Raw genomic sequence first — 114,523 nt, forward strand, 5'->3', positions numbered from 1 at the left:
AGGGTCAGGAGATTCGGCAAATCGGCGTACCCCGTACGGGACCCGCCGGCGATGCGGGCCCTCGAGCCCACGTGTCTCGGAAGTCTCAGGACTTGGGCAGTTTGACTGGGCGCTTCCAGCTGGTGATGCTCACCTGCCTGCCCCGCGATACCGTGAGCACGCCGGGCTCGGTGCTCTTGGTGACCGTGGAGCCGCCGCCCACCGTGCCACCCGCGCCAATGGTCACGGGCGCCACCAGCACGCAGTTGCTGCCGATGTGCACGTCGGCCTCGATCACCGTGCGGTGCTTGTTCACGCCGTCGTAGTTGGCCGTGATGGAGCCGGCGCCGTAGTTGACGCGCTCGCCCACCGTGGCATCGCCCAGGTAGGCCAGGTGGTTGGCCTTGGCGCCATCGGCCAGCACGGAGTTCTTGACCTCGACGAAGTTGCCGATGTGCACTTCGCGGCCCAGTTGCGCACCGGGGCGCAGGCGCGCAAACGGGCCGACCAGGGCGCCCTCGCCCACGCTGACGCCGGCCTTCTCGCCATCGACATGCGTGTACGGATGGAGGACGGCGCCCGCCGCAATCGTGGCGTTGGCAATGCTGCAATAGGCGCCGATGCGCGCACCTTCGCCAATCTCCACATGGCCGCTGAAGATGCAGCCCACGTCGATCTCCACATCCTGCCCGCAGGCCAGGCGTGCCGCGCGGCCCGTGCGCGGGTCGTCGCGCAGGTCAAAGCGCGCGGGGTCGGCCAGGCGCACGCCCTGCTCCATCAGCGCACGGGCCTGGGCGCCCTGGTGGGCGCGCTCCAGCTCGGCCAGTTGCAGCGGGCTGTTGACGCCCGCCACCTGCACCGGGTCGGCAATGCAGTGCGCGACCACGGGCACGCCGTCGGCCACGGCCATGGCGACCACGTCGGTCAGGTAGTACTCGCCCTGAGCGTTGTCATTGGTCAGGCGGGCCAGCCAGCCGGCCAGGTGGCGGGCCGGCACGGCCATGATGCCGCTGTAGATTTCCTGGATGGCGCGCTGGGCGTCATTGGCATCCTTTTGCTCGACGATGCGCTGCACCGTGCCGTCTTCACCGCGCACGATGCGGCCATATCCCGTGGGATCGGGCAGGCGCACGGTCAGCAGCGCCAGCCGCTGGCCATCGGCCGCATCGACCAGGGCGCGCAGCGTGTCGGCCTGCGTCAGCGGCACATCGCCCGAGAGCACGATGACCATGCCGTCGCCCGCCAGCGCGGGCACGGCCTGCTGCACCGCGTGGCCCGTGCCCAGCTGCGGCTCCTGGCGCACGAACTTCAGCGCCATGGAGCCGCCCTGGCAGGCCGCCGCCATGGCGGGCTCCACCTGGTCCGCGCCGTGGCCCGTGACCACCACGGCCGAGCGCGCATCCAGCTGCGCCGCCGTGGACAGCACATGGCCCAGCAACGGGCGCCCCGCCAGGCGCTGCAGGACTTTGGGAAGGCGGCTTTTCATGCGCGTGCCCTTGCCCGCGGCCATGATGACGAGATCCAGAGGTGCTGTCATAGGTGATTCATCCAAAACGCCAGAACCTGTGCCGGCAACGCCGCCGATTATCTGCCCGCCAAGGGCTGCGGCCGGTCACACGATTGACGTATGCTGGCGGCGCCATGCCCCATGCCACCACTGCACCCGTTCCCCTGCTGCGCACACGCGCCATCGGAGCCGGCCATCTGCGTGCCTTCTTGGCCGTGGCCCGGCACCTGAATTTCCGCGCGGCAGCCGACGAGCTGTCGCTGACGCAGTCGGCCGTGAGCCGCCAGATCCAGTCGCTGGAGGATGAAGTCGGCGTGCCGCTGTTCCTGCGCCACACGCGCGCAGTGGAGCTGACGGGGGCCGGCGCCCAGCTGCTGCGCTCGGTGGCGCCCGCGCTGGAGCAGATCGACGCCTCGGTGCGCCAGATCCGCCAGACCGTGGGCCGCAAGAGCGTGGCCATCACCACCTGGGCCAGCTTTGCCGCCATGTGGCTGATCCCGCGCCTGGAGTCCTTCCAGCGCGCCTGGCCCGATATCGACATCCGCATCGACACCAGCGACACCGTGATGGACCTGGACACCACCGACGTGGACCTGGCCCTGCGCTACGGCCGCGCGGGCGACGGCTGGCCCCAGGCGCAGCGCCTGTTCGGCGAACAGCTGGCCGTGGTGGCCAGCCCGCGCCTGCTGGCCGGCGGCCCGCCGCTCAGGACGCCGGCCGACGCGGCGCGCTACACGCTGATCGAGACCGGCGACGCCCACCGCATGCCCCAGCTGGAATGGCTGGGCTGGCAGCGCTGGTTCGGCGTGCAGGGCTGCGACCAGCTGCAGCCGCCGCGCTGGCTGTACTTCAACTACGCCCACCAGATCGTGCAGGCCGCACTGGCCGGACAGGGCCTGGCGATTGCGCGGCTGCCGCTGGTGGCCGATGCGCTGGCGGCTGGCGATCTGGTCGAGGTGCTGCCCGCACACCGGCTGGAATCGCCGCTGGCCTACTGGCTGATCGTGGGCCCGCGCAGCGCCGCGCGTCCCGAGGTGGCCGCCTTCTGCCGGTGGCTGCAGGAGCAGGCCGAGGTCACGCGCGAAACCGTCGAATCGCCCCCGGCTTGAAAAATGCCCCCCCACGCGCCCCTTGCTGTGCAAGGTCCGCTGCCCCCCCGAGGGGGCCGTTTTCATCTTGGGGCGGCCCGGCGATGAAAAAAGGACGCGGGCATGCCGGCGTCCTTCATTCCTGTGCAGCCGGGCGCATGGCCCGGCGCGGGCATCAGCCCAGCGTCACGCGCGCAAACTTGCGCTTGCCCACCTGCACCACATAGGTGCCGGCTTCGAGCTTGAGGCCCCGGTCGCTGATGGCCGTGCCGTCCACGCGCACGCCGCCGCCGTCGATCAGGCGGTTGGCCTCGCTGGTCGAGGGCGCCAGGTTGGCCTGCTTGAGCAGGGCACCGATGCCCAGCGGCGCGCCCGACAGGCTGACCTCGTCGATCTGATCGGGAATGCCGCCCTTGCTGCGGTTGTTGAAATCCTGCTCGGCCGCATCGGCCAGCGCCGCGCTGTGAAAGCGCGCCGTGATTTCCTTGGCCAGCAGCACCTTGGCGTCCTTGGGATTGCGCCCGCCTTCCACCTCGGCCTTGAGCGCGGCGATCTCGGCCAGGCTCTTGAACGACAGCAGGGTGTACCAGTTCCACATCAGCGTGTCCGAGATGCTCAGCACCTTGGCGAACATGGTGTTGGCGTCCTCGGTGATGCCGATGTAGTTGTTCTTGGACTTGGACATCTTGTGCTCGCCGTCCAGGCCCACCAGCAGCGGCATGGTGAGCACACACTGCGTGTCCTGCCCGTATTCCTGCTGCAGATGGCGGCCCATGAGCAGGTTGAACTTCTGGTCCGTGCCGCCCATCTCCAGGTCGGCGCGCAGCGCCACCGAGTCATAGCCCTGCAGCAGCGGGTAGAGGAACTCGTGCAGGCTGATGGAGCTGCCGTCGGTGAAGCGCTGGTGGAAGTCGTTGCGCTCCATCATGCGGGCCACGGTGTACTTGGCCGACAGCTCGATCATGCCGCGCGCGCCCAGCTTGTCGCACCACTCGCTGTTGTAGCGCACCTCGGTGCGGGCGGGGTCCAGCACCTTGGCGGCCTGGGTGTAGTAGGTCTCGGCGTTGACCTTGATCTGCTCGGCCGTCAGCGGCGGGCGCGTGCTGTTGCGGCCCGAAGGATCGCCGATCAGGGTGGTGAAGTCGCCGATCAGGAAGATCACCTGGTGGCCCAGGTCCTGCAGCTGGCGCATCTTGTTGAGCACCACGGTGTGGCCCAGATGGATGTCGGGCGCCGTCGGGTCCAGGCCCAGCTTGATGCGCAGCGGCACGCCGGTGGCCTCGGAACGGGCCAGCTTTTGCACCCAGTCCGCCTGGGGCAGCAGCTCATCCACGCCGCGCAGGGTGGTTTCAAGCGCTTGGCTTACACCGTCGGTGACCGGGTATGTTGTAACAGCAGATTGATTCATAAGGGTTTTTCGCCAGGCCGCGTAGGACTGCGTCGGTATACTCCGGGGATTTTCCCGCTGCGGCGAATTCTAGACGCCCGCCTATCCGCACCGCAGAGCGCGGACTTGTTGCCCGTCTGGAGAGCGTATCCCGCCGCTGCGATGCTGTCCGTCCCCCGCAGGGCCGGATGCGCGCAACCCAAGGATCTGATGTTGTGAAATATGGCTTGAACCATGCCAGCGGTGCTCTTGTTGCGCGGCTGACCTCCGTGATCCAGCAACACCCCAAGCGTGTCACCGCAGCACTGGCAGCCATCTTGCTCACGGGCGGCGGCGGTGCCTTCGCCGTGGCCAACCTGGGACCCGATCCGGCCGACCTGCCGGTGCGCATGCTGTCCACGCCCGTGGAATCGCTGGCCGAAGGCCAGACCCTGGCCGAGCTGACCGACAGCGTGCAGGGCATGTCCCTGTACCGTTCCGAATACACGCGCGGCAGCGACACGGCCGAAACCCTGCTCCAGCGCCTGGGCGTGGCCGATCCGGCCGCCGCCGCCTTCATGCGCGGCAACGACCAGGTTCGCCAGCATGTGCTGGGCCGCGCCGGCCGCCTGGTGACGGCCGAGACCACGCCCGACCACCAGCTGTCGCAGCTGACTGTGCGCTGGGCGCCCGACGAGGACGGCAGCTTCCGCCGCCTTGTGGTCGAGCGCAAGAACAATGAACTGAGCACCCGCATCGAGACGGGCAAGCTGACGGCCTCGCCCCGTCTGGCCGGCGGCATCATCCGCAGCTCGCTGTTCGCCGCCACCGACGCGGCCTCCATCCCCGATGCCGTGGCCATGCAGATGGCCGACATCTTCCAGGGCGACGTGGACTTCCGCCGCAGCCTGCGCAAGGGCGACCGCTTCTCCGTGGTCTACGAATCGCTGGAAGCCGATGGCGAGCCGCTGCGCGCCGGCCGCGTGCTCAGCGCCGAATTCCACAACAACGGCAAGGTCGTGCAGGCGCTGTGGTTCCAGGACGAAGGCAAGGCCAAGGGCGACTACTACACCATGGACGGCAAGAGCCGCCGCCAGGCCTACCTGACCTCTCCCGTGGAGTTCTCGCGCATCAGCAGCGGCTTTGCCATGCGCATGCACCCCATCCACAAGACCTGGCGTGCCCACCTGGGCACGGACTTCGCCGCTGCCACGGGCACCAAGGTGCGTACCGTGGGCGACGGCACCGTCTCCTTCGCGGGTGTGCAGAACGGCTACGGCAACGTGATCTTCGTGGACCACGCCAACAACCACACCACGGTCTACGCTCACCTGAGCCACATCGGCGTCACGCGCGGCCAGCGCGTGGAGCAGGGCGACATCATCGGCAACGTGGGCTCCACGGGCTGGGCCACCGGCCCGCACCTGCACTTCGAGTTCCGCGTCAACGGCGAGCACCGCGATCCCATGACCATCGTCCAGGCCACCGATGCCGCCCGCCCCGTCTCCAAGGCCGGCCGCGCCGCCTTCGACAAGATGGCCGCGCAGATGCGCATCGAGCTGCAGGCATCGAACGAAGCACTGGCCCTGGCCAGCGAACGCTGAGCCGCCGCGCTCCCATCCCGCAAAGGCTGCCCTGGCAGCCTTTGTGGTTTCAGGCGCATCCTTTTGTGATCGCGGGCCCCAGGCCGCAGGGCTACCATTGCCGGCATGAACCAGCCCATCCCCTCCCCCATCGCCCACCGCTACTGCATAGGCCTGATGTCCGGCACCTCGCTCGACGGGGTGGACGGCGTGCTTGTGGACTTTGCCGAAGGCACGCAGGTGCTGTGGCATGCCAGCCGGGGGTTCGACGCCGCGCTGCGCGCCGAGCTGCTGGCCCTCAATACCCCCGAGGGCCGCGACGAGCTCCACCGCGCGGCGCTGGCGGCCAATGCGCTGGCGCGCAGCTATGCCGAGGTGGTGCGGGAACTGCTGCAGGCCACGGGCCTGGCGCCCGCGCAGATCGCCGCCATCGGCGCCCACGGCCAGACCGTGCGCCACCGGCCGCAGATGTTCGACGGCACGGGCTACACGCTGCAGCTCAACAGCCCGGCCCTGCTGGCCGAGCTCAGCGGCGTTGCCGTGGTGGCCGACCTGCGCAGCCGCGACGTGGCCGCAGGCGGCCAGGGCGCGCCGCTGGTGCCCGCCTTCCACCAGGGCGTGTTCGGCCGGCCCGGCGAGACGGTGCTGGTGCTCAACATCGGCGGCATTGCCAATCTCAGCGTGCTGGCGGGCGATGGCACGGTGCTGGGCTTCGACTGCGGCCCCGGCAATGCGCTGATGGACGGCTGGTGCCAGGCGCACACGGGCCAGCCCTATGACGACGGCGGCCAATGGGCGGCCACGGGCCAGGTGCTGCCCGCCCTGCTCGACCGCCTGCTGGCCGAGCCTTTCCTGCAGCAGCCGCCGCCCAAGAGCACGGGGCGCGACCTGTTCCACGCGGACTGGCTGGCCGGCCATCTTTCCGCCAGTGCAACCAGCTCTGCCGATGCCCGCCCCGCCGACGTTCAGGCGACGCTCACCGAATTCACGGCCCGCGCCTGCGCCGGTGCCGTGCAGCGCTTCGGGCGTGGCGGCGGGGAGCTGCTGGTCTGCGGCGGAGGCGCCTTCAACACGCAACTGATGCAGCGCATCGCCGCCTTGCTGCCCGGCGTGGCCGTGGACACCACGGCCGCGCGCGGCCTGCCGCCGCAGCAGGTGGAGGCCGCCGCCTTCGCCTGGCTGGCGCGCCAGGCCCTGCTGGGTTTGCCGGGCAACCTGCCCGCCGTGACGGGCGCACGCGGCCCGCGCATCCTGGGCGCCATCCACCCCGCATAAAAAAACCATGCAAGGCATCCGCCAAGCATGGGTCCACCAAACATCTTGCCTGAGCCCAAAGCCTATGAAACTGGCGCGGCCCAAAAGCAGGGACGCCGAGCAAGAGCCGCCTCGCGGCGAGGGCGTCGTCCCCCTCCCGCGAAGCGAGAGAGGGCGCCGTGCATACGGGGGAAGGCGCGTAAGCGCCTCAGGGGGTGCTATCCGCCTATATAGACGAACTTGAAGAGGAAGACGCCGCCGATCAGCCACACCATCCAGTGCACTTCCTTGGCGCGCCCCGTGAACAGCTTGAGCACGGCATAGGTGATGAAGCCGAAGGCCAGGCCATTGGCCACCGAGTAGGTGAAGGGCATGAGCAGGGCCGTGACGGCAGCGGGAATGGCCTCGGTGGTCTCGCCCCATTCGATCTCGGTCAGCTCCTTGAGCATCAGGCAGGCCACGAAGAACAGCGCGGGCGCCGTGGCGTAGCCGGGCACCACGCCGGCCAGCGGCGACAGGAACAGGCAGCACAGGAAGAGCACGGCCACGGTCAGCGCCGTCAGGCCCGTGCGGCCGCCCGCTTGCACGCCGGCCGCGCTTTCCACGTAGGCCGTGGTGCTGGAGGTGCCCAGCAGCGAGCCCGCGAAGATGGCACCGCTGTCGGCCAGCAGCGAACGGTTGAAGCGGCCCATGCGGCTGGGCACCAGCAGGCCGGCGCGCTTGGCCACGCCCATCAGCGTGCCCGTGGCATCGAATAGCTCGACCAGGAAGAACACCAGCACCACGTTGAGGATGCCGCCCGTCAGCGCAGACTTGATGTCCAGCTGCAGGAAGGTGGGCGCAATGGAGGGCGGCGCAGAGAACACGCCGTGGAACTCGTTGCCTGCGAAGAAGAACGAGGCCACGGTGACGGCGACGATGCCGATCAGGATGGCGCCCGGCACCTTCAGGCGGTCCAGCACCACGATGATCAGAAAGCCCAGCGAGGCCAGGATGACTTCGGGCTTGTGCAGGTCGCCCAGCGTCACGAAGGTGGCCGGCGATGCGGCGACGATGCCCGCGCTCTTGAGCGCGATCAGCGCCAGGAACAGGCCGATGCCCACGGTGATCGCTATGCGTATGGACTGCGGTATGCCCTTGATGATCAGCTCCCGCAGGCCGAACAGCGTCACCAGCAGGAACAGGCAGCCCGAGACGAAGACCGCGCCCAGCGCGGCCTGCCAGGTGAAGCCCATGTGCAGCACCACCACGTAGGCGAAATAGGCGTTCAGGCCCATGCCCGGCGCCAGCGCGATGGGATAGTTGGCGTACAGCGCCATGATGGTCGTGCCCAGCGCCGCGATCAGGCAGGTGGCCACGAAGACGGCCCCCTTGGGCATCCCCGCATCCCCCAGGATTGAGGGATTGACGAAGATGATGTAGGCCATCGTCAGAAAGGTCGTCAGGCCCGCGACCAGCTCGGTTCTTACATTGGTGCCGTGCTCACTGAGCTTGAACACCCGTTCCATCCAGTTCATCGCATTGTCTCCGTGTTGTTTTCGCATGCGGGGCGCAACGGTTGTGAAAGCGCCCAGGGTTGAGCACCGGCTGTCCAGGCCGGCACAAGGCATGGCACCCTGCCGGGCGGCCATGGACCTGGTGGCGCGCATCGCTGCGCGCAGATTCAAGGAATGAGGGGGGCGGCGCCGGTCCGCTCAGCTCCCGGCGGCCTGCACGGCCTCGATGGCGCGCAGGATGGATTCAGGCGTGGCCGGCGATTGCAGCGGCGGGTTGCTGCGGTGCCCGCCCGCGGCCGAGACGGCGTCGCGGATGGCGAAGAACACCGAGAACGGCAGCAGCAGCGGCGGCTCGCCCACGGCCTTGCTGCGGTGGATGGAGTCCTCGAAGTTGTCGCCCTCGAACAGCCGCACGTTGAACACGGGCGGGCAGTCGTTGGCCGTCGGGATCTTGTAGGTGCTGGGCGCGTGCGTGGTGAGCTTGCCGCTTTGCGGGTGCCAGACCAGCTCTTCCGTGGTCAGCCAGCCCATGCCCTGGATGAAGGCGCCCTCGACCTGGCCCACGTCCACGGCCGGGTTCAGCGAGCGGCCCACGTCGTGCAGCACGTCGGCGCGCAGCAGCTTGAACTCGCCGGTCAGCGTGTCCACCACCACCTCGCTCACGGCGGCGCCGTAGGCGTAGTAGAAGAAGGGCCGGCCCTGCATGGTGTCCTTGTTCCACGACAGGCCGGGCGTGGCATAGAAGCCGTCGGACCACAGCTGCACGCGCTCGATGTAGGCCTCGCCCACCACGGCCTTGAAATCCAGTACCTTGCCGTTGACGTGGACCTGGTCGTTGGCAAAGCGCACGTCCTCCGCGCGGCCGCCATGGCGCTCGGCGGCGCAGGCGGCCAGGCGTTCGCGGATCTGGCGCGCCGCGTCCTGCGCGGCCTTGCCGTTGAGGTCGGCCCCCGTCGATGCCGCCGTGGCCGAGGTATTGGCCACCTTGGTGGTGTCTGTAGCCGTGACGCGCACGCGCCCGAAGCCCACGCCCAGCTCATGCGCCACGACCTGGGCCACCTTGGTGTTCAGGCCCTGGCCCATCTCGGTGCCGCCGTGGTTCACGAGGATGGAGCCGTCGTTGTAGACATGGACCAGGGCGCCGGCCTGGTTGAAGTGCTTGACGTTGAAGGAGATGCCGAACTTGAGCGGCGTCAGCGACAGGCCGCGCTTGAGCACGGGGCTGGCCGCGTTGAACTCGGCGATGGCATCGCGGCGCGCGCGGTAGTCGCTGCAGGTCTCCAGCTCGGCCACCAGCTCGTGGATCACGTTGTCGGTCACGACCTGGCTGTAGGGCGTGACATTGCGCTCGGTCTTGCCGTAGAAGTTGACGCGGCGCACATCGAGCGCATCGCGCCCCAGCTCGCGCGCCACCGTCTCCATGATGTTCTCGATGGCGATCGCGCCCTGCGGGCCGCCGAAGCCGCGGAACGCCGTGTTGCTCTGCGTATTGGTCTTGCCCGAGTAGCCGTGCATGGACACATCGGGCAGCCAGTACGTGTTGTCGAAGTGGCACAGCGCGCGCGTCATCACGGGGCCGGACAGGTCGGCCGAGTGACCGGCGCGCGAGACCATGGAGATCTCGGCACCCAGGATGCGGCCCTCGTCGTCGTAGCCCACCTCGTACTCGTACCAGAAGCAGTGGCGGCGGCCCGTGATCATGAAGTCGTCATCGCGGTCCAGGCGCAGCTTGACGGGCCGGCGCAGCCGCGTCGCGGCCACCGAGGCCACGCAGGCGAACAGGGCCGACTGCGACTCCTTGCCGCCGAAGCCGCCGCCCATGCGGCGGCACTCCACATGCACGGCGTGCGAGGCCACGCCCAGCGCATGCGCCACCAGGTGCTGCATCTCGCTGGGGTGCTGGGTGGAGCAGTACAGGTGGACGGCGCCGTCCTCCTTGGGAATGGCGTAGCTGATCTGGCCTTCCAGGTAGAACTGCTCCTGGCCGCCCACGTAGAACGATGACTTCAGGCGGTGCGGCGCCTCGTCCATGGCGCGGCGCGCGCCGCCTTCATTCGTGCTGCGCGCCAGGTGCATGGGCGGCAGCACGTACTGGCCCAGCTCATGCGCCTGCTGGGGCGTGAGCACGGGCGGCTCGGCCGTGATGTCGGCCGCCGCCTTGGCCTGGGCCGCAGCCAGGCGCGCGGCCTCGCGGCTTTCGGCGATCACGGCGAACAGCGGCTGGCCCAGGTAGCGGATCTCGCCGCTGCACAGGATGGGGTCGTCGTGGATGATGGAGCCGCAGTCGTTGACGCCGGGAATGTCCTCGCCCGTGAGCACGGCCACCACGCCGGGCATGGCGCGGATGGCATCCAGCCTGAGCGCATTGAGCCGGCCATTGGCCACGGGCGACAGGCCCAGCGCACAGTGCAGCGTGCCGTCCAGCTCGGGCAGGTCGTCGATGTAGGCGGCCTCGCCGGCCACATGCAGATGGGCCGACTCATGCGGGCGGCTGATGCCCACGCGCTGGCCCTGGGTGTGGGCACCGGCCTCGGCACGCTCGTCCACGCGGAAGGCGGTGTTCTTCAGGTAATGCGCAAAGGCCTCGGACGAATGCAGCAGGGAGGGATCGATGGGGCGGTTCATTTCAGGCTCCTTGGTGCACTGCGTGGGGCATCACGCTCCAGACGCTGGTGGCCTGCAGCGGCAGCGGCTGCTGCGGACGTGTCTCCAGCCACAGGCGCTGCAGCAGGTTCTGCGCCACCTTGAGCCGGTAGTCGGCGCTGGCGCGCATGTCGGACATGGGCTTGAAGTCCTGGGCCAGCGCGGCCTGGGCGGCCTTCACTGCGGCCTGGTCCCAGGGCTGGCCCACGATGGCCGCCTCGGCCAGGGCCGCACGCTTGACCACGGCGGCCATGCCGCCAAAGGCCAGGCGGGCGGACTTCACCACCTCGCCATCGAGCTCAATGGCCAGCCCCGCGCACAGCGCCGAGATGTCGCAGTCAAAGCGCTTGCTGATCTTGTAGGCCCGGGTCTGGCGCCGTGCAGCGTCCAGCGGCACGGCCAGGGCCTGCACGAACTCGCCCGGTTCCAGCTGGTTCTTCATGTAGTCCAGATAGAAGTCATGCAGCGGCATGCGGCGCACGCGTGCGCCCTTGCGCAGCTCGATCTGCGCGTCCAGCGCCATCAGCACGGGCGGGGAGTCGCCAATGGGCGAGCCATTGGCCACGTTGCCGCCCATGGTGCCCGCATGGCGGATGGGCACGGAGGCAAAGCGCAGCCACACGTCGGTCAGCCCCTCGAAGCGCTGCGACAGCGCCGACCAGGCCGATTCCAGCGAGGCACCGGCGCCGATGTACAGCTCGCCGCCGTCCAGGCTGCCCGCGCCGCGGCGCTCCTCGACGCGCTTCATCTCGGCCACGTCGCCCACATAGACGATGTCACCCAGGTCGCGGAACTGCTTGGTCACCCACAGCCCCACATCGGTGGAGCCTGCCAGCAGGCGCGCGCGGGGCTTGGCCTCGCACACGGCGGCCAGCTCGTCCAGCGTGCGCGGAGCGTGGAAGCTGTCCACACGGCCGCCCTGGGCGGCGTTGGGCGCGGCGTAGTCCAAGCCGGCATCCTGCGCGCGCAGGCCCTGCAGTGCCTGCACCACGGGTTCGGTGGCCATGCGCGTGGCGGGCAGGTCGAACATGCGCTGGCCTGCATCCAGGATGGGACGGTAGCCCGTGCAGCGGCACAGATTGCCCGACAGCTCGTCGGCCAGCTGCTGGCGCGAGGGGCGCGTGCCGGCCTGCTGGTGGTGCTCGTAGGCCGACCACAGCGACATCACGAAGCCCGGCGTGCAAAAGCCGCACTGCGAGCCGTGACAGTCCACCAGCGCCTGCTGCACGGGGTGCAGCTCGGCACCGCCTGCGGGCTTGCCGGTGGCACAGCCCTGCTTGCCGGCGCACTGGCCCTTGACGTCCTCCACCGTGAACAGCGCCTTGCCATGCAGCGTGGGCAGGAACTGGATGCAGGCATTGACCGTCTGCAGCTGCAGGCCGCCCACGGCGTCGGGCGCGCCGTCTTCGGCCAGCTCGGCGATGACCACGGTGCAGGCGCCGCAGTCACCTTCGTTGCAGCCCTCCTTGGTACCGGTGCAGCGCGCGTCGCCGCGCAGCCAGTCGAGCACCGAGCGCGTGGGATGCGGCCCCTGTACCTCGACGATCTGGCCGCGGTGATAGAAGCGGATGGGTTGGGAACTGGGGCTCTGGCTCATGCTCGTGGGGGCAACTGCTGGTGCGTGGACTGTTCGGATCACGACTTACGCAAATTCCGAGGAAGAAAGCCGCTGGCCCTGTGGCGATGGCGTGTTTGCGTTCTTGCTTGCGTAAGTCCTGCGGATGTACCCGAGATTAAGTCCAGCCCTGCCCAAACGCATAAGGCGGCCTCGATATTTCCTATGCGGGCTGCCATATATCCTTGCCAAAAACAAGGGTAAACCCGCAACAAAAGTGTGTATTGCAGCGGTTCAGGGTTCAAAAGCTATGCACAGCCCTCACTCGTGCTCGGCCGGCTCCAGAGGCTTGGGCCGCACATCCTCATCGTCGCCGAGCTGCGAGAAGATCATGGTCGAGGCCAGCGTCACCGCGCCCATGCAGACGAAGGTGGCGCGGAAGGCATTGAGGGTGTGCTGCGGCGTGTCGCCGCCGAACCATTCGCTGAAACCGGCCAGCACCGCACCTGCGGCGGCCACGCCCATGCCCATGGCCAGCATCTGCACCATGGACAGCAGGCTGTTGCCGCTGCTGGCGTTGCCGGCATCGAGGTCCTTGAGCGTGACGGTGTTCATGGCCGTGAACTGCATGGAGTTGGTGGCGCCGAAGATCAGCAGTTGGACGATGACCACCCACAGCGGCAGCGCCGTGGAGACCGTGCCGAAGCTGGCAATCATCAGCGACAGCACCAGGGTGTTGCCCATGAGCACGCGGCGGTAGCCGATGCGCTGGATGAGGGTGGTGGTCTGGCGCTTCATGGCCATGCTGGCCAGCACCGTGGGCAGCATCATCATGCCGGCCTGCAGCGGCGAAAAGCCCAGGCAGACCTGCAGCACCAGCGGGATCAGGAAGGGCATGCAGGAGCTGCCCAGGCGCGAGAACAGATTGCCCAGCAGGCCCACGCGCAGGCTGCGCACGGCGAACAGCTCGGGGGCGAACAGCGGGTCTGGCCGGCGCAGCGCGTGCAGCCAGTAGGCGGCCAGGCTGGCCAGGCCGAAGATCAGCAGCACGAAGACCATGGCGCCGTGGATGCCCTTGCCCGACATGCTGTCCAGCGCCAGCGACACGGCCACCATGCCGAAGGCCAGCAGCGCATAGCCCACGCCGTCGAAGCGCTTGACGGCAAAGCGGTCGCCCACCGGCATGAAGCGCAGCGTAGCGGCCAGGCCGATCAGGCCCACGGGCACGTTGACCAGGAAGATCCAGTGCCAGCTCACGTACTCCACCATCCAGCCGCCCAGCGTGGGTCCGATCAGTGGCCCGACCAGGCCGGGGATGGCCACGAAGCTCATGGCCTTGAGGAACTGCTCGCGCGGAAAGGCGCGCAGCACGGCCAGCCGCCCCACCGGCATGAGCAGCGCCCCGCCCATGCCCTGCAGCACGCGCGCAGCCACCATCAGCTGCAGATTGGGCGCAATCGCGCACAGCACCGAGCCCAGCACGAACAGCGCAATCGCCCACAGGTAGACGCGCCGCGTGCCGAAGCGGTCGGCCATCCAGCCCGAGGCCGGGATCAGCATGGCCATGGTCAGCGAGTAGGCGACGATGACCGACTGCATGCGCAGCGGGCTCTCGCCCAGGGCCTCGGCCATGGTGGGCAGCGCGGTGTTGACGATGGTGCCGTCCAGCGTCTGCATGAAAAAGCCGATGGCCACAAGCCATAGCAGCACCGAACGCGAGGAGGATGTGGAGGAGGCGGAAGCGCTTTTGTCTTCAGGAATCATGGCAAGGCAGGAAGGGCGCAGGCGTTAAAAAACCGCCTGCGCATTGCTGCGCGGCGGTTGGTGGCGTGTTGTGCGGCGGGCTGCTGCGGGCTTCACTGCAGCGCAGCCGACAAGGCTTACACCGAGAAGCTCGATCCGCAGCCGCAGGTGGTGGAGGCGTTGGGGTTCTTGATCACGAACTGCGCGCCCTGCAGGTCTTCCTTGTAGTCGATCTCGGCACCCACCAGGTACTGGTAGCTCATGGCGTCGATCAACAGCGACACGCCATTCTTGGTCATGGTCGTGTCGTCGTCGTTGGTGATCTCGTCGAAGGTGAAGCCGTACTGGAAGCCCGAGCAGCCGCCACCTTGCACGAACACGCGCAGCTTCAGGTCAGGGTTGCCTTCCTCGGCGATCAGATCGGCCACCTTGGCAGCTGCGCTGTCGGTGAAGACGATCGGGGTGGGCATTTCGGCGGTGGTGGTTTCGGTGATTTCTGCGACGGCGCTCATGGGGATACTCCGAAGTTCTCAATTGGCCCGAATGGTACAGCAAAGGGCTCGGGAATTCCCGGGGCCGCCGGCTTGACGACAGTGCAAGTGGGGGCATTGGCCTCCAACGGCGAAGGTGAATGCGAAGGGTTTGCATCGCCCAGAAAAAAACCGCCGGCAAAGGCGGTTTTTTTCTGGGGAAAGCCCCGGGGGACTTTCCTGCAGTGCCAGCGGATTAACGCTTGGAGAACTGCTTGGCGCGGCGTGCGGAGCGCAGGCCGACCTTCTTACGTTCGACTTCACGAGCGTCACGCGTCACGAAGCCGGCTTGGCTCAGGACGGGCTTGAGCGCTGCGTCATAGTCGATCAGGGCGCGGGTGATGCCGTGGCGGGTAGCGCCGGCCTGGCCGGATTCACCACCACCGTGGACGTTCACTTGAATGTCGAAAGCTTCCAGGTTGCTCGTCAGAGCCAGGGGCTGCTTTGCGATCATGATCGAGGTTTCGCGGCCGAAGTACTCCTGAATGTCCTTGCCATTCACGGTAATCTTGCCGGAGCCCTTCTTCAGGAACACGCGTGCGACGCTGGATTTGCGACGGCCGGTGCCATTGTTCCAATCACCAATCATCTAGGTCTCCTTAGATTTCCAGAGCCTTGGGCTGCTGGGCGGTGTGGGGATGCTCAGCACCGCCGTACACCTTGAGCTTCTTGATCATTGCGTAGCCCAGGGGACCCTTGGGCAGCATGCCCTTGACGGCCTTTTCCAGAGCGCGGCCGGGGAACTTGGCCTGCATGTCGCGGAAGTTGGTGGCAGTGATGCCGCCGGGGAAACCAGAGTGGCGGTAGTACACCTTGTCCAGGTTCTTGGTGCCGGTGACCTTGAGCTTGGAGGCGTTGATGATGACGATGAAGTCGCCGGTGTCAACGTGAGGTGTGTAAATGGCTTTGTGCTTGCCGCGCAGACGGAGTGCCACTTCGCTGGCGACACGTCCGAGCACCTTATCGGTGGCGTCAATCACAAACCACTCGTGTTGCACCTCAGCGGGCTTTGCGCTGAATGTAGACATGAGTTTTCTCTTTCAAGAAAGGTTTGGCGGGTCCTTTTCCGCGGTCGGCGCTTCTTCAAAAAGGAAGCCTCTTAGGCGGGGATGTAAACTTCGCCGCGGGACCCTAAAATCGCTGCGAAGCCCTCCATTATACAAAAACGGCAGGCCTTCGCCATCCCCCTTGCGCCGCACTGGCTTCAGCGCCGGCCCCCATCCTTCAGCCGCCACGGGCAACCACCCGGCAGCGCGGCTGGTTACCATACGCCTATGTTCAGTTACCGCCACGCCTTCCATGCAGGCAACCATGCCGATGTGCTCAAGCACACCGTGCTGATCGCCACCCTGCAATACCTCCTCCAGAAGGATGCCGCCCTCACGGTGCTGGACACGCACGCCGGCGCCGGCCTGTACCGACTGGACGGCGACTACGCCAACAAGAGCGGCGAGTCGGCCGACGGCATCATGCGCCTGGCCCAGGCCAAGGAGGCCGAGCTGGCCCCGGTGCTGCAGGCCTACCTGGCCACGGTGCGCTCCTTCAACCAGGGCGCGCAGCTGCGCAACTACCCGGGCTCGCCCTTCATCATCCAGTCCCTGCTGCGCGTGCAGGAGCGCGACAAGCTCAAGGTCTTCGAGCTGCATCCCACCGACATGCGCTCGCTGGCGGGCAACATTGCCCAGCTTGAAGCGGGCCGCCAGGTGGCCGTGCTGCACGAGGACGGCTTCGAGGGCATCAAGAAATTCCTGCCACCACCGTCGCGCCGCGCCCTGGTGCTGTGCGACCCCAGCTACGAGCTCAAGAGCGACTACGCCAAGGTGCTGGACATGGCGGCCGACAGCCTCAAGCGCTTTGCCACAGGCACGTATGCGGTCTGGTATCCGATCATCCCGCGCCCCGAGGCGCACGATCTGCCGCGCCGCCTGAAGACCATGACCACCAAGGCCGGCAAGAGCTGGCTGCATGTGGAGCTCACGGTCAAGAGCAACAAGACGTCGGAGCGCGGCGGCCTGCCGGCCAGCGGCATGTTCCTGATCAATCCGCCGTTCAATCTCAAGGAACAGCTCAAGCCGGCCATGCCGCAGCTGGTCAAGCTGCTCGGTCAGGACGAGAACGCGGCCTTCACGCTCGAATCCGGCGGCTGAGCACGTTTCAGCGCGAGCTCGACGCCGCAGAGGCCACTGCCGTGGCCGAGGCTGCGGCGGGCGCAGCGGCCTTCGCCACCGGCCTGGCGGCAGGGACGGCACGGCTGGCCACGGCCGTGCGTGCATTGGGCCTGGGTGCGGGCGCCTTGGCCTGCACACGCGGACGGACCGGGGCCTTTGCCTGAACCTGGGTCCGCGCCTGTGTTTGTGTCTGTCCCTTGGCCTGCTGCGTCTTCTTGAGCGACTCTGCCTTCCTGGCCGTGACCAGGGTTTCGGGGCATTCTTCCTCGCCTTCGTCGAGCTGCCACAGTTCCACGGGCTTGATGCCCAGGCCGACCATGCCCAGCTCCTGCGCCGCAGCCTGGCTCAGGTCGATCACGCGGCCGGGCGCAAACGGCCCCCGGTCATTGATGCGCACCACCACCGTCCTGCCTGTCGCGGCGCTGCGCACGCAGACACGGCTGCCGAAGGCGAAGCTGCGGTGCGCAGCCGTCAGCTCTTCCTTGTCGAAACGTTCGCCGCTGGCCGTCAGCCGGCCATGCAGGCCCGGGCCATACCAGGAGGCCAGGCCTTGCTGGTCGCTGTCGCGCGAGGGAACGAGGGCGAAATCGGGATTGGAGGGAGTGTCGGAACTCTCTTCGGGCGAAGCCGGTTCGGAGGGCCTGGCATCCGCGGATCTGCTGGCAGGCGGCGTGGCCCGCGAGGCGCGGCTGCTGCGCTTGCCTGCTGAGGGAACGGCCGCAGGCGTATGGCCTTCAGCCATGGCCTCGGCACCTGCTGCACCAGCAGAACCTGCCATCAGGGCGCCGGACTCGGCATCGGTTTCGGCCACGGGAGCCGGTGCGCAGCCAGCCAGGGTGGCGGTGATGGCACACATGGCCAGCCAGCGCCAATGCAGGCGTCGAAAATTACGATCCATGGGCAAAAACCTCCAGGGAACGCCTGACCGTTCCCAAGTTCTAGAGGGCCGCCCGGGGCCGGCGCAGTGGCTGCGCGCTCAAAGGCCCAATCGATCGCAGATTTCCAGCGTGGCGACGCTCTGGTTCATCGTATAGAAGTGCAGCCCGGGAGCGCCCTGGCTGCGCAACTGCTCGCATAGACGGGACACGACATCGAGGCCGAAGGCGCGAATGGACGCCGTGTCATCTCCGTAAGCCTGCAGACGCAGGCGGATCCAGCGCGGGATCTCGGCGCCGCAGGCGTCCGAGAAGCGCATCAGCTGCGTAGAGCTGGTGATGGGCATGATGCCGGGAACAACCGGTGCATCAAGCCCCATGCCGCGCGCCGCATCAACGAAACGGCAGTAGGCGTCGGCATTGTAGAAATATTGGGTGATCGCGGAATCCGCGCCAGCGCGCACTTTAGCCGCAAACGCTTCCAGATCGGAATGTGGGGATTTCGCCTGCGGGTGGACCTCGGGGTAGGCTGCCACCTCGATGTGGAACCAGTCGCCGAACTCGCGGCGGATGAATTCCACGAGGTCGCTGGCGTACTGGAATTCACCGCCCAGGCCGTAGCCGCTGGGCAGGTCGCCGCGCAGCGCAACGATGCGGCGCACGCCCATGGCCTTGAGCTCCTGCAGCTCGGCACGCACCTTGTCGTGCGTGGCGCCCACGCAGGAGAAATGCGATGCCGCGCTGACGCCTTCGCTCTGGATGTCACGCACCATGTTGAAGGTGCCGGCCTGCGTGGAGCCGCCCGCGCCATAGGTGACGGAGCAGAACTGGGGCTTGCGCGCATAGAGGTTCTTGCGCACCTGCACATGCTTGGCCGCCCCTTCGGGCGTCTTGGTCGGGAAGAATTCGAAGCTGATCGGAAAGCTCATGTAAGACTCACTGCTCAGTGTTTCATTCGTTGCGTTTGCGCAGCTTGGCGCGGCCCGGTCCGGGCACGCCGAACTCGGTGCTGGTGTCGATCACACGCTCGTTGCGCTGCTCGCGCAGCACGGTGCGGGACACGCGCTTAGGCGCGGCTTTCACGGCCGAACGGGGCTCGTCGTCGTCCTGCGTTTCAGGCTGTGCAGGCTCCTTCACCACGGCCGCCTGCTGGGCATGCACGAAGAATTCGCGGTTGCCGTCACCGCCTTCGATGGCCGACTCCATCCAGCCCTTGACCTCCAGGCCCAGCTCGCCCAGGCAGGTGCGGATGCGCTGCTCCACCTCGGTGAACAGGGCCGCATCGCGCACGATGCCGCCCTTGCCGACCTGGCCCGGCTGCAGTTCGAACTGCGGCTTGACCAGCATCAGCAGCTGGCCGTGCGGCTTGAGCAGGCGCGTGACGGCCGGCAGCACCAGGGTCAGCGAGATGAAGGACAGATCGCCCGTGACGAAGTCGAACTGCGGCGTGATGTCCACGTCGGCAAACTCGGCGCGGCGGCGGCGTTGCGTGGCCACCGTGCCTTCTTCCCGGGCCTTGCCCTTGGCCGCGCGCTCGGCCTTGAAGGCCTCGATCTCTTTTTCCTTGGCGTCGTCGCTGTCGTCGTAGTCTTCATCGACCAGACCGCCGTTGCGCATCCAGGCATAGGGCGCCACGGGCTGGGTGTCGTTGTCGTCGGGATCTTCTTCCCAGCGTTCGGACAGCACTTCCTCGCAGGACTCCTGCAGGCCCTCGGCCGTCACCGCGCGGGCATTGACACCCTCGACGCAGATCACACGCACATCCGAGCGCAGCCGGTCGTGCAGCTGGCCATGGCCCACATCCACGCCGATGACCTGGGCGGCGCCCGCCTGCAGCAGGCAGTCGGTGAAACCGCCCGTGCTCTGGCCCACGTCCAGGCAGCGCAGGCCCTGCACCGACAGCTTGGTGGCCGCCAGCGCGCCTTCCAGCTTCAGCCCGCCGCGCGAGATGAACCGGGCCTCGGCCCCGTCCAGCAGCTGCAGCTCGGCACCCGCAGGAATCTCGTCACCGTTCTTGGCAACCTTCTTCCAAGGCGTCAGCGGCGTCATGCGCCATTGCACGCCGCCTGCAATCAGCCGCTGCGCCTGCGAGCGCGTGGCCGCATGGCCGGCTTCCACCAAAAATACATCTGCGCGCATAGCGTCGTTCCCAGGAAATCTCTAAACCAATGACGCCAAGCGGCGCCGCACCCCACAACTGGCAGGGCCCAACTCAGGGACACCGAGCAAGGGCCGCCCCGCCGCGAGGGTGTCGTCCCCCTCCCTTGCGAAGCAAGTAGAGAGGGGGAAGCGGCGCAAGCCGCTCAGGGGGTGCTTAGTAGCGATAAGTTTCGGGCTTGTAGGGGCCCTGCTTGCTCACGCCGATATAGGCAGCCTGGCCGTCCGTCAGTTCGGTCAGCATGGCGCCGACCTTCTTCAGGTGCAGGCGGGCGACCTTCTCGTCCAGGATCTTGGGCAGCACGTAGACCTTGCCGACCTCGTAGGCATCGGGCTTGGTGAACAGCTCGATCTGGGCGATGGTCTGGTTGGCGAACGAGGCGCTCATCACGAAGCTGGGGTGGCCGGTGGCGCAACCCAGGTTCACCAGGCGGCCCTTGGCCAGCAGGATGATCTTCTTGCCGTCAGGGAAGGTGATGTGGTCCACCTGGGGCTTGATTTCTTCCCACTGGTACTGCTCGATGGAGGCGACGTCGATCTCGTTGTCGAAGTGGCCGATGTTGCAGACGATGGCTTCGTTCTTCATGGCCACCATGTGCTCGTGGCGGATGATGTCGCGGTTGCCGGTGGTTGTCACGAAGATGTCGGCCTTGTCTGCCGCCCATTCCATGGTCACGACCTTGTAGCCCTCCATGGCCGCCTGCAGGGCGTTGATGGGATCGATCTCGGTGACCCAGACCTGGGCCGACAGCGCGCGCAGCGCCTGGGCGCAACCCTTGCCCACGTCGCCGTAGCCGGCCACCACGGCAACCTTGCCGGCGATCATCACGTCGGTGGCGCGCTTGATGCCGTCCACCAGCGATTCGCGGCAGCCGTAGAGGTTGTCGAACTTGCTCTTGGTGACGGAGTCGTTGACGTTGATGGCACGGAACTTCAGCGTGCCCTTGGCCGACATCTCGTTGAGGCGGTGCACGCCGGTCGTGGTCTCTTCAGTCACGCCGATGATGTGGGCGCTCTTGCGCGTGTACCAGGTGGGGTCCTGGGCCAGCTTGGCGCGGATGGCGGCGAAGGCGATCTTCTCTTCTTCGGAGGCGGGGTTGTCCAGCACGGACAGGTCCTTTTCGGCGCGCATGCCCAGGTGCAGCAGCATGGTGGCGTCGCCGCCGTCGTCCAGGATCATGTTCGGGCCTTCGCCTTCGGTGCCGGCAGCGCCGAATTCAAAGATGCGGTGGGTGTAGTCCCAGTAGTCGGCCAGCGATTCGCCCTTGATGGCGAACACGGGCGTGCCGGTTTCAGCGATGGCGGCAGCAGCGTGGTCCTGCGTCGAGAAGATGTTGCACGACGCCCAGCGCACTTCGGCGCCCAGGGCCTTGAGCGTCTCGATCAGCACGGCCGTCTGGATGGTCATGTGCAGCGAGCCGGTGATGCGCGCGCCCTTGAGGGGCTGGGCAGCGGCGAATTCCTCGCGCGTGGCCATCAGGCCGGGCATTTCGGTTTCGGCGATCAGGATTTCCTTGCGGCCCCAGGCAGCGAGGGAAATGTCAGCGATGGCCGTGTCGGCGGAAACGGGACGAACAGCAGCGTTCATGGTTTTCTCCAAAAGATGAATGAAAAACCACGTTCTGCGGGAGACGAAAAAAAGCTCACCGCACAGAAAGCGTGGGCGAGCGTCGTTGCAGGTATGACTCCGAGCCTCGCGACCACGCCTGATGTGTGGGGGCCGCTGCAACGCTCCTCGGAGAGGCGCTGATTATACCGATCCCGTGGATGCCTCACCGCCCAGCCCCACAAGCCGGTAGCCCACCTGCAGTTCGGTCACCAGGTGGCGCGGCTGGGCCGGCTCGCCCTCGATCTTCTGGCGCAGATTGGCCATGTGCACGCGCAGGTAGTGGGCGCGGCTCAGGTACTCGGGGCCCCAGACCTGCAGCAGCAGCTGGCGGTGGGTCATCACACGGCCCTGGGCGGCGATCAGCGCCGCCAGCAGGCGGAATTCGATGGGCGTGAGGTGCACCGGCTGCCCCGCGCGCCGCACCTCATGCGTGGCCAGGTCCACCTGCACCGGGCCGAAGTGCACCTTGCTGGACGCGGCGGTGCCGCCCGCCCCACCGGCGGCGCCCAGCTGCTGGCGGCGGCGCAGCATCACGCGCAGCCGGGCCAGCAGCTCGGGCACGCCGAAGGGCTTGACCAGGTAGTCGTCGGCGCCGGCATCCAATGCGGCCACCTTCTCGTCCTCACGCTCGCGCGCGGAGAGCACGAGCACGGGCACGGAGGACCACCCGCGCAGCTCGGTCAGGACCTGCTTGCCATCGGCGTCCGGCAGGCCCAGGTCGAGGATGACCAGGTCCGGCTGGCGGCTCGCCGCCTCTATCAGGCCGCGGCGCGCGCTGTCGGCCTCGAAGACCTGCCAGCCTTCGTCTTCCAGCACCAGGCGCACGAAGCGGCGGATGCCGGGGTCGTCCTCGATCATCAGGATGCGGTTGGCGGGCGTGCTCATGGGGTGCTTTCGTGCATGGCGGGACTCTAATCCAGCGCAGGCTGCTCGGGCACGGGAAAGCGCAGCGTGAAGATGGTGCCCGGGCCGGGCCGTGCGGCGGCAGCCTCGATGCGCCCGCCATGCGCCTCGACAATGCTGCGCACCAGCGCCAGGCCCAGGCCGATGCCCGAGACGGTGGACTCGGCCGTGCCGCGCGTGAAGGGTTCGAACAGCGTCTCCACCGGCAGGTGGGATGGCAGGCCCGGCCCGCCATCGCGCACGGACAGCAGCAGTTCGCCATCCTGCACACACGCACTGATGGCCAGCGGCGTGCCGGCCGGCGTGTACTTGGCGGCGTTGTCCAGCAGGTTGACCAGCACGCGCTCCATGAGCAGGGCATCGAGCTGCAGCAGCGGCAGGCTGGCGGGCACGTCGGTGCTCACGAGATGCTGGCCCAGGCGCGCGCGCATCTGGCGCAGCGCGCTGCCCACCACTTCGTCCAGCGGCAGCCATTCGCGCTGCAGGTGCACGCCGCCTTGCTGCAGGCGCGCCATGTCCAGCAGGTTCTCCACCAGGCGCTGCATGGCCTGCGCCTGGATGCGGACCTGCTCCAGCATGTCGGCCGCGCCGCCCGGCGGCACATGGCGCTGCGCGGCCTCGGCCGCGCCCAGGATGGTGGTCAACGGGGTGCGCAGGTCGTGCGAGACGGCCGACAGCAAGGTGTTGCGCATGCGCTCGCCCTCCATGGCGATCTGGGTCTGCTGGGCCACGGCCACGAAGTGCTGGCGCTCCAGCGCGAGCGCCACCTGGCTGGCACAGGCCTCCAGCAGACGCTGCTCCTCGGGCACCTCCAGGCGCTGCGGCGCGCGCAGCTGCAGCACCAGCACGCCGCGCATGCGCACGGGTGCGGCCAGCGGCACATAGCGGGCCGGTGCGGCCGGCAGCGTGTCCGTGCCCTGGCCGGCCTGCTGGCCATGGTCCATGGCCCAGCGCGCAATGCTGTCGTCCATGGGGCAGGGGCCGCCGCCCGCGGGCCGCAGGCGCTCTTCGGCATCGGGCAGCAACAGCCCGGCCTGGGCATCGAACACGCCCGAGACCGTGCGCAGCGCAATCTCCACCACCTGCTCCTGCGTGAGCGCACCCGACAGGTCGCGCGCCAGCCGTGCCAGGGCGCCTGCGCGGCGCTCGCGCTCGGCCGCCACGCGCGCCTCATGCCGCAGCCGCGCCATGAGCTGGCCGCAGACCAGGGCCACGCCCAGCATCAGCACGAAGGTGAACAGGTACTGCGTGTCGTTGACATGGAAGGAGCCGCGCGGCGGCACGAAGAAGTAGTCGAAGCACAGTACCGACAGCAGCGCGGCCCAGGCACCGGGGCCCCGCCCCCAGCGCAGCGAGGACAGCACGACGATGAGCAGGAACAGCATGACCACGTTGGCCGGGTCGAAGACGCGCAGCAGCTGCTCGGCCAGCGCCGTGGCGGCCAGGCAGGCCAGGGTGACGCCGGCATAGCCCTTCCACGGCAGCGGTGCGCGCCGCGGCAGCGCGGAAGTCGCGGCAGGAGCGGCCTCGGTCCGGGCCGCGCTGGAGCCGCCGGAGAGCACCAGCACATCGATATCGGGATGCAGGTGCGTGATGCGATCGGGCAGGCTGCGCGTCCACCAGCGCCAGGGCGACCAGGCCGGGCGTGGCGGCTGGGCCAGCACGAGGCGGCTGGCGTTGCGCTCGCGCGCGAAGGCGACCAGGGCCTCGGCCACATCGGCGCCCGGCAGCGTGGCCGTCTCGGCGCCCAGGCGCGCGGCCAGGGCCAGGGTCTTGAGCACGGCGGCCTGCACGCTGCGCGGGCGGTGCTGGCGCTGGGGGGCGTCCACGTAGACCACCATCCAGTCCGCATCGAGCCGTCGCGCCATGCGCGCGACCTGGCGCACCAGGGCGTCGTCGCCCGCGTGTCCTGCCACGGCCACCAGCAGGCGCTCACGCGCAGGCCAGACCGTGCCTATGGAGCGCTCGCGCCGGTAGTCGCGCATGTCCTCGTCCACGCGGTCGGCCGTGCGGCGCAGCGCCAGCTCGCGCAGCGCCAGCAGGTTGCCACGGCGAAAGAAATTGCGTGAGGCCCGCTCGGCCTGCTCCAGCATGTAGACCTTGCCGTCCTTCAACCGGCGCAGCAGCTCGTCGGGCGAGATGTCGACGACGATGACCTCGTCGGCATCGTCGAAGATCTGATCGGGCACGGTCTCGCGCACCGTGATGCCCACGATGCCGCCCACCACGTCGTTCAGGCTTTCCAGGTGCTGCACGTTGATCGTGGTCCAGACATCGATGCCTGCGTCCAGCAGCTCCTGCACGTCCTGCCAGCGCTTGGGATGGCGCGAACCCGGCGCATTGCTGTGCGCCAGTTCATCGAGCAGCAGCACGCGCGGCCGCCGCGCGAGCGCCGCATCCAGGTCGAACTCGCGCAGCGTCCGCCCCTGGTGCGGCAGCTCGCGCAGCGGCAGCTGCTCCAGGCCATGCAGTTGCTGTGCCGTTTCCTTGCGGCCATGGGTTTCCACGAGTCCCACCAGAACCTCGCGGCCCCCCTGGCGTTCGCGCTGGGCGGCGGCCAGCATGGCGTAGGTCTTGCCCACGCCTGCATTCGATCCGAAGTAGATGCGCAGCTTGCCCCTGCCCGCCTGCGCCTGCTCATGGCGCAGGCGCGCGACCAGGGCGTCGGGATCGGGGCGCGGCAGACCGGGCGGCGCCGGCTCGGCAGAGGACGAAATGGGCATGGTTCTCAGCCTAGCACCAGAGCGTGCTCCCACACTAGAACGCCGCCGACAGCGACAGCACCCAGCCGCTGCGGCCCAGGCTTTGCATCTGGCCCGCCGCGTTGGCCGCGCGGTAGTAGCGCGTGTCGGCCGAGGTACCGGCCCAGGCCAGCGTGGCCGTCCACGGTCCCCAGCTGCGGGCCAGCGAGACGCGCCAGTCGGCATACGACAGTTCGCTGTAGTTGCGCACCTGCGTGTGGCCGGCATGCAGGCCCAGCACGGCCCAGTCGCCCAACGGGTGCTGGTAGTTCAGGTCCAGATAGCTGCTGCCGCGTGAGCTGCCGCTGCCGGGAAGTGCCTCGGCAAAGGCCGTGGCCGCCGTGCTGTCGCGCAGCCCGAAGTAAGGCGTCAGCGCCAGCGACCATTTGGCGCTGAAGCCGCCGTTGGTGACGCCCAGATAGGCCTCGGTGGTGTCGTAGCGCACGCCGCCGCTGCCATCCCCGCGGGGCACGCGCGCGCCGGGGTAGTTGTAGTGCAGCAGGCCGATGTCGCCCGTCCAGCCCGGCAGCAGCTCGGTACGCCAGCCGCCGTACAGGTCCAGCTCCAGCGCGCGGCCATCCAGATAGCTGTGGCGCGACACGCTGGAGCCGGACACGCCCAGGTAGGCGCCGCGCGGCAGCGACAGCTCCAGCCCGCCCTGCAGCGCCGGCCCCATCCAGCTTTGCGAGATGCCACGGAAACGGTAGTCGCTGAGCAGCGTCACGCTGCCGGTGAGGGCGTAGGCGGGTGCGGACGGTTCCGCAGGCGCGGCGCTGGCGGAGCTGACGGGAGATGTCTCGGCATGAGACTGCGCATGGCAGGACGCCCCAGTCAGCGACAGCAGCGCGACCCAGGGGAAGCACCGCCACGTCGCTTGAGAAGAAAAAAAACTCATATGGATGTTTCAGAGATATCAAATGGAAATCAGCAGCCCATGAAACCGGCGCGCCCCAAAGCGAGGGACACCGAGGAAGGGCCGCCCCGCCCCGAGGGTGTCGTCCCCCTCCCTTGCGAAGCAAGTAGAGAGGGGGAAGGCGCGAAGCGACTCAGGGGGTGCCCCAGCCCAGAACCACCAGCAGCATGTCGATCAGCTTGATGCCGATGAAGGGAACGACCAGGCCACCCAGGCCGTAGACCAGCAGGTTGCGCCTCAGCAGGGCCGAGGCGCCGATGGCGCGGTAGGGCACGCCACGCAGGGCCAGCGGGATCAGCACGATGATGATCAGCGCGTTGAAGATCACGGCACTCAGGATGGCCGAGCCCGGGCTGGCCAGCCCCATGACGTTGAGCGCCGACAGCTGCGGATAGGTGCCCACGAAGGCGGCCGGGATGATGGCGAAGTACTTGGCCACGTCGTTGGCCACGCTGAAGGTGGTCAGCGCGCCGCGCGTCATCAGCATCTGCTTGCCGGTCTCCACGACCTCGATGAGCTTGGTCGGGTTGCTGTCCAGGTCCACCATGTTGCCGGCCTCCTTGGCCGCCTGGGTGCCGCTGTTCATGGCCACGGCCACGTCGGCCTGGGCCAGCGCGGGCGCGTCATTGGTGCCGTCGCCTGTCATGGCCACCAGGCGGCCTGCGGCCTGGTGTTCGCGGATCAGGCGCAGCTTGTCCTCGGGCGTGGCTTCGGCCAGGTAGTCGTCCACGCCGGCCTCGGCCGCAATGGCCGCCGCCGTGAGCGGGTTGTCGCCCGTGATCATCACGGTCTTGATGCCCATGCGGCGCAGCTCGGCAAAGCGTTCGCGTATGCCGTGCTTGACCACGTCCTTGAGCTCGATCACGCCCAGCACGCGGGCACCGTCGGCCACGACCAGCGGCGTGCTGCCGCGCCGCGACACATCCTCCACCACCTTGAGCATGGCGTGCGGGAACTGGCCGCCCAGGGATTCAACGTGGCGGCGCACGGCGTCGGCCGCGCCCTTGCGCAGGCTGCGCGTGGCGCCGTCCGGCTGGGGCATGTCCACGCCGCTCATGCGCGTCTGGGCCGTGAAGGGCACGAAGACCGCATGCAGCGTGGCCAGGTCGCGCTCGCGCAGGCCATGCATCTCCTTGGCCAGCACGACCACGCTGCGGCCTTCAGGCGTCTCGTCGGCCAGCGAGGCCAGCTGCGCCGCATCCACCAGCTGCGCGGCCGTCACGCCGGGCGCGGGCAGGAACTCGCTGGCCTGGCGGTTGCCCAGCGTGATGGTGCCGGTCTTGTCCAGCAGCAGCACGTCCACGTCGCCGGCCGCCTCCACGGCGCGGCCCGAGGTGGCAATCACGTTGGCCTGCATCATGCGGCTCATGCCCGCCACGCCAATGGCCGACAGCAGGCCGCCGATGGTGGTCGGGATCAGGCACACCAGCAGCGCCACCAGCACCGTCAGTCCCACGACCTGGCCGCTGCCCGTCAGCTCCACCGCAAAGGACGAATAGGGCCGCAGCGTAACGATGACCAGCAGGAACAGCAGCGTCAGCCCGACCAGCAAAATGGTCAGCGCCAGCTCGTTGGGCGTCTTGTGGCGGCGGGCCGACTCCACCATGGAGATCATGCGATCGAGGAAGGACTCACCGGGATTGACGGTGATCTGCACCACCAGCCAGTCCGACAGCACGCGCGTGCCGCCCGTGACCGAAGAGAAGTCACCACCAGCCTCGCGGATCACGGGGGCCGATTCGCCGGTGATGGCGCTCTCGTCCACCGAGGCCACGCCCTCGATCACGGTGCCGTCCAGCGGCACGGTGTCGCCGGCCTCCACCAGCACCCACATGCCCGAACGCAGTTCTTCGGCACCCACGGGGTGCCAGCGGCTCTGGTAGTTGGCCTGCTCCAGCTTCTTGGCGACGGTGCTGCGCTTCATGCTGCGCAGGCTGGCGGCCTGGGCACGGCTGCGCCCCTCGGCCAGCGCCTCCGCAAAGTTGGCGAACAGCACGGTGAACCACAGCCACAGCGCAATCGCCAGGATGAAGCCCGCAGGCGCCTCGCCTTCGCCCGCCAGGGCCTGGGCCCAGAGCAGGCTGGTGAAGATGGCGCCCAGGTAGACCACGAACATCACCGGGTTGCGCCATTGCGCGCTGGGTGCCAGCTTGCGGATGGAGTCACCCAGCGCCTGGCGCACCAGCGAAGGATCGAACAAGGACAAAGCAGTTTTGCGCGACATGGCTTACTCCTTGGCGGCATGGACTGCCGCAGGCTGCAGCGTCGCGGCCGAAAGATCGTCCAGCGCCAGATTCAGCTGCAGCACGTTCACGCGCGGCTCGCCCAGCAGGCCCAGCACGCGCGGCTCCACCTGCTGGCGCAGCAGTTCCTGGACCTTGGCCACGGGCAGCTGGCGCTCGCGGGCCACGCGCGGCAGTTGCAGCTCGGCATTGGCCACCGAGATGTGCGGGTCCAGGCCGGAGGCCGAGGCCGTCACGGCATCCACAGGCACCGCAGCATCTGCAGCCAGGCCATTGAGTTCGCGGTAGGCCGCCACGCGCGCCGCCACAGACTCCTTGAGCGCCGCATGGGTCGGCCCCTGGTTGGTGGCAGCCGACAGCGCAGCGTTGTAGGGCGCGGCCACCGTGGCATCGGCCTTGTCGGGATCAGGCGCCGTGGTGGCGCTGGGCCGGCCCTGGAAATAACGGGGCGAAGCGAACTCCTGCCCGATCAGGGCCGAGCCCACGACCGAGCCCTGGCGCATGACCAGGCTGCCATTGGCGGTCTTGGGAAACGCAGCCTGGGCCACGAGCGTGGTGACCAGCGGATAGGCCAGGCCCGTGACCACGGCGACGAACAGCGCCGACCGCAGGCTGGGGCCGAACAGCGAGCGCAGCCCGCCAGGAACGGCCTGCGCTTGGGCCTGCGCATCAGCGCGCAGCACCGGCAAGGGGCCGGAAGTATGTGTTTGAACTTGCATCTCGAAACCTCCGCCGCACGGCCCTGCCAAGGCAGAACCGGCGGCCAAGAAAAAAACGGGCTCAGCTGGCTCAGGGATTCAGGGGTAGACCTGTCCTGACAGCATCTGCAGCTGCTCGACCACGGGACCCAGGGCCAGCGAAGGCAGGAAAGTCAGCCCGCCGACCACGACCACCACGAAGACCAGCAGCCCCATGAACAGCGGCGTGGCCGTCGGGAAGGTGCCCGGCCCCGCAGGCACGGTGGGCTTGGCCGCCAGGCTGCCGGCCAGGGCCAGCATGGGCAGCAGCGTCAGATAGCGGCCCGCCAGCATGGCCAGGCCGATGGTGGTGTTGAAGAACGGCGTGTTCGCATTCAGGCCCGCAAAGGCCGAGCCGTTGTTGGCCGTGCCCGAGGCATAGGCATAGAGCACTTCCGAGAAGCCATGCGGCCCCCGGTTGGCCAGGCTGGCCAGCGTGTCGGGCCAGACCGCCGCCAGCGCCGTGAAGCCCAGGACGGAGATGGGATGCGCCATCACAGCCAGCATCACCAGCTTGATCTCGCGCGCCTCGATCTTCTTGCCCAGGAACTCGGGCGTGCGGCCGATCATCATGCCGGCCAGGAAGACCGTGAGGATGGCGTACTGCAGCAGGTTGATCAGGCCCACGCCATCACCGCCGAACACGCAGTTGAGCATCATCTGCGCCAGGGGCACCAGCCCGCCCAGCGGCGTCAGCGAGTCATGCATGGCATTGACCGAGCCCGTGGTAGCGGCCGTGGTCGTGGCCACGAACAGCGCCGTATCGGCGATGCCGAAGCGCAGTTCCTTGCCCTCCATGTTGCCGCCCGGCTGGGTGGCGCTGATCTGCTGGTCGGCACCTGCGGCCGTGAGCAGCGGATTGCCGGCCTGCTCGGCCGTGAACACCAGCGCCAGAAAGCCCACGAACATCACCAGGCAGGCGCCGAACAGCACCCAGCCCTGACGGCGGCGCAGCAGCATGGAGCCGAAGGCATAGGTCATGGCCGAGGGAATCAGCAGCATGCCCAGGATGTGGATGGCATTGGTCAGCGGCGTGGGGTTCTCGAACGGATGGGCCGCGTTCATGCCGAAGAAGCCGCCGCCGTTGGTGCCGATGTGCTTGATGCTCTCCAGGCTGGCCACGGGGCCCAGCAGGATCTGCTGGCGCGCGCCCTCCAGCGTCGTTGCCCAGACCTGGCCATCCAGCGCCTGCGGCACACCCTGCCACACATAGACCAGGGCCACCACAAAGCTCAGCGGCAGCATCACGCGCCACAGCACGCGCACATAGTCCACCCAGTAGTTGCCCAGGTCCGATGCACTGGAGCGCGCCAGGCCGCGGATGAAGCCCGCAGCCGCGACCACGCCCGTGATAGCACCCGCAAACATCATGAAGGTGATGGCCACCATCTGCGTGGCGTTGGACAGGCTGCTCTCGCCCGAATACGCCTGCCAGTTGGTATTGGTCACAAAGGACGCGGCCGTGTTGAAGGCCAGGTCCGGCGTCTGCGCCGCATTGCCCAGCGCATTGAGCGGCAGCCAGCCCTGCACGCGCAGCAGCGCATAGCCCAGCAGCAGCATGGCGCCGTTGGACAGCAGCAGCGCCAGCCCGTAGCGCTGCCAGCCCATGCGCTCGGCCGGGTTCACGCCCAGGGCGCGAAAGCTCAGCCGCTCGATCCAGACATGGTGCTCACTCGTGAAGCAGCGTGCCAGCCACTGCCCCATGGGCACGGCCAGCGCCGTCATCAACAGCAGCACCAGTGCATATTCCATCCAGGTCAACCACATGGCGGTCTCCTTTCAGGCAATCAAATCCGGCCCAGCGCCGCCACGAAGGCCAGCAGGCCCCCGAAGCAGCCCAGGCTCAGGGCGATAAAGATCAGGTCTTGCATCTGCGCCACCTCAGAACTGTTCGGGCCGCAGCAATGCGTATCCGAGGTAGACAAACAGAGCCAGAGCGCCCAAGGCGCCCAGCCATCCGGTGATTTCGGTCAGGGTCATAGGAATTTCTCCCGCATCGGCGCCGCATGGCGGCACCTGTTGTTGCGATGGGGAAAACTCTAGGGCCGGGGCTGTCAAGGATGGGTTGAGATTGGCAGGAGCCGTATCAAGACGGCATCAAGAAGGTGAGCGGCTCCCCGCTGACCGCACTGCCACTACCCAAGGACCTGAACGCATCGTCGACGGCCCATGAACAGCAGATACCTCTCCGCCACCGGCCCACCGACTTCCGCGGCCGTTCCCGCGCAGGCCCGTCTTGAAGGCTCCAACGAGCGCCGCGCCTTCCTGGCCAGCGCCGGCCTGCTCGTGCTGGTCTATCTGGGATGGCTGCTGGTCTTCTGGCCCGGCGTACTGGGCGAGGACAGTTCGGCCATCCTCCAGGAAGTGGACAGGCCCGAGCACTTTCGCTCGGGCAAGAGCGTGTTCTGGTACTACTTCGTGCGCTGGACATATGGCGTCACCCACAGGGTAGAGGTGCCCGTTGCCATCCTGCTGTTGCTGTGCGCCCTCTTCTTTGCGCGCATGTTGGCCTGGTACTGGGCGCGCGGGCACCGCCTGCTGTACGCCGTGCTGCTGGTCTTCGTCTGCGCGGCGCCTCACATGGTCTATTTCATGGCCACGCTGTATCCAGACGCCGTCTTCGCCGTGGCCTCCTGCGCCTTGCTGTTCGAGCTGTGGTGGATTTGCAGCCAGAAGCGACATAGCCATGCCAGCCTGGCCCTCATCGCGCTGGCACTGCCGTTTGCGGTTTTTGTGCGCGCCAACGGCATCCTCTTTCTGGCACCGGCCGTGGTTGCGATCTTTCTGGTCCACCGCAAAAGCCGCTTGCCGCTGTGCGCCATCATCGGCCTGTGGTGTGCCCTGGCCTATGAGGGCACGCAGATGCACAAGCCCGCTGCGCAAAGCGCCACGGATTCACTCGTGCTCTTCGAAACGGTCAAGCTGCTGCAGCCCAGGGCCATGAACGACCTCTGGCAAAAGCAGCCTCTCATGAACGACCCCTGGGTACTGCAGTCGCCCAAGCTGTCGGCACGCACTTTGGAAATCCTGGAAGGCCATGCTCCGCGCCAGCTCATGCTCGCCTACTCGGACCCGGCCTACTGGGATATGTTGGTGTTCCATCCGCAGGGGCCTCAGCTCTTCGGCCTGACCGAACAACAGCGCAAGGAGCTGGCGCATGAATTCCTGCGCTACAACCTCTGGCACAACCTGCCCGATGTGACGGCCAGCCGCGTCAATGTGCTTCTGTCGGCCGCGCTGGCCCAGGGCGGGTTTCCGGCGCTCGACTATGCCCGCTATGTGATCAAGCGCACCCAGGCGCAATCGCAAATGCGGATTTTCAGGCTGGATTCCGCAGAAACCGCGCTGCGTGGCCTGCTTCGCCAAAGTCATGCCTGGCGCTGGCTGCTGTGGACGCCCTGGCTGGGCTTTGCGCTGCTGGCCATGGTCCTGTGGCATGGCGTGCGCCAAAAGAACGTGCCAGCCCTGCTGATCAGCGTGCCAGCAGCCATTCACCTGATCGCCATTGCGGTCTTCGCTACTGCAGGCGAATATCGATACTTGCTGCCATTCTTCGCTCTCACGCCAGCTCTTTTGGCTGTACTCATATCTCGTCCCAGCATCTCCGGAGCAAATGCTGTAACAACCGTTTCGCCGAAGGCATTGGCGGATTCCTCCGACAACCCGCTTGCGACACACGCTCTGTAAAATGCGCCGGTTCGCCGCGGCCGCCAGCCGGTACGCGCGCCCTGCTATTTACCCATCTCCTGGATTCCCCCTTGACTTACGCCCTGGAAACCCGGCGCCGCCGGACTTTTGCCATCATTTCCCACCCCGACGCGGGCAAGACCACGCTGACCGAAAAGCTGCTGCTGTTCTCGGGCGCGATCCAGATCGCGGGCGCCGTCAAGGGCCGCAAGGCCAGCCGCCATGCCACCTCCGACTGGATGGAAATCGAAAAGCAGCGCGGCATCTCGGTGGCCAGCTCGGTCATGCAGATGAGCTACCGCGATCACGTGGTCAACCTGCTCGACACGCCCGGCCACAAGGACTTCTCGGAAGACACCTACCGCGTGCTCACGGCCGTGGACTCGGCGCTGATGGTCATCGACGCCGCCAACGGCGTGGAATCGCAGACCCGCCGCCTGATCGAGGTCTGCCGCCAGCGCGACACGCCCATCATCACCTTCGTCAACAAGATGGACCGCGAAGTGCGCGATCCGCTGGACATCCTCGACGAAGTCGAGCGCGAGCTGGGCATGCCCTGCTGCCCCGTCACCTGGCCCGTGGGCCAGGGCCGGCAGTTCGGCGGCATCATCAACCTGCTCACCCAGACCATGACGGTGTTCCAGCCCGGCAGCGAACGCCGCCCGCAGGATTTCGAGGCCATCCCCCTGGCCGAGGCCGACAAGCTGCGCGCGCGCTTCGGCCAGTCCTTCGACGATGCACTGGAAAGCATGGAACTGGCCCAGGGCGCCTCGGCCCCCTGGGATCACGAGGCCTTCCTGGCAGGCAAGCTCACGCCGGTCTTCTTCGGCTCCGGCGTGAACAACTTCGGTGTCATGGAAGTGCTGGATGCCGTGGTCGACATGTCGCCCCCGCCCGGCCCCCGCAAAAGCTCGCTGCTGGTCAACAAGCAGCCTGTGGAAAAGATCATCCACCCCGAGGACGAAGGCTTCTCCGGCGTGGTCTTCAAGGTCCAGGCCAACATGGATGCCAACCACCGCGACCGCATCGCCTTCGTGCGCGTGGCCTCGGGCAAGTACACACCCGGCATGAAGATGAAGGTCCAGCGCACGGCCAAGGAGCTGCGCCCCACCTCCGTCGTGACCTTCATGAGCCAGCGCCGCGAAGCCGTGGAAGAAGCCTATGCGGGCGACATCATCGGCTTCACCACGCACGGCGGCGTGCAGCTGGGCGACACCATTACCGACGGTACCAACTTGCAATTCACGGGCCTGCCCTTCTTCGCCCCTGAAATGTTCATGACCGTGGTGCTCAAGAACCCGCTGCGTACCAAACAGCTGCAGCAGGGCCTGATGCAGCTGGGCGAGGAAGGCGCCATCCAGGTCTTCAAGCCCGAGGCCGGCGGCAACATGCTGCTGGGCGCCGTGGGCCAACTGCAGTTCGAAGTCGTCCAGCACCGCCTGAACGCCGAATACGACTGCGACATCCGCCTGGAAGGCTGCCAGTACACCGGCGCTCGCTGGATCACGGCCGACACCCCGGCCGAGTTGCGTGAATTCGAGAACGCCTACCCGCTGCGCATGGCGCGCGATGCGGCCGATACGCTGGCCTATCTGTGCACGTCACCCTATGACGTGCGATTGGCGCAGGAGCGGTTTCCGAAGATCCATTTCCATCCGCTGCGCGAGCATGCGGGGTTGGCTTTGCAGAGCAACTAAGCACAACAAGACGAAACCGAATTTTCAACACCATTATTCCAGATGCATAAAAACCAACTCGACAAAATAAGAATTCTTGCCGCATTGGTTGTTATCTTTTCGCATCATTATCCGCTTACCGGAATTCATGCACCCGATTGGCTAGAGAATCGTTGGCTCCACTGGAGCGTGACCGGTGGCGTTGGAGTCATGGTATTTTTCTGCATTAGCGGGTATTTGGTAACTTTGAGTTGGTACAGAGAACCAAAGTTCATACCATTTCTCTGGAAGCGTTTATTGCGCCTTTGGCCAGGAATGTTGGGATCCGTTCTTTGCTGCACTTTATTTTTTGGGATTATATTCAACAACCTGCCTTTAGGACAATATCTTCAGAATGCTACTACATGGAGATTTTTCTTGACCAATTTGACGTTGGTCCGTGAGTTTCCATTTATTCCGGGGTCCTTCGCAAGCAACCCAAATCCATTTGTAATGAATGGCGTTTATTGGACCATTGCAATGGAGTTTGCCTGCTATCTTGTGCTAGCAGCATTGGGGCTTATAGGAATACTACGCAGATCTTCGCTCATAAAATTCCTACTACTTTCTTACATTGTAGGATTTCTCTGCTTTGCCAATGCCGACTTCACAGGGCACATCCAACATTGGATCGAATACCCGGCTTTTTTTGCAGCAGGGTCTCTTATCGCAATGCATCGAAATTGGTTTCAGAAACATAGCAAAAATCTGCTCATTACCATTACCCCTGTACTTATCGCTATATATTTTCTAACTCCATATACAGCCACAGCGAGATTTCTTCTACTCCCCATTCTCGTAATCCATCTTGGAAACCTACCTGCAAAAGATGGTTGGTTTACTCGACTAGGCGACCCTTCTTATGGAATCTATCTCTACGGCTACCCAATAGCTCAGTCAGTTATTGCACTGTGGCCCGAGATGAATTTTTGGGCAAGTCTTTTTCTAACCTTTGCACTTTCCATTTTTGCTGGATATGCATCCTGGCTCTTACTGGAATCGCGAGCATTGCGCTGGAAAAACATGGACAAAAATGCGCTAAAGCAAGCATGCAGAAAAATAGCACATCTGCTATATGCACGGATTTTCCCGATATTGGCATGTTTTATCGGCTTGCTTTTCATTGCGCACCGCTTACCATAGCTTATGCATGGTTGATGTTGAGTTGACTGGTCTGTTACAGGAAATCACCCAACCTTCCGAACATCGCAAAATCTCGGTACTGGACTATGACTATCTTGATATTTTCCATTTTTCTCAGAATGGCTTCTCATTTATCCCCTTTCCAGTACGACAGCCAACTCAGCTCGGCACTACTTGACTCTCTGTTGATTTCATTGACAGCCCTAAGCCTTTCCTTGCTCACCAAATTCATTAATACACAATTCGAATTCTCCCGAAGTCGTTGGATAACAGGAGCCACAAGGCACAATGGAGCATTCGTATAGCCATCAATCATGATACCGACCCTCATCTTGCTGATAAGTTTTATTAGTTACAAATTTATCTGGGAACGTGAAAATTCCTGCAATTAAACCAACATATTAAAAAAACAAAGGATCACCTGGAGACCAAAGACAGCAGCAGTGTAAAGAAACAAGAAATAGAATCACGTGGCACTCGCAAATGTATCTTTACGCAATTACCAGCAACACTGCTTGCAAGCTTGAATACTAGCGATATCATCACACAGCACCCCAACATATTGAATGAACTGTGGGAGATGAAATTATTTTAAGTAGCCAGGACCATAACTGCGAGAAATTCGAGACGACCTGTCAGACAAACGATGAGCGTATCCTTCAGCCGGCCCGGGCAGCAGTGTTGCCACTACTGATAGATGGACATAAAAATTCTCTAGCTACCCATGCAAACCAAGAGCTTCGCCCGCTTGAGCCAGGATACTTTCGCCTAGTACTCAATTGCCCTATTGGCACTAATTTGCATTGGATAAATACCCGCCCCCTGGAGATCAATCACACATGGAGTACGGGCGAAAATTCCGCAATATAAATTCGCAATCGCACGAATCAAATGCATAGACTATATATTTCAGCGCTATGGTTAGCTTTTTTGTTGACAGCCGCAACCAAACGACTGATACAACACTTCCCCCCTCCAGAGGCAGAAATAAATGGTGATGCATTCTGGGTCTATTTACCTAATGCGCGCAAGCTAGCGGAGCATCCATGGGAATTTTTGACCACGGATCCCGCTAGCTATTATGTCGCTCCATTAGGATATATATGGGCTGCAGTCTGGAATGCCGACCCAGCAAGCATTCAGTTCGCCAATTGCATACTATTTCTTCTTTGCGTGCTGTTAATGTGGCGTTGCGCAGTATTACTTGGAGGCATCTTGGCAGGTATAGCAGCGACATCCCTGCTTGTATTCTTCCCAGAAATTATTGCTTACATTCCTCAGGTATTGACCGAAACACTATATTTATTCGGCTTAATGCTATGCACTACGTCAATTATTGAATATACACTGAAGAACCAGCGACCTCGTACGACATTGATCTTTTTTTCAATGGGTCTCACTATTACCCTGCTATCGAGACCTGTTCTGCAATTTTTTACATTAGGCGCCTTACTACTGGCGCTTGCATTCACGATATTTTGCACTCGACAAGTACCCCACCCAAGTACTGTCATCACCAAATTCTCCCAGCGAATTAATGGAAGATTTTGTATAGCGCTGCTGATAGCTCTAATGCTGCCGGCCGCTGTTGCCGTAAAAAATGGCATGTACTTTGGTGTTTGGGGTCTTGGAACTGGTGCGGGTTCAGGGCTCTACTATGGCTTAAGCCCCTACAAAATGGGTTTGGAACCTTTGTATTCAGGCTTCAGGTACGATGCAGGAATCACCCCTTCAACAGTCTCACCCCAGACTCAAGGCAACCCGCTCAATAAAACAGCAGATAAAATAAATGCGCGCGTTGCAATTGATATTCTCAAAAACACTTCACCACATGATAATGTAGTATTCTTTTTTGGAAAGCTAAAAGCCTGGTTATTTTACAGCACACCCGAATTACGTATTGCACCAAAACTCCGTACTCTCAGGACATTTGAATTGATGGCTATTCTCTTGGCCGCTTTAGCCTTGTCGGCAAGAGCACTGCGCAGCCCCGGGAGGTCCATGCCACAGCTACCCGGAACAGCAGGAGCAGATGGAGAGAAGTTGGTTGTCTTGCTATTTTTGGCACTACTGGTACTTGGCATGGTTCTTCAACTGGCACCGGTACTCTACAACACGCGTTACAATTTATTCTTTCTGGAACCTTGGTTAATGCTGCTCTGTGGCGTCAGTATCGCCATACTGCTTCAAAAGCCAATCAAGCAGCATTACACAGAAAAAACAGGAACCGCCTTTCAATGGTTCAAATGGACATCCCAGAGAATTCTCATAGGTTTACTACTAGCGGCCGTCCCCCCCGCAATTACACGTTATGCAGCGCGTCATGAGACGTTAAGTATGGATCCATACCGTCCAGGCCCCGTTCAGATCGTACTGGACCGGGATACCATGGGCCCAATGCGAGCCATCAATGCCACGCCTTTACAGACCGAAAAATGGCGTCTGGAGAGCAGTCCTGCCACCCTTGTTATTCCCCTTCGTATTCCGGACGCTGCCTCTTTGGCTCCTCAAAATATGTTGGACGCCATCTGGCGGCTGCGTTTCGCAATCAGCTCACCAGAGATGTCACACGCTTGCCGTAGAGCAAAAATGCAACTCAGCAACGGGCATGAGCCCGTCGGCTGGTACACACCGGAGCCACTCCTACCCCTTCATTTGGATGGCGCTCCTCATACCTATGCATTCCAAGGCAACGACATCTTGCGTCCAGCTGGTGATGGCGAGCTTTCTATCAGCTTTAACTGCCCTCCAGGCACTATCATAACTTGGTACGGGGCAGAGCTTCTTAGGTCAACGCTTCCCGAAGCTGCACGCGCGTTGATACAGCACGGCGTACCTATTGATCCCTACTTCCGTCGTGATCCTCGCTGAACCTTCCTTTTAAAACTCTGATATGACTCCGATCCTCACCAGCATTACTGTCCTGTGCGTCCTGGGCATCTCGCTTGGTCAGCTCCTTTTCAAAAAAGCCGCCCAATCCATTCCAGAGGCGGCTACTTGGCAACACTGGGTTTTGAACGGCTGGCTCATCACCGCTCTCGCTCTTTACGGATTTACTACTTTAGTATGGATATGGGTTCTGCGACATGCCCCTTTGCATCTTGCTTACCCTTTCATGGGCTTGGCTTTTTTGATTGTCCCTTGTTTGGGCTGGATTTTCTTAAATGAACCGATCCGAATTTCCACAATTATTGGGGGATCACTTATTCTTGCGGGAATCACGATATCAGCCCACGCTTAGTGACTCGACCAAAGGGCACGAGATCTATGCAACCGATCACTTCTATAGAAAAAATAGTTTAATTCTGCAAGCGGGCATTCAAACTCAAAAAAACTCAGAACACATAGGAAATGCAATTCACAAAATACAAGACATTTTCAGTATCTTTTCCCCTGAACTTCATTTATGAAAGTTGGCTTCTGATTTTCTGATCAGGAATACTGGAAGAAAATATTCTTGCTATTTTGCAACATGTTATGCCAAAGTATATAGATCACCCCAGCAAGCCTGTATTTTGGTAAAATTTTTCTTGCAGTCAAGAACCATATATATCCCGCGAGAAAACCCCAGGATTCAACGTCTCCTCTTGGAGCCAAACCGCTCTATATAAACATCCGGAACCCCAGACAACTAAACTATCCTACTGCTTCGGCAAAAGCCAAAGCACACTTACCATAGACGATTTTCTGAAGAGCCCCCATGCGCATCGCTGTCGCCATCCCCTGCTACAAGGTCACTCAACACGTGCAGGGTGTCATCCAAGCCATTGGCCCAGAGGTCGAGGCCATCTATGCCGTGGACGATGCCTGCCCCGCTGACAGTGGACGCTTCATCGAAGAAACCAACACGGATCCGCGTGTGCGCGTGCTCTACCATCCCGAGAACCGGGGTGTGGGCGGAGCCATCGTCACGGCCTACAAGGCGGCGATTGCCGACGGCATGGACATCGTGGTGAAGATCGACGGCGACGGCCAGATGGATCCCACGCTGCTGCCCCTGTTCGTGCGCCCCCTGCTGCGCCGCCAGGCCGACTACACCAAGGGCAACCGCTTCTACCGGCCCGAGTCGGTACAGGACATGCCGCCATTGCGCCTGTTCGGCAATGCCGTGCTGTCCTTCATGACCAAGCTCAGTTGCGGCTACTGGAACGTGATGGACCCCACCAACGGCTACACCGCCGTGCGCACCTGCGTGCTGGCCGAGCTGCCGCTGGACAAGCTGGAGCGCCGGTATTTCTTCGAGACCGACATGCTGTTTCGCCTGAACACTGTCCGCGCCGTCGTCAAGGATGTACCCATGGATTCAGTCTATGCCGATGAGGAGTCCAACCTCAGGATCGGCAAGGTGCTGCCCGAATTCCTGCGCAAGCATGCTTCACGGCTGGGGCGGCGCTATGTCTACAACTATCTGGTGCGCGACTTCAATATCGGCACGGTATACAGCCTGAGCGGCGCCTTGCTGGTCTTGGTGGGCACTATCTTCGGCCTCTGGCATTGGGTTGGAAACACCAGTCATCCAGCCACCAGCGGAACCGTCATGCTGGCAGCCTTGCCCATCATTATCGGCATCCAGTGCCTGATCGCCTTTTTGCACTACGACGTGAGCAGTGTTCCAACCGAACCGGTCAGCCTGTCACTTGAGGATTCAGATGCGTGAACTGTCCCCAGACAACCCCAAGGACGGCTCCGACAAGTTCTACAAGGCCATCGTCGAATTCGCCAGGCAGTAGGATGGAGCCCGTGCGCGCACGATCCGTGCGCGCAAACGCTGCCCTTTTACAAGCCGCCCCGGGCGGCTTTTTGCATTTTGACGACCGTGCCTACAACCCTCCAGCCGCTGTCCCTCTGGACACCTCCCGCATCGCCGCTCGGCATCCTCACCGACATCGACGACACCCTGACCACCGAGGGCGTGGTGCCGGACCATGTCGTCGATGCCATCGCCCGGCTCAAGCAGTCCGGCCTGCGCGTGGTGCCGATCACGGGCAGGCCCGTGGGCTGGAGCGAGCCTTTTGCCCAGGCCTGGCCCGTGGATGCCATCGTGGCCGAGAACGGCGCTGTGGCACTGCGGCGCAATGCGCAGGGCGGGCTGGACAAGCTCTACCAGCAGGACGAGGCCACGCGCACCGCCAACTACGCGCGCATGCAGCAGGTGCTGGCCGAGATCGAGGCCACCGTGCCCGGGGCGCTGCGCGCCACCGACTCGGCGGGCCGCGAATGCGACATTGCCGTGGACCACAGCGAATTCACCCAGATGCCCCAGCAGGACATTGACCGCTGCGTGGCCATCATGAAGGCGGCGGGCATGAACGCCACCGTCAGCTCCATCCACATCAACGGCTGGTTTGGCGCGCACAACAAGCTCGAAGGCGCGCGCTGGATCCTGCGCACGCTGTTCGACATCGACCTCGACGCCACGCTGGACCGCTGGATCTACATCGGAGACTCCACCAACGACCAGCTCATGTTCGAGCACATGCCCCACAGCCTGGGCGTGGCCAACATCGCGCGCTTCGTGCCCCAACTCAAGCACCTGCCTCGCCATGTCACCCAAGCCGAGCGAGGAGACGGCTTTGCCGAAATGGCGCAGTACCTGCTGACCCAGCGCCCCTGATCCACAGGGCCGAGGGCCGGTGCAGCCCTGGCAGGCCTGCGCCTTCGCCTTCGACTACCCCATCGGCCCCCTCCTGATCTGCGGGACCCGCGCTACCCCCCGCAGACACCATCAACCTCAGCACAGCCAACCGCCCGGCGCAGGCGGGCTGTGCACCCTCTTTTCCCCATTCGACAGAGCAAATCTAGGACTATTCCTAGATCAGGCATCAATTATCAGAATGCGCCCTATTTCATATAGTAGCGGTGCACACCTAGAATCCATCACATACCCAAAGAACAGGTTTTTGTTTCGCCTTTTTCTTTGACAGATTCTCTCCTGCATCCCATCCGCGCCATTGGGCACTGGTGTATTTGAACAATTCAACTTCAAACATGCCAGAGAAACAAACCTCGCCCATCCCTCGCCAACGCTCCCTCATCCGAACAATTTCTCCATGTCAGCGCCACCACCTATTCCAGCATGATCGCAACCCCTGCAAATCCTTGACCATGCTGACAGTTACCAACCATTGGATTGATGAGGTGAACATGGAACACTGATGATTTATTAACCACTCAACCATTCACACACTCTCTTATTCCACCAGCGCATTCATCGCTGCTGGAATTTCATTTATCTCTTCAACTCGAGGGAATACCCATGAAAAAGATCGCATTGCTGACATCGGTTGCCGGCCTGGTCATGATGGCCATGAACACCGCTCAAGCAGCAGACGGCACCATCAACTTCACGGGCGAGGTGGTCACCACCACCTGCAAGGTGGACACCACGGTCGCCGGCGCCGCCAAGGACGGCGTGAAGCTGCCCAACGTGGCGAACAACCAGCTGGCCACCGTGGGTGCCACGGTCGGCCGCCAGGCGTTCTCGCTGGAACTCAGCGGCTGTGAGCTGGCCACCGCCACCTCCACAGCGCCCGTCTCCAAGGTCGCCGTGTTCTTCGAAGCCGGCCCCAACGTGGACCTGGTCACCGGCATGCTCAAGCCCGCAGCGGCCAGCGGTACTGGTGCGCCCACCGTGGCCTCCGGTGTCCAGATCGCCATCGTGGATCCCAGCAACAACGAGCGCCTGAAGATCGGTTCCGCCCAATCGCGCTTTGTGGACATCGACAACAAGGTCGGTGGCAATGGCCGGGCCATCATGCGTTTCGCCTCCGAATACGTGGCCACCGGCCCCGTGACGGCCGGCCGTACGGACACCTCGGTGACCTACTCGCTGGTCTATCAGTAATCACTGACTTTCAGGCATATCGGCCGCCTTGCGGTGGTCGATATGCCGTGTCTTCTGCTTTTCTGACATGGGCCCGGCCCCAGTCTTTCGCTCAAAACCCAGAGAGTTCTCCGATGCTGACGATCAAACGTTCATATGGGCTTGCTGCCATCCTGTTGTCCCTTCTTCTTGGAACGGCGGCACAGGCCAGCGTGACATTGACGGGCACGCGCATCATCTTCCCCAGTGGCGAGAAGGAAGCCACCATCCAGCTCACCAACGAAGGCAGCAAACCTGCCCTGGTGCAGACCTGGCTGGACAAGGGCAACAACCAGGAATCGCCTGACAACATCGACGTTCCCTTCGTCATCACACCCACCATCATGCGCATCGAGGCGGGCAAGAGCCAGACGTTGCGCATCATCTATTCGGGCGAAGCACTGCCTGCTGACAAGGAATCCCTGTTCTGGCTCAACGTGCTGGACGTCCCGCCCAAGGCGGAAATGGAAGGCGACTCCAACAATCTCCAGTTCGCCTTTCGCACTCGCGTCAAGCTCATGTACCGGCCCGGCAATCTGCCCGGCAATGCCCAGGAAGCTCCTGCCCAGCTTCAATGGTCGGCAGGCGTTGACGCCAAAAACCAGCCTGTGTTGAAAGCACGCAATCCCAGCGCCTTTGTGGTCAATGTGGCTGGCGTTGAATTGCAGCTCAACGGCAAATCCTTCGAGGCAGGCGTCGGACCCGTTCTTCCCGGCCAGGTGGCCGCCTTCCCAATCAAGGAACCTGCGGGTGCCAATATGGCTGGCGCGACCGGTGCCACGGTGATGTTCAGCAGCATCAATGATTGGGGCGCCAGTCTCAACCACGAAGCCAGGATTGGCAATTTCGCCAATTAAACAGGGCAATGCGAGCACAGCCACGCGAATCCCCCGTCCTCTCCGGTCTGATTATCTAATGCCACTGCATTTTCAGCCCGGCCAGCACACCGATACCCAGCGTTAATACCCAGCGAAACTGCATCGGTCTCTTTACCGGGACTGGCACATCGGCCTTGGCCGTTCGCTTTGCATCGGGCGCACAGCATTAGGAGATAAGCAAATGATCAGGCCAGTCTTTCCATATTCAGAAAAGGGAATCAAAAGCCGGCATACAAGGCAAGGAAAAGGAACAATGCCGGGGCCAGGCCAAGGCCCTGCCGGATATTTCCAACTGAAGCCCGGCCATGCGCTGCTGCTCTCCGTGCTGGTCTGCTGGCAATCCGAGGCCCAGCAGGGCCAGCAGGTCAAGGAAGTCACGACCTCCACGTCCACCGGCCAGTGGCAGCCCACGCCGGCTGCCGTCGACTTCGACCCCAGCTTTCTGAATACCGGCAAGCAGACCATTGACGTTTCGCGCTACTCGCGCGCCAACGTGGTCACGGCAGGCAGCTACAACCCAGACATCTACATCAACGGCAACTGGGTTGGCCGCAGCGAAGTGCAGTTCAAGGCCCAGGCCGGCTCGCAGGACGCGCTGCCCTGCCTGGACAAAGCACTGCTGGAGAAGGTGGGCATCGACCTCTCGCGCCTGCCGCCCGAGGCCGCCTTGAAGCTGGTGGCCGACGGTGGCTGCAACCGGCTGGACCAGATCGTGGCAGGCGCCTTGACCAGTTTCGACTTCGGCAAGCAGCGACTGGACCTGAGCGTGCCCCAGGCCTCGCTGCGCCGCTCGGTGCGCGGCTATGTCAGTCCCGACCAATGGAGCGCTGGCGTGCCTGTCGGCCTGCTCGGCTACCAGTTCAACACCTACCACGGGCGCTCCAGCAACGCAGAAAACACCACGCAGAGCTACCTGGGCCTGAACGGCGGCGTCAACATCGACCGCTGGCATTTCCGGCACAACGGCTCCTTCAGCTGGGCGGACACTGGACGGGGCAACTACCAGAACATCTCCACCTACGCACAGCGCGACATTGCCGACTGGTCTTCCCAGCTCATACTGGGCGACACCTACACGGGTGGCGACCTGATGGACTCCACCTCGTTTCGCGGCATACGCTTGAACAGTGATGACCGCATGCTGCCCGACTCCCAACGCGGCTACGCGCCCGTGGTGCGCGGCGTGGCCAACACCAATGCCCGAGTCACCATCACGCAGAACGGCATCAAGCTCTACGAAACCACGGTGGCGCCCGGCGCCTTCGTCATCAATGACCTCTATCCCACGGGCTACGGTGGCGACCTGCAAGTCAGCATCACCGAGGCCAATGGTGCCGTGCGCAGCTTTGCCGTGCCTTACGCGGCCGTGCCGCTGTCGCTGCGCGAGGGGCAGGACCGCTACAGCCTCACGGCGGGCGTGGTGCGCCACCTGCCCAATACTTCGCCGCTGTTCTCGCAGGCGACCTGGCAGCACGGCTTCACCAACATGCTGACCGGCTACGGCGGCGTGTCCGTGGCCAAGGGCCATATCTCGCCCATGATTGGCGCGGCGCTCACCACGCCCTGGGGTGCCTTTGGTGCAGACATCACGCACGCCTCCACCAGCATTCCCAATGACGGCTCCTTTTCCGGACAGAGCTTGCGTGCCAGCTACGCCAAGTCCTTTGCGCAGACTGGCACCCACGTGGCCATTGCCGCCTATCGCTACTCCACCAACGGATTCTTCGGCCTCAACGACGCCATGCGCGCACGGGATCAGGCCAATCTGCTACGGCCCTCCACGGACCTGTACCGGCCTCGCAACCGCGCCTCCCTGGTCATGGGCCAGCAGTTTGGCCCCGGGGGAGGCAGTCTCAGCCTCACGGCGTCCACTGCCAAGTACTGGAACCGCCAGGGCTCCAACGTCGACTACGCCCTTGGCTACAGCAACTCGTTCCGCAACATCTCCTACAACCTCTCTGCGGCGCGCCAGCGCGATGCCTGGGGACAGTCCAACACGTTCCTGCACGTGGGCCTGTCGATTCCGCTCAGCATGGAGCGCGGCATGATGCTTTCCACCAATACCAACCGCGACTCGCGCGGCCGCGTGCAGGCCCAGGCCAACCTGTCCGGGCTGCTGGGCGACGACAACGCCATCTCCTACGGCCTCAGCGCCAACCACAACACCGGTGGCATGAATGGCAGCAGCACCAGTGCCAGCGCCAACGCCACCTACCGCGCATCGCAGACCGAACTCAGCGGCAGCGTCAGCGCCAGCAGCGGCTACCAGCAGTTCTCGGTAGGCGCGCGTGGCGCCATCGTGGCCCACCCGGGCGGCGTGACGCTGTCGCAATCGGTATCTGACACCTTTGCCATCGTGGAGGCCAAGAACGCGGAAGGCGCGCGCATCAACAACGCGCCCGGAGTGAAGGTGGACAGCCGGGGCTATGCCGTCGTCCCGTATCTGACGCCGTTCTCGATGAACGAGGTCTCCATCGATCCCAAGGGCCTGTCGACGGACGTGGAACTCAAGGAAACCAGCCAGCACGTCGCGCCGCTGGCTGGCGCCGTGCCACTGCTGGTGTTCAAGACAGCCTATGGCCGCTCGGCCGTGATCCGCGCGCGGCAGGCAGGCAACATGCCTGTGCCCTTTGGCGCCAGCGTGCTGGACATGGACGGCAAGGAGTTGGGCATGATCGGCCAGGCCGGCAAGCTTCTGGCTCGCGGGCTGTCAGACCAGGGCGAACTGCAGGTGCAATGGAAGACCGACACCGGCATGGTGGGCTGCAACCTCTCCTATACCCTTCCTGAAAGAAAGCGCAGCACCACCTACCAGCCGCCGCAAAGCCTGGAACTGCCCTGCGTGGCCAGCAGCAACCTGGTGCCTGCGGCCACCGACGTGGCATCGGCCAAGCCGGGCAAGACCGCGGCAACCTCAACCGCAACCACCAATGCCAAGACAGCCGTGGCAGGCGCCCCGGCCTCCAACGCTGCGTCGGCCGTGGCTCTGGCCGGCATGACCCAGGAACGTACGGCAGCAACGGCACCGGCCACGGCAGTCGCCAGCGCCCCGGCAGTCACTGCGGCGGCAGTGCTGCCCGCTCGTGCCACACAGCCGAGCGACAGCCAGCAGGCACTGAAGCTGGAGCGCAACCTGGACGGCCTGCGCATGAGCGTCAAGATCAGCGCCTTGCCCACCACGGTGCCAGTCACCAGCAACGCGGGCAGAACTCCCGTGGCGGCAGGGCACGACGCAGGCACCGGCAAGCACAAGCCGCCGCAGCAAACCCTGCGGGCTGACCGTCCGCTGGCCATCCTGCAGCCCAGCCTGAAGATCAGCGCCTTGAAGGCGGCTGACAAGACCTGAATCTGAGGCGAACCCTCTTCCCAAAAGAGGGTTCGCGCTAGCCCAAGAAACGCCACATGGTGCGGCAACCGACAAGCATTTCGATAGTGCCCTTTTACGCGCCAGCGGCACGCAGCACTGCGCGGCCGTACCGTACACAACGCACTCTTGCAGTCATTGGCTCGTGCTGCCACGCCTGCTTGCCGTTTGACGGCTGCAACCGGCGGCTCGGCTGCGCAGCAGATTGAAAAATGAGCGGTTCGATATGCAATACCGTGCCGGCAGCAATTCTGGCCAACTCTTGGTCTATTTTCAAATAAGCACACCATTAAGAATTACCCCTCAGGTGCTCACCTGCCGTGTATCCGCCCCCTATCAATCTTCTTTTGGGAAATGTGCATTTTTCGTCTTCCACGCCCGTGGGCACCACTTCGCAGAGCCGTAGGCAATACCAACCAGTGGTTTGCAGGCAGCGCCGTATTCTGGCAAGGCAAACTGGATATTCCCTTGAAGGCCCGCCATCTGAACACCGCTCCCCAGGTGACGCCGGGCAAGGCCAATGGTGCGACCACATTCACGATGAGCTATCAGTAGCACGGTCTGATACTTCTGAGCCTTTGGGGAACCAACGTTCATGCGTGCATTGGGCAGACCTTACCCGATGCTCGAAAGGAAACTCCGTGAAAAATGCACTTCGCATCCTCAAAAGTTCATTTATTCCATTGACTTGGGCCTTGACTACCCCTTCAACATGGGCCTTGTGCAAATTGAACACCAGCGACGGCTTGCCGTACTTTACGGCCGAACTCTCCGGCATGACAGTCCCCGAATTCGCACCTGGTGACTACGACATTGGAAGCACCATCTACAAATACAGCGGCCCGTTGAAACTTACCAATAAAATCCCAGAATCCAAGAATCCACAGTTTGAATGTGTTCCTGGAATAGAAGACTACCTCACAGGCATCGGCCCTCATGAAAATGGTCTTTATGCAGCCCCTGGAACCATCAAGAATATCAAGTTAAAATTAAGCGCCTTCACAATTCCGTTCCCTTTTTTGGTCTACTCAACAGTTCCAAAGACAAGTGGCAATTGGAATGAAGCGAGCTTTTATTATGATATCGAATTAATCAAAACGGGCCCCATCTCCAGTGAGGGCACATTATCTGGCTCATTCGCTCAATCCCGTGCCAATGATTCGGCCGGACAATTGCTGGTCGATTTTCGTTTCGCGGCCCCGGTCGTCATTCGTCCCCGCGTTCCTACCTGCAAGGTCAGGGTGAAAGAAATAAGGTTCGACATGGGCGCCGTGCTCATGAGGTCGTCCGGTGGCGTGGGAGCCACCAGCGTCAGCAGCGAGGAACAGAACATTCAGCTGGACTGCTCGGGCGGCGATACAGGGACCGCAACGCAGGTGTACGTGACACTGACCGATGTGACCGACCGCAACAACACGTCCTCCAACCTCACGCTGAACAGGACCTCCACGGCACGAGGCATTGCCGCGCAAATCCTCAGCAACGGCAAGCCGGTGCGGTTCGGCGCAGAAGCGGACGACACCAGCCGATGGTTGGCGGGCGACGTTCCCCAAGGGCAGACGGCGTTCTTGATTCCGCTGCAGGGACGCTACGTGCAGACGGAAGACCGGGTTGTACCCGGCAGCGCCAACGCTTCCGCAGAGTTCACCATCCATTACCAGTAAGCGCAGGCGCTGGAGCCATCCGCAGGACGACCCGGGAAGCCGTGAGAGCGGCCCGCCTGGACGGGCTCCATGGGACCCAGCTTGCCTGAGTAAATACAAAGGGTTTACCCCCTATCAAAAAAGGTGCAACCCATGTGAAATCACGCCGAATCCGGTTGCACCCCAGTCATCGAAAAAGCACTTTCCCTTTCCAATCCATTATGTCCACCACCGTAGGCATCAAAGTCGACGACGCCTTGCGCGAGCGCATCCGCGTCGCAGCCCAGCAGATGGGTCGCACACCGCACTGGCTGATCAAACAGGCCGTCGTTCAGTACGTCGATGCGCTGGAGCGCGGCGCAACCACCATCCGGCTTGCAGGCGCAGGCGACAGCCCTGGCGATGTCGCGATCGAAGAGGCGCAACCCAACGCTGGCCAAGAGGTACAACCTTTTCTGGAATTCGCCCAGTCCATCCTCCCGCAGACGCCGTTGCGCGCTGCCATCACGGCCGCCTGGCACCGGCCCGAGCCCGAGTGCCTGCCGGTGCTGCTGCCGCTAGCACGCGCCCAGGATGCCCAGCAGGCCGACAAGGTCCGCGAGCTGGCGACCCGGCTGGTGCAGGGCCTGCGCGATGCGCCGGCCGGCAGCGGCGTGGCGGCGCTGGTACAGGAGTTCTCGCTGTCCAGCCAGGAAGGCGTGGCGCTGATGTGCCTGGCCGAGGCGCTGCTGCGCATTCCCGACCGAGCCACGCGCGATGCGCTGATCCGCGACAAGATCAGCAAGGGCGACTGGCGCGCCCATGTGGGCCGCTCGCCCTCGCTGTTCGTGAACGCGGCGGCCTGGGGCCTGGTGCTGACGGGCAAGCTCACGTCCACCAGCAGCGAGAAGAACCTGTCGTCGGCGCTGACGCGCGTGATCGGCAAGGGCGGCGAGCCGCTGATCCGCCAGGGCGTGCACCGCGCCATGAAGCTGATGGGCGAGCAGTTCGTGACGGGCCAGGACATTGCCGAGGCGCTGGCCAACAGCCGCGCCTATGAAAAACAGGGCTTTCGCTACAGCTACGACATGCTGGGCGAGGCGGCCGCCACCGATTCCGACGCACAGCGCTACCTGCAGGCCTACGAGCAGGCCATCCACGCGATTGGCGCGGCATCCAACGGGCGCGGCATCTTCGAGGGGCCGGGCATCTCCATCAAGCTGTCGGCCCTGCACCCGCGCTACAGCCGCGCGCAGTACGAGCGTGTGATGGCCGAACTGCTGCCGCGCGTGCTGCAACTGGCCGAGCTGGCCAAGCAGTACGACATCGGCATGAACATCGACGCCGAAGAGGCCGAAAGGCTGGAGCTGTCGCTGGACCTGCTGGAGGCCTTGTGTGCCGCGCCCTCGCTCAAGGGCTGGAACGGCATAGGCTTTGTGGTCCAGGCCTACCAGAAGCGCTGCCCGCAGGTGCTGGACTACCTGGTGGACCTGGCCCGCCGCAGCCGCCGCCGCCTGATGGTGCGCCTGGTCAAGGGCGCCTACTGGGACAGCGAGATCAAGCGCGCCCAGGAAGGCGGCCAGGCCGGCTACCCGGTCTATACGCGCAAGGTCTATACCGATGTGAGCTACCTGGCCTGCGCGCGCAAGCTGCTGGATGCGCCCGATGCCATCTATCCCCAGTTCGCCACGCACAACGCGCAGACCCTGGCCAGCATCTACCACCTGGCCCAGGCCGTGGGCGGCAGCTACTACAGCGGCCAGTACGAGTTCCAGTGCCTGCACGGCATGGGCGAGCCGCTGTACGCACAGGTGACGGGCCCGGCCTCCGAAGGCAAGCTGGCCCGCCCCTGCCGCATCTATGCGCCCGTGGGCAGCCATGAGACGCTGCTGGCCTATCTGGTGCGCCGCCTGCTGGAGAACGGTGCCAATACCTCGTTCGTGAACCGCATCGGCGACGCCTCCGTGCCGGTCTCCGACCTGGTGGCCGACCCGGTGGACGAGGTGATGAAGATCGCGCGCAACGAAGGCCGGCTGGGCGCCCCCCACCCGCGCATTGCGCTGCCGGCCGATCTGTTCGCGCAGCAGGGAGACAAGCCAGGGCAGGCCCGCGCCAATTCCCAGGGCCTGAACCTGGCGCACGAGCAGCAACTGGCCTCGCTGGCCGCCGCGCTGCTGCACAGCACGCGCCAGACCTATCTGGCCGCCCCCGCGGATGCCGACCTGCCTGCCGACCCGGCGCGTACCGAAGGCTGGCAGCCCATGCGCAACCCGGCCGAGCTGTCCGACATCGTGGGCTGGGTGCGCGAGACCACGGCGGCCGAGGCCGAAGCCGCCGCCGCGCGCGCCGCGCAGGCCGCGCCCATCTGGGCCGGCACACCGCCCGCCGCCCGTGCCGACGCGCTGGCCCGCGCCGCCGATCTGCTGGAGCAACGCAGCCAGCCGCTGATGGGCCTGATCATGCGGGAAGCAGGCAAGACCCTTTCCAACGCCGTGGCCGAAGTCCGCGAGGCCGTGGACTTCCTGCGCTACTACGGCGCCCAGGCGGCCGCGCATTTCGACAACGCCGCGCAGCGCCCTCTGGGCGTGGTACTGGCCATCAGTCCCTGGAACTTCCCGCTGGCCATCTTCTGCGGACAGGTGGCTGCGGCCCTGGCTGCCGGCAACACGGTGCTGGCCAAGCCTGCCGAGCAGACACCGCTGACGGCCGCCGCCATGGTGGCCCTGCTGCACGAGGCTGGCGTGCCGCGCGACGCGCTGCAGTTGGTGCCGGGCACGGGCGAGACCGTGGGCGCAGCCCTGGTGGCCCATGCCCAGGTGGCGGGCGTGATGTTCACGGGTTCCACCGAGGTGGCGCGCCTGATTGCACGCCAGCTGTCCCGCCGCCTGTCGCCTGCGGGCCGCACCATTCCGCTGATTGCCGAGACCGGCGGCCAGAACGCCATGGTGGTGGACTCCTCGGCCCTGGCCGAGCAGGTGGTGGCCGATGTGCTGGCCTCGGCCTTCGATTCGGCCGGCCAGCGCTGCTCTGCCCTGCGCCTGCTGTGCCTGCAGGAAGAGGTGGCCGACCGCACGCTGACCATGCTGCGCGATGCGCTGCAGGAGTGGAACCTGGGCAACCCCGACCGCCTGAGCACCGATGTGGGCCCCGTGATCGACGATGCGGCGCGCCGCCAGATCGAGCAGCACATAGAGCAGATGGCCGCAGCGGGCCAGAAGGTCACCCGCGTGGAACGCAAGGACGGCGTGCTCAATGGCCACTACGTGGCACCGGCCCTCATCGAGATCGACAGCACCACGCGCCTGCAGCGCGAGGTCTTCGGCCCCGTGCTGCATGTGATCCGCTTCAAGCGCGAGCAGCTGGACGCGCTGGTCGATGGCATCAACGCCACCGGCTACGGCCTGACCTTCGGCGTGCACAGCCGCATCGACGAGACCATTGCCCACCTCACCCAGCGCGTGCATGCGGGCAACATCTATGTGAACCGCAATGTGATCGGCGCCATGGTGGGCGTGCAGCCCTTCGGCGGCATGGGCCTGTCGGGCACGGGGCCCAAGGCCGGCGGCCCGCTGTACCTGCACCGACTGGCACAGGGGCCGGCCAGCGCGGCGCTGTCCGTCTTTGCGCGGGCCGAGTCGTCCGCCCAGGCACCGCTGCAATTGCTGGGCCTGCTGCGCGAGACGCTGTCCAAGGCCCCGCCCCAGGACATGTCTGCCGATGAGCAGGTGCAGGCCCTGGCTGCCTGCGACGAGGCCCTGGCCGCCTCGCGCCTGGACGCCGCCATGCTGCTGCCCGGCCCCACGGGCGAATCCAACCGCTACCGCCTGCTGCCGCGCGGCCCCGTCTGGGCATTGCCGCGCACGCCGCTGGGCCTGGTGGCCCAGGTGGCAGCAGCCCTGGCCAGCGGCAACGCCTGCCATGCGGTGCTGCCCGACAACGGAACAGGCGCCGCCACCTGGCAGGCGCTGCGCGCCGCTGCGGGCGATGCCGGTGTGCCATGGCTGCACAGCGCCAGCGCCGACTCCCTGGCCGATTCGGCAGCGCCCATGGCGGCCTTGCTGTTCGAGGGCGACGGCGACGCCCTGCTGCAGGTCTGCGCCCAGGTCGCCGCGCGCGACGGTGCCCTGGTGCGCGTGGAAAGCCGCAACAGCGACGAGTTGCATGCGGGCTGCGGCTATGACTTGGCTGCGCTGTTCCACGAGCAATCCATCAGCACCAATACCGCCGCCGCAGGCGGCAATGCACAGCTCATGACCATGGCTTGAACCGCCGGGGCCGGCACAACCGGCCCCTGGCAAGCGCCCCGCACCACCCGAAAAAACACGACCAACGCAGGACACTTCAATGCAATTCAACTGGAACGACCCGACGGCGATCATGTTCGCCATCTACCTGGTCGCCATGCTCGGCATCGGCGCCATCGGCTACTTCAGCACCAAGAATCTTTCCGACTACATCCTGGGCGGCCGCAGCCTGGGCAGCTTCGTGACGGCGCTGTCGGCCGGCGCCTCGGACATGAGCGGCTGGCTGCTGATGGGCCTGCCCGGCGCCATCTACCTGTCCGGCCTGTCGGAAGCCTGGATCGCCATCGGCCTGATCCTGGGCGCCTACCTGAACTGGCGCCTGGTGGCGGCGCGGCTGCGCCTGTACACCGAGCGCGCCGGCAATGCGCTGACGCTGCCCGACTACCTGGCCAACCGCTTCGAGGACCACTCCAGCGTGCTGCGCATCGTGACGGCCGTGGTGATTCTGGTGTTCTTCACGCTGTACTGCGCCTCGGGCGTGGTGGCGGGCGCGCGCCTGTTCGAGAACATGTTCGGCATGCCCTACAGCACGGCCCTGTGGGTGGGCGCGCTGTGCACCATCGCCTATGTGTTCATCGGCGGCTTCCTGGCCGTGAGCTGGACGGACACCATCCAGGCCTCGATGATGATCACGGCGCTGATCCTGGCGCCCGTGATCGCCTGGCTGGCCGTGCAGGGCCATCTGCAGCCGGGCCAGGACCTGCACGCCATCGTGGCAGCAGAGAAGTTCGACCTGTTCCGTGGCGCCAGCTTCGTGGGCGTGGTCTCGCTGCTGGCCTGGGGCCTGGGCTACTTCGGCCAGCCGCACATCCTGGTGCGCTTCATGGCGGCCTCGTCGGTGCAGACCATTCCCTCGGCCCGCCGCATCAGCATGACCTGGATGATCCTGTGCCTGGCCGGCGCCGTGGCCGTGGGCTTCATCGGCATCCCCTACTTCGCGGCCAACCCCGGTGGCGCCGCCGCCGTGAACGCCAATGCCGAGACGGTGTTCATGGAGATCACCAAGCAGCTGTTCAACCCCTGGATCTCGGGCGCGCTGCTGGCAGCCATCCTGGCGGCCGTGATGAGCACGCTGTCGTGCCAGCTGCTGGTGTGCTCCAGCGCGCTGACCGAAGACATTTACCGCACCTTCCTGCGCAAGAACGCCAGCCAGATCGAACTGGTCTGGATCGGCCGCGCCATGGTGCTGCTGGTGGCCTTGATCGCCATCGCCATCGCCAGCAACCCCGACTCCAAGGTGCTGGGCATGGTCAGCTACGCCTGGGCTGGCTTCGGCGCCGCCTTCGGCCCGGTGATCATCCTGTCGCTGTTCTGGAGCCGCATGACGCGCGGCGGCGCGCTGGCCGGCATCATCACCGGCGCCGTGACGGTGCTGGTGTGGAAGCAGTTCGGCTGGCTGGGCCTGTACGAGATCATCCCCGGCTTCATCCTGGCCTGGCTGGCCACGGTGGTCGTCAGCCGCATGGGCCCTGCGCCTTCGCAAAGCATCCTGAAAGCGCATGCGGCGGTGGAGAGCGAGTTCGAGCGGATCGGGGCTCGCTGAGCCGTGCGCACGAAGACGGCACCCCTGCCATGACGCAAAACGCCCGATGCCTGCGCCTCGGGCGTTTTTGCTTTGATGCACGCACTCGAAAGGCCATACAGCCGCTTTACGCCTTCGGCATGCCTGTATAAAATTTTATACAAGGATCTTCCATGGAGCAGGACAAAGACATCCGCTGGGTCGGATCCTCATACGACGATCTGCGGGACTTTCCCGCAGGCCCCAGGCGAGATGCGGGCTTTCAGTTGAGCAAGGTTCAGGCAGGCCAGGAACCGGAGGACTGGAAACCCTTCGACGACGTGGGCGCCGGGACACGGGAGATCCGCGTGAGGGACGCCAGCGGAGCGTTCCGGGTGATGTATGTGGCCAAGTTCGAGGAAGCGGTCTATGTATTGCACTGCTTCCAGAAGAAATCACAGGTGACAAGCCGGCACGACAAGGACATCGCATCGGCGCGCTACCGTGCCGTGGTCCACATGAGAAAGGCCAACAAATGAAGATCGATACAGAAATCCGCCATGTGACCAAGGCGAAGGCAAACCTCTTTCTGGAGCTGGGCTTTCCTGAAGACGAGGCATTGAAGCTGCAAGCTGCATCGCGCCAGCAGATCAACGACACCCATCTTCTCAAGGAGCAACTGATGGCGGAGCTGGCGCAATGGATTGCACAGCATCACCTGAAGCAGTCAGACGCGGCAGAGATCCTGATGGTGTCCCGCCCGCGCATCTCGGATGTGGTGAACAGAAAGACTGCAAAGTTCACCATTGACGCCCTGGTTGAAATGTTGAGCCGCGTGGGAAAGCCGGTGCGTCTGTCCATTGGTTGATATGCCGATCGCTGCCCACGACATCGCCAAATCAGATGCACCTCAACGCACATGACGAGCGCTTTGTACGTGGTCGCCACAAGGGGAGTGGTCACTACAATCCAGGGGCTCTTTTTTTCATCGCCGGGCCGCCCCAGGATGAAAAGCGGCCCCCTGCGGGGGACCGCAGACCTTGCCCTGCAAGGGGAGCGTGGGGGCCATTTTTCAACACACAACAAGTGAGACTGCCGCTATGCAAATGATCCGCCGCACCCTTCTTTCGACCTGCGTGGCCGCCATGGCGGCTGCTTCGGCTGGCGCCGTACTGGCCCAGACCAAGGAGGTCAAGGTGGGCTACGCCCTGGCCGTGAATTCGCACTACGGCGCGGCCGCCCAGGCCTGGGCCGATGCGGTGGAAAAGGGCACGAACGGCGCCTACAAGTTCAAGCAGTTCCCCGCGTCCGCCCTGGGCGGCGAACGCGAGCTGATCGAGGGTCTGCAGCTGGGCACGGTGGAGGCGGCCATAGTCTCCACGGGCGCCATCAGCAACTTCGTACCCGATGTGGGCGTGGTGGACATTCCCTTCCTGTTCCGCGACACGCAGCATGCGCGCGCCGTGCTGGACGGCGCCTTCGGCCAGGAACTGCTGGCCAAGTTCAGCAAGCGCGGCCTGGTCGCGCTGGCCTGGGGCGAGCAGGGCTTTCGCCACCTGTCCAACAACAAGCACGCCGTCAACGGCGTGGCCGATCTCAAGGGCCTGAAGATCCGCGTGACCGAGAACCCCGTGCACATCACGGCCTTCCGTACGCTGGGCGCATCGCCCACGCCCATGTCCTGGCCCGAGGTGATCGGTGCGCTGCAGCAGGGCACGATCGACGGCCAGGAGAACCCGATCTCGGTGCTGGCCTCGGCCAAGCTGTGGCAGGTGCAAAAGCACCTGACGCTGACGGCCCATGTGTACGCGCCCATGGCCCTGCTGGTGTCGCCCTCGTTCTGGGGCACGCTGAACGACAGCCAGAAGGCGGCCTTCACGCAGGGCGCCAAGTCGGGCGCCATCGCTTCGCGCGTGTTCGTGGACACGGTGGAGAAGAAGGGCGTGGAAGAGGCCAAGAGCCACGGCATGCAGGTGGTGGAGAAGGTGGACCAGGCCGCCTTCCGCACCGCGCTGGAGCCGGCCTACAAGGAATACGCGAAGAAGTTCGGCCAGAAGACGCTGGACACCATCGCCAACGCCAAGTAATCCCCTGACGCATTGCGGGCTGCGGCCCGCAGTGCAGGGCGCCCCGCTGCGGGCAACACCTGTGGCCCCGCACGGCGCCCGCGCCGATGATCTGACATCCGGCGGCAGCCCGGCCCTTGCCGCTATCGCGGCTCTTGCGGCTTTTTCGCCCCTGCCCTCCTGCCCTCGCCCACTCCTATGCTCAACCGAATCGAACGCGCCCTTGTGGCCTGCAACCGCTGGCTGCTGATCGTGCTGTTGCTGGCCATGGCCTGCATCGTGTTTGCCAATGTGGTGCTGCGCTACACCACGGGCGACTCCATTGTCTGGGCCGAGGAAGTGGCCCGGCACATGATGATCTGGGTCACCTTCCTGGGCGCGGGCCTGGTGCTGCGCTTCGGCGGCCATGTGGCCATCGACAACCTGCACCGCTCGGTGGGCACGCGCAAGGCGCAGTGGCTTCGCCGCCTCGTGGTGCTGGGCGTGGGCCTGTTCTGCGCGGTGATGGCGGTGGCCTCGTCGCAGTACGTCTGGGCCACGCGCTTCCAGACCACGGCGGCCACGGACATTCCGATCTCCTTCGTCTACGCGGCCATGCCCGTGGGCTTCGTGCTGATGCTGGTGCATCTGCTGTTCATTGCGCGCGGGTATATCGCAGACGGCTCGTTCGCGGAGTCGGATGAGATGGATGCCGACGCAGCCGCGTCGATCTGATCCACCAGGCAGACACATCATGGGTATCACGCTTTTCATCGCCATCATCGTCCTGCTCACGCTGGGCTTTCCGGTGGCCTTCGCGCTGGCGATCTCCGCCGCACTGGCCGTCTTCGTGGGGGGCCGCTATCCGCAGCTCATCGTGTTCAAGGAGATGTTCACGGGCATAGACAGCTTTCCGCTGATGGCCGTGCCCTTCTTCATCCTGGCGGCCGAGCTGATGTCGGGCGGGGCGCTCACGCATGTGCTGCTGCGCTTTGCCGCGCAGTTCGTGGGCCATCTGCGCGGCGGCCTGGGCTATGCCAATGTGCTGTCGCTGACGCTGTTCTCGGGCATTTCGGGTTCGGCCCTGGCCGATGCGGCCGGCCCCGGCTCGATGATGGTCAAGATGATGGACAAGGCCGGCTACGCGCGCTCCTACGCGGCGGCGCTGACGGCCAGCACGGCCATCGTGGGGCCCATCATTCCGCCGTCGGTGAGCATGATCATCTACGCGCTGCAGGATGAGAACGTGTCGGTGGGCGGGCTGTTCATGGCCGGCTTCATCCCCGGCATCCTGATCGCGCTGGCCATGGCCGCCGTGAACTGGTGGGTGTGCAGGAAGCGCGACTACCGCTCCACCGAGCCGCGCCCTGACGGCCGCACGATGTGGATCAACAGCTTCAAGGCGATTCCCGCGCTGATGCTGATCGTGCTCATCGTGGTGGGCATCCGCTTCGGCATTTTCACGCCCACCGAGGCGTCGGTGGTGGCCGTGTTCTACGCCCTGGTCTGCGGCAAGTGGGTGTACCGCACGCTGCAGTGGTCGGCGCTGCCGGGCATTGCGGCGCGCTCGGCCATGCTGACGGCCTCGGTGCTGCTGGTGATGGCGACTTCGGCCGCCTTTGCCTGGGTGCTGACGGTGGAGGGCATTCCACAGTACCTGTCCGAGCTGATCGTGAGCTGGGAGCTGTCGCCCACCCTGTTCCTGATCGCGGTGAACATCCTGCTGCTGGTGTTCGGCATCTTCATGGAGCCGCTGCCCGGCGTGATGATCCTGGTGCCCATCCTGGCGCCCATTGCGTTCAGCCTGGGCATCGATCCCACGCACTTCGCCATGGTGGTGATCGTGAACCTGACGCTGGGCATGATCACGCCGCCCGTGGGCGGGCTGCTGTTCGTGACCTCGGTGGCCACGCGCGTGTCCATCACCGATCTCACGCGCGAGATGCCGCTGTTCCTGCTGGCCCACTTCGTGGTGCTGTGCCTGCTGACCTTCATCCCCGCGCTGTCCACCTGGTTGCCGCATACGCTGGGCTTCCAGTGACGACAAGGGCCTCCGAGTGAGGCCCTTTTTTTTGCCGCCGGGCCGCCCCAAGGCAAGAAGCGCGCCCCTGGGGGGCAACGGACCTTGCGCAGCCAGGGTAGCGATGAGCCCTTTTTTCTGGGGTGCCCAGCGCCTCAGAAGAGCAGGCCGGCCATGCGCTGGGCCGTTTCCTTCAGGTGCGGCAGGCCCTCCAGCGCCTGCGCCAGCGGCATGCGCGCCTCGGGCGCATGCACGGCCAGCGTGGCGCGGCACTGGCCCTTGGCATCGCGCACGGGCACGGCCACGGCAATCATGCCGCGCATGAATTCCTCGCGATCGCAGGAGTGGCCTTCGCGCACGATGCGCGCGCACTCCTGTGCCAGCGCCTCGGGCGTGGTCAGCGTGTTGGCCGTGCAGGCGGTGAGTTCCACGCTGTCCAGAATGGCCGCGCGCCGGGCCGCAGGCATATGGGCCAGGAACAGCTTGCCGCTGGCCGTGGCGTGGATGGGCACCATCGATCCGGCCTCCAGCTGGATGCGCAGCGGCCAGTGGGTCTCGACACGGTCCAGGTAGCGCACGCGCGTGCCGTCCAGCACGGTGAGGTTGCAGGTCTCGCCCAGACGGGCCACCAGCTGGGACAGCAGCTCATGGCGCAGGGCCTGGCGCGGGTCGGCTTGCAGGGCGCGCACGGCCAGGCTCAGCAGCTTGGGGCCCGGGGAGAAGCTGCGGTCACCCTCATGGCGCAGCAGCCATTGCCGCGCCTCCAGGTGGGAGCACAACCGCGAGGCCGTGGCCTTGGGCAGGTTGAGCGCGGCTGCGATGTCCATGAGGCCCGGCGGGGCCTCGGCCTGGGTCACGAAATCGAGCACGGCCAGGGAGCGATCGGAGACCGAGTTCGCTTCGTCCTGCCGTGCAGGGGTGGGGTCCGGGGCAGCGCTGGCAAGGGATGGCGGCATGGGGCGGTGTCGTGTCGTGTGGAAGGCCGGAAACGCTTTCGATCATGCCTGATCGCCAGGAGGCGGCAAGGGTTTGCGCGGGGTTGCAGTCCACGGCGGCAACGAATAAGTTTCACTCAAAGGAACAGATAGTTCCTTAAAAAGAAACTCAAAAGGAGCCACCGCATGCCGGACCCCATCGACAGCTATGACTACGTGATCGTGGGAGCAGGCTCTGCCGGCTGCGTGCTGGCCGCGCGCCTGTCCGAGGACCCGGCCACGCGGGTGCTGCTGCTGGAGGCCGGCCCGCCGGACCGCTCGCCCTGGATCCACCTGCCCATCGGCTACGGCAAGACCATGTGGAGCCCCGTCTACAACTGGAAGTTCGAGACCGACCCGGACCCCAACATGAACGGCCGGCGCATCTACTGGCCGCGCGGCCGCACGCTGGGCGGCAGCAGCTCGATCAACGGCCTGATCTACGTGCGCGGCCAGCGCGAGGACTACGACCACTGGGCGGCGCTGGGCAATGCGGGCTGGTCGTATGAGGAGGTGCTGCCCTACTTTGTGAAGTCCGAAGGCAATGCGCGCGGCGCCTTCCCGGGCCATGGCGCGGACGGGCCGCTCAAGGTCTCGGACATCGGCGCACAGCATCCGCTGATCGAGGCCTTCATTGCCGGTGCAGGCCAGGTCGGCGTGCCCCGCACCGAGGACTTCAACGGCCGCGACCAGGAGGGTGCAGGCTACTACCAGCTCACCACCCACAAGGGCCTGCGCTGCAGCACGGCCAAGGCCTATCTGGGCGAGGCCCGGCGCCGCCCCAATCTGCGCATAGAGACCGATGCCATGGCCACGCAGCTGGTGCTGCGCGGCCGGCGCGCCACCGGCATCCGCTACCGGCAAGGCGGGCAGGAGCGCCAGGCCCAGGCGCGGGCCGAGGTGATTCTGTCGGCAGGCGCCATCCAGTCGCCGCAGCTGCTGCAACTGTCGGGCATAGGCCCGGCCGCGCTGTCGCAGTCCCTGGGGATTCCCGTGGTGCACGATCTGCCGGGCGTGGGCGAGAACCTGCAGGACCATCTTCAGATCCGCCTGGGCTACGAATGCAGCCAGCCCATCACCACCAATGACCAGCTCAATTCCTGGGTGGGCAGGACAAAGCTGGGGCTGGAATGGCTGCTGTTCCGCTCGGGCGCGCTGGCCGTGGGCATCAACCAGGGCGGCTGCTTCATGCGTGCGCTCAGGGACGGGCAGGGCCGGCCCGTGGCGGCCACGCCCGACATCCAGTTCCACGTCTCCACGCTGTCGGCCGACATGGCAGGCGGGCAGGTCCATCCGTACTCGGGCTTCACCATGTCGGTCTGCCAGCTGCGGCCCGAGTCACGCGGGCAGTTGCGCATCCGTTCGCGCGATGCCTTCGAGCCGCCCTCCATCCAGCCCAACTACCTGGCCACCGACCTGGACCGCCGCACCAACGTGGCGGCCGTGCGCGCGGCACGCGCCATTGCCGACACGCCGGCCATGCGCCCCTTCGTGAAGCGCGAGGTCAAGCCCGGCCCCGATGCGCACAGCGATGCTCAACTGCTGGAGTTCTGCCGCAACCACGGCGCCACCATCTTCCACCCCAGCGGCACCTGCCGCATGGGCAGCGACGCCCTGGCCGTGGTCGATGCGCGCCTGCGCGTGCACGGCATGGCCGGCCTGCGCGTGGTCGATTGCTCGGTCATGCCCACCCTGGTCTCGGGCAACACCAACGCGCCCGTGGTGATGATGGCCGAGAAGGCCGCCGACATGGTTCGCGAAGACAGGCACGGAGAGACAGGGCAGCTCAAGGTCGCATGACTGCCCGTTCCTGCATCCCGGCAATGCGACAGACAACCAGGAGACAGCATGACGACGGCAACCGATCCCAAGGTCATCCGCAAGGTGGTGACCTCCGCGCTCATCGGCGCAACCATCGAGTGGTATGACTTCTTCCTGTACGGCGTGGTCGCCGGCATCGTGTTCAGCAAGCTGTACTTTCCCAGCGACGATCCGCTGATCTCCACCCTGCTGGCCTACACCACCTTTGCCGTGGGCTTCGTCACACGGCCGCTGGGCGGGGTGATCTTCGGGCACTTCGGCGACCGCGTGGGGCGCAAGAGCATCCTGGTGGTCACGCTGATGATCATGGGCGTGTCCACCTTCCTGATCGGCCTGCTACCCACGCATGCGCAGATCGGCGTGGCCGCGCCCGTGCTGCTGCTGCTGTTGCGCGTGGCCCAGGGCATAGGCTTGGGCGGCGAATGGGGCGGTGCCGTGCTCATGGCCTACGAATACGCGCCCAAGGAAAAGCGGGGCTTCTACGCCTCCCTGCCCCAGGTGGGCCTGGCCATCGGCCTGTTCATGGCCTCGGGCGTGGTGGCCCTGCTGTCCTGGCTGTGTACCGAAGAGCAATTCATGGCCTGGGGCTGGCGCGTCGCGTTCCTGATCTCGGGCCTGATGGTGGCCGTGGGCATGTACATCCGCCTGCATGTGAAGGAGACGCCCGAATTCGCGGCCGTCAAGGCACGCAATGCCGAGACCGCGATTCCCTTCATGGACATGATGCGGCGCTATCCCGGCAATGTGCTCAAGGGCATGGGCGCACGCTATATCGACGGCGTTTTCTTCAACGTCTTCGGCGTGTTCTCGATCAGCTACCTGACCTCCACCCTGCAGATCAGCCGCACCGATGCATTGATCGGCGTGATGGTCGCCGCCGTGGTGATGTGCTTCACGATTCCGCTGTTCGGCCGCCTGTCCGACCGCCTGGGCCGCAGCCGCGTGTATCTGTGGGGATCGCTGATCACCGCGGTCTCGGCCTTCCCGGCCTTCTGGCTCATGGCCCACAGCGGCGGCAATGTGCTGCTGATATGGATCGCCATCGTCGTGCCCTTCGGCATTCTCTACGCGGCGGTCTACGGTCCCGAGGCCGCCCTCTTCTGCGACCTGTTCGACGCCAAGGTACGCTACACCGGCATTTCCTTCGTCTACCAGTTCTCGGGCATTTTCGCGTCCGGCATCACGCCCATCATTGCGACGGCGCTGGTCAAGACGGCCGGTGGCAGCCCGTGGCTGGTGTGCCTGTATGTGGTGTTTGCGGGAGCGGTATCGGCGTGGTGTGCCTGGGCGATTGGTCGGGATGGGCAGGGTGCCCGCGCCTTTCGGCCCGTGGGCAATGCCAGGGCAGGCCTGTGAATGGATGGAATTCGGGCGCTTTCAAGAAAGTTGAATACGCACGCCGGAAAACACATTGCCGGCGTACGAACCCATTTCAGGGACGCCAGCAAAAATCACTCAAGACCATCGCACTGTTTCTCTTTGTAAAGACGATGGCTAGAATGCCCATGCATTTTCTTAATCAGACAGAGAGGGACCATGTTCAAGAAAACATTGGCAGCAGCCATCTTGCTGGGCTGCGGCCTGGCGCACGCATTCATGCCCAGCAATGGCACCTGGGTCGTGACTTCCGAACTCAACGGCAAGCCGGGTCGCGGGCTGGCCATTGACGCGCAGAACGGCAATCTGGTCATGCAGATGTATGCCTATGAGCGCACTGGCGAACCTTCGTTCTATCTGACCACCGGCGCCCTGTCCAACAACCGATTTTCAGCGCCGCTGATCCGCTACAAGGGTGGCCGCTATCTGGGCAGCGGCCCGATGTCGGGCACCGAAGACCGCAATATGGGCCAGGTCAGCATGCGCTTCACCAGCGGCGTTTCGGGATTCATCACGCTGCCCGGCGAGCAGGAAGTGGCGATTTCGCGTTTCAACTTCGGTTACCCCGCCGTGGCATCCAGTCTGCGGGGCATCTGGACCATGACTTCAATCGGTTCCGAGGGGCTTCAGACCCTGGGCGTGGAATTGACACGCCAGACCAGCGCCACTTCCAACGGCAACGGCCTCATGACCAGCGGAGATGGCCTGTTCGGCTGCGAGCACCAGGTCCGCGGCGCACTGGCAGGTGAAACGCTGTGTGTGTGGATCAACAGCTCTGGCCAGATCCTGCGCAGCTACCGCTTCGTTTACAGCGTCAACGATGGCGAGGGCACGTCCAGCACCAATGGCAACCGCCCCAACCAGCGCCTGGTCATCAAGCGGCTGACCACGCCCCAAGATGTAGGCACGGGCATCGTCTACGAGAATTCGGCGCCTGCGGAGCCTGTGTATACCGCGCTGCACGAGCACATCGAAAACCTGTCCTTCAACGCCGCACCTCTGCCAGCCGGGCAGGAGTGACGCCCCCACTGCCGGCTACCCATCAGGGCAGCGCCGGCAGCTGCTCCGCATGCCGCAGGTCCACATGCTGCTGCAGGAAGTCGAGCACGGCGCGCGTGCGCGGGGGCAGGCGGTCGGGCTTGCCCAGGTAGACGGCGTGGATGGGTTCCAGGTCGCCCGTGTTGAATTCCTCCAGCACGGGCACCAGCCGGCCGGCGAGCACGTCGGCCCAGGCGTGGTACAGCGACAGGCGGGCCAGGCCCGTGCCGTGCAGCGCCAGCTCGCGCATCACATCGCCGTCGTTGACGCGCACCACCTCCCCGATATCGACGGCCACGCGCTGGCCGTCCACCAGAAATGGCCAGTGCGGTATGGCGCGCTGGTAGCTCCAGCCCAGGCGCACATGGTGGCCCAGCTCGTCTGGATGCAGCGGCCTGCCCATGCGGGCCAGGTACTCCGGTGAGGCCAGGATGACCTGCCGCGTGTGGCCCAGCAGCCGCGCGACCATGTCCGAGGGCGGAAGCTGGCCCCAGCGCACGGCGATGTCCGTGCCGGCCTCGACCAGGTCCACGATCTGGTCCGTGAAGCTCAGTTCCAGGCTCAGCCCGGGATGGCGCTGCAGCAATTGCGGCACCAGGGGCACGAGCAGCATTTTTCCGGTCGATGAGCTGGTGTTGATGCGCACCAGGCCGCGTGGTTCGCTGCGCACGGCCACGCAGGCCTCCAGTTCCTCCAGGTCGGCCAGCACGCGCTTGCCGCGCTCGAACAGCTGGCAGCCTTCGGGCGTGAGATGCAGGCGCCGCGTGCTGCGCTGGAGCAGCTGCACGCCCAGGCGCGCCTCCAGCCGCGACATGCTCTTGCTGACGGCCGAGGGCGAGATGCCCAGGTGGCGTGCAGCGGCCGAGAGGCTGCCGCGCTCGGCCACCAGGATCAGCATTTCCAGCTCGGCAAAGCGGTTGGCATCGGCGTTGCCTGTGTCGGTGGCCGTGGGTGGGGCAAGTGCGGGCATGGCGTCTCCTGAAAAGAGGTTATCTATTCCACACAGGAACAGATCCGTTTCCATTATTCCATCTACACAAAGGTATGTTGCAGTGCGACATTAATGGACATCACACCAAGGATCACAAGGAATCCGTCCATGCCTCTTTCCCTACTCGCCCTGGCGGCCGGTGCCTTTGGCATCGGCACCACGGAATTCATCATCATGGGCCTGCTGACACAGGTCAGCCAGGATCTTCACATCAGCATTCCCACGGCGGGCTCGCTGATTTCGGGCTACGCCATCGGCGTGGCCGTGGGCGCGCCCGTGCTCACGCTGCTGACGCGCCAATGGCCGCGCAAGCGCCTGCTGCTGGCGCTGATGCTGATCTTCATCGCCGGCAACCTGGCCGCCGCGTTCGCGCCCAGCTATGAATGGCTGATGTCGGCGCGCGTGCTGACCTCGCTGACCCACGGCACCTTCTTCGGCGTGGGCGCCGTGGTGGCCACGGGACTGGTGCCGGTGGACAAGAAGGCGTCGGCGATTGCGCTGATGTTCTCGGGCCTGACCCTGGCCACCCTGCTGGGCGTGCCTGCCGGCGCCTGGATCGGCCAGATGTTCGGCTGGCGCAGCGCTTTCCTGGCCGTGGCCGCGATCGGCGTGCTGGCCTTTGCCATCCTGGCCGCCTTCGTGCCGCGCGACCAGGGCCGCCCCGAGGTCACGCCGCTGGCGCAGGAGCTGGCCGTGCTGGCCAACGGCCAGGTCTGGCTGGGCCTGGGCATCACGGCCTTCGGCTTTGCGGGTGTGTTTGCGCTCTACACCTATGTGGAGCCGCTGCTGACCCAGGTGACCCGCATGGGCGACAGCCTGGTGGCACTGACCCTGCTGCTGTTCGGCGCGGGCCTGGCCGCAGGCAATCTGCTGGGCGGCAAGCTGGCCGACCGGGGCGTGATGCGCGCCCTGGTGTGGAGCATTGCGGCGCTGATGGTGGTGCTGGCGGCAGGCCGCTGGGCCTTCGGGAACCAGGCCGTGGCCATGGCCTATGTGATCGTGCTGGGCGTCGTGGCCTTCGCCACGGTGGCCCCCATGCAGATGCGCGTGCTGGACCAGGCCGGCCCCCAGGGCGCCAACCTGGTCTCCAGCCTGAACATTGCGGCCTTCAACCTGGGCAATGCCCTGGGTGCCTGGGTTGGCGGCCTGGCCCTGGCCGGTGGCCTGGGCCTGGTCAACCTGGGCTGGGCCGCCGCCGCGCTGACGGCCGTGGGCCTGGTGCTGGTCTTCTGGAGCAGCCGCCTGCCCGCAGGCTCCGCACGCAGCGCAGGCGTGGCCTGCGCCTGAGGCTCAACGGGCCAGCACGGGCTTGAGCGCCTTGCCCGTGTGCGTGCCCGCAGCCACCAGATCCTCGGGCGTGCCGGCCGCAATGATGCGGCCGCCGTCCTTGCCACCTTCGGGGCCGAGGTCGATGATCCAGTCGGCCTCGGCGATCACGTCCAGGTCATGCTCGATGACGACCACGCTGTGGCCCGCATCCACCAGGCGGTGCAGCACGCGGATGAGCTTGTCCACATCGGCCATGTGCAGGCCCACCGTGGGTTCGTCCAGCACATAGAGCGTGTGCGGCGCCTTGTTGCCGCGCCGGGTCACGTCGTCGCGCACCTTGGTCAGCTCGGTGACGAGCTTGATGCGCTGGGCCTCGCCGCCCGACAGCGTGGGCGAGGGCTGGCCCAGCGTGAGATAGCCCAGGCCCACGTCCTTGAGCAACTGCAGCGGGTGGGCGATGCTGGGCATGCTGGCGAAGAACTCGACGGCCTCGTCCACCTCCATCTGCAGCACGTCGCCAATGCTCTTGCCGCGCCAGGAGACGGCCAGGGTCTCGGGGTTGAAGCGCGCGCCATGGCAGACCTCGCAGGGCACCTTCACGTCGGGCAGGAAGCTCATCTCGATGGTGCGCATGCCCTGGCCCTCGCAGGCCGGGCAGCGGCCTTCGCCGGTGTTGAACGAGAAACGGCCGGCTGCGTAGCCGCGGGCCTTGGCCTCCAGCGTTTCGGCGTAGAGCTTGCGGATGGTGTCCCAGAAGCCGATGTAGGTGGCCGGGCAACTGCGCGGGGTCTTGCCGATGGGCGTCTGGTCGACCTCGAGCACGCGGTCAATGCCCTCGAAGCCCTGCAGGCCCTTGCAGCCGGACAGCGGCGGCGCCTTGCCGGCGTCCATGGCATCGCGCCCGGCCTTGGTGGCGCGCTGGCCCACCCAGGCGGCCACATTGGCCAGCATCACGTCGCGCGCCAGTGTGGACTTGCCCGAGCCGCTGACGCCCGTGACGGCCACCAGGCGCTTGAGCGGCACGCGCGCATCCACGTTCTGCAGGTTGTGCAAGTGGGCGCCGCGCACGGTCAGCCAGCCCAGTGCGTCGGAGGCGGGTTCGGCGTCGACAACGACAGGCGCGGCCTTCTTTTTGGATTTGGATACCTTGACAGGCGCGGGTTCCGGCACCGGTTCGGCCACGGCGGCAAGCTCGGCGGCCGCCTGCGGCGGCTGGCCTTCGCCCACCCAGCGGCGCGGCTGGAACGGGTGGCGCATGGCATGCAGCAGGTAGCGGCCCGTGATGGAGTCCTCGGCCGCCATGATGTCGGCCGCCGTGCCCTGGGCCACGAGGCGGCCGCCGCGTATGCCGGCGCTGGGACCGATGTCGATGATGTGGTCGGCGCGGCGGATGGTGTCTTCGTCATGCTCGACCACGACCAGGGTGTTGCCCTTGTCGCCCAGCTTGTGCAGGGCGTTGAGCAGGATCTGGTTGTCGCGTGCATGCAGGCCGATGGTGGGTTCGTCCAGCACATAGCACACGCCCTGCAGGTTGCTGCCCAGTTGCGCGGCCAGGCGGATGCGCTGGGCCTCGCCGCCCGACAGCGTGGGCGCGCCACGGTCCAGCGTCAGGTAGCCCAGGCCCACTTCCTCCAGGAATTCGAGGCGGCTCTGGATCTCGGGGATGAGGTCGCGGGCAATGTCGGACTCGCGTCCGGACAGGGCCAGCGCCTGCACCCATTGGCGCACGTCGTTGACCGACAGCTGGGCGATCTCGGCAATGCCCACGCCATGGAAGCGCACGGCGCGCGCCGTGGCGTTCAGGCGTGTGCCCTGGCAGGTGGGGCAGGTCACTTCGGCCAGGTCTTCGATTTCCTGGCCTTCGAACTTGACCTCGCGGCCCCGGTTGTCCTCGACCAGCAGGGTGTCGTCATAGACCTTGCGCTGGTCCTTGGTGAGCTTGACGCCCGTGCCCACGCAGTCGGGGCACCAGCCGTGCTTGCTGTTGTAGGAAAACAGGCGCGGGTCCAGCTCGGCATAGCTGGTGGCGCAGACCGGGCAGGCGCGCTGGGTGGAGAACACCTGCAGGCTGCCGATGCCGGCCGTGCTCCGGCCGCCGGCCATGGCATCGGCCAGGTTGTCCAGGCCGGACAGCACATGCAGCACGCCCTTGCCTGTTTCCAGCGCCTGCGCCAGGTGGCCGCGCAGTTCGCGCTCGTTGGCCGCCGTGACGGTGACGCTGGCCACGGGCAGTTCGATGGTGTGCTCCTTGAAGCGGTCGATGCGCGGGAATCCCGTGGTGGGCAGGAATTCGCCGTCCACGCGCAGATGGGTGTAGCCGCGCGGGCGCGCCCAGTCGGCCAGCTCGGTGTAGACGCCCTTGCGGTTGACCACCAGCGGCGCCAGCAGGCCGATGGTCTGGCCCCTGAACTGCGTGAGCAATTGGGCCGCGATGCTTTCCGCCGTCTGCGGCTGCACGGCGGCGCCGTCGTGGATGCAGTGCTGCGTGCCCAGCTTGACGTACAGCAGGCGCAGGAAGTGCCAGACCTCGGTGGTCGTGCCCACGGTGGACTTGCGCCCGCCGCGCGACAGGCGCTGCTCGATGGCCACGGTGGGAGGAATGCCGTAGACCGCATCCACCTCGGGCCGGCCCGCAGGCTGGACGATGGAGCGCGCATAGGCGTTGAGCGACTCCAGGTAGCGGCGCTGGCCTTCGTTGAACAGGATGTCAAAGGCCAGCGTGGACTTGCCCGAGCCCGAGACACCCGTCACCACGTTGAACTTGCCGCGAGGAATCTCCACCGACAGCTGCTTGAGGTTGTGCTCCTTGGCGTTGACGATCTCGATGGCATTCCTGGCCGCGGCGCCCGACATGGCATGCGCCTTGCGCTGGCTCTTGTAGAGCATGGGGGCGACCTCGCGCACGGCCTCGCCGCCCACGCCCATGGCCAGGTCGTACTCGCGCAGCGCCTGGGCCGTGTGCGAACCGGGAATCTGGCGCACTTCCTCGGGCGTGCCCTGGGCCACGATGGCGCCGCCGCCGTCGCCGCCTTCGGGGCCGAGGTCGATCAGCCAGTCGCTGGCGCGGATCACGTCGAGGTTGTGCTCGATGACGATCAGCGAGTGCCCGGCCTCCAGCAGCTTGCGCAGCGCGCGCATGAGCTTGGCGATGTCGTCGAAGTGCAGGCCCGTGGTGGGCTCGTCGAACAGGAACAATGTGCCCTTCTTGGCCAGCGCCTGCTTCGACTTGGCCTGGGACTTGGCCGCCTCGGCCAGAAAGCCCGCGAGCTTGAGGCGCTGGGCCTCGCCGCCCGACAGCGTGGGCACGGGCTGGCCCAGCTTCACGTATTCAAGGCCCACATCGACGATGGGCTGCAGGGCGCGGATGACCTCGCGGTCCTGGGCGAACAGCAGGGCCGCCTCGGCCACGGTGAGTTCCAGCACATCGGCCACGTTGAGCTTGCGCGGCTGCAGCTCGCCGGCCGCGTGGCGCTCGATCGTGACTTCCAGGATCTCGGGGCGGTAGCGCGTGCCGTTGCAGTCGGGGCAGCGCAGGTAGACGTCGGAGAGGAACTGCATCTCCACATGCTCGAAGCCCGAGCCGCCGCAGGTGGGGCAGCGGCCGTCGCCGCTGTTGAAGCTGAACTTGGCGGCCGTGTAGCCGCGCTGGCGCGACAGCGGCGCAATGGCGAACAGCTCGCGGATGGAGTCCCAGGCGCCCACGTAGCTGGCCGGGTTGGAGCGCGCCGTCTTGCCGATGGGCGACTGGTCCACGAACATCACGTCGCTCAGGTGGTCGGCGCCCAGCAGGCGCTCGAAGGCGCCGGCCGCATCCGTGGGCTTGCCGAAGTGGCGCATCAGCGCGGGCACCAGCACGTCCTGGATCAGCGTGGATTTGCCCGAGCCGCTGACGCCGGTGATGGTGACCAGGCGCTGCAGCGGAAAGTCCACGTCGATGCTGCGCAGGTTGTGCTCGCGCGCGCCTTCGAGGATGAGCCGCGGCGTGGATTCGGTCACCATGCGCTTAAGGCCGAAGCCCACCTGCTTGCGCCCGCCCAGGTAGGCGCCGGTCAGCGTGTCGGCATGGCGCAGGTCCTCGGGCGTGCCGTCGAAGACGATCTGGCCGCCGCGCGCGCCGGGGCCGGGGCCCATGTCGATCATGCGGTCGGCCGCGAACATCACGGCCGGGTCATGCTCGACCACGACCAGGGTGTTGCCCGCATCGCGCAGGCGCTGCATGGCCTCGGTGATGCGTTCCATGTCGCGCGGGTGCAGGCCGATGCTGGGCTCGTCGAGCACGAACAGGGTGTTGACCAGCGAGGTGCCCAGGGCCGTGGTCAGGTTGATGCGCTGCACCTCGCCGCCCGACAGCGTGCGGCTCTGGCGGTCCAGCGTGAGGTAGCCGATGCCCACGTCGCACAGGTACTGCACGCGTGCCATGATTTCGGCGTGCAGCATCTTGAGCGCCTGGGCCTCGCCGTCATGCAATGGGGCGTCGGCAGCCGGCGCCAGCTGCTGAAAGAAGTCGCGCAGCCGCACCAGGGGCAGCTGCATCAGGTCGTGCAGGCAAAGGCCCGGCAGCGCGTCCAGCTGCTCACGGCTCCAGGCCACGCCCTTTGGCATGAAGCGGCGGTAGCGGCCTTCGTCGCCGGGCGGCAGCACGGCATCGGCGGCCTGCTTGCCGCCCAGGCGCCACAGCAGGCTTTCGGTCTTGAGGCGCGCGCCGCCGCAGGTGGGGCATTCGGTATAGCTGCGGTACTTGGACAGCAGCACCCGGATGTGCATCTTGTAGGCCTTGCTCTCCAGGTATTCGAAGAAGCGCTTGATGCCGTACCAAGTCTGGGTCCACTTGCCGTTCCAGTTGGGCGAGCCGTCCAGCACCCAGCTCTTTTGCGCGTCGGTGAGCTTGGCCCAGGCCGTGTCGCGCGGAATGCCTTCGGCCTCGGCATGGCGCATCAGGTCGTCCTGGATCTCCTTCCAGGCCGGTGTCTGCACGGGCTTGATGGCGCCCGTGCGCAGGGTGAGCTTGTCGTTGGGGATGACCAGCCCCCAGTCCACGCCGATCACGCGGCCAAAGCCCCGGCAGGCCTCGCAGGCGCCCACGGCGGAGTTGAAGGAGAACAGCGAAGGAATCGGCTCCTGGTAGCTCAGGCCGCTTTCGGGGCAGTGCAGGCCCAGCGAGAACTTCCACAGTTGGGGCTCGGTGGGCTGGGCACCTGCGGCTTCCACGGCGGATTCAGGCAGCACATAGACCGTCATGTGGCCGCTGCCGCGCTTGAGCGCGACCTCGATGGCCTCGTAGACACGGGCCCGCTCCACATTGCCCAGGCGGAAGCGGTCGGCCACCACGTCCAGCATCTTGACCTTGAGCGGCGCCGCCGCCTTGGCCTTCTTGCCCTTGGCGTCAGCGGCAGGCTCCACGGCGCCGGCCTTCTCGGCCTCGCGCTCGGCCTGGACCTTGGTGAAGCCGCTGGCCGACAGCCATTGCTCCACCTCGGCAGCCGTGGTGTTGGCGGGCAGCTCCACGGGGAAGGTGATGGCGATGCGCGGATCACCGGCCTGCCGGCAACGCTCGGCCAGCTCCTCCAGCACGCTGTCGGGCGTGTCGTGGCGCACGGGCACGGCGGTGTCGCGGTCGAACAGCTGGGCCGCACGCGCGAACAGCAGCTTCAGGTGATCGTTGAGCTCGGTCATCGTGCCCACGGTGGAGCGCGAGTTGCGGACGGGATTGGTCTGGTCGATGGCGATGGCCGGCGGCACCCCCTCCACACGGTCCACGGCCGGCTTGTCCATGCGGTCCAGGAACTGGCGCGCGTAGGCCGAGAAGGTCTCGACATAGCGGCGCTGGCCTTCGGCATACAGGGTATCGAACACCAGGCTGGACTTGCCCGAGCCGCTGGGCCCCGTGACCACGGTCAGCTCGCCGGTACGGATGTCGAGATCCAGGTTCTGGAGATTGTGCTGGCGTGCGCCGCGAATTCGAATCAGACCGTGCGTCATGGGTGTTCTGTGGTCAGTGGGAGCCAAACATTCTAGGCAGTCCATGCGTCAGGCATCAGACGCTTCTCAATACCTGTATTTTCATACAGGTTAAACAAAAAGACACCGCCTCGACGCATCCGCGCGACCATAAAAAAACCCCGGAACCAGTCCGGGGCTCGTGCCTCTTGCCGAGGGCTTACTTGGCCATCTGCACGGAGGCAGGCATGGCCTGCTCACCCGGCACACCCTTTACCTGGGTGATGGCCAGCAGCGAGACGACGACAAAGGCCAGGCAACCGGCCGCGATGATCCTCATGGTTTTTTCCTTGATCAGGCTTTGAAAAGACGGGCCCAGACAAAAAGGCCCCGCACCTTTCGGTACGAGGCCTGATATGGCAGGCAGGTGCTGATTGGAACAGACCTGCTTTGCTCGCGGCTTACGCCGCGCGGCGATCAGAATGCGTGACGCACGCCCAGCGCGAAGGAGGAGAAGTCCGCGCCCTTCACACCGGTCATGTAGTTGGCGCCGGCCTTGTTGTCCACCTTGGTGTAGTAGCCGTAGACCTTGGTGCGCTTGCTCAGGTTGTAGTTGTAGCCCAGGGTCCACTGGTTGGCACCGGAGTCGGCAATGTTGCTCCACTTGTTGGCGTGGCCCAGGTTCACGTGGAACTCGGAAGCGCCCAGGGTGTACATGCCCGACAGACGGAAGTTGTTGCGCGTGCCGCGGATCTGCTCGTCGTTGCGTTGGTAGTAGCCACCGACCACGAACTGGCCGAAGGTGTAGGCAGCGCGGAAGGCGGCCTGCTTGTCTTCGTCCACCTGGCTGTAGCCGGCGCCCAGGGCCAGAGGGCCCACGTCGTAGTTGACGGCCAGGTCATAGCCGTTCTTGCGGGCGGGCGTGGCCTTCTCGTGCATGGAGACCGAGCCTTCGACCGTCAGGCCACCGATGTTGGGGGTGGTGTAGGAGATCTTGTTGGCGGTGCCCAGGCCGCTGGCGAACCAGACGGGATCGAAGTACAGCGCGTCGGACGAGGTACCCGTGTCATGGTTGTGCATGCTCACGTAGTCGGCCGTGGCGAAGTACGAACCGGGGAAGAAGTTGCCCATGCGGATCTTGCCGAAGCTGCCCGACAGGTTCACTTCGCTCTGGCGGCCGAAAGTCAGCGCGCCCGTGGAGGAGGAACCCATGCCGGTGTCGGAAGCGAAACCGCTTTCCAGCACGAAGCCGGCCTTCAGGCCGCCGCCCAGATCTTCGACACCGCGCATGCCCCAACGCGAGGAGTTGTTCTCCATCTTGTTGACGGTCTGGTCACCGATCTTTTCGCGTTCGATGGTCGTGTTGATACGGCCATAAATCGTCACGCTGCTTTGCGCCATCACGGTGGTGGAACCCAGCACGGCCAGCACGGCCAGGGCAACGCGGTTCATCTTGATCATCTCGGCATCTCCTTGGGATTGTTGAGTGGGTATTCTTGAAATCTCAGGGCCGACTCCGGCTCTAGATCAGTGCCATTTGCGGCTGCTGCGGATTCTAGGTGCGGGCATGTCAAAAAATGTATGCCCGCCTCTGAAAATGCGCCATCTGATGCTTTGCTGCCACAGGCATGACATGGAAAACCATTAGAAGCACCCAAAGAAAAAGCCCACGGCAAACCGCCATGGGCTTTCATCAATGCAGAGCCGCAAAACACAGTCGGATACTGCGCACACCGCATGCAACCGGCGCGGCCCAACTCAGAGACGCCGAGCAAGAGCCGCGTCGCGGCGATGGCGTCGTCCCCCACCCGCGAAGCGAGAGAGGGGGAAGGCGCGTAAGCGCCTCAGGGGGAGCCCTCAATCATTAGCGTAGATATCCACATCCTTGGTCTCGCGCAGGAACAGCGTGCCGATGATGGCCGTGGCGCCCGCGATGACGATGGGATACCAGAGGCCGCTGTACATATTGCCGGTCTGGGCCACGATGGCGAACGACATGGTGGGCAGCAGGCCGCCGAACCATCCATTGCCGATGTGATACGGCAGGCTCATGGAGGTATAGCGGATGCGCGTGGGGAACAGCTCCACCAGCATGGCGGCGATGGGTCCGTAGACCATGGTCACGAGGATGACCAGGTAGGTCAGGATGGCGACCATCATGACCTTGTTCATCTTCGCGGGGTCGGCCTTGGTGGGGTAGCCGTCCTCGGCCAGCACCTTGGCCACGGTCTTCTTGAACTCGGCGTCCTTGGCCTTGGCTTCCTCGGGGCTCAGGCCCTTGATGGAGAACGAGGGGATCTCGGTGCTGCCGATGCGGATGAAGGCCGTCTTGCCGGGCGCTGCGTCCTCGGAGTCATAGCTGACCGAGCCTGCGGCCAGCAACTGCTTGGCCACGTCGCAGGAGCTGGTGAACTTGGAGGTGCCCGTGGGATTGAACTGGAACGAGCATTCCTTGGGATCGGCGACGATGACCACCTTGTTCTTGGCCTGTGCCGCAGCCAGGTCGGGGTTGGCCGCTTCGGTCAGCGCCTTGAACACGGGGAAGTAGGTCACCACGGCCAGCACGCAGCCCAGCATGATGATGGGCTTGCGGCCTATCTTGTCGGACAGCGAACCGAAGATCACGAAGAACGGCGTGCCGATGATCAGCGCCGCCGCGATCAGCAGATTGGCCGTCACCGCATCGACCTTGAGCTGCTGGGTCAGGAAGAACAGCGCATAGAACTGCCCCGTGTACCAGACCACGGCCTGGCCGGCGGTCAGGCCGATCAGCGCCAGGATCACGATCTTGAGGTTGCGCCATTGGCCGAAGGACTCGGTCAGCGGGGACTTGGAGACCTTGCCCTCGGCCTTCATCTTCTGGAAGGCCGGCGACTCGGACAGCGTCATGCGGATCCACACCGAGATGCCCAGCAGCACGATGGACAGCAGGAAGGGAATGCGCCAGCCCCAGTCCGCAAAGGCCTGCTCGCCGATGGAGGTGCGCACGCCCAGGATCACCAGCAGCGACAGGAACAGGCCCAGCGTTGCCGTGGTCTGGATCCATGAGGTGTAGGCGCCGCGCTTGCCGTGCGGCGCATGCTCGGCCACGTAGGTGGCCGCACCGCCGTACTCGCCGCCCAGGGCCAGGCCCTGCAGCATGCGCAGGCCGATGAGGATCACCGGCGCCGCCACGCCGATGCTGGCGTAGGTGGGCAGGATGCCGACGATGAAGGTCGACAGGCCCATGATCAGGATGGTCACGAGGAAGGTGTACTTGCGCCCGATCATGTCGCCCAGCCGCCCGAACACCAGTGCGCCGAAGGGCCGCACGATGAAGCCGGCCGCGAAGGCCAGCAGCGCGAAGATGAAGGCCGATCCCGCATCGAGCCCGCTGAAGAATTGCTTGGCGATGATGGCCGCCAGCGATCCGTAGAGATAGAAGTCGTACCACTCGAAAACCGTGCCTAGCGACGAGGCAAAGATCACCTTGCGTTCTTCCGGAGTCATGGGCCGCGGGGTCGCCTTGACCCCCGCGCCTTGCGATGCGTTGATAGCCATGTCTGTCTCCTTGATTTATTGAATATTTAGCGGGCTTGCCATAGGCCCGCCGATTCACTATCCGCCTGCCTGCTGACGCGAATCTGACTCACCTCTTACAGAAATTGACGGCGAACTGAACGATTTCTTACTAACTCAGCAGCAACCCTGATGCCGTCTTTTTCCATGTGAAAAGCACCGTAAAAACCCTGCCAAACCATGCTGCACTGCGTAAGCACTCGGTCAGAAGCGCTTTCCAGAATGCGCCGCAAGGCTGCAGATCCATGGGGCTGCCGCCGCGATTCCAACTTCAGGAGACAAACCATGACCGATCCGGTGGTAGACAAAATACAGCGCCATCCCAAATACCAGGAGTTGCGATCCAGACGCAATCGCCTGGGCCTTTTTCTGACGCTGCTGATGCTGGTCGTTTATTACGGCTATATCGCGCTGATTGCCTTCGACAAATCATTTCTGGCCCAGCCCATTGGCGCGGGCGTGACCTCGCTGGGCATCCCGATCGCCATGGGCGTGATCGTCTTCTCGGTGATCATCACCGGCCTCTACGTGCGCCGCGCCAATGGCGAGTACGACAAGCTCACCCAGGACATCCTGAAGGACGCCACGAAATGAAGAATTCCGCACAACGCATGCTGCTGGCGCCCGCCGTGGCGCTGGCCCTGACGGGGCCCGTGCTGGCCGCCGGCGGAGATGTCGGCGTGGCCGCCAAGCAGGCCACCAACTGGACCGCCATCATTCTCTTCACGGCCTTCGTCGTGGCCACGCTGTGGATCACCAAGTGGGCCGCGGGCCGCACCAAGTCGGCCGCCGATTTCTACACGGCCGGTGGCGGCATCACGGGCTTTCAGAACGGCCTGGCGATTGCGGGCGACTACATGTCGGCCGCCTCCTTCCTGGGCATCTCGGCCTCGGTCATGGCCAGCGGCTATGACGGCCTGATCTACTCCATCGGCTTCCTGGTGGGCTGGCCCATCCTGACCTTCCTGCTGGCCGAGCGCCTGCGCAACCTGGGCAAGTTCACCTTCGCCGACGTGGCAGGCTATCGCTTCTCCCAGACGCCGTTCCGCGCCTTCGCGGCCAGCGGCACGCTGGTGGTGGTGGCCTTCTACCTGATCGCGCAGATGGTGGGCGCGGGCCAGCTGATCAAGCTGCTGTTCGGCCTGGACTACTGGATCGCCGTGGTGCTGGTGGGCGGCCTGATGATGATCTATGTGCTGTTCGGCGGCATGACGGCCACGACCTGGGTGCAGATCATCAAGGCCTGCATGCTGCTGGCCGGCGTGACCTTCATGGGCTTCATGGTGCTGGCCAAGTACGGATTCAGCCCCGAGGCGCTGTTCGCCGAAGGCGTGCGCGTGCGCTCCGAGATCGCTGCCAACAACGGCGCCGACCCCTCGGCCGCCGCCAAGGCGGGCCTGGCCATCATGGGCCCGGGCGGCTTCATCAAGGACCCGATCTCGGCCATCAGCTTCGGCATGGCGCTGATGTTCGGCACGCTGGGCCTGCCCCACATCCTGATGCGCTTCTTCACCGTGCCCGACGCCAAGGAAGCGCGCAAGAGCGTGTTCTGGGCCACGACCTGGATCGGCTACTTCTACGTGCTGATCTTCATCATCGGCTTCGGCGCCATCACCCTGGTGCTGACCAACCCCGAGATGGCCGACACGGTCAAGGGCGTGATCCACGGCGGCGCGGGCACAGCCAACATGGCGGCCGTGCTGGTGGCCAAGAGCGTGGGCGGCGACGTGTTCTACGGCTTCATCTCGGCCGTGGCCTTCGCCACCATCCTGGCCGTGGTCGCGGGCCTGACGCTGTCGGGCGCCTCGGCCGTGTCGCATGACCTGTACGCCACCGTGATCAAGAAGGGCAAGGCCGACAGCGCCGCCGAGCTGCGCGTCTCGCGCATCACCACGCTGACGCTGGGCGCCATCGCCGTGCTGCTGGGCATCGTGTTCGAGAAGCAGAACATCGCCTTCATGGTGTCGCTGGCCTTCGCGGTCGCGGCCTCGGCCAACTTCCCCCCACTGCTGCTGTCGGTGCTGTGGAAGGACTGCACCACCAAGGGCGCGGTGATCGGCGGCTTCATGGGGCTTATCTCCTCCGTGGGCCTGACCGTGGTCTCGCCCCCGGTGTGGGAGGCCACGCTGGGCAACCCCGCAGGCTCGGCCTGGTTCCCCTACGCCTCGCCCGCGCTGTTCTCCATGACCATCGGCTTCGTGGGCGTGTGGCTGTTCTCGGTGCTCGACAAGAGCGCCCAGGCCGCCAAGGAACGCGCCATCTTCCCCGCGCAGCAGGTGCGCTCGGAAACAGGCCTTGGCGCCTCGGGAGCTTCGGGCCACTGAGCCACCGAGCCCCTCAGGCACTCAGGCACCCACCATGCAAAGCCGGGCCCAGCGCCCGGCTTTTTCGTTGGCGCGGCAGCCGCCGCCCTCAGATTGATCGGCTGGAGAAGGCGCCTGATCGGATCTGCGATGGCCGGCACCGTCCAGGCCTCTAGACTTGCGGGGTCTGCGCAGCTTCGCCTGTGCAGCACCGCTTCCCTCTTCAACGCACAGGACAGATCCGACATGCAACTCATCAGCCAAAGCTTCCAGGACGGCCAGGCGATTCCCGGCGAATTCGCGTTCGCGGTGCCCGATGCGGCCTCGCACGTGGCGCTGTCGTCCAACCGCAACCCGCACCTGGCCTGGAGCGGCGCGCCTGCGGGCACGCAGTCCTTCGTCGTGGTCTGCCATGACCCCGACGTGCCCAGCCGCGGCGACGATGTAAACCAGGAAGGCCGCGAAGTGCCGGCCAGCCTGCCGCGCGTGGATTTCTTCCACTGGCTGCTGCTGGACATTCCGGCCGCCACCACCGAGATCGCGGCAGGCGCCCAGTCCGACGGCGTCACGCCGCGCGGCAAGAGCGGCCCGGCCGCCCCCGGCGGCCTGCGCCACGGCATCAACGACTACACGGGCTGGTTCGCGGGCGACGAGCAGATGAAGGGCGACTACTTCGGCTACGACGGCCCCTGCCCTCCGTGGAACGACAGCATCGTCCACCACTACGTCTTCACCGTCTATGCGCTGGCCACGCCCACGCTGGCGGTCTCCGGCGAGCTGACCGGCGCCAATGTGCGCGCGGCGCTGCAAGCCGGCCAGGTGCTGGGCAAGGCCAGCATCACCGGCCTGTACAGCCTGAACCCTGCGGTCTCCGCCGCTTGAGCGAACGCCTTTCCGGGCGCCCTACGTCGCGCCGGCCAGCCTGCGCAGCTTGATGAAGGCCAGCGCCGCCATCACGGCGTCGTTGAGCGCGTCGTGGGCCTCGCGCTGCGGCAGGCCCAGGTCGGCCATCAGCGTGGCAAAGCGCAGGTCGATTTCGGGCGCCTGCTGCTGCCAGGGCAGCAGCTGCCGGAAGCGGTGGTCGTAGTACAGGGCCGAGACCTCGATGCGCTCGTTGGGCAGGCCCGTGCCCAGCCAGGGGCGCAGCACGCGCTCGATCATGGCCACATCGAATTCCAGGTAGTAGCCGACCAGCGGGCGGCTGCCGATGAAGCGCAGCAGCTGCGCCAGCGCGTCCTCGATGGCCAGGCCCCGGGCCAGGTCCCGCTCGCGCAGGCGGTGGATGCGCACGCTGTCGCCGGGCACGCTGCGCGAGGGGCGCACCAGCAGTTCCAGGCGTTCGCTGGACAGGATGCGCTCGCCCACGATGCGCACGGCGCCGATGGAGATGATCTGGTCGCAGCGCACATCCAGGCCCGTGGTCTCGCAGTCCAGCGCCACCCATTCGCCGGGCGGCGGCGCATCGAAGAGAAAGGCATAGGCGGGGTCCGCCAGCCTGCGCCGCTGCCAGTTGCGCCGCAGGCCCGCCACCCAGCGCTGCAAGGGCGCCGCGCTCATACGGCGTCCAGCCGCAGGCGCTGGCGCAGCAGTTCGCGGAAGCGCCGCACCACGGCCAGCGTGTCCTTGAGCAGGTCGCGCTCCAGGCTGCTCAGGCGAGCCGGGTCCACATGGCCGGTGACGGGGCGGCCCAGGTCGATCTCGGCCAGTCCCGCCTGCAGGCGCAGGCCCATGAGGAAATGCAGGCCCTGGAGCAGCTCCTGGCCCTGGGCGCCGTCGAGCACGCCCTTGTCCACCAGGGCCGCGATGCGCTCGGCCGTGCCGGTGGCGGCGATGCGCTGGGACAGCGCCAGGCTGCGCACGCCATGGACGATGGGGAAGATGCCGGCCTTCTTGAGGTGCACGGGCGCGCCCTCGCCGCCGCGCCCCAGCAGCCGCTCCCACCAGCTGCCCGGCTCGTGCGCGAAGGCGTCGACGGCCGAGGCGAAGCGCGCCACCTGGGCATCGCTGTCCAGGGCCAGCGCCATCAGGTCGCGCCGCACCGTGGCCAGCAGCGCGGCATCGCCCGCCACGGCATGGGCGTCCAGGAAGATCGCCAGGTGCATGAGGCCCTCGGGGCCAGGCAGGATCAGCCATTCGCGCACCTGCCTGCCGAAGCTGGCCACCGTGCCGCGCCATTGCGGATTGCTGAGCATGATGCCGCCCGGGCATTCGGGGTAGCCAAAGCGCTGCAGCTGCGCGGAAAAGCGCGCGCAGATGGCATCGAGGTCCTGGGGCGGCGCATAGCCGTCGCGCAGCAGCAGGCCGTTGTCCTGGTCGGTCTTGAGCAATTGCTCGCCGCGCCCCTCGCTGCCCATGACGAAAAGGCAGCTGTGGGCCACCAGGTCCGGCGGCGCCAGCATCTGCCAGGCACGCTCGAACAGGCGCGCATTGAGCTGCTGCACCAGCCGCGCCATCAGGGCCACCCGCGTGCCGCCCCGGTGCAGGGCGGCCACCAGGCGCGTGATCTGGGCGGCGGCCTGCTCCAGCGCCTGCAGGTCGGCGGCCTGCTCGATCTGCACGGTGATGAGGTGGGAGTGGTTGGCCAGAAAGCTGAACAGGTCCAGCGCCTCCAGGATGCCCAGCACCTGGCCCTGTGCATCGAGCACGGCCAGCCGGTGCACGCGGGCGCGCAGCAGCACGACCAGGGCATCGCCCAGCTGGTCGTCGGCGCGCACGGTGAACACGGGCTGGCTGGCGAACTCGCCCACGGCCAGCCGGTCCAGCGGGCGGCCGTCAAGGATGGCGCGCTGCAGCGTGGTGCCCGTGAAGATGCCCAGGCCGCCCTGCGGCAGTCCCGAGATCAGCACGCAGGTTGTGCGCTCGGCATGGAACAGGCGCACCACGGAGACGATGTCGGTGGCCGCATCCACCACATGGGCGGCACGCAGATAGGCCTGGTCCACGCGCGCCAGCGTCAGCGACTGCAATTCGTGCCGGTCGGCGCGCTGGGCCAATGTGCCCAGCTTGTGGCCCAGGTCGGAGAACAGCAGGGCTCCAAAGGCCGTGTTGCGCGCGATCAGCTCGCCCACGGTTTCGCGCGCAAGCTGGTAGGCGATGAGTTCCTCGGCCACGGTGAAGCGGCTGCCCGTGCGGCCGGCCACCAGGGCGCGGCCGTCGAAGCTGTCGTCGGGGCCGTAGCTGGCCAGCACCTCGTCGCCCTCGGTCTGCACCACATGGCCCTTGATGATGACGAAGAGGTGGGTGGGCGCCGAGCCGGCGTCCAGCACCACGGCGCCCTCGGGGAAGTAGGCGATGTCCACGCCATCGCGCACCAGCGCCTGCTCGTCGGGCGTGAGGCAGTCGAAGGGAGAGGCGGCGAAGTTGAAGGCGTTGGGCATGGGGCGGGGCCGTTGTTCCAGCCCCGCCATTCAAACCTTCAGGCCTTGCTCCACGCTTGCAGCCGCGTCCCAGCCGCTGTCGAACCAGCCATCGCCTTCCAGGTAGGCGCGCAGCATGGGCAGGCTGTCCAGGCCCCAGAAGAGGCGGCCATCGACCTCCCAGGCCGGCACGCCGAACAGGCCTTGCGCGGCAGCAGCCTCGGTGTTCTCGCGCAGCAGGCGCTTGGCGTTGTCCGCCGCATCCGTGCGCAGCTGCGGCGCCAGCGTGGCGCGCAGTGCGTCGAGCCGCGCGGGATCCAGCGCGTCGGCGCCGCCCAGCCAGACATGGCGCAGCACGGCGTCCGCCACAAAGCGGTTGATGGTGCCGTCGTCGCTGCACTCCAGCGCCAGGCGCAGCAGCGGCAGCGGGTTGAACGGATGGCGGGCCGGCATGTCCAGTCCCACGCCCGTGGCATGGCCCAGCCAGCTCACATGGCGGTAGGTCCATTCGCGCTTGCCCGCGATGCCGGCCGGTCCCGGGTTGGCGTGGCGCTGCAGCAGCGCGCCCAGCAGCACGGGGCGGTACTGCATGTGGTGGCTGATGCCCTGCAGCGCCTGCGGCAGTTGCGCGAACGCCAGCCAGGCATAGGGCGAGATGAAGTCGAGATGGAAGGTGATCTGCTTCATGGCGGGTGCGTCGTGATGGGTATCTAGGGTGCGGTGGCCGCGATGCCTGCGCGCTCCAGCAGCGCGTTCCAGATCGCCAGGCGCTGCGGCGCGTCGGACTTGGACCAGGCGCGGATCTCGTCGATGGTGCGAAAGCACCCTTCACAATGGCTGCGGTCCGGCGTCATGCGGCAGACCGAGATGCAGGGCGAGAGCACGGGTTCCTCTTCGGCACGCGGAGTGTATGCGGCGCGGGCCTTCTGGGCCAGCATTTCCTTGGGGCCCATCATGCTGCCACCTCCTGTACCACGTCGGCCCAGGGCGCACCGGCCAGCAGTTGCAGCGCGGCCGGCGTGGCCGCGAACACCGCATGCGGATGGCCGGCGGCCGCCCAGACCGTGTCGAAACGCTGCAGTTCCCGGTCCACCAGGGTCACGGGCGTGTTGGCATGGGCCACGGGGCTGACGCCACCGATGGAAAAGCCCGTCTGCGCCTTGACGAAATCGGCATCGGCACGGCCCACGGGGCCGACCAGGGCGGCGACCTTCTTCTCATCCACGCGGCGGTCGCCCGAGGCCACGACCAGCACGGCCACGCCGTCGCTGCGGCGGCGGAAGATGATGCTCTTGGCCACCTGGCCCACGAGGATGCCCAGCTGGTCGGCCGCTTCCTGGGCCGTGCGCGCGGCGCCGTCCAGCATGCGCGGTCCGTCGCCGTGGCCGGCCTGCTGCAGGAAGGCCGCCACGCGCTGCACGCCTTCGGGAAGATGGTGGAGTTCAGATCCGCACATGCTCACACCGCCTCGCATGCAGCCGCGCTGGCGCGCTTGGTGAGCAGTGCCTTGGCCACGCGCGACTGCGTGGGGCGGCCCAGGTGGTCGCTGATGAACTGGCCGGCATCAATCAGCTTGTCCAGGTCGATGCCGGTCTCGATGCCCATGCCCTGCAGCATGTAGACCACGTCCTCCGTGGCCACATTGCCCGTGGCGCCCTTGGCGTAGGGGCAGCCGCCCAGGCCCGCCACCGAGGTGTCGAACTGCCACACGCCCAGCGACAGCGCGGCCAGCGTGTTGGACACGGCCTGGCCGTAGGTGTCGTGGAAGTGGCCCGAGACATCGTCGATGGCGAAGTGCTGCAGCGTGGCCTCGATGGCCTTGCGCACCTTGACGGGCGTGCCCACGCCGATGGTGTCGGCCACGCCCACATGCTGCACGCCGATGCCCTTCATGAGGCCGGCCAGGTAGGCCACGCGCTCGGGGGCGATCTCGCCTTCGTAGGGGCAGCCCACGGTGCAGCTCATGGCGCCGCGCACGTAGATGCCCTGGGCGCGTGCGGCCTCGGCCACGGGGGCGAAGCGCTCGATGCTTTCGGCAATGGAGCAGTTGATGTTCTTCTGGCTGAAGGCCTCGCTGGCTGCGCCGAAGACCACGATCTCGTCGGGCCACAGTTCGCGCGGCGCCGACAGCGCGGCCTCCAGACCCTTCATGTTGGGCGTGAGCACGCTGTAGCGCACGCCGGGGCGGCGGACGATGCCGGCCATGACTTCGGCGTTGTCGGCCATCTGCGGCACCCATTTGGGGCTGACGTAGCTGGTGACCTCGATTTCCTTGAGGCCGGCTTCCTGCAGGCGGTGCACCAGCTCGATCTTGACGGCGGCGGGCACGGGCTGTTTTTCATTCTGCAGGCCGTCGCGGGGGCCTACATCGACGAGTTTGACGCGGGAAGGAATGCTCATGGGGTGTTCTCACCGGGATGACGGGTACGGCCCCTATTGTCCAGGCTTGCAGGCCCGGGCACCACCCCATATCCTGCCGGGCCATGCACAACGGCTGCCAGCGCCCCCTTCAGCCCGGCAGGGCCGCCATTTCCTCGCGCAGCATCTCCACCATGCGCGCGGCAGCCGGCGACAGGCGGCGGCCGCTCAGGCGCACCATGCCGATGGGGCGGCGCAGCACCGGCCGTGCCAGCGGGCGCGCCACCACTTCCGGCCGCTGCACCACCTGGGCGGCCAGCAGGGGCAGCGCGCTCACGCCCAGATCGGCAGCCACCATGGCCGCGATGGTGGCCAGGTGCTCCACGGCGTACTGGGGCGCAAAGCGTATGCCGTGGGTCAGCAGGGCCTCGTCGGCGTACTGCCGCACGCTGGTGCCGGCCGGCATGGAGATGTGGGGCAGATGGGCCACGTCGGCCCAGCCCAGATCGCCGCGCCCGCGCGCCAGCGCATGGCCGCGGCCCAGCAGCAGCACGAAGCGGTCGGAGGCCAGCGGCAGGTAGTCCAGGTCGGCATAGGCGGGGTTGGCCGCCGTGAGCGCAAAGTCCACGCGGCCCGCGCGCACCATGTCGAAGGCCGGCCCGGCCAGGCTGTCGAATAGCTCCAGGTGCACGCCCGGATGCTCGGCCGCAAAGCGCGCCAGCACGCGGGGCAGCAGGCCCGCGGCCAGCGAAGGCAGGGCCGCCAGCGCCAGCCGGCCCACCTGCACCTGGGCCACCTCCTGCACGCGGCGCACGGTCTCGTCCATCTGGTGGCGCAGGATGCGCGCCTGCTCGGCGAAGACCTCGCCGGCCTGGGTCAGTTCCACGGCGCGCGTGGTGCGCTCGAACAGGCGCGCGCCCAGCATCTCTTCCAGCCGCGCCAGCGTGCCCGAGACGGCCGACTGCGACAGGTGCATCTGCAGCGCCGTGCGCCGAAAGCTCAGCGAATCGGCCAGCGCCAGAAAGACATCGACCTCGCGGGCCGACCAATTGATCTTCATGGCCGATCAGTTTATCGAAAAATGCGTCTTTACCGTTCAATGACGGCTGCCTAGACTGCGCCTCAAATCCATGAAATCAGCAGGAGACAGCATGCACAGCAGTTCGCCGCGCAACGCGCGCACGGTGGTCGTCGGGGGAGGCACCATGGGTGCCGATGTGGCCGTGGTCCTGGCCCGGGGCGGCGCCCTGGTGACCGTGGTCGACCCCGGCGCGGCACGGCGCGAGCTGCTGCTGCAGCACATTGCCATCGAGCTGGCCACGGCCGGCTTTGCCCGGTGCGCGTCCCAGGTCTCGGTCTGCGCGGCGCTGGAGGATGTGGCCTGGGATGGCGTGGCCCTCGTGGTGGAATGCATCACCGAGCGGCTGGATGCCAAGCAGGCGCTGTTCGCCAAACTTGAGGCGCATGCGCCGGCCGACGCCGTGCTGGCCAGCAACAGCTCGGGCTTGCCCATCAGCGCCATCGCCAGCGGCCTGCCCACGGCGCAGCGCATGCTGGGCCTGCACTTCTTCATGCCCGCCCACCTGGTGCCACTGGTGGAAGTGGTGCTGGGCGAGCGCAGCGATCCGGCCCTGGGCCAGTGGCTGCACGGCTTCATGCGCGGCTGCGGCAGCGTGCCGGTGCTGGTGAAGAAGGACAAGCCCGGCTTTCTGGCCAACCGCATGCAGCATGCGCTGTCGCGCGAGGCCTTCGCCCTCATCGACGAGGGCATTGCCTCGCCCGAGGACGTGGATGCCGCCGTGCGCTTCGGCTTCGGCTTCCGCTTCCTGGCAGCCGGCCCCGTGCTGCAGCGCGACCATGCGGGCATCGAGGTGCACTGCGCGGCGGCCGCCACCATGTACCCCACGCTGTCCAACACCGATGTGCCGGCCCAGGCCCTGCGCGATCGCGTGGCGCGTGGCGATCTGGGCATGAAGACCGGCAAGGGCTTCTTCGACTGGCCCGAGGACCGCCGCCTGGCCGAGCGTGCCCGCTACGACGCGCTGCTGCGCCAGGGCCTGGCCCTGCTGGCCAGCGAGCTGCCGGTGCCGGAGCAGGCACAGGACACGCCATGAGCACGCCGGTCCCCACGTCAACCGCGTCGCCCACATCGCCCACGTCACCCACCTCGCAGTGGAACGACCCGCTGATCGTCACCGTGGCCCCCAATGGCGCCTACAAGCAGCCGGCCGACCACCGAGCCCTGCCGATCACACCGCAGGCGCTGGCCGCCACGGCACGCGCCTGCCTGGATGCCGGCGCGGCCATGATCCACATGCACATCCGCGACGCCCAGGGGCGCCACAGCCTGGATGTGGACGGCTACCGCGAAGCCTGGCGCGTGGTGCGCGAGGCCGTGGGCACGGACATGGTGGTGCAGATCACCAGCGAGGCCGCCGGCGTCTACCGCGCGCCCGAGCAGATCGCCATGGTGCAGGCGCTGCGGCCCGAGGCCGTCTCCATCGGCCTGCGCGAGATCGACCAGCCCGAGATCGGCGATGCAGGACTGGCGCACTTTTTCACGGGCCTGGTGCGCGACCAGGTCATGGTGCAGGTCATCCTCTACGACGTGGCCGACCTGCGCCGCTGGCAGGCGCTGCGCGCCCAGGGCGTGGTGCCCGAGGCGCCCTGGTTCCTGCTCTTCGTGCTGGGCCGCTACAGCGCGGGCCAGACCTCGCGGCCCCAGGACCTGATGCCCTTTCTTGCGGCGCATGACGGCGGCGAGCCCTGGGCCGTGTGCGCCTTCGGCGCCACGGAAAACACCTGCATCGCGGCAGCCGCCGCATTTGGCGGCCATGCGCGCGTGGGCTTCGAGAACAACCTGCTGACGCGGGACGGCCATACCGCGCCCGACAACGCCGCCCTGGTCCGCCAGGCCGTGGTGTCCGCCCAGGCGCTGGGCCGCCCCCTGGCCACGGCCGACGACATACGCCGGCGCTTCACACCGGGCTGAGCACCAGGCGCCTTACAGGCCGATAAGCCCATAAGCCGATAAGCCGATAGGCCCATGAGCCCGCACAAGACGGGCCTTCCATTCCAACCACAGGCAGGAGACACAACCATGCAACAGCCCACCCACGGCACGCGGCGTGACGCCATCGCCAAAATCAAGGCAGCCACCGCATTCACGGCGCTTCCCCTGGCCTTCATGGCCCTGGGCCTGGCGGGCCAGGCCTCGGCCCAGACCCCGTCGCCGGCGTTCCCCAGCAAGACCATCCGCTTCGTCGTGCCCTATCCACCCGGCGGCCCCACCGACCTGATGGCACGCATGCTGCAGCCCGAGCTGCAGCAGCGCCTGGGCGTGACCGTCATCGTGGAGAACAAGAGCGGCGCGGGCGGCAACCTGGGCAGCGCCGAGGTGGCCCGCCAGGCGCCCGCCGACGGCCACACCCTGCTGCTGGCCGCCAGCGGCCCCATGGCCGTGAATTCCTCGCTGTACAAGAGCATGCCCTTCAACCCGCTCAAGGACCTGGAGCCCGTGGTGCAGCTGTCGGCCTTCCCGCTGGTGCTGGAAGTGCATCCCTCGCTGGGCGTCAAGACCGTGGCCGAGCTGCTGGCCCTGGCCAAAACGGGCAAGACACTGAGCTTTGCCTCGGCCGGCAATGGCACGCCCCAGCACCTGGCGGGCGAGCTGTTCAACTCCATGGAGCAGGTCAAGCTGGGCCATGTCCCCTACCGGGGTGCGGGACCGGCACTCAACGACCTGATCGGCGGCCAGGTGGGCGTGATGTTCGACATCGTGGGCAGCTCGCTGCAGCACATCCAGGGCGGGCGCCTGATCCCGCTGGCCGTCACCTCGGCCGAGCGCACCAAGGTGCTGCCCGACGTGCCCACCATGGCCCAGGCCGGCGTGCCCGGCTACCAGATCACGGGCTGGCATGGCATTGCCGTGCGCGCGGGCACGCCGCCCGCCGCCATCGACAAACTCAATGCCACGGTCAACGCCATCTTCAAGGACCCGGCCTTTCGCACGCGCTGGGAGGCCATAGGCACGCCGGCCGTGGGCGGCACGGCGGCCGAATTCGGCGCCTTGATCAGGAGCGACTCCCAGCGCCTGGGCGCGCTGGTGCGCAGCACCGGCGTGACGCTGGACTGAGCGCGCCCGTCAGTAGCCGCGCCGCAGGTCCACGCGGCCGCTCACGGCCTCGCCCCGGCTCAGCGCCGCGACCTTGCCCACGATCTGCTCCACGCTGTCGCGCGCCAGGGTGCGGGCCGAGGTGTGGGGCGTGAGCGTGATGCGCGGATGCCGCCAGAAGGCATGGCCGTCGGGCAGCGGCTCGGTGCGGAACACGTCGAGCAACGCGCCGGACACATGGCCCCCGTCGATGGCGGCGATGAGGTCCTCGTCCGCCACATGGCCGCCGCGTCCCACGTTGATGACATAGGCGCCCGGCTGCAGCAGGGCCAGGCTGCGCGCGTCGATGATGCTGTCGGTCTCGGGTGTCAGCGGCAGCAGGTTGACGAGGATGCGGGTGGCGCGCAGAAAGGCGTCGAAGTCCTGCGGGCCGCAGAAGCCCCGCACGCCGTCGATGGCATGCGGCGTACGGCTCCAGCCGTTGACGGGGAAATCGAACACCGTCAGCGCGCGCGCCACGCGCTCGCCCATGCGGCCCAGCCCCATGACGCCCACGGGGTAGTCGGCACGCCGGGGATTGGGCCGGTGCTGCCACAGGCCGGCGGCCATGTCGGCCTCGTAGCCGTCCAGGCCCCGGAAGAAGCGGACCACTGCCTGGCAGACATATTCGGCCATCTGCACGGCCATGCCGGCGTCCTCCAGGCGGTAGACGGGAAGGTCGGCCGGCAGGCGCAGCGGCAGCAGCGCATCGACACCCGCGCCGATGTTGAACACGGCCTTGAGGCCCGGCTGCTCGTCGATGAAGCGCTGGGGTGGCGCCCAGACCAGGGCGTAGTCGGCCTGCGGCGCGCCCGGCGACCAGATGTCCACCTCGGTGCCCGGCAGGGCCGCGCGCAGTCCTTGCAGCCAGGCGTCGGGCCTGGTGTCTTCGCAGCAGAAAGTCACTCGCATAGGTGGACAAGCCTAACGGCCTGGCGACGCCCACGCGCGACTTTTGCGCAAAACTGTCTTGCCTGCGGGCTCAGCTTTCCAGGCGCAGCAGCTCGGAGCCTTCGGTCACCTGGTCGCCGGGCGCGTACAGCAGCTCGGCCACCACGCCGTCGCCGGGCGCGGCGATGGTGTGCTCCATCTTCATGGCCTCCATCACGGCCAGCGGCTGGCCCTTGCTGACCTTGTCGCCGGCCTTGACGGCAAAGGAGACCACCTTGCCCGGCATGGGCGCCGTCAGGCGGCCGCCTTCGGACTGCACCTCGCCCGCATGGGCCAGCGGATCGGCCAGGCCCAGCACGGCCGCACCCTGGGGAGCGAACACATGGCATTGCTCGCCCAGCACATGGACCTGGGCGCGCAGGCGCTGGCCCGCGAACTGCACGTCGAAGGCGCCGTCCCCGGCCTGTTGCCAGGACAGCAGGCCCTCGGCGAGGGACTCGCCCTCGCCCACGGCCAGTTGCAGCGCGCCGTCATGCAGGTAGCGCAGGCGCGCGGGCACGGCGGCCTCGCCCTGGCGGAAGTCCCAGCGCCGCTCGGCCACGCCGTGCGAGCGCCAGCCGTCGCGGCGGCTGAAGGGGTCGGCGGTTTCCTGCGCGCGCTCGGCCTGCAGCACCTGGGCCACGGCGGCGGCCACGGCCTGGGCCTGCGGCAGGCGCTGCTGGTGGAACAGATGCTGCTTCTCGCGCTCGATCAGCGCCGTGTCCAGCTTGGCGGTTGCAAAGGCATCGCTGGCGATGACCAGGCGCAGGAACTGCACATTGGTGGCCAGGCCCACGATGCGTGTCTCGGCCAGGGCGGCATCGAGCCGCGCCAGCGCCTGTTCGCGCGTGTCGCCATGCACGATGAGCTTGGCGATCATGGAGTCGTAGAAGGGGCTGATGGCATCGCCCTCGCGCACGCCATCGTCCACGCGCACGTCGCCGACACGGAAGCTGGCGCAGTCGGGCTTGCGGTAGACGTGCAGGGTGCCGGTGGCGGGCAGGAATCCGTTGTCAGGGTTTTCGGCGCAGATGCGCGCCTCGATGGCGTGGCCGGTGATGCGCAGCTCGTCCTGGCGCTTGGGCAGGGGCAGGCCGCTGGCCACGCGCAGCTGCCAGTCCACCAGGTCCTCGCCCGTGATGGCCTCGGTCACCGGGTGCTCGACCTGCAGGCGGGTGTTCATCTCCATGAAGTAGAACTTCATGGCCTCGGGCTGGTCGTAGCCGCCGGGCTGCTCGACGATGAATTCCACCGTGCCCGCGCCCACGTAGTTCACGGCCTGGGCGGCGGCCACGGCGGCCTCGCCCATCTTCTGGCGCAGCGCAGGCGTCATGCCGGGCGCGGGGGACTCCTCCAGCACCTTCTGGTGGCGGCGCTGCACCGAGCAGTCGCGCTCGAACAGGTAGACGCAGTTGCCCTGGGTGTCGCCAAAGACCTGGATCTCGATATGGCGCGGGCGCAGCACGTATTTCTCGACCAGCACGGCGTCGTCGCCAAAGCTGTTGATGGCCTCGCGCTGGCAGCTGGCCAGGGCGGCGGCGAAGTCCTCGCTGCGCTCGACCAGGCGCATGCCCTTGCCTCCGCCGCCCGCGCTGGCCTTGATCAGCACCGGGTAGCCGATGCGGTCGGCCTCGCGCTGCAGCAGCTGCGGGTCCTGGTCGGCCCCGTGGTAGCCGGGCACCAGGGGCACGCCGGCCTTTTCCATGAGCTGCTTGGAGGCCGCCTTCAGGCCCATGGCGCGGATGGCCGAGGGCGGCGGGCCGATGAAGACCAGGCCGGCATCGGCACAGGCCTGGGCGAATTCCTCGTTCTCGCTGAGAAAGCCGTAGCCGGGGTGGATGGCCTGGGCGCCCGTGGCCTTGGCGGCCTCCAGGATGCGTTCCCAGCGCAGATAGCTGTCCTTGGGGGCGCTGCCGCCGATGTGCACGGCCTCGTCGCAGGCCTGCACATGCTTGGCGCGGGCATCGGCGTCCGAGTACACGGCCACGGTGCGCACGCCCATGCGGCGGGCGGAAGCCGCGACGCGGCAGGCGATTTCACCGCGGTTGGCGATCAGGATCTTCTTGAACATGCGTTATCTCCAGTGTTTTCTCTGCAGCCCCGGTCATTCGGCGACCGGCGGCTATGGTTTTTGATTCATCGCGGGAGACCCGCCGAACAGCGCGCGCAGGCGCTGCACCACGGCCTTGAGAAAGCGCCACAGCGCCCAGGTCAGCAGCCACAGCGCGATGACCACGACCAGCAGCACGGCGGCGAAGGCCAGCGGGTGCGTGAGCGCCAGCCAGATCGCGCCCACCGAGGCACCGTCCTCCACCAGGCTCGCGCCCACGTTGGAAAACGGCTCGGGCGAGGTGTTGATGGCCGCGCGCGCCGTGCTCTTGGCCACCTGGCTGGACAGGGCCAGCGAGCCGCCCATCAGGGCCGCCATGGTGGCCATGGTCGCGCTGTCGGCGCCGAAGACGCCGGCCGCCAGCGCCGCGCCCGCCGGGATGCGGATCACGCTTTGCAGCAGGTCCCAGACCGAGTCCACGCCGGGGATCTTGTCGGCGAAGAACTCCACGAACAGCAGCGCGCCGCTGGCGAACAGCAGGGCCGGATGCTCCAGCACATGCAGCCCGCCCGGCAGCGCCACCCAGCCCAGCGCCCCCAGCAGCCCGGTCACGAAGACCACGGCGTAGAGCCTAAAGCCGCTGGCCCAGCCCAGTGCGGCGGCCAGCGCCAGCAGGCCGGCCATGTCCATGCCGCTGGTGGCCTGGCCCACGCGCTCGGCCACTTCGCCAGCCGCCTCGCTGACCGTGTGGTGCACGGCCGGGCCCGGGTACAGGCCCACGGACTGCAGCCACTGGACGAGGGAGTCGGTCAGGGTGCTCATGGTGTTGGCTCGGCGTTGGCTCGGCGTTGCTCGGTGGTCGCGCGATGAATGGGCAGCCCGCGCGTATCAGGCCAGCCAGGCCGGCTTGCGCTTTTGCAGGAAGGCCTGCACGCCCTCCTTGCCCTCGGCGCTGGCGCGGATGTCGGCGATGCCTTCGACGGTGGCGGCGATCAGCTGCTCGTTGATCTCGCGCTCGGCCACGTCGATCACCAGGCGCTTGCAGGCGCGGGCGGCGGCGGGACCGGCGCTGACCAGGTGCTTGAGCAGGCCGTCCACGGCGTTGTCCAGCTCGTCTGCCGCCACCACGCGGTGCACGAAGCCGATGCGCAGCGCCTCGGCCGCGTCGAAGCGCTCACCGGTCAGGAAGTAGCGGTGGGCGGCGCGCGCGCCCATGGCGCGGATCACGTAGGGGCTGATGGTGGCGGGGATCAGGCCGATCTTCACCTCGGACAGGCAAAAGCCCACGCCCTCTGCGGCCACGGCCATGTCGCAGGCAGCGACCAGGCCCATGCCGCCCGCATAGACATCGCCCTGCACGCGCGCGATGGTGGGCTGCGGGCATTCGTAGATCACGCGCAGCATTTCGGCCAGCAGGCCGGCGTCCTCGCGGTTCTCGTCGCGCGAGTAGTCGGCCATGCGGCGCATCCAGTTGAGGTTGGCGCCTGCGCAAAAGGCCGGGCCCTCGGCGGCCAGCACCACGGCGCGCACGTCGCTGCGCTTGCCCACGGAGTGGAAGGCCTGGGTGATGTCGGCGATGACCTCGTCGCTGAAGGCATTGCGCACTTCGGGCTGGGTCAGCGTGATGGTGGCCAGGGGGCCCTGGAATTCGAGGGTCAGTGCGGTGGTTTTCATGAAGTACCTCGCTGCAAGGAAAGAGGGGCCGCCGTCACATGCGGAACACGCCGAAGCGCGTGTCCGCTATGGGAGCGTTGCGCGTGGCCGCCAGGCCCAGCGCCAGCACGCGGCGCGTGTCGGCGGGGTCGATGACGCCATCGTCCCACAGGCGCGCCGTCGCGTAATAGGGGTGGCCCTGATCCTCGTACTGCTGGCGGATGGGGGCCTTGAAGGCCTCTTCCTCCTCGGCCGTCCACTGGCCGCCCTTGGCCTCGATGCCGTCGCGCTTGACGGTGGCCAGCACGCTGGCCGCCTGCTCGCCGCCCATGACCGAGATGCGCGCGTTGGGCCACATCCACAGGAAGCGCGGCGAATAGGCGCGGCCGCACATGCCGTAGTTGCCCGCGCCGAAGGAGCCGCCGATGATGATGGTGAACTTCGGCACGGCCGCCGTGGCCACGGCCGTGACCAGCTTGGCGCCATGGCGGGCAATGCCTTCGTTCTCGTACTTGCGGCCCACCATGAAGCCCGTGATGTTCTGCAGGAAGACCAGCGGGATCTTGCGCTGGCAGCACAGCTCGATGAAGTGCGCGCCCTTGACCGCCGATTCGCTGAACAGGATGCCGTTGTTGGCGATGATGCCCACCTGCATGCCCTCGATGCGCGCAAAGCCGCAGACCAGGGTGGCGCCGAAGCGGGCCTTGAACTCGTCGAAGCGGCTGCCGTCCACCACGCGGGCGATGATCTCGCGCACATCGAAGGGCTTGCGCGTGTCCACGGGGATCACGCCGTACAGCTCGCCGCCGTCGAACAGCGGCGCCTCGGGCGGCAGGTCGCCAGCCGAAGGCTGCTTGGCATGGTTGAGGTTGGCCACGGACTGGCGCGCCAGCGCCAGCGCGTGGGTGTCGTTGTGGGCCAGGTGGTCGGCCACGCCCGACAGGCGCGTGTGCACGTCGCCGCCGCCCAGGTCCTCGGCGCTGACCACCTCGCCCGTGGCGGCCTTCACCAGCGGCGGGCCGCCCAGGAAGATGGTGCCCTGGTTCTTGACGATGATGGACTCGTCGCTCATGGCCGGCACATAGGCGCCGCCGGCCGTGCACGAGCCCATGACCACGGCGATCTGGGCAATGCCCTCGGCGCTCATGTTGGCCTGGTTGAAGAAGATGCGGCCGAAGTGCTCGCGGTCGGGAAACACATCGTCCTGGTTGGGCAGGTTGGCGCCGCCCGAGTCCACCAGGTAGATGCAGGGCAGCCGGTTCTGCGCGGCGATCTCCTGGGCGCGCAGGTGCTTCTTCACCGTCATCGGGTAGTAGGTGCCGCCCTTCACCGTGGCGTCGTTGCACACGATCATGCAGTCCACGCCGCTGACGCGCCCGATGCCGGCGATCAGGCCCGCGCCGGGCGCATCGTTGCGGTACATGTTGAGCGCGGCCAGCGGGGCGATCTCCAGGAAGGGCGTGCCGGGGTCCAGCAGCATGGCCACGCGGTCGCGCGGCAGCAGCTTGCCGCGCGCCACGTGCTTGGCGCGCGCGGCCTCGCCGCCGCCCTCGGCGACCTTGGCCACCTGGGCCTGCAGGTCTTCGACCACGGCGCGCATGGCGGCGGCATTGGCCAGGAAGTCCGCCGAACGCGGATTGAGTTGGGTGCCCAGAATGCTCATGTGTGGCCTCTTCTTGTGTTTGCCCGATGCGGGCGCTTGGTTTTTTCGAATGTGCTGCAAAGAACGGCGGCCCGGGCTGGGGAAAATGCCGTATGCACACCGTTGAAATCGTCTTGCTCGTTTTGCTGCTGGGGGCACTGACCGGCATTGCCGCGCGCTATGTGCGCGCCATCCCGCTGCCGCTGATACAGATCGCCCTGGGAGCGCTGATCGCCTGGCCGCAAAAGGGCCTGCACATCGCCTTCGATCCCGAGCTGTTCCTGCTGCTGTTCATCCCGCCGCTGCTGTTTGCCGACGGATGGCGCATCCCCAAGCGCGAGTTCTTCTCGCTGTACCGCCCCATCCTGCGCCTGGCGCTGGGCCTGGTGCTGTTCACGGTGGTGGGGCTGGGCTGGCTGATCCACTGGCTGGTGCCCGGCATGCCGCTGACCGTGGCCTTCGCGCTGGCCGCCGTGGTCTCGCCCACCGATGCCGTGGCCGTCTCGGCCATCACGCGCAACCTGGGCATGCCCGAGAAGACCATGCACATCCTCGAAGGCGAGTCCCTGCTCAACGATGCCTCGGGCCTGGTGGCGCTGAAGTTCGCCATTGCCGCCACGCTGACCGGCCTGTTCTCCTGGACCGAGGTGGCCAAGGAATTCATGTGGATGGCCCTGGGCGGCCTGGGCGTGGGCACGCTGATCGGCTGGGGCTTTTCCTATGCGCGCAGCACCATCACGCGCCGCCTGGGCGACGTGGCGGCCACGCAGATGGTGCTGCTGCTGATCCTGCTGCCCTTCGCCGCCTACATCGTGGGCGAAAAGATCGGCGTGTCGGGCATCCTGTCGGCCGTGGCCGCGGGCATTGCCACCAACTTCGCCGACCTGGAGCGCAGCAGCTACATCAGCGAGCGGCTGCAGACCGAGGGCACCTGGAGCATGGTGGAAGCCTCGTTCAACGGCGCCATCTTCCTGCTGCTGGGCCTGCAGCTGCCCTCCATCATCGGCGTGACGCTGCACGATGCGGGCAGCGAATGGTGGGTGCTGGTGGGCTATGTGGTGATCATCTCCAGCGCGCTGCTGCTGATGCGCTGGATCTGGCTGACCCTGGGCGTGCAGCGCAGCCTGGCTCGCGCCCACTTCCAGGGGAAGATGGCAGAGCGCCCTTCCCACCTGCTGAACCTGGCCACCACCATGGCCGGCATACGCGGCGCCGTGACGCTGGCCGGCGCGCTGTCCGTGCCCATGCTGCTGAACAACGGCCAGCCCTTTCCGGGCCGCGAGATGCTGATCTTCCTGGCCACCGGCACCATCTTGTTCACCCTGGTGCTGGGCAGCATCGCCCTGCCGCTGATCCTGCGCCGCATGCCCCAGCCCGGCGAATCGCCCACGGTGCGCGAGGAGCGCCTGGCGCGCGTGGCCGCCTGCCAGTCCGCCATTGGCGGGCTGACGCTGAGCGAGGAAGAGATACAGGGCCACACGCCCGAATGGGTGGCCATGCACCAGGAAGTCATGGGCCACCTGACGCAGGAGTACCGCAACCGCGTCCAGCTGCTGGACGACGGCAGCGGCACGGCCTCCAGCATCGAGATCCAGCGCGAGGCGCCCGAAGTCGTGCGCCAGCGCAAGCTGCGCTACCTGCTGGAGATCGAGCTGCGCCTGCGCTGCATCCACCAGGAGCGCGACGCGCTCTACGCCGAGCGCCAGGCCCACCGCATCAACGACGAGTCTCTGCGCCGCCTGGTCAGCGAGTTGGACATGCAGGAGATCTCGCTGCGCAAGCGCCTGGTGGTGGCGCGCCGCGCCGCCGCCTCGGCCGTGGCCACGCCCGAGGGCGGCACGCACTAGGCGGCACGCGGTGGACAGCTGGCGGCAGCGCATGAAAGCAGCCCTCAGGCGGTCCTGGCCGGGCGCAGATCCAGCATGGCGATCATCTCGTCGCGGATCTTGAATTTCTGGATCTTGCCGGTCACCGTCATCGGGAAGGCCTCGACGAAGCGGATGTAGCGCGGCACCTTGTAGTGGGCGATCTGGCCCTTGCAGAAGTCGCGCACGCCGTCTTCGGTCAGCGTCTGGCCGGGCTTGACGATGATCCAGGCGCACAGCTCCTCGCCGTAGCGCGCGTCGGGCACGCCGACCACCTGCACGTCCTGCACCTGGGGATGGCGGTAGAGGAATTCCTCGATCTCGCGCGGGTAGATGTTCTCGCCGCCGCGGATCACCATGTCCTTGATGCGGCCGACGATGTTCACGTAGCCCTGCTCATCCATGGTGGCCAGGTCGCCCGTGTGCATCCAGGCCTCGTCGTCGATGGCCTCGCGCGTGCGGGCCTCGTCCCCCCAGTAGCCGTGCATGACCGAGTAGCCGCGCGTGCACAGCTCGCCCGAGACGCCGGGCGCCACCACCTCGCCCGTGGCCGGGTCGACGATCTTCACCTCCAGGTGCGGCTGCACCTTGCCCACGGTGGACACGCGGCGCTGAAGCGGCGTGTCGGCATCGCTCTGGCAGCTGACGGGGCTGGTCTCGGTCATGCCGTAGGCGATGGTGATCTCGGACAGGTGCATGTCGCTGACCACGCGCTTCATCACCTCGATGGGGCAGGGCGAGCCGGCCATGATGCCGGTGCGCAGCGTGCTCAGGTCGAACTCCTTGAAGCGCGGGTGGTCCAGCTCGGCGATGAACATCGTGGGCACGCCGTGCAGGCCCGTGCAGCGCTCGGCCTGCACGGTCTCCAGCACCAGCAGCGGATCGAATCCGTCATTCGGGTAGACGATGGCCGAGCCATGCGTGAAGCAGGCCAGGTTGCCCAGCACCATGCCGAAGCAGTGGTACAGCGGCACGGGAATGCACAGCCGGTCCTCGGGCGTCAGCCGCATGCACTCGCCAATGAAAAAGCCGTTGTTCAGGATGTTGCGGTGGGTCAGCGTGGCGCCCTTGGGAAAGCCCGTCGTGCCGCTGGTGAACTGGATGTTGATGGGGTCGGTGTTCTTGAGCGTGGCGGCCACGGCGTCGATGCGCGCATCCTGCGCATCACCGCGCGCCAGCAGGCTGGAAAAGCGCAGCATGCCGGGCTGCTCTTCGCCCTGCCCTGCCACGTCGATCCAGACCACGCTGCGCAGCTGGGGCAGGCGCGCGCAATGCAGGCGGCCGGGCTCGGCCGTGGCCAGCTCGGGTGCCAGTTCGCGCAGCATGCCCAGGTAGTCGCTGGTCTTGAACTGCGCCATGGTCACCAGGGCCTTGCAGCCGACCTTGTTGAGCGCGTACTCCACCTCGGAGGTGCGGTAGGCCGGGTTGATGTTGACCAGCACCAGGCCGACCTGGGCCGTGGCCAGCTGCATCAGCACCCATTCGGCGTTGTTGTGCGACCAGATGCCGACGCGGTCGCCCTTGTCCAGCCCCAGGCCCAGCAGCGCGCTGGCCAGGCGGCGCGCCTCGGTGAGCAGGCCGGCATAGCTGTAGCGCAGGCCCTGGTGGCGGCTGACCAGGGCCTCGCGATCGGGCTGGCGGGCCGCCATGTCGGCAAAGAAGTCGCCGATGGTCTGCTCGATCAGCGGCACATCGGTGCGGCCTTGGGCATGGCTGGAAGCGAGCGGGGCGTTCTGGGCGGGCATGCGTTGTCTCCTGTGTCGTCGGCGGCGCCTGGGACGGGCAAATGCAGTGGCCTGCCCCGTCACGGCAGCTATTGCGTGGCAGCATAAGGGCCAACCCCGAGCAGAACAGGCCACGAAGGTTGCAATAATTGCCAGCATGTTCACCCCCTCGCTGGTCAAGACCCCCCTGCCCCAGGCGGCCGCCACCATGGCCTCCGCACACCCTGCAGTCACGCCCATGGCCTTTGTGCAGGCCATTATGCTGGCCTACGAACGCCGGGGCATCAGCGCCCTGTCCGCCCTGGAGAAGGCACAAATCGCGCCAGACTCCGTCAAAGAGCGCAACGAGTGCATCACGGCGCTGCAGATGGAGGCACTGTCCGATGCCGCCATGCGCGAACTCGACGACGAGGCCCTGGGCTGGTTCTCCCGGCGCCTGCCCTGGGGCAGCTACGGCATGCTGGCACGCGCCAGCATGGGCAGCGAGCAGCTGGGCCTGGCGCTGGCGCGCTGGTGCCGCCACCATGGCCTGCTGGCCGACGACATCCGCCTCACGCTGACGCAGGAAGACGGCTTGGCCACGCTGGCCATCGAGGAGCTGTCCACGCTGGGCGCCATGCGCGAGTTCTGCCTGCTGTCGGTGCTGCGCAATATCCACGGCCTGGCCAGCTGGTTCATCGATGAGCCGCTGCCGCTGCGGCGCGCCTGCTTTCCCTTCGATCCCCCGCCGCATGCGGGCGTGTATGCGCTGCTGTTCCCGCCGGGCGAGGTGGAGTTTGGCGCAGCCCGGGCCTGCCTCCAGTTCGACGCGCGTTTTCTGGATATGCCGCTGACGCGCGACGAGCCTGCGCTGCAGCGCATGCTGCAGCGCGCCCTGCCGCTGCAGGTGCGCCCCTACCGGCGCGAGCGCCAGCTGGTGCAGCGCGTGCGCCAGCTGCTGGCGGCCGACGCCGAATGCCTGCAGACGGCCGACACGCTGGCGCGCCAGCTGCACCTGTCCCAGCGCAGCCTGCATCGCCAGCTCAAGGAAGAAGGCGCCTCGCTGCAGGCGCTCAAGGACGAGGTGCGGCGCGAGCGTGCCGTGGCCCTGCTGCTGCGCACCAGCCGGCCCATCAAGCGCATCGCCCAGTCCTGCGGCTTTCTCAACGACAAGAGCTTCATCCGCGCCTTCCGGCTGTGGACGGGGCTGTCGCCTTCCGAATTCCGCAAGAGCGCGCGAGCCCGGCCCGAATGAGTGCCACGCGCATCCTGGCGCGATTTGCATCCTGCGCGACTGCCGCCGTCCGCGCATCTGGCCTAGGCTTTGCGCATGCACCATCTCCACCACTGCGTCAGCGCGCGCTCCTTCCGCGCGCTGTGGATGCTCGAAGAACTGCAGCTTCCCTACACGCTGCACATGCTGCCGTTTCCGCCGCGCATGCTGCAGCGCAGCTACCTGGAGCTCAACCCGCTGGGCACGGTGCCGCTGCTGCGCCACGGCGAGGCCAGGCTGACCGAGTCAGCCGCCATCTGCGAGTACCTGGCCGCCCTGCACCCCGGGGCGGGCCTGTCCGTGCAGCCGCAGGAGGCGGGCTTCGCGGCCTACCTCAACTGGCTGCACATGAGCGATGCCACGCTGACCTTCCCGCAGACCCTGGTGCTGCGCTATGCGCACTTCGAGCCAGCCGAACGGCGCCAGCCCCAGGTGGCCCAGGACTACCAGCGCTGGTTCCTCGCGCGGCTGCGCGCCGTGGAGCAGGCCGTGGAACAGCGCGACTGGCTCACGGCAGACCGCTTCACCGCTGCCGACGTGGCCGTGGGCTATGCGCTGATGCTGTCGGCGCACCTGGAGATGGAGCCGCAATGGGGGCCTGCCACCCAGGCCTACTGGCAGCGCCTGCAGCAGCGGCCCGCCTTCCAGCGGGCGCTGCAGGCCGAGCAGCAGGCCGCGCGTGCGCAGGCCGTGGACGAGACGCCTTCGCCGCGGCTGCGCTAGGGCCGGCTCAGGCTCAAGCGCTGGCGCTGGCGCTGGCCTGCCCGATGGCGCGCAGCATGGCGGGCAGCTCGCCCATGTCGCCGAACACGCAGCTGGCGCCGGCTTCGAGCAGTTGCTCGGCCGATGCGTGGCCCTGGTCGGCCGGGAAGTAGCCCCAGACCGTGGCGCCTGCGGCCACGCCGGCGGTGACGCCGGTCACCGTGTCCTCGATGACCAGGCAGCGCGCCGGCTCCACGCCCAGGGCGGCGGCGGCGGCCAGGTACACATCGGGGAAGGGCTTGCTGCGCGGCAGCTCATGGCCGCTGAAGACGCGGCCCTCGAAATACGGGGCCATGCCGACCTGGGCCAGCTGCATCTCCACCTTGGCGCGGTCCGCGCCCGAGGCGCAGGCGATGCGGCCAGCGCACAGCGCATGGGATTCGCTGACGGCGGACAGCGCGCCGTCTATGGCCACCAGCTCGGCGCGCAGCGCGGCGTTGCGGCGCTCGTAGAAGGCGGCCATCCATGCGTCGGTCAGCGGCTTGCCGGTGCGCGCCTCGATCAGCGCGGCCTGGCTGCGCACGGTCTTGCCGATGAATTCGCGCAGGCATTCCTCGGTGCTGATGGGCCAGCCCGATTCATTGAGCATGGTGCACAGCACGCGGTTGGTGATGGATTCACTGTCGACGAGCACGCCGTCACAGTCGAAGAGCACGGCCTCGAAAGCAGTCATGGATGGATTCTCGAAACAAACTGAGCAAGGGCGCCCTGGGGCGCCCTTGCTGCGGAAAATGGCCGGATTATGCGCCGGCCGCGCATGCCTTTGCCCTGCTCAGGGGAAGGAGGCACCGGCCAGCGGATGCACCATGCGCTTGACGTTGCGCACCGAGATGGAATGGAACTGGCCATCGTCGGTAACCACATCGCCGAAGGCGAAAAAGCCTTCGGCCGCGTTGCGGTTGAACTGCTCCAGGCGCTGCGCGAGGCTGGCGTTGTTGGACACGGATTCGAGGCGGTACTCGATGGCGCCCTGCTGGTCGCCGCTCTTTTCGTACAGCTGCACGCCTTCGGTATTGCCGCGCAGCACCAGGGCGCCGCGCAGCAGGTGGCCCTTGGCACCCATCTCGTCCAGGCGCTGCTTCAGCGCCGCGCCGTTGGCCATGCCGAAGGGCGCGGCCAGGGCGAACACCGCGTACTCGAAGGCCGGTGCCTTGGAGTCCTTGACGTAGAGGTTGAACATCTCGTCGCCCGAGATCAGCGGACCCGTGTAGCGGAAACCCCGGCCGCTCATCTCGGCCAGTTGCTGCGTGAAGCCGGACGTGTCCAGCGCACCCACGGCGGGGCGCGTCTCGTAGCTGTAGGTGGCGGCGGCGCTGCTGCTGCGCACATAGAGGTTGCGCAGGTCCTGCGTGCTGCTGGGGAACGCCATGCCCGACTTGTACAGGTAGCCCTGCGCACCCTGCGCATTGAGCTGGGCCACCAGGGCCGAGACGCCCGCCACGTCGGCCACCATGCGGTAGTCCAGGCGCGTGCCGGTGTGGGCCGTGTCGGTGACGTAGAAGTCACCGATGGGAACGGGAAAGGTCGTGCCGCCCGAGGCCAGGCTGTAGGTGAAGGCATAGCCTTGCGCCCCCAGCGTGTTCATGGCGGACAGGGCCGCGTCGAAGTTTTCGGCAGCCGTCTCCATGCGGTACTGGCCGGTCACCGGGGTCGTCGTGCCGCCGCCGGGGTTGCCGGGCGTGCCGGGGTTGCCGGGATTTCCGCCATTGCCAGGATCTCCGCCGCCCGGTTCTCCCAATCCACCACCACCGCCGCCGCCACAGGCGGCCAGGGTTCCCAGAAGCATCAATGCCGCACTGCGGCGCGTGAGCTGTACCATCTTCATGACTATCTCCCCTTCTCGTTGAATACGTGCCCGTTCCATGCGGAATCTCAGGGCATCGGCGGCGATTTTGGGGAGTTGGCCGACATCCGGTCACCCCCCGGCCGGGGGGTAATCGTTACGATGTGCGCAAGGTGTATCCGGGCGCGCCCTGGCGCTCCAGCCCTTTCGACATGCCTTCGCGCGGACCATGCACAGCCATCCCCTCCTGACCGATTCCTCCTGTCTCCAATCGGGGCGCTATGCCCTGGTGATCGACGACCACCCGCTGACGGCCATGGGCGTGTCCGAGTTCCTGAAACAATTCGGCCTGTCCGAAGTCCATGCCGTGGCCGATGCGGGTGAAGGCCTGCAGTGCATGGCCGGCAGGGGATCGCCGCATCTGGCCATCGTGGATTTCTGGCTGGGTGCCAGCGCGGGCACGGACGTGGTGCGCGAAATCCGCACGCTGGCGCCCGCCTGCCGCGTGCTCATGACCAGCGGCGACACGCATGGCGCGATTGCCCTGAAGGCACGCGCGGCGGGGGCCCATGGCTTTGTGCTCAAGTCGCAGCCGCCGCAGGTGCTGCAGCAGGCCGTGGCGGCCCTGCTGCGCGGCGAGACCTGGTTCCCCGCCGCCCCGCTGGCGCCGCAGTCACCGGGCGGCGCCCATGCCATCCGCATGACGGCGGCCGAGCTGGGCCTCACCCCGCGCCAGGCCCAGGTGCTGGACCTGGTGCTGCGCGGTCTGCCCAATCCCAGCATTGCGCAGTTGCTGCACCTGTCGCCGCACACGGTCAAGGAGCATGTGGCGGGCGCCCTGCAGCGCCTGGGCGTGCACAGCCGCATCGACGCCATCACGCGCATGCAGGGCATTGCGCTGGAGCTGCCGCCCTCCGTGCCGCCGACCGATACGGTTCAGGCGCCGGCCACGGCCAGCCTGCGCTGAAGCAGGGCCAGCAGCGCCAGCGGGTCCACGGGCTTGCGCAGCAGCAGATAGCCCAGTTCCTGCGCCTCCTGCTCCAGCGCCGGTGACGGCTCGCCACTGAGCAGGGCGCCCGCCGCCTGCGGCGCTTGCGCCAGCACGTTCTGCAGCAGCGCAAAGCCGTTCTCGCCCCGGGCCAGATGGTGGTCGCACAGCACGAAATCGGGGTGCTGCCCCGCCGCCAGCCAGTCGGCCACCTCGCGGCCCGTGGCAGCCACATCCACCTGCAGCCCCCAATCGCGCAGCAGGCCGGCCAGGGCCCGCGCCACCTGCGCATCGTCATCGACCACCCAGCACCGGCCCTGGAGCAGGGGCGGCCGGGACTGCGCCTGCGCCTGCGCCTGCGCCTGCGCCTGCGCCTGCGGTCCTTCGGACGATCCCTCGGACTGCGGCAAGGCCGCCTGCACATTCAGGCTGGACGGCAATTGCAGCCAGAAGCAGGACCCCCGCCCTGGCGTGGACAGCAGGCCGTGCTCCACGCCCATGCGGCGGGCGGCTGCGGCCACGACGGCCAGGCCCAGGCCCTGGCTGCTCACGCCGGGCAGGTGGTCGGCCGCAGGCTGGGCCGCGCGCCGGGCCGCCTGGCCTGAGCGCGCGCGAAAGTGCGGTGCGAAGACATGGGGCCGGTCTTCGGCCGCAATGCCCAGGCCCGTGTCCCAGACCTCGATGCGCCAGCCCCCGCCGTGCACGCGGGCGGCCAGCAGCACCCCGCCGCGCTGGGTGTAGCGCAGGGCGTTGTGCAGCAGGTTGAACACCATCTGGCGCAGCAGGGCCTCGTCGGCACGCACCAGGCTGTCCATGCCGCGCGCCACGCGCCAGCGCAGCACCAGCCCGCGCTGGCGCGCCTCGGCCGCGAACAGGCGCGTGGCATCGCCCAGCAGAATGCGCAGGTCCATCACCTGGGCGCGCAGCTCCCAGGTGCCGTTCTCCAGCCGCGACAGGTCCAGCAGGTCGTTGCACATGGTGCCCAGCGACTGGGCACAGGCCTGGGCATCGTCAAGCACGCCTGCCAGTGCGCCGTCGGCATTGCGCTGGCGGGCGGTTTCCACCAGCAGGCCCAGGGCATGCAGCGGCTGGCGCAGATCATGGCTGGCGGCCGACAGGAAGCGGCTCTTGGCCTCCAGCGCCTGTTCGGCCTGCTCCTTGGCGGCCAGGTAGCGCTCGGCCAGCAGCTGGCGGTCACGCTCCTGCGCCCATTGCTGCTGCATGAGCTGGCGCGCCCCCCAGGCATGGCGCGCGATGGTGGCGCCATACAGCATGAGCAGCGGCAGCAGGTACAGGCCCCTGTTCGGGAAGTACCAGACCACGGCCAGCAGCATGGCGCCGTACAGCACGCCGAAGAAGCGCTTGAACACGGCAGCCGCCGGCGCCAGGAAGGTGGCGGCCGAGGCCACGACGCCGCACAGCACCAGATAGATGAAAAGCCGGAATTCATGGCCGCTGCCATGGGTCAGCGGTATCGCCAGCGCCCAGGAACCGGCGTTGAGCAGGGCCATGCGGCCCATCACGCGCTCCCAGCGCTGCAGCCGCGCTGGCAACTCGGCCGATGGCACGGCAGCACCCAGGTCCCGGCGCAACTGGCGCCGCAACCCGACGAAGACGCAGGCCATGAACGCCATGCCCAGCCACCACAGCAGCAGCGGCACCTGGAAGGCGCCCGTTTCGTGCCGCTGCAGCCAGACCACGATGCCGGGGATGATGAGGGCCGCCGCCTCGGACGAGCCCCGCGATGCGATGGACAGCAGCAGCCGCTGGCGCTGCTGCAGTTTCCACAGCGGCTCCGCAGGGCCGCCGCCGTGTTCAGAACTGGTCGCCATCCACGTAGAGCCAGCGCCCGGCTTCGCGCACGAAACGGCTGCGCTCATGCAGGCGCACGGCGCGGCCGCCCACGCGGTAGCGCGCGACAAATTCCACCTCGGCGCTGTCCTCGCCGGTGCTTCTGAAGTCCTTGACCGCCAGCCCCAGCCAGCGTGCTGAAGGCTCGAAGTCCAGCGAGGCGGGCCGCTGGCTGGCGTGCCAGGTGGCCAGCAGATAGGCGGCGTCCTCGCGCACGAAGGCGCTGTAGCGCGAGCGCATCAACGCCTGGGCGTCGGGCGCAGGGCAGTCATCGAAATGGTCCAGGTAGCGGCCGCAGCAGGCATCGAAGGCCAGGGGACGGCCCTTGGCATCGTGCTGGCCGCAGGGACAGGCCGGGGAGGTGGCGGCAGCGCTCATAGCGGCTGGCCCTGCGGAACTTGCGAAACTTGCGGAACTTGGGGGAGGACGGCGCGGGAGCAGGAATGCATGTCAGTCACGGCCGCCTTGCTGCGACCGGGTTCTTGATGGAGGACAGGCGGGCCATGATACTGACCGCGGGCCCTCGGGCCTGTAAGGAGAGCCCATGTTTTCAATGTCGGTCCCGTGGTGGGAGTTCGTGGTGCGCGGCGTGGCCGTCTACCTGTTTTTGCTGGTGTTCCTGCGCCTGACCGGGCGGCGCCAGACGGGGCAGTACGCGCCGTTCGACCTGGTGCTGCTGCTCATCCTGTCGAATGCGGTGCAGAACTCCATGAATGCCGGGGACAACTCGCTGATCGGCGGCATGGTCTCGGCCTCCACGCTGATCCTGTGCCATCTGCTGCTGTCCTGGCTGACCTTTCGCTTTCCCGCGCTGGAGCGGCTCATCGACGGCAAGGCCAAGGCCCTGATCAGGGACGGACACCTGAACAAGGACCTGATGCGCGAGGAACGCATCACGCGCGACGATATCGAGGCCGCGCTGCGAGCGGGCGGCTGCCTGCACCTGCGCGAGGTGGAGCGCGCCACGCTGGAGACCGACGGCAGCATCACCGTCGTCCTGCGCCGCCGCGACAGCGAGAACGACGGCGATCCGCCGGTCTGACCCCCTGCCCGGCAGGCCCTGTCAGTCGAGCTGCTCCAGGAAGCGCTCGATGGCCAGGTTCACGGGCTGCGGATGCGTGAGGTTGGCCGCATGGCCGGCACCCGGCACCTCCACCCACTGCGCCCTGGGCAAGGCCTTGGCCATAGCGCGTGCACGGTCGGGCGCGATGGCGGTGTCGTCCGTGCCATGGATGACCAGGGCCGGCACATGGATGTCGGGCAGGCGCGGGCTGATGTCATCGCGCTGGGCCAGCGCCAGAAAGCTCTGCCCCAGGTTGATGGGCGTGGCCTTCTTCCATTTGGCACGCCAGGCCGCCGCGCCGCTCCAGCCCTGGCCCAGGATGGTGCGCTCCACCGTGGTCGCCATGTCGTCGCTGAGGCCATGCTCCATCCAGGCGCGCAGCAAGGCTTCGTGGTGGGGCATCTGCTCGGGGTCTTCCAGCATGGCCTGGGTGTCGATCAGCACCAGCGCGCGCACGATCTCGGGGTGGATGAGCGCGCAACGCAGCGACAGGTAGCCGCCCTGCGACATGCCCACCAGCACCGCGCGCTCCACGCCCAGGTGCTCGAGCAGGGCGGCCAGGTCGTCGGCCGAGTCGTAGTAGTCGAAGGGTGCGCACTGCTCGGGGTCTGCCGTCTGGCCATGGCCGCGCTCGTCCCAGCTGATGCAGCGAAAGCGCCCTTGCAGTGCCTGGACCTGGGGAGCGAACATGGTGTGGTCCATGAGCAGCCCGTGCGAAAACACCAGGACCGGGCCTCTCCCGCCCGTGTCCTCGTAGTACAGGTTCTGGCCGTTGACGGAAGCGATGGGCATGTCGGGATCTCCTGCGAAGGTGGTCACAAACCTGCCGAAAACGGCTGCCCGCCTCTCTCGGGCGCCGTGCCGGCGATGCTCCATGCTAAGCCCTGCGGGTGTCAGGGCCATCCGGCCCGACCCGCAGCGTGGGGGATTGGCCTCAGGCCAGGGCGCGCTGGATGAGAATTTTCTGCACGTCGCTCGTGCCCTCGTAGATCTGGCAGACGCGCACGTCGCGGTAGATGCGTTCCACGGGGAAGTCGCTGACCACGCCATAGCCGCCCAGGGTCTGGATGGCGGCGCTGCACACGCGCTCGGCCATTTCGCTGGCGAACAGCTTGGCCATGGCCGCTTCCTTGAGGCAGGGCAGGCCGGCATCGCGCAGGCTGGCCGCATGCCAGATCAGCTGGCGCGCGGCCTCGATCTGCGTGGCGCAGTCGGCCAGGCGAAAGCCCACGGCCTGGTGGTTGAAGATGGGTTGGCCGAAGCTCTCGCGCTCCTTGGAGTACTGCAGCGCGCAATCGAAGGCCGCACGCGCCATGCCCACGCTTTGCGCGGCAATGCCTATGCGCCCGCCTTCCAGCGCCGACAGCGCAATCTTGTAGCCCTCGCCCTCGGCGCCGATGAGGTTGGCGGCGGGGATGCGGCAGCCCTCGAACTGGATCTGGGCCGTGTCCGAACTGTGCTGGCCCAGCTTGTCCTCCAGCCGCAGCACCTGGTAGCCGGGTGCGGAGGTCGGAACGATGAAGGCGCTCATGCCGCGCTTGCCCGCCGCCTTGTCGGTGACGGCGATGACGATGGCCACGTCGCCGTTCTTGCCACTGGTGATGAACTGCTTGACGCCGTTGATCACGTAGTCGCTGCCGTCGCGCGTGGCCGTGGTGCGCAGCGCCGAGGCATCCGAGCCCACATGCGGCTCGGTCAGGCAGAAGGCGCCCAGCATCTCGCCGCGCGCCAGCGGCGCCAGCCATTGCTGCTTTTGCGCCTCGCTGCCGTAGCGCATGAGGATGGCGTTGACGGGGCAGTTGGTGACGCTGATCACCGTGCTGGTGCCGCCGTCGCCGGCTGCGATTTCCTCCAGCACCAGGGCCAGGCTCAGGTAGTCAAGGCCGGCGCCGCCGTATTCCTCGGGCACGCAGATGCCGTAGGCGCCCAGCGCCGCCAGGCCCTGGTGCACGTTCTTGGGAAAGTGGTGTTCCTTGTCCCAGCGTGCGGCATGGGGCGTGATTTCGGTGCGCACGAAGTCGCGCACCGCGTCACGGATCATTTCCTGGTCTGCGTTGAGCAGCATGTCTTGTCTCCTGATTCTTGTTTCGTTGTTCGTTGTCCGTTGCGCTGGCCGGATCTGCCGTCGGATCTACCAGGCGATGCGCTGCCCGTCATGCCGCAGCATGCGGCCCCGGTCGGCCGGCGTGACGCCGGCCAGCGTGCGCACCAGGCCCTGCACGCTTTGCTCCACGGTGAAGGTGGCAGCCGCGCCACCCATGTCGGTCTGCACCCAGCCCGGGTCCAGCGCGACCACGGTGGCGCCCGGCCATTGCGGCTGTGCGCTGGCCACGACCATGTTGAGCGCAGCCTTGCTGACGCGGTAGAGCCAGGCGTCGGATTCGGCGTCGGCCAGCAGCGACATCTGGCTGGAGAACAGGCCGAACACGCCGCCCGCCGCCTCGACCAGCGGCGCCACCTGGGGCAGCACCTGCATGGCGCCCAGCACATTGGTGTGCATGACGCGGTCGAACTGCTCGCGCGTGGGCGGCGTGGCCGAGCTGTGGGCATCCCACACTCCGGCCACGTACAGCGCCAGCTCGATCTTCTCGCCGTCGAGCTGCCAGGCCAGGCCGCTGACGCTGGCCGGGTCGGCCACATCCACCAGCAGCACCTTGGCGCCCGTGGCCTCGACGCGCTCGCGGTCGGCCTCGCTGCGCACCGTGGCGACCACGCTGCGGCCCTGGGCCGCATAGGCCTCCACCAAGGCAAAACCAAGCCCGCGCGAGGCGCCCAACACCAGAGTGACTGCCATGTCTTTCGACCTTTCAAATGGAATGCGGTCAGCGGCCCTGCTCGTCCGCGATCTGTTTTTCGTAGCGCTCGACCATGGCCTCCTGCGTCTCGGTGGGCGCAGGCAGGCCGATCTGCTGGTGGACCATCTGGTTCACCGAGGGCATGACGTTGCGCGACACCTGGGACTCTGGCTTCCAGAGCCGGGCGCGCATCAGGGCCTTGGCACAGTGCAGATAGGCCTCCTGCACCTGGATCTCCAGAACGATCTTGGGCCGGAAGCCTTCGCTGGCGAACAGCGCCGTGTAATGGGCCTCGTCGCGCAGCTTGGCCACGCCGTTGACGCGCAGGGTCTCGTCGAAACCCGGCACCATGAACAGCAGGCCGATGCGCGGATCGGCGATCAGGTTGCTGAAGCTGTCCAGGCGGTTGTTGCCGCCCGAATCGGGGATCAGCAGCGTCTGGTTGTCGGGCGCCTTGATGAAGCCCGGCTTGCCGCCGCGCGGCGAGGCATCCATCATCGCGCCCGCCCCGCCCCCCGTGGCCACGATGCACAGCGGCGACAGCGCGATGAAGCGCAGGCAGTGCCGGTCCAGGTCCACCTGCTGCTTGAGCAAGGCCCTTTCGGCCGGCATGGCATACAGGCTGCGCAACTGTTCTTCGCTGGTAATCATGGTGTGGAGGGCTCGATGAGGCAGGCAGGCGATGCGCCCGAAGGACCCGAGCTTAGACGAGTTCTATCGCCATGGCTGTTCCCTCGCCGCCGCCTATGCACAGCGTGGCCAGGCCGCGCTTGCCGCCGCGCGCCTGCAGGGCGTGCAGCAGCGTGACCAGGATGCGCGCACCGCTGGCGCCAATGGGGTGGCCCAGCGCACAGGCGCCTCCGTTGACGTTGACCTTGTCGCGCGGCACGCCCAGCTCGGCCATCAGGGCCATGGGCACGACGGCAAAGGCTTCGTTGACTTCCCACAGGTCCACGTCCGCCGCCGTCCAGCCGGCCTTCTTGAGGGCCTTCTGCGTGGCGCCCACGGGGGCCGTGGTGAACCATTCGGGCTCCTGGGCATGCGTGGCATGGGCAACGATGCGCGCCAGCGGCTTGCAGCCCAGTTCCTTGGCCGTGGACTCGCGCATCAGCACCAGGGCGGCGGCGCCGTCGTTGATGCTGGAGCTCGATGCGGCCGTGATCGTGCCGTCCTTCTTGAAGGCGGGCTTGAGGCTGGAAATCTTGTCCAGCTTGGCCTTGGCCGGGCCTTCGTCGATGCTGACCGTGACGTCGCCCTTGCGCGTGGAGACGGTGACGGGCGTGATCTCGGCGGCGAAGGCGCCACTTTCAGTGGCCGCCTGGGCGCGCTTGACGCTTTCGATGGCGTAGGCGTCCTGCTGCTCGCGCGTGAAGTGGTATTTGGCGGCGCAGTCCTCGCCAAAAGTGCCCATGGAGCGGCCAGGCTCGTAGGCGTCCTCCAGGCCGTCGAGCATCATGTGGTCATAGACCTTGTCGTGACCCATGCGGTAGCCGCCACGGCCCTTCTTGAGCAGGTAGGGTGCATTGGTCATGCTTTCCATGCCGCCGGAGACCACGACATCGCGGCTGCCTGCGACCAGCTGGTCGTGCGCCAGGATGGTGGCCTCCATGCCGGCACCACACATCTTGGACAGGGTCACGGCGCCCGTGCTGCGCGGCAGGCCGCCCTTGAAGCCGGCCTGGCGGGCGGGCGCCTGGCCCTGGCCCGCCATCAGGCAGTTGCCGAACAGCACTTCGTCCACTTTCTCGGGCGCCACGCCCGCGCGCTGCACGGCCGCCTTGATGGCAGCGCCGCCCAGATCATGGGCCGCGAGGTCGGCGAAGTCGCCCTGGAAGGCGCCCATGGGGGTGCGGGCTGCGCCGACGATGACGATGGGGTCTTGCATGCTTGTCTCCTGGGGTGTCGTGATGGTGAAAGAAAGGGAAAACGGGTCAGGCCAGCCAGCGGCTGCGCTCGTAGGGGAAGACATCGTGGACATGGCCTTCGCGGATGCGCTGCTGATGCGCCTGCCAGAAGGCGGGGTCGAGCAGGTCGGCATGGTGGCGCATGAAGACTTCGCGCACGGCCGGGTTGCCCAGCAGAAAGGGCGCGAAGGTTTCCGGGAACACATCGCGCGGGCCCACGGGGTACCAGACCTCGCCGCTGAGCTCGTCCTCCTCGTTGCGCGGCGCGGGCACCTGGCGGAAGTGGCAGTCGGTCAGGTATTCGATCTCGTCGTAGTCGTAGAACACCACCTTGCCGCCGCGCGTGATGCCGAAGTTCTTCCACAGCATGTCGCCCGGGAAGATATTGGCCGCGACCAGATCCTTGATGGCATTGCCGTACTCGATCACGGCGCTCTCCAGGCGCTGCCGCGGTGCCGGCAGGTCCAGCCCGTCATCGAAGCACTCCTGCAGCAGCATGTTCAGCGGCACCATGCGCCGCTCTATGTAGAGGTGGGAGATGATGACCTCCTGCCGGCCATCGCCGTCGCGGTCGCTGATCTCGACCTGGCTGGGCGCATGCTCCAGGATCTCGGCGATCAGCGCATCCGAAAAGCGCTCGCGGGGGAAGGCCACCAGGCTGTACTCCAGCGTGTCGGCCATGCGCCCCACGCGGTCGTGCTGCTTGACCAGGCGGTACTTGGCCTTGACCTGTTCGCGCGTGATCTCCTTGGGCGCGGCGAAGCGGTCCTTGATGAGCTTGAACACATAGGGAAAGCTGGGCAGGTCGAACACCAGCATGACCATGCCCTTGATGCCGGGCGCGATGCGGAACTGGTCGCGCGAATGCCGCAGGTGGTGCAGGAAGTCGCGGTAGAACAGCGTCTTGCCCTGCTTGGCCAGGCCCAGGGCGTTGTACAGCTCGGCGCGCGGCTTGCGCGGCATGAGGCTGCGCAGGAACTGCACGTAGGCGCTGGGCACGTCGGTATCGACCATGAAGTAGGCGCGCGCAAAGCTGAACAGGCCGTGGAAGTCCTTCTCGCCGAAAAGGGCCGCATGCAGCACCAGCCGGCCGTTGTCGCCGTGCAGGATGGGCACGGCCCAGGACAGCTCGGCAAAGCCGTTGATGATCTTGCCGACGATGTAGGCGCCCTTGTTGCGGAAAAACAGGCTGGACAGCACCTGGATCTGGAAGTTGGCGTACAGGCGCATGGCCTGCAGCTGCGGCTCCAGGCGCTCGGCCAGGCGGGCGATGTCGCGCTCCAGGTCCTCGAAGGGGCGCTGCAGCGCGAATTGCTCCACGACTTCGCGCAGCGTCTGCGGCAGCGTCTCGCGCGTGGGGTAGAAGGCCAGGTAGGCCGGGCGCGCAGCCGGCTCCTGGTTCTCTATGTATTCCGTGCTGACGGCGGGCCGCACGAAGATGAAATCGTTGTGGAAATGCGTGCGGTGCAGGATCTTGGTGGTGACCGAGTTGAAGAAGGTCTCGGCCAGCTCCGGCTGCAGGTGGTTGACCATGAGCCCGATGTAGTGGCGCTTGATCTGCTGCCAGACCGGCATGGGCTGGGCGCCGGCCGCAAATTCCTTTTCAAGCCGGCGCACGCATTCGCGCACGCGCAGGTCGTAGAACTCGATGCGCTCGCGCTGGGCACGCTGCTGACCCAGCCAGTCGGCGGTTTCGAAGCGGTGCTTGGCGCGGGCGGATTCGGCGCGGAACAGGCGGTAATGGCGATTGAAGCCATCCATCATCGCCCGCGCGATGTCATGGGCAAGCAGGGTGTCCTGGGCAGGCATCGGCATGAAGTCTCCCGGGGTCCCGCCTGCCACGGCCGCTCAGTCGCGCTGGCGGCTGGCGACCAGCTCGACAGCCTCGGCATGGATGTTGGCGATGCCGCCGACACCGGGCACGGTCATCTGCAGATTGGTGATCAGGCCGTCCTTGAGGCCATAGCACCAGCCGTGCAGCGTGACCTTCTGGCCGCGCGCCCAGGCATCCTGCATCACCGTGCTCTGCGCCACATTGATCACCTGCTCGATGGCATTGAGTTCGCACAGCGCATCGTGGCGCCATTGCGGGGACAGGCTGGCCAGCAGCGCCTGGTGCTTGTCGCGCACATCCTTCACATGGCGGATCCAGTTGTCGGCCAGGCCCACGCGCACATCCTCCAGTGCCGCCAGCACGCCGCCGCAGCCATAGTGGCCCACGACCATCAGGTGCTCGACCTTGAGCTGGTCCACCGCGTACTGGATGGTGGACAGGCAGTTCAGGTCGCTGGGCACGACCACGTTGGCCACGTTGCGGTGCACGAACACCTCGCCGGGCTCCAGGCCCGTGATCTGGTTCGCAGGGACGCGGCTGTCGGAACAGCCGATCCACATGTAGCGGGGTTTTTGCTGCGACAACAGCCCGGTGAAGAAACCGGGCCGGTCACGCTCCATCTGCTGGGCCCATTCGCGGTTATGGACAAACAGTTCTTCGATGGAGGTTGTGCTCATAAGCAATCCTTTTGTTGGGTCAAACTCAAGAACGGCGCGGCAGGCGGGTGCGGGATCAGCAGGTCTCTGCGAACAGCTCGCGGCCGATCAGCATGCGACGGATCTCGCTGGTGCCGGCGCCGATCTCGTAGAGTTTCGCATCCCGCCAGAGGCGACCCAGTGGGTATTCGTTGATATACCCATTACCTCCATAGATTTGAACGCCTTCGCCGGCCATCCATGTCGCCTTCTCGGCGCACCACAGGATGACGCTGGCACAGTCCTTGCGGACCTGGCGAACATGCTCCGTTCCCAGCAAATCGAGGTTTTTGGCGACCGTATAGGCAAATGAGCGACCCGCTTGCAGCACGGTGTACATGTCCGCCACCTTGCCCTGAATGAGCTGGAACTCGCCAATGCTCTGGCCGAACTGCTTGCGGTCATGGATGTAGGGCACGACGTTGTCCATCACCGACTGCATGATGCCCAGCGGCCCGCCGGTCAGCACGGCACGCTCGTAGTCCAGGCCGCTCATCAGCACCTTGGCGCCGTTGTTCAGGCCGCCCAGCACGTTCTCGGCCGGTACCTCGACGTTCTCGAACACCAGCTCGCCCGTGTGGCTGCCACGCATGCCCAGCTTGTCCAGCTTCTGGGCAATGGAAAAGCCCTTCATGCCCTTCTCGATCAGGAAGGCAGTCACGCCGCGGGCGTTCAGCTCGGGCTCGGTCTTGGCGTAGACCACCAGGGTGTCGGCATCGGGACCATTGGTGATCCACATCTTGGTGCCGTTGAGCAGGAAGTAGCCACCCTTGTCCTCGGCCTTGAGCTTCATGCTGATCACGTCCGAGCCAGCGCCGGGCTCGCTCATGGCCAGCGCGCCCACATGCTCGCCGCTGATCAGCTTGGGCAGGTACTTGGCCTTTTGCGCCTCGTTGCCGTTTCGGTTGATCTGGTTCACGCAAAGATTGCTGTGCGCGCCATAAGACAGGCCCACCGAGGCACTGGCACGCGAGATTTCCTCCATCGCCACCATGTGGGCCAGGTAGCCCATGTTGGCGCCGCCGTACTGCTCGGACACGGTGATGCCCAACACGCCAAGATCGCCAAACTTGCGCCACAGGTCCATGGGGAACTGGTCGTCGCGGTCGATCTCGCCGGCGCGCGGTGCAATCTCGGCCTGTGCGAACTCGCGCACGGCATCGCGCAGCGCGTCGATGTCCTCGCCCAGTTGGAAGTTCAGGCCCGGCAGGTTGGAAAGGCTCATCTCGTGTCTCCTGTGGAAATTTGGTGAAAGAACGCCGCCCGGCTCAGTCGGCCAGATCGCGGCCCTGCACGCACATCAGCGTGCAGCCCATGGTGGCAATCAGTTTTTCGCGGCCTTCGTCGATGGCGTAGGCGCGCCCCTCGGTCACGATGATCGTGCGGCCCGGCTTGATCACCCGGCCTTCCATGCGAAAGCGCTGGCCCTTGGCGGGGGCCAGCAGATTGATCTTGAATTCGATGGTGAGCACGGCAGCATCGGCCGGCATCAGGTTCAGCCCTGCATAGCCGCAGGCGGAATCCAGCGCCGTGGAAACCATGCCAGCATGCAAAAAGCCATGCTGCTGCGTCAGCCCGGGCGCCCAGTCCAGGCAGACATCGACGGCGCCGGGCTCCAGCAGGGACAGCTCGGCGCCCAGGGTGTGCATCGCGCCCTGGCGTGCAAAACTGTCTCGCACACGGCGGGCAAAGTCGCTGTTGGCAGGTTCCAGGCGGAGCACGGTCAAGGCAAGCCTCACAAATTACGTTTACGTAAACGTCAATTATGAAGCATTTTTCCCATCCAGGTGTTTCAACAGAGTGCGGGCCTCGGATTCCTGCTCTCGCACCTCGGCCAGGTTGGCCTGCAGATCGGCCAGGCGGTCCTCGAGCTGGCGGCGATGCACAGTCAGCACTTCCAGGAATTTGCGCAGTTGCACGCCCGTGTCGCGGGGGCTGTCGTAGAGATCGATGATCTCCTTGGCTTCGTTCAGAGACAGTCCCAGCCGCTTGGCCCGCAAGGTCAGGCGAAGACGTGTGCGATCACGCGCGCTGTAGACGCGATTGCGCCCGCCAGGCCCGGCGCGCTCGGGCTCAAGCAAGCCCATGTCTTCATAGAAGCGGATGGCTCGGGTCGTGAGATCGAACTCCTTGGCAAGATCGCTGATGGTGTAGGTAGTCGACATGGCTGGAGAGTCCGCCAGCATCCACAGCCGGCGGCCATGGGAATGCGACGTTGACGTTAACGTCAATGCTAGCGGAATTGGCCCCAGGAAACTGCGCCGGATGTTGCATCCGGGTGCGGGAATAAAAAGAGAGCGCGTCAGCGCTCTCTTTTTTTGGGATGTCCGTTTTGGCTGCTCTGCCTGTTTCCCCGTTTCCTGCAT

At 66.3% G+C, this 114,523-nt stretch carries 90 protein-coding genes, 2 pseudogenes and 1 riboswitch; of the genes and pseudogenes, 37 read left to right on the plus strand and 55 right to left on the minus strand.

Features of this window, described 5'->3' with window-relative positions; genetic code table 11:
* Nucleotides 1-85: 85 nt before the first annotated feature.
* Entirely contained in the window at nt 86-1,516 is a 1,431-nt protein-coding gene (glmU, locus tag INR38_RS20385) for a bifunctional UDP-N-acetylglucosamine diphosphorylase/glucosamine-1-phosphate N-acetyltransferase GlmU (protein WP_034397314.1), read from the minus strand.
* Nucleotides 1,517-1,620: 104 nt separating this feature from the next.
* Between glmU and INR38_RS20390 the strand changes: the two genes are divergently transcribed.
* On the plus strand, nt 1,621-2,595 hold the full coding sequence (locus tag INR38_RS20390) for a LysR substrate-binding domain-containing protein (protein WP_012207701.1): 975 nt from the start codon (nt 1,621-1,623) through the stop codon (nt 2,593-2,595).
* A gap of 154 nt (nt 2,596-2,749) precedes the next feature.
* On the opposite strand, the gene tyrS is transcribed toward INR38_RS20390, so the two are convergent.
* Nucleotides 2,750-3,982, minus strand: a complete 1,233-nt coding sequence (gene tyrS / locus INR38_RS20395; RefSeq protein ID WP_012207702.1) for a tyrosine--tRNA ligase — start codon at nt 3,980-3,982, stop codon at nt 2,750-2,752.
* A gap of 167 nt (nt 3,983-4,149) precedes the next feature.
* Here tyrS and INR38_RS20400 point away from each other — a divergent pair, with 167 nt between their 5' ends.
* Complete coding sequence (locus tag INR38_RS20400) at nt 4,150-5,544, plus strand: peptidoglycan DD-metalloendopeptidase family protein (RefSeq protein WP_012207703.1); 1,395 nt, start codon at nt 4,150-4,152, stop codon at nt 5,542-5,544.
* Nucleotides 5,545-5,649: 105 nt separating this feature from the next.
* A complete protein-coding gene (locus INR38_RS20405; protein WP_207442725.1) occupies nt 5,650-6,798 on the plus strand; it encodes an anhydro-N-acetylmuramic acid kinase in 1,149 nt (382 codons plus the stop codon).
* A gap of 197 nt (nt 6,799-6,995) precedes the next feature.
* Here the strand turns inward: INR38_RS20405 and INR38_RS20410 are convergent, their stop codons facing one another.
* The 7 genes from INR38_RS20410 to rplM all read right to left on the minus strand — a co-directional run bounded on the left by INR38_RS20410 (nt 6,996) and on the right by rplM (nt 15,772).
* Nucleotides 6,996-8,294, minus strand: coding sequence for an NCS2 family permease (locus INR38_RS20410; RefSeq protein WP_012207705.1), 1,299 nt, complete (start codon nt 8,292-8,294; stop codon nt 6,996-6,998).
* A gap of 177 nt (nt 8,295-8,471) precedes the next feature.
* The gene (xdhB, locus tag INR38_RS20415; protein WP_016448453.1) at nt 8,472-10,898 is read right to left on the minus strand and encodes a xanthine dehydrogenase molybdopterin binding subunit; all 2,427 of its coding nucleotides are present in this window, start codon (nt 10,896-10,898) and stop codon (nt 8,472-8,474) included.
* A 1-nt stretch (nt 10,899) separates the two neighbouring features.
* Entirely contained in the window at nt 10,900-12,513 is a 1,614-nt protein-coding gene (gene xdhA, locus INR38_RS20420) for a xanthine dehydrogenase small subunit (RefSeq protein WP_047218459.1), read from the minus strand.
* 279 nt (nt 12,514-12,792) lie between these two features.
* Complete coding sequence (gene mdtD / locus INR38_RS20425) at nt 12,793-14,235, minus strand: multidrug transporter subunit MdtD (RefSeq protein ID WP_074922478.1); 1,443 nt, start codon at nt 14,233-14,235, stop codon at nt 12,793-12,795.
* Between the two features lie 116 nt (nt 14,236-14,351).
* On the minus strand, nt 14,352-14,726 hold the full coding sequence (gene erpA, locus INR38_RS20430) for an iron-sulfur cluster insertion protein ErpA (RefSeq protein WP_013800449.1): 375 nt from the start codon (nt 14,724-14,726) through the stop codon (nt 14,352-14,354).
* Nucleotides 14,727-14,940: 214 nt separating this feature from the next.
* Entirely contained in the window at nt 14,941-15,333 is a 393-nt protein-coding gene (gene rpsI, locus INR38_RS20435) for a 30S ribosomal protein S9 (RefSeq protein ID WP_012207710.1), read from the minus strand.
* A 10-nt stretch (nt 15,334-15,343) separates the two neighbouring features.
* Nucleotides 15,344-15,772 (minus strand): 50S ribosomal protein L13, encoded by a 429-nt coding sequence (rplM, locus tag INR38_RS20440; protein WP_012207711.1) that lies wholly within the window; start codon nt 15,770-15,772, stop codon nt 15,344-15,346.
* Between the two features lie 246 nt (nt 15,773-16,018).
* On the opposite strand from rplM, the gene rlmJ reads away from it, so the two are divergent.
* On the plus strand, nt 16,019-16,891 hold the full coding sequence (gene rlmJ, locus INR38_RS20445) for a 23S rRNA (adenine(2030)-N(6))-methyltransferase RlmJ (RefSeq protein ID WP_063328516.1): 873 nt from the start codon (nt 16,019-16,021) through the stop codon (nt 16,889-16,891).
* Nucleotides 16,892-16,898: 7 nt separating this feature from the next.
* On the opposite strand, the gene INR38_RS20450 is transcribed toward rlmJ, so the two are convergent.
* The 11 genes from INR38_RS20450 to kdpF form a co-directional block, all read right to left on the minus strand.
* Nucleotides 16,899-17,810, minus strand: coding sequence for a septal ring lytic transglycosylase RlpA family protein (locus INR38_RS20450; protein ID WP_099732674.1), 912 nt, complete (start codon nt 17,808-17,810; stop codon nt 16,899-16,901).
* Between the two features lie 78 nt (nt 17,811-17,888).
* Complete coding sequence (metF, locus tag INR38_RS20455; protein WP_034397320.1) at nt 17,889-18,716, minus strand: methylenetetrahydrofolate reductase [NAD(P)H]; 828 nt, start codon at nt 18,714-18,716, stop codon at nt 17,889-17,891.
* Between the two features lie 22 nt (nt 18,717-18,738).
* On the minus strand, nt 18,739-19,926 hold the full coding sequence (locus INR38_RS20460) for a TlyA family RNA methyltransferase (protein ID WP_202758776.1): 1,188 nt from the start codon (nt 19,924-19,926) through the stop codon (nt 18,739-18,741).
* 175 nt (nt 19,927-20,101) lie between these two features.
* Entirely contained in the window at nt 20,102-21,532 is a 1,431-nt protein-coding gene (gene ahcY, locus INR38_RS20465; RefSeq protein WP_013800445.1) for an adenosylhomocysteinase, read from the minus strand.
* Nucleotides 21,533-21,602: 70 nt separating this feature from the next.
* Nucleotides 21,603-21,687: riboswitch (S-adenosyl-L-homocysteine riboswitch) on the minus strand.
* Nucleotides 21,688-21,694: 7 nt separating this feature from the next.
* The gene (locus tag INR38_RS20470) at nt 21,695-22,438 is read right to left on the minus strand and encodes a response regulator (protein WP_207442726.1); all 744 of its coding nucleotides are present in this window, start codon (nt 22,436-22,438) and stop codon (nt 21,695-21,697) included.
* Between the two features lie 26 nt (nt 22,439-22,464).
* A complete protein-coding gene (locus INR38_RS20475) occupies nt 22,465-25,179 on the minus strand; it encodes a sensor histidine kinase KdpD (RefSeq protein ID WP_207442727.1) in 2,715 nt (904 codons plus the stop codon).
* A 34-nt stretch (nt 25,180-25,213) separates the two neighbouring features.
* The gene (locus INR38_RS20480) at nt 25,214-26,092 is read right to left on the minus strand and encodes a TorF family putative porin (RefSeq protein ID WP_192368255.1); all 879 of its coding nucleotides are present in this window, start codon (nt 26,090-26,092) and stop codon (nt 25,214-25,216) included.
* Nucleotides 26,093-26,243: 151 nt separating this feature from the next.
* A complete protein-coding gene (kdpB, locus tag INR38_RS20485) occupies nt 26,244-28,334 on the minus strand; it encodes a potassium-transporting ATPase subunit KdpB (protein ID WP_207442728.1) in 2,091 nt (696 codons plus the stop codon).
* A gap of 3 nt (nt 28,335-28,337) precedes the next feature.
* Nucleotides 28,338-29,072 carry a K(+)-transporting ATPase subunit C gene (gene kdpC, locus INR38_RS20490; RefSeq protein ID WP_043820205.1) on the minus strand — a complete coding sequence of 245 codons (735 nt, stop codon included), beginning with the start codon at nt 29,070-29,072 and terminating at the stop codon, nt 28,338-28,340.
* A gap of 78 nt (nt 29,073-29,150) precedes the next feature.
* Entirely contained in the window at nt 29,151-30,857 is a 1,707-nt protein-coding gene (gene kdpA, locus INR38_RS20495) for a potassium-transporting ATPase subunit KdpA (protein WP_207442729.1), read from the minus strand.
* Between the two features lie 114 nt (nt 30,858-30,971).
* Nucleotides 30,972-31,070, minus strand: a complete 99-nt coding sequence (gene kdpF, locus INR38_RS20500; RefSeq protein ID WP_034397326.1) for a K(+)-transporting ATPase subunit F — start codon at nt 31,068-31,070, stop codon at nt 30,972-30,974.
* 189 nt (nt 31,071-31,259) lie between these two features.
* Between kdpF and INR38_RS20505 the strand changes: the two genes are divergently transcribed.
* The 10 genes from INR38_RS20505 (at nt 31,260) to INR38_RS20550 (ending at nt 46,721) form a co-directional block, all read left to right on the plus strand.
* Nucleotides 31,260-32,777: a hypothetical protein gene (locus INR38_RS20505; protein WP_207442730.1), complete on the plus strand. Its 1,518-nt coding sequence runs from the start codon at nt 31,260-31,262 to the stop codon at nt 32,775-32,777.
* A gap of 71 nt (nt 32,778-32,848) precedes the next feature.
* On the plus strand, nt 32,849-34,474 hold the full coding sequence (locus INR38_RS20510) for a peptide chain release factor 3 (protein WP_071956964.1): 1,626 nt from the start codon (nt 32,849-32,851) through the stop codon (nt 34,472-34,474).
* A 42-nt stretch (nt 34,475-34,516) separates the two neighbouring features.
* On the plus strand, nt 34,517-35,635 hold the full coding sequence (locus INR38_RS20515; RefSeq protein WP_207442731.1) for an acyltransferase: 1,119 nt from the start codon (nt 34,517-34,519) through the stop codon (nt 35,633-35,635).
* Nucleotides 35,636-36,526: 891 nt separating this feature from the next.
* Nucleotides 36,527-38,506 (plus strand): hypothetical protein, encoded by a 1,980-nt coding sequence (locus INR38_RS20520; RefSeq protein ID WP_207442732.1) that lies wholly within the window; start codon nt 36,527-36,529, stop codon nt 38,504-38,506.
* 22 nt (nt 38,507-38,528) lie between these two features.
* Entirely contained in the window at nt 38,529-38,876 is a 348-nt protein-coding gene (locus INR38_RS20525; RefSeq protein ID WP_071956966.1) for an EamA family transporter, read from the plus strand.
* A gap of 459 nt (nt 38,877-39,335) precedes the next feature.
* Nucleotides 39,336-40,292 carry a glycosyltransferase family 2 protein gene (locus INR38_RS20530; RefSeq protein ID WP_207442733.1) on the plus strand — a complete coding sequence of 319 codons (957 nt, stop codon included), beginning with the start codon at nt 39,336-39,338 and terminating at the stop codon, nt 40,290-40,292.
* Nucleotides 40,293-40,451: 159 nt separating this feature from the next.
* A complete protein-coding gene (locus INR38_RS20535) occupies nt 40,452-41,249 on the plus strand; it encodes an HAD-IIB family hydrolase (RefSeq protein WP_043820300.1) in 798 nt (265 codons plus the stop codon).
* 642 nt (nt 41,250-41,891) lie between these two features.
* Complete coding sequence (locus INR38_RS20540) at nt 41,892-42,479, plus strand: fimbrial protein (RefSeq protein WP_013800427.1); 588 nt, start codon at nt 41,892-41,894, stop codon at nt 42,477-42,479.
* 113 nt (nt 42,480-42,592) lie between these two features.
* Nucleotides 42,593-43,354 (plus strand): fimbria/pilus periplasmic chaperone, encoded by a 762-nt coding sequence (locus tag INR38_RS20545; protein ID WP_207442734.1) that lies wholly within the window; start codon nt 42,593-42,595, stop codon nt 43,352-43,354.
* 274 nt (nt 43,355-43,628) lie between these two features.
* Entirely contained in the window at nt 43,629-46,721 is a 3,093-nt protein-coding gene (locus INR38_RS20550) for a fimbria/pilus outer membrane usher protein (protein WP_207442735.1), read from the plus strand.
* 354 nt (nt 46,722-47,075) lie between these two features.
* Here the strand turns inward: INR38_RS20550 and INR38_RS20555 are convergent, their stop codons facing one another.
* Entirely contained in the window at nt 47,076-47,336 is a 261-nt protein-coding gene (locus INR38_RS20555; RefSeq protein WP_180289110.1) for a hypothetical protein, read from the minus strand.
* A gap of 44 nt (nt 47,337-47,380) precedes the next feature.
* Between INR38_RS20555 and INR38_RS20560 the strand changes: the two genes are divergently transcribed.
* The 8 genes from INR38_RS20560 (at nt 47,381) to INR38_RS20595 (ending at nt 58,252) form a co-directional block, all read left to right on the plus strand.
* Nucleotides 47,381-48,403, plus strand: coding sequence for a fimbrial protein (locus INR38_RS20560; RefSeq protein ID WP_207442736.1), 1,023 nt, complete (start codon nt 47,381-47,383; stop codon nt 48,401-48,403).
* Nucleotides 48,404-48,603: 200 nt separating this feature from the next.
* Nucleotides 48,604-52,626, plus strand: a complete 4,023-nt coding sequence (gene putA, locus INR38_RS20565; RefSeq protein ID WP_207475990.1) for a trifunctional transcriptional regulator/proline dehydrogenase/L-glutamate gamma-semialdehyde dehydrogenase — start codon at nt 48,604-48,606, stop codon at nt 52,624-52,626.
* A gap of 79 nt (nt 52,627-52,705) precedes the next feature.
* Nucleotides 52,706-54,208, plus strand: a complete 1,503-nt coding sequence (gene putP, locus INR38_RS20570) for a sodium/proline symporter PutP (protein ID WP_180318657.1) — start codon at nt 52,706-52,708, stop codon at nt 54,206-54,208.
* Between the two features lie 152 nt (nt 54,209-54,360).
* Nucleotides 54,361-54,705 (plus strand): type II toxin-antitoxin system RelE/ParE family toxin, encoded by a 345-nt coding sequence (locus INR38_RS20575; RefSeq protein WP_013800422.1) that lies wholly within the window; start codon nt 54,361-54,363, stop codon nt 54,703-54,705.
* On the plus strand, nt 54,702-55,034 hold the full coding sequence (locus tag INR38_RS20580; protein WP_013800421.1) for an XRE family transcriptional regulator: 333 nt from the start codon (nt 54,702-54,704) through the stop codon (nt 55,032-55,034). The genes INR38_RS20575 and INR38_RS20580 overlap by 4 nt, the downstream gene beginning before the upstream one ends.
* A 232-nt stretch (nt 55,035-55,266) precedes the next feature.
* On the plus strand, nt 55,267-56,253 hold the full coding sequence (locus INR38_RS20585) for a TRAP transporter substrate-binding protein (protein WP_016450058.1): 987 nt from the start codon (nt 55,267-55,269) through the stop codon (nt 56,251-56,253).
* Nucleotides 56,254-56,430: 177 nt separating this feature from the next.
* Nucleotides 56,431-56,946: a TRAP transporter small permease gene (locus INR38_RS20590; protein WP_013800419.1), complete on the plus strand. Its 516-nt coding sequence runs from the start codon at nt 56,431-56,433 to the stop codon at nt 56,944-56,946.
* Nucleotides 56,947-56,965: 19 nt separating this feature from the next.
* The gene (locus INR38_RS20595) at nt 56,966-58,252 is read left to right on the plus strand and encodes a TRAP transporter large permease (RefSeq protein ID WP_047327929.1); all 1,287 of its coding nucleotides are present in this window, start codon (nt 56,966-56,968) and stop codon (nt 58,250-58,252) included.
* Nucleotides 58,253-58,386: 134 nt separating this feature from the next.
* Here the strand turns inward: INR38_RS20595 and INR38_RS20600 are convergent, their stop codons facing one another.
* Nucleotides 58,387-59,187: an IclR family transcriptional regulator gene (locus INR38_RS20600; RefSeq protein ID WP_012207743.1), complete on the minus strand. Its 801-nt coding sequence runs from the start codon at nt 59,185-59,187 to the stop codon at nt 58,387-58,389.
* 165 nt (nt 59,188-59,352) lie between these two features.
* Here INR38_RS20600 and INR38_RS20605 point away from each other — a divergent pair, with 165 nt between their 5' ends.
* The 3 genes from INR38_RS20605 (at nt 59,353) to INR38_RS20615 (ending at nt 63,423) form a co-directional block, all read left to right on the plus strand.
* The gene (locus INR38_RS20605) at nt 59,353-61,005 is read left to right on the plus strand and encodes a choline dehydrogenase (protein ID WP_207442738.1); all 1,653 of its coding nucleotides are present in this window, start codon (nt 59,353-59,355) and stop codon (nt 61,003-61,005) included.
* Nucleotides 61,006-61,053: 48 nt separating this feature from the next.
* Complete coding sequence (locus INR38_RS20610; RefSeq protein ID WP_207442739.1) at nt 61,054-62,382, plus strand: MFS transporter; 1,329 nt, start codon at nt 61,054-61,056, stop codon at nt 62,380-62,382.
* 180 nt (nt 62,383-62,562) lie between these two features.
* The gene (locus INR38_RS20615; protein ID WP_207442740.1) at nt 62,563-63,423 is read left to right on the plus strand and encodes a hypothetical protein; all 861 of its coding nucleotides are present in this window, start codon (nt 62,563-62,565) and stop codon (nt 63,421-63,423) included.
* A gap of 22 nt (nt 63,424-63,445) precedes the next feature.
* Here the strand turns inward: INR38_RS20615 and INR38_RS20620 are convergent, their stop codons facing one another.
* Nucleotides 63,446-64,411 (minus strand): LysR family transcriptional regulator, encoded by a 966-nt coding sequence (locus INR38_RS20620; protein WP_192368232.1) that lies wholly within the window; start codon nt 64,409-64,411, stop codon nt 63,446-63,448.
* A gap of 129 nt (nt 64,412-64,540) precedes the next feature.
* Here INR38_RS20620 and INR38_RS20625 point away from each other — a divergent pair, with 129 nt between their 5' ends.
* Complete coding sequence (locus tag INR38_RS20625; protein ID WP_012207748.1) at nt 64,541-65,719, plus strand: MFS transporter; 1,179 nt, start codon at nt 64,541-64,543, stop codon at nt 65,717-65,719.
* A 3-nt stretch (nt 65,720-65,722) separates the two neighbouring features.
* Here the strand turns inward: INR38_RS20625 and uvrA are convergent, their stop codons facing one another.
* The 3 genes from uvrA to INR38_RS20640 all read right to left on the minus strand — a co-directional run bounded on the left by uvrA (nt 65,723) and on the right by INR38_RS20640 (nt 75,178).
* Nucleotides 65,723-71,680, minus strand: a complete 5,958-nt coding sequence (uvrA, locus tag INR38_RS20630) for an excinuclease ABC subunit UvrA (RefSeq protein WP_207442741.1) — start codon at nt 71,678-71,680, stop codon at nt 65,723-65,725.
* Nucleotides 71,681-72,115: 435 nt separating this feature from the next.
* Nucleotides 72,116-73,099: a porin gene (locus INR38_RS20635; RefSeq protein WP_013800410.1), complete on the minus strand. Its 984-nt coding sequence runs from the start codon at nt 73,097-73,099 to the stop codon at nt 72,116-72,118.
* A 396-nt stretch (nt 73,100-73,495) separates the two neighbouring features.
* Entirely contained in the window at nt 73,496-75,178 is a 1,683-nt protein-coding gene (locus INR38_RS20640; RefSeq protein WP_013800409.1) for an MFS transporter, read from the minus strand.
* Nucleotides 75,179-75,481: 303 nt separating this feature from the next.
* On the opposite strand from INR38_RS20640, the gene INR38_RS20645 reads away from it, so the two are divergent.
* From INR38_RS20645 to INR38_RS20655, 3 genes are all read left to right on the plus strand, one after another.
* A complete protein-coding gene (locus tag INR38_RS20645; protein WP_013800408.1) occupies nt 75,482-75,790 on the plus strand; it encodes a DUF485 domain-containing protein in 309 nt (102 codons plus the stop codon).
* Nucleotides 75,787-77,520, plus strand: a complete 1,734-nt coding sequence (locus INR38_RS20650) for a cation acetate symporter (protein ID WP_012207754.1) — start codon at nt 75,787-75,789, stop codon at nt 77,518-77,520. Before INR38_RS20645 ends, INR38_RS20650 begins: the two co-directional genes overlap by 4 nt.
* 225 nt (nt 77,521-77,745) lie before the next feature.
* Entirely contained in the window at nt 77,746-78,381 is a 636-nt protein-coding gene (locus tag INR38_RS20655; protein WP_012207755.1) for a YbhB/YbcL family Raf kinase inhibitor-like protein, read from the plus strand.
* Between the two features lie 21 nt (nt 78,382-78,402).
* On the opposite strand, the gene INR38_RS20660 is transcribed toward INR38_RS20655, so the two are convergent.
* The 7 genes from INR38_RS20660 to INR38_RS20690 form a co-directional block, all read right to left on the minus strand.
* A complete protein-coding gene (locus INR38_RS20660) occupies nt 78,403-79,056 on the minus strand; it encodes a 3'-5' exonuclease (protein ID WP_123695513.1) in 654 nt (217 codons plus the stop codon).
* Nucleotides 79,053-80,906 (minus strand): DUF294 nucleotidyltransferase-like domain-containing protein, encoded by a 1,854-nt coding sequence (locus INR38_RS20665; RefSeq protein ID WP_207442742.1) that lies wholly within the window; start codon nt 80,904-80,906, stop codon nt 79,053-79,055. The genes INR38_RS20660 and INR38_RS20665 overlap by 4 nt, the downstream gene beginning before the upstream one ends.
* Nucleotides 80,907-81,542, minus strand: a complete 636-nt coding sequence (locus tag INR38_RS20670) for a DsbA family protein (protein WP_207442743.1) — start codon at nt 81,540-81,542, stop codon at nt 80,907-80,909.
* 23 nt (nt 81,543-81,565) lie between these two features.
* Complete coding sequence (locus INR38_RS20675) at nt 81,566-81,808, minus strand: DUF1289 domain-containing protein (RefSeq protein WP_242699140.1); 243 nt, start codon at nt 81,806-81,808, stop codon at nt 81,566-81,568.
* Entirely contained in the window at nt 81,808-82,311 is a 504-nt protein-coding gene (locus INR38_RS20680; protein WP_013800403.1) for a YbaK/EbsC family protein, read from the minus strand. The genes INR38_RS20675 and INR38_RS20680 overlap by 1 nt, the downstream gene beginning before the upstream one ends.
* A 2-nt stretch (nt 82,312-82,313) precedes the next feature.
* On the minus strand, nt 82,314-83,255 hold the full coding sequence (locus INR38_RS20685) for a hydroxymethylglutaryl-CoA lyase (RefSeq protein WP_043820259.1): 942 nt from the start codon (nt 83,253-83,255) through the stop codon (nt 82,314-82,316).
* A gap of 109 nt (nt 83,256-83,364) precedes the next feature.
* Nucleotides 83,365-84,273 (minus strand): LysR family transcriptional regulator, encoded by a 909-nt coding sequence (locus tag INR38_RS20690; protein WP_207442745.1) that lies wholly within the window; start codon nt 84,271-84,273, stop codon nt 83,365-83,367.
* A gap of 91 nt (nt 84,274-84,364) precedes the next feature.
* Here INR38_RS20690 and INR38_RS20695 point away from each other — a divergent pair, with 91 nt between their 5' ends.
* From INR38_RS20695 to INR38_RS20705, 3 genes are all read left to right on the plus strand, one after another.
* Nucleotides 84,365-85,327 carry a 3-hydroxyacyl-CoA dehydrogenase NAD-binding domain-containing protein gene (locus INR38_RS20695; RefSeq protein ID WP_207442746.1) on the plus strand — a complete coding sequence of 321 codons (963 nt, stop codon included), beginning with the start codon at nt 84,365-84,367 and terminating at the stop codon, nt 85,325-85,327.
* Nucleotides 85,324-86,205, plus strand: coding sequence for a 3-keto-5-aminohexanoate cleavage protein (locus INR38_RS20700; protein WP_207442747.1), 882 nt, complete (start codon nt 85,324-85,326; stop codon nt 86,203-86,205). The genes INR38_RS20695 and INR38_RS20700 overlap by 4 nt, the downstream gene beginning before the upstream one ends.
* Nucleotides 86,206-86,313: 108 nt before the next feature.
* On the plus strand, nt 86,314-87,348 hold the full coding sequence (locus tag INR38_RS20705) for a tripartite tricarboxylate transporter substrate binding protein (protein ID WP_063328548.1): 1,035 nt from the start codon (nt 86,314-86,316) through the stop codon (nt 87,346-87,348).
* Nucleotides 87,349-87,357: 9 nt separating this feature from the next.
* On the opposite strand, the gene INR38_RS20710 is transcribed toward INR38_RS20705, so the two are convergent.
* From INR38_RS20710 to INR38_RS20730, 7 genes and pseudogenes are all read right to left on the minus strand, one after another.
* Nucleotides 87,358-88,278, minus strand: a complete 921-nt coding sequence (locus INR38_RS20710) for a glyoxylate/hydroxypyruvate reductase A (RefSeq protein WP_207442748.1) — start codon at nt 88,276-88,278, stop codon at nt 87,358-87,360.
* A 70-nt stretch (nt 88,279-88,348) separates the two neighbouring features.
* On the minus strand, nt 88,349-88,543 hold the full coding sequence (locus INR38_RS28955) for a biotin/lipoyl-containing protein (protein WP_323380261.1): 195 nt from the start codon (nt 88,541-88,543) through the stop codon (nt 88,349-88,351).
* Nucleotides 88,500-88,646, minus strand: a pseudogene (locus INR38_RS28960) (hypothetical protein); the annotation flags it as partial. The pseudogene INR38_RS28960 and the gene INR38_RS28955, both read right to left, overlap by 44 nt.
* Nucleotides 88,647-89,062: 416 nt before the next feature.
* Nucleotides 89,063-90,367: pseudogene (locus INR38_RS28965) on the minus strand (biotin carboxylase N-terminal domain-containing protein); the annotation flags it as partial.
* Between the two features lie 51 nt (nt 90,368-90,418).
* Nucleotides 90,419-91,168, minus strand: a complete 750-nt coding sequence (locus INR38_RS20720) for a DUF4126 domain-containing protein (protein WP_047327943.1) — start codon at nt 91,166-91,168, stop codon at nt 90,419-90,421.
* A gap of 66 nt (nt 91,169-91,234) precedes the next feature.
* Nucleotides 91,235-92,020, minus strand: a complete 786-nt coding sequence (locus tag INR38_RS20725) for an enoyl-CoA hydratase/isomerase family protein (RefSeq protein ID WP_207442749.1) — start codon at nt 92,018-92,020, stop codon at nt 91,235-91,237.
* A gap of 34 nt (nt 92,021-92,054) precedes the next feature.
* Nucleotides 92,055-93,662 (minus strand): carboxyl transferase domain-containing protein, encoded by a 1,608-nt coding sequence (locus tag INR38_RS20730; protein ID WP_046238867.1) that lies wholly within the window; start codon nt 93,660-93,662, stop codon nt 92,055-92,057.
* 92 nt (nt 93,663-93,754) lie between these two features.
* Here INR38_RS20730 and INR38_RS20735 point away from each other — a divergent pair, with 92 nt between their 5' ends.
* Nucleotides 93,755-95,488, plus strand: coding sequence for a Na+/H+ antiporter (locus tag INR38_RS20735; protein ID WP_207442750.1), 1,734 nt, complete (start codon nt 93,755-93,757; stop codon nt 95,486-95,488).
* Nucleotides 95,489-95,532: 44 nt separating this feature from the next.
* Here the strand turns inward: INR38_RS20735 and INR38_RS20740 are convergent, their stop codons facing one another.
* The gene (locus INR38_RS20740) at nt 95,533-97,251 is read right to left on the minus strand and encodes an AMP-binding protein (protein WP_207442751.1); all 1,719 of its coding nucleotides are present in this window, start codon (nt 97,249-97,251) and stop codon (nt 95,533-95,535) included.
* A gap of 136 nt (nt 97,252-97,387) precedes the next feature.
* Here INR38_RS20740 and INR38_RS20745 point away from each other — a divergent pair, with 136 nt between their 5' ends.
* Entirely contained in the window at nt 97,388-98,464 is a 1,077-nt protein-coding gene (locus INR38_RS20745) for an AraC family transcriptional regulator (protein ID WP_016450029.1), read from the plus strand.
* Nucleotides 98,465-98,539: 75 nt separating this feature from the next.
* Nucleotides 98,540-99,205, plus strand: coding sequence for a glutathione S-transferase family protein (locus tag INR38_RS20750; RefSeq protein ID WP_207442752.1), 666 nt, complete (start codon nt 98,540-98,542; stop codon nt 99,203-99,205).
* A 13-nt stretch (nt 99,206-99,218) separates the two neighbouring features.
* Here INR38_RS20750 and INR38_RS20755 read toward each other — a convergent pair whose 3' ends face one another.
* The gene (locus tag INR38_RS20755) at nt 99,219-99,917 is read right to left on the minus strand and encodes an HAD family phosphatase (protein ID WP_013800390.1); all 699 of its coding nucleotides are present in this window, start codon (nt 99,915-99,917) and stop codon (nt 99,219-99,221) included.
* A 99-nt stretch (nt 99,918-100,016) separates the two neighbouring features.
* On the minus strand, nt 100,017-101,069 hold the full coding sequence (locus tag INR38_RS20760) for a hypothetical protein (protein ID WP_207442753.1): 1,053 nt from the start codon (nt 101,067-101,069) through the stop codon (nt 100,017-100,019).
* Between the two features lie 187 nt (nt 101,070-101,256).
* Between INR38_RS20760 and INR38_RS20765 the strand changes: the two genes are divergently transcribed.
* The gene (locus INR38_RS20765; protein WP_012207777.1) at nt 101,257-101,994 is read left to right on the plus strand and encodes a response regulator transcription factor; all 738 of its coding nucleotides are present in this window, start codon (nt 101,257-101,259) and stop codon (nt 101,992-101,994) included.
* Here INR38_RS20765 and INR38_RS20770 read toward each other — a convergent pair.
* Nucleotides 101,964-103,847, minus strand: a complete 1,884-nt coding sequence (locus INR38_RS20770; RefSeq protein WP_207442754.1) for a hybrid sensor histidine kinase/response regulator — start codon at nt 103,845-103,847, stop codon at nt 101,964-101,966. The two genes, INR38_RS20765 and INR38_RS20770, sit on opposite strands and share 31 nt — an antisense overlap.
* On the minus strand, nt 103,831-104,244 hold the full coding sequence (locus INR38_RS20775; RefSeq protein ID WP_202758806.1) for a YchJ family metal-binding protein: 414 nt from the start codon (nt 104,242-104,244) through the stop codon (nt 103,831-103,833). The genes INR38_RS20770 and INR38_RS20775 overlap by 17 nt, the downstream gene beginning before the upstream one ends.
* 166 nt (nt 104,245-104,410) lie before the next feature.
* Between INR38_RS20775 and INR38_RS20780 the strand changes: the two genes are divergently transcribed.
* Nucleotides 104,411-104,908: a YetF domain-containing protein gene (locus tag INR38_RS20780; RefSeq protein ID WP_012207780.1), complete on the plus strand. Its 498-nt coding sequence runs from the start codon at nt 104,411-104,413 to the stop codon at nt 104,906-104,908.
* Nucleotides 104,909-104,929: 21 nt separating this feature from the next.
* Here the strand turns inward: INR38_RS20780 and INR38_RS20785 are convergent, their stop codons facing one another.
* The 10 genes from INR38_RS20785 to INR38_RS20830 form a co-directional block, all read right to left on the minus strand.
* On the minus strand, nt 104,930-105,721 hold the full coding sequence (locus INR38_RS20785; RefSeq protein ID WP_013800386.1) for an alpha/beta hydrolase: 792 nt from the start codon (nt 105,719-105,721) through the stop codon (nt 104,930-104,932).
* A gap of 142 nt (nt 105,722-105,863) precedes the next feature.
* Complete coding sequence (locus INR38_RS20790; protein WP_034397414.1) at nt 105,864-106,994, minus strand: acyl-CoA dehydrogenase family protein; 1,131 nt, start codon at nt 106,992-106,994, stop codon at nt 105,864-105,866.
* A gap of 66 nt (nt 106,995-107,060) precedes the next feature.
* Nucleotides 107,061-107,723 carry an SDR family oxidoreductase gene (locus tag INR38_RS20795; RefSeq protein WP_013800385.1) on the minus strand — a complete coding sequence of 221 codons (663 nt, stop codon included), beginning with the start codon at nt 107,721-107,723 and terminating at the stop codon, nt 107,061-107,063.
* A gap of 28 nt (nt 107,724-107,751) precedes the next feature.
* Nucleotides 107,752-108,375 (minus strand): pyridoxamine 5'-phosphate oxidase family protein, encoded by a 624-nt coding sequence (locus INR38_RS20800; RefSeq protein ID WP_034397418.1) that lies wholly within the window; start codon nt 108,373-108,375, stop codon nt 107,752-107,754.
* A 52-nt stretch (nt 108,376-108,427) separates the two neighbouring features.
* Nucleotides 108,428-109,609 (minus strand): acetyl-CoA C-acyltransferase, encoded by a 1,182-nt coding sequence (locus INR38_RS20805; protein ID WP_012207785.1) that lies wholly within the window; start codon nt 109,607-109,609, stop codon nt 108,428-108,430.
* Between the two features lie 46 nt (nt 109,610-109,655).
* Nucleotides 109,656-111,443 carry a bifunctional isocitrate dehydrogenase kinase/phosphatase gene (aceK, locus tag INR38_RS20810; RefSeq protein ID WP_013800382.1) on the minus strand — a complete coding sequence of 596 codons (1,788 nt, stop codon included), beginning with the start codon at nt 111,441-111,443 and terminating at the stop codon, nt 109,656-109,658.
* Nucleotides 111,444-111,476: 33 nt separating this feature from the next.
* Nucleotides 111,477-112,139 (minus strand): carbonate dehydratase, encoded by a 663-nt coding sequence (gene can, locus INR38_RS20815; RefSeq protein WP_012207787.1) that lies wholly within the window; start codon nt 112,137-112,139, stop codon nt 111,477-111,479.
* Nucleotides 112,140-112,194: 55 nt separating this feature from the next.
* On the minus strand, nt 112,195-113,382 hold the full coding sequence (locus INR38_RS20820) for an isovaleryl-CoA dehydrogenase (protein WP_034397421.1): 1,188 nt from the start codon (nt 113,380-113,382) through the stop codon (nt 112,195-112,197).
* A 43-nt stretch (nt 113,383-113,425) separates the two neighbouring features.
* Nucleotides 113,426-113,884, minus strand: a complete 459-nt coding sequence (locus INR38_RS20825; RefSeq protein WP_207442755.1) for a PaaI family thioesterase — start codon at nt 113,882-113,884, stop codon at nt 113,426-113,428.
* A 36-nt stretch (nt 113,885-113,920) separates the two neighbouring features.
* Nucleotides 113,921-114,322, minus strand: a complete 402-nt coding sequence (locus tag INR38_RS20830; protein ID WP_207442756.1) for a MerR family DNA-binding transcriptional regulator — start codon at nt 114,320-114,322, stop codon at nt 113,921-113,923.
* Nucleotides 114,323-114,523 lie beyond the last annotated feature (201 nt).

Source organism: Delftia sp. SD018 (assembly GCF_017355445.1).
Lineage (GTDB): Bacteria > Pseudomonadota > Gammaproteobacteria > Burkholderiales > Burkholderiaceae_C > Comamonas > Comamonas acidovorans.

Excerpts from the sequence above, each read along its gene's own strand:
- glmU (WP_034397314.1), bottom strand. The coding sequence starts at position 1,516 with ATGACAGCACCTCTGGATCTCGTCATCATGGCCGCGGGCAAGGGCACG.
- INR38_RS20390 (WP_012207701.1), top strand. The coding sequence starts at position 1,621 with ATGCCCCATGCCACCACTGCACCCGTTCCCCTGCTGCGCACACGCGCC.
- tyrS (WP_012207702.1), bottom strand. The coding sequence starts at position 3,982 with ATGAATCAATCTGCTGTTACAACATACCCGGTCACCGACGGTGTAAGC.
- INR38_RS20400 (WP_012207703.1), top strand. The coding sequence starts at position 4,150 with ATGCGCGCAACCCAAGGATCTGATGTTGTGAAATATGGCTTGAACCAT.
- INR38_RS20405 (WP_207442725.1), top strand. The coding sequence starts at position 5,650 with ATGAACCAGCCCATCCCCTCCCCCATCGCCCACCGCTACTGCATAGGC.
- INR38_RS20410 (WP_012207705.1), bottom strand. The coding sequence starts at position 8,294 with ATGAACTGGATGGAACGGGTGTTCAAGCTCAGTGAGCACGGCACCAAT.
- xdhB (WP_016448453.1), bottom strand. The coding sequence starts at position 10,898 with ATGAACCGCCCCATCGATCCCTCCCTGCTGCATTCGTCCGAGGCCTTT.
- xdhA (WP_047218459.1), bottom strand. The coding sequence starts at position 12,513 with ATGAGCCAGAGCCCCAGTTCCCAACCCATCCGCTTCTATCACCGCGGC.
- mdtD (WP_074922478.1), bottom strand. The coding sequence starts at position 14,235 with ATGATTCCTGAAGACAAAAGCGCTTCCGCCTCCTCCACATCCTCCTCG.
- erpA (WP_013800449.1), bottom strand. The coding sequence starts at position 14,726 with ATGAGCGCCGTCGCAGAAATCACCGAAACCACCACCGCCGAAATGCCC.
- rpsI (WP_012207710.1), bottom strand. The coding sequence starts at position 15,333 with ATGATTGGTGATTGGAACAATGGCACCGGCCGTCGCAAATCCAGCGTC.
- rplM (WP_012207711.1), bottom strand. The coding sequence starts at position 15,772 with ATGTCTACATTCAGCGCAAAGCCCGCTGAGGTGCAACACGAGTGGTTT.
- rlmJ (WP_063328516.1), top strand. The coding sequence starts at position 16,019 with ATGTTCAGTTACCGCCACGCCTTCCATGCAGGCAACCATGCCGATGTG.
- INR38_RS20450 (WP_099732674.1), bottom strand. The coding sequence starts at position 17,810 with ATGGATCGTAATTTTCGACGCCTGCATTGGCGCTGGCTGGCCATGTGT.
- metF (WP_034397320.1), bottom strand. The coding sequence starts at position 18,716 with ATGAGCTTTCCGATCAGCTTCGAATTCTTCCCGACCAAGACGCCCGAA.
- INR38_RS20460 (WP_202758776.1), bottom strand. The coding sequence starts at position 19,926 with ATGCGCGCAGATGTATTTTTGGTGGAAGCCGGCCATGCGGCCACGCGC.
- ahcY (WP_013800445.1), bottom strand. The coding sequence starts at position 21,532 with ATGAACGCTGCTGTTCGTCCCGTTTCCGCCGACACGGCCATCGCTGAC.
- INR38_RS20470 (WP_207442726.1), bottom strand. The coding sequence starts at position 22,438 with ATGAGCACGCCCGCCAACCGCATCCTGATGATCGAGGACGACCCCGGC.
- INR38_RS20475 (WP_207442727.1), bottom strand. The coding sequence starts at position 25,179 with ATGCCCATTTCGTCCTCTGCCGAGCCGGCGCCGCCCGGTCTGCCGCGC.
- INR38_RS20480 (WP_192368255.1), bottom strand. The coding sequence starts at position 26,092 with ATGAGTTTTTTTTCTTCTCAAGCGACGTGGCGGTGCTTCCCCTGGGTC.
- kdpB (WP_207442728.1), bottom strand. The coding sequence starts at position 28,334 with ATGTCGCGCAAAACTGCTTTGTCCTTGTTCGATCCTTCGCTGGTGCGC.
- kdpC (WP_043820205.1), bottom strand. The coding sequence starts at position 29,072 with ATGCAAGTTCAAACACATACTTCCGGCCCCTTGCCGGTGCTGCGCGCT.
- kdpA (WP_207442729.1), bottom strand. The coding sequence starts at position 30,857 with ATGTGGTTGACCTGGATGGAATATGCACTGGTGCTGCTGTTGATGACG.
- kdpF (WP_034397326.1), bottom strand. The coding sequence starts at position 31,070 with ATGACCCTGACCGAAATCACCGGATGGCTGGGCGCCTTGGGCGCTCTG.
- INR38_RS20505 (WP_207442730.1), top strand. The coding sequence starts at position 31,260 with ATGAACAGCAGATACCTCTCCGCCACCGGCCCACCGACTTCCGCGGCC.
- INR38_RS20515 (WP_207442731.1), top strand. The coding sequence starts at position 34,517 with ATGCATAAAAACCAACTCGACAAAATAAGAATTCTTGCCGCATTGGTT.
- INR38_RS20520 (WP_207442732.1), top strand. The coding sequence starts at position 36,527 with ATGCATAGACTATATATTTCAGCGCTATGGTTAGCTTTTTTGTTGACA.
- INR38_RS20525 (WP_071956966.1), top strand. The coding sequence starts at position 38,529 with ATGACTCCGATCCTCACCAGCATTACTGTCCTGTGCGTCCTGGGCATC.
- INR38_RS20530 (WP_207442733.1), top strand. The coding sequence starts at position 39,336 with ATGCGCATCGCTGTCGCCATCCCCTGCTACAAGGTCACTCAACACGTG.
- INR38_RS20540 (WP_013800427.1), top strand. The coding sequence starts at position 41,892 with ATGAAAAAGATCGCATTGCTGACATCGGTTGCCGGCCTGGTCATGATG.
- INR38_RS20545 (WP_207442734.1), top strand. The coding sequence starts at position 42,593 with ATGCTGACGATCAAACGTTCATATGGGCTTGCTGCCATCCTGTTGTCC.
- INR38_RS20550 (WP_207442735.1), top strand. The coding sequence starts at position 43,629 with ATGCCGGGGCCAGGCCAAGGCCCTGCCGGATATTTCCAACTGAAGCCC.
- INR38_RS20555 (WP_180289110.1), bottom strand. The coding sequence starts at position 47,336 with ATGAACGTTGGTTCCCCAAAGGCTCAGAAGTATCAGACCGTGCTACTG.
- putA (WP_207475990.1), top strand. The coding sequence starts at position 48,604 with ATGTCCACCACCGTAGGCATCAAAGTCGACGACGCCTTGCGCGAGCGC.
- putP (WP_180318657.1), top strand. The coding sequence starts at position 52,706 with ATGCAATTCAACTGGAACGACCCGACGGCGATCATGTTCGCCATCTAC.
- INR38_RS20575 (WP_013800422.1), top strand. The coding sequence starts at position 54,361 with ATGGAGCAGGACAAAGACATCCGCTGGGTCGGATCCTCATACGACGAT.
- INR38_RS20580 (WP_013800421.1), top strand. The coding sequence starts at position 54,702 with ATGAAGATCGATACAGAAATCCGCCATGTGACCAAGGCGAAGGCAAAC.
- INR38_RS20585 (WP_016450058.1), top strand. The coding sequence starts at position 55,267 with ATGCAAATGATCCGCCGCACCCTTCTTTCGACCTGCGTGGCCGCCATG.
- INR38_RS20590 (WP_013800419.1), top strand. The coding sequence starts at position 56,431 with ATGCTCAACCGAATCGAACGCGCCCTTGTGGCCTGCAACCGCTGGCTG.
- INR38_RS20595 (WP_047327929.1), top strand. The coding sequence starts at position 56,966 with ATGGGTATCACGCTTTTCATCGCCATCATCGTCCTGCTCACGCTGGGC.
- INR38_RS20600 (WP_012207743.1), bottom strand. The coding sequence starts at position 59,187 with ATGCCGCCATCCCTTGCCAGCGCTGCCCCGGACCCCACCCCTGCACGG.
- INR38_RS20605 (WP_207442738.1), top strand. The coding sequence starts at position 59,353 with ATGCCGGACCCCATCGACAGCTATGACTACGTGATCGTGGGAGCAGGC.
- INR38_RS20610 (WP_207442739.1), top strand. The coding sequence starts at position 61,054 with ATGACGACGGCAACCGATCCCAAGGTCATCCGCAAGGTGGTGACCTCC.
- INR38_RS20615 (WP_207442740.1), top strand. The coding sequence starts at position 62,563 with ATGTTCAAGAAAACATTGGCAGCAGCCATCTTGCTGGGCTGCGGCCTG.
- INR38_RS20620 (WP_192368232.1), bottom strand. The coding sequence starts at position 64,411 with ATGCCCGCACTTGCCCCACCCACGGCCACCGACACAGGCAACGCCGAT.
- INR38_RS20625 (WP_012207748.1), top strand. The coding sequence starts at position 64,541 with ATGCCTCTTTCCCTACTCGCCCTGGCGGCCGGTGCCTTTGGCATCGGC.
- uvrA (WP_207442741.1), bottom strand. The coding sequence starts at position 71,680 with ATGACGCACGGTCTGATTCGAATTCGCGGCGCACGCCAGCACAATCTC.
- INR38_RS20635 (WP_013800410.1), bottom strand. The coding sequence starts at position 73,099 with ATGATCAAGATGAACCGCGTTGCCCTGGCCGTGCTGGCCGTGCTGGGT.
- INR38_RS20640 (WP_013800409.1), bottom strand. The coding sequence starts at position 75,178 with ATGGCTATCAACGCATCGCAAGGCGCGGGGGTCAAGGCGACCCCGCGG.
- INR38_RS20645 (WP_013800408.1), top strand. The coding sequence starts at position 75,482 with ATGACCGATCCGGTGGTAGACAAAATACAGCGCCATCCCAAATACCAG.
- INR38_RS20650 (WP_012207754.1), top strand. The coding sequence starts at position 75,787 with ATGAAGAATTCCGCACAACGCATGCTGCTGGCGCCCGCCGTGGCGCTG.
- INR38_RS20655 (WP_012207755.1), top strand. The coding sequence starts at position 77,746 with ATGCAACTCATCAGCCAAAGCTTCCAGGACGGCCAGGCGATTCCCGGC.
- INR38_RS20660 (WP_123695513.1), bottom strand. The coding sequence starts at position 79,056 with ATGAGCGCGGCGCCCTTGCAGCGCTGGGTGGCGGGCCTGCGGCGCAAC.
- INR38_RS20665 (WP_207442742.1), bottom strand. The coding sequence starts at position 80,906 with ATGGCGGGGCTGGAACAACGGCCCCGCCCCATGCCCAACGCCTTCAAC.
- INR38_RS20670 (WP_207442743.1), bottom strand. The coding sequence starts at position 81,542 with ATGAAGCAGATCACCTTCCATCTCGACTTCATCTCGCCCTATGCCTGG.
- INR38_RS20675 (WP_242699140.1), bottom strand. The coding sequence starts at position 81,808 with ATGGGCCCCAAGGAAATGCTGGCCCAGAAGGCCCGCGCCGCATACACT.
- INR38_RS20680 (WP_013800403.1), bottom strand. The coding sequence starts at position 82,311 with ATGTGCGGATCTGAACTCCACCATCTTCCCGAAGGCGTGCAGCGCGTG.
- INR38_RS20685 (WP_043820259.1), bottom strand. The coding sequence starts at position 83,255 with ATGAGCATTCCTTCCCGCGTCAAACTCGTCGATGTAGGCCCCCGCGAC.
- INR38_RS20690 (WP_207442745.1), bottom strand. The coding sequence starts at position 84,273 with ATGAAGATCAATTGGTCGGCCCGCGAGGTCGATGTCTTTCTGGCGCTG.
- INR38_RS20695 (WP_207442746.1), top strand. The coding sequence starts at position 84,365 with ATGCACAGCAGTTCGCCGCGCAACGCGCGCACGGTGGTCGTCGGGGGA.
- INR38_RS20700 (WP_207442747.1), top strand. The coding sequence starts at position 85,324 with ATGAGCACGCCGGTCCCCACGTCAACCGCGTCGCCCACATCGCCCACG.
- INR38_RS20705 (WP_063328548.1), top strand. The coding sequence starts at position 86,314 with ATGCAACAGCCCACCCACGGCACGCGGCGTGACGCCATCGCCAAAATC.
- INR38_RS20710 (WP_207442748.1), bottom strand. The coding sequence starts at position 88,278 with ATGCGAGTGACTTTCTGCTGCGAAGACACCAGGCCCGACGCCTGGCTG.
- INR38_RS28955 (WP_323380261.1), bottom strand. The coding sequence starts at position 88,543 with ATGCCGGGCAAGGTGGTCTCCTTTGCCGTCAAGGCCGGCGACAAGGTC.
- INR38_RS20720 (WP_047327943.1), bottom strand. The coding sequence starts at position 91,168 with ATGAGCACCCTGACCGACTCCCTCGTCCAGTGGCTGCAGTCCGTGGGC.
- INR38_RS20725 (WP_207442749.1), bottom strand. The coding sequence starts at position 92,020 with ATGAAAACCACCGCACTGACCCTCGAATTCCAGGGCCCCCTGGCCACC.
- INR38_RS20730 (WP_046238867.1), bottom strand. The coding sequence starts at position 93,662 with ATGAGCATTCTGGGCACCCAACTCAATCCGCGTTCGGCGGACTTCCTG.
- INR38_RS20735 (WP_207442750.1), top strand. The coding sequence starts at position 93,755 with ATGCACACCGTTGAAATCGTCTTGCTCGTTTTGCTGCTGGGGGCACTG.
- INR38_RS20740 (WP_207442751.1), bottom strand. The coding sequence starts at position 97,251 with ATGCCCGCCCAGAACGCCCCGCTCGCTTCCAGCCATGCCCAAGGCCGC.
- INR38_RS20745 (WP_016450029.1), top strand. The coding sequence starts at position 97,388 with ATGTTCACCCCCTCGCTGGTCAAGACCCCCCTGCCCCAGGCGGCCGCC.
- INR38_RS20750 (WP_207442752.1), top strand. The coding sequence starts at position 98,540 with ATGCACCATCTCCACCACTGCGTCAGCGCGCGCTCCTTCCGCGCGCTG.
- INR38_RS20755 (WP_013800390.1), bottom strand. The coding sequence starts at position 99,917 with ATGACTGCTTTCGAGGCCGTGCTCTTCGACTGTGACGGCGTGCTCGTC.
- INR38_RS20760 (WP_207442753.1), bottom strand. The coding sequence starts at position 101,069 with ATGAAGATGGTACAGCTCACGCGCCGCAGTGCGGCATTGATGCTTCTG.
- INR38_RS20765 (WP_012207777.1), top strand. The coding sequence starts at position 101,257 with ATGCACAGCCATCCCCTCCTGACCGATTCCTCCTGTCTCCAATCGGGG.
- INR38_RS20770 (WP_207442754.1), bottom strand. The coding sequence starts at position 103,847 with ATGGCGACCAGTTCTGAACACGGCGGCGGCCCTGCGGAGCCGCTGTGG.
- INR38_RS20775 (WP_202758806.1), bottom strand. The coding sequence starts at position 104,244 with ATGAGCGCTGCCGCCACCTCCCCGGCCTGTCCCTGCGGCCAGCACGAT.
- INR38_RS20780 (WP_012207780.1), top strand. The coding sequence starts at position 104,411 with ATGTTTTCAATGTCGGTCCCGTGGTGGGAGTTCGTGGTGCGCGGCGTG.
- INR38_RS20785 (WP_013800386.1), bottom strand. The coding sequence starts at position 105,721 with ATGCCCATCGCTTCCGTCAACGGCCAGAACCTGTACTACGAGGACACG.
- INR38_RS20790 (WP_034397414.1), bottom strand. The coding sequence starts at position 106,994 with ATGCTGCTCAACGCAGACCAGGAAATGATCCGTGACGCGGTGCGCGAC.
- INR38_RS20795 (WP_013800385.1), bottom strand. The coding sequence starts at position 107,723 with ATGGCAGTCACTCTGGTGTTGGGCGCCTCGCGCGGGCTTGGTTTTGCC.
- INR38_RS20800 (WP_034397418.1), bottom strand. The coding sequence starts at position 108,375 with ATGATTACCAGCGAAGAACAGTTGCGCAGCCTGTATGCCATGCCGGCC.
- INR38_RS20805 (WP_012207785.1), bottom strand. The coding sequence starts at position 109,609 with ATGCAAGACCCCATCGTCATCGTCGGCGCAGCCCGCACCCCCATGGGC.
- aceK (WP_013800382.1), bottom strand. The coding sequence starts at position 111,443 with ATGCCGATGCCTGCCCAGGACACCCTGCTTGCCCATGACATCGCGCGG.
- can (WP_012207787.1), bottom strand. The coding sequence starts at position 112,139 with ATGAGCACAACCTCCATCGAAGAACTGTTTGTCCATAACCGCGAATGG.
- INR38_RS20820 (WP_034397421.1), bottom strand. The coding sequence starts at position 113,382 with ATGAGCCTTTCCAACCTGCCGGGCCTGAACTTCCAACTGGGCGAGGAC.
- INR38_RS20830 (WP_207442756.1), bottom strand. The coding sequence starts at position 114,322 with ATGTCGACTACCTACACCATCAGCGATCTTGCCAAGGAGTTCGATCTC.